General features: G+C 33.1%; 105 protein-coding genes, 1 tRNA gene and 1 other annotated feature (1 of these 107 cut by a window edge). Of the genes, 96 read left to right on the top strand and 10 right to left on the bottom strand.

Translation table 11 applies throughout. The features are described 5' to 3' along the window. The 20 genes from B5E58_RS13445 to B5E58_RS07930 all read left to right on the top strand — a co-directional run. A partial coding sequence (locus B5E58_RS13445) for a hypothetical protein (RefSeq protein ID WP_158097706.1) occupies window positions 1-822 on the top strand: 822 nt, incomplete at its 5' end. Between the two features lie 3 nt (window positions 823-825). Further along, window positions 826-1,620 (top strand): hypothetical protein, encoded by a 795-nt coding sequence (locus B5E58_RS08020; RefSeq protein ID WP_088109165.1) that lies wholly within the window; start codon window positions 826-828, stop codon window positions 1,618-1,620. A gap of 127 nt (window positions 1,621-1,747) precedes the next feature. After that, window positions 1,748-2,293 (top strand): stage V sporulation protein T, encoded by a 546-nt coding sequence (gene spoVT, locus B5E58_RS08015; protein ID WP_088109164.1) that lies wholly within the window; start codon window positions 1,748-1,750, stop codon window positions 2,291-2,293. A gap of 132 nt (window positions 2,294-2,425) precedes the next feature. Then, window positions 2,426-3,043 carry a dTMP kinase gene (gene tmk / locus B5E58_RS08010; RefSeq protein WP_088109163.1) on the top strand — a complete coding sequence of 206 codons (618 nt, stop codon included), beginning with the start codon at window positions 2,426-2,428 and terminating at the stop codon, window positions 3,041-3,043. Window positions 3,044-3,072: 29 nt separating this feature from the next. Continuing rightward, window positions 3,073-3,399 (top strand): cyclic-di-AMP receptor, encoded by a 327-nt coding sequence (locus B5E58_RS08005; protein WP_088109162.1) that lies wholly within the window; start codon window positions 3,073-3,075, stop codon window positions 3,397-3,399. A 17-nt stretch (window positions 3,400-3,416) separates the two neighbouring features. Next, window positions 3,417-4,412 carry a DNA polymerase III subunit gene (locus tag B5E58_RS08000; protein ID WP_088109161.1) on the top strand — a complete coding sequence of 332 codons (996 nt, stop codon included), beginning with the start codon at window positions 3,417-3,419 and terminating at the stop codon, window positions 4,410-4,412. Continuing rightward, entirely contained in the window at window positions 4,413-5,300 is an 888-nt protein-coding gene (locus B5E58_RS07995; protein WP_088109160.1) for a PSP1 domain-containing protein, read from the top strand. Then, on the top strand, window positions 5,290-6,039 hold the full coding sequence (locus tag B5E58_RS07990) for a tRNA1(Val) (adenine(37)-N6)-methyltransferase (protein WP_088109159.1): 750 nt from the start codon (window positions 5,290-5,292) through the stop codon (window positions 6,037-6,039). Before B5E58_RS07995 ends, B5E58_RS07990 begins: the two co-directional genes overlap by 11 nt. A 12-nt stretch (window positions 6,040-6,051) precedes the next feature. Further along, window positions 6,052-6,891 (top strand): 16S rRNA (cytidine(1402)-2'-O)-methyltransferase, encoded by an 840-nt coding sequence (gene rsmI / locus B5E58_RS07985; protein ID WP_088109158.1) that lies wholly within the window; start codon window positions 6,052-6,054, stop codon window positions 6,889-6,891. Window positions 6,892-6,922: 31 nt separating this feature from the next. After that, a complete protein-coding gene (locus B5E58_RS07980; protein WP_158097705.1) occupies window positions 6,923-7,423 on the top strand; it encodes a prolyl-tRNA synthetase associated domain-containing protein in 501 nt (166 codons plus the stop codon). Continuing rightward, window positions 7,413-8,834 carry an aminotransferase class I/II-fold pyridoxal phosphate-dependent enzyme gene (locus B5E58_RS07975; protein ID WP_088109156.1) on the top strand — a complete coding sequence of 474 codons (1,422 nt, stop codon included), beginning with the start codon at window positions 7,413-7,415 and terminating at the stop codon, window positions 8,832-8,834. The genes B5E58_RS07980 and B5E58_RS07975 overlap by 11 nt, the downstream gene beginning before the upstream one ends. Before the next feature lie 4 nt (window positions 8,835-8,838). Further along, window positions 8,839-9,252, top strand: a complete 414-nt coding sequence (locus B5E58_RS07970) for a hypothetical protein (RefSeq protein ID WP_088109155.1) — start codon at window positions 8,839-8,841, stop codon at window positions 9,250-9,252. A gap of 341 nt (window positions 9,253-9,593) precedes the next feature. Continuing rightward, window positions 9,594-10,208 carry a TetR/AcrR family transcriptional regulator gene (locus B5E58_RS07965; RefSeq protein ID WP_088109154.1) on the top strand — a complete coding sequence of 205 codons (615 nt, stop codon included), beginning with the start codon at window positions 9,594-9,596 and terminating at the stop codon, window positions 10,206-10,208. 27 nt (window positions 10,209-10,235) lie between these two features. Then, window positions 10,236-14,534 carry an acyl-CoA dehydratase activase-related protein gene (locus B5E58_RS07960; protein WP_206608565.1) on the top strand — a complete coding sequence of 1,433 codons (4,299 nt, stop codon included), beginning with the start codon at window positions 10,236-10,238 and terminating at the stop codon, window positions 14,532-14,534. 299 nt (window positions 14,535-14,833) lie between these two features. Then, window positions 14,834-16,744, top strand: coding sequence for an ATP-binding protein (locus B5E58_RS07955; protein ID WP_330395626.1), 1,911 nt, complete (start codon window positions 14,834-14,836; stop codon window positions 16,742-16,744). Next, a complete protein-coding gene (locus B5E58_RS07950) occupies window positions 16,741-17,289 on the top strand; it encodes a response regulator (RefSeq protein ID WP_088109152.1) in 549 nt (182 codons plus the stop codon). Before B5E58_RS07955 ends, B5E58_RS07950 begins: the two co-directional genes overlap by 4 nt. 36 nt (window positions 17,290-17,325) lie before the next feature. Beyond that, window positions 17,326-17,883: a hypothetical protein gene (locus B5E58_RS07945; protein ID WP_088109151.1), complete on the top strand. Its 558-nt coding sequence runs from the start codon at window positions 17,326-17,328 to the stop codon at window positions 17,881-17,883. Between the two features lie 195 nt (window positions 17,884-18,078). Further along, window positions 18,079-18,648, top strand: coding sequence for an aminoacyl-tRNA hydrolase (gene pth / locus B5E58_RS07940; RefSeq protein WP_088109150.1), 570 nt, complete (start codon window positions 18,079-18,081; stop codon window positions 18,646-18,648). A 7-nt stretch (window positions 18,649-18,655) separates the two neighbouring features. Continuing rightward, the gene (mfd, locus tag B5E58_RS07935) at window positions 18,656-22,153 is read left to right on the top strand and encodes a transcription-repair coupling factor (protein ID WP_088109149.1); all 3,498 of its coding nucleotides are present in this window, start codon (window positions 18,656-18,658) and stop codon (window positions 22,151-22,153) included. A gap of 80 nt (window positions 22,154-22,233) precedes the next feature. Next, window positions 22,234-23,193 (top strand): peptidyl-prolyl cis-trans isomerase, encoded by a 960-nt coding sequence (locus B5E58_RS07930; RefSeq protein ID WP_088109148.1) that lies wholly within the window; start codon window positions 22,234-22,236, stop codon window positions 23,191-23,193. 43 nt (window positions 23,194-23,236) lie between these two features. On the opposite strand, the gene malQ is transcribed toward B5E58_RS07930, so the two are convergent. Beyond that, on the bottom strand, window positions 23,237-24,853 hold the full coding sequence (gene malQ, locus B5E58_RS07925) for a 4-alpha-glucanotransferase (protein WP_088109147.1): 1,617 nt from the start codon (window positions 24,851-24,853) through the stop codon (window positions 23,237-23,239). A gap of 199 nt (window positions 24,854-25,052) precedes the next feature. On the opposite strand from malQ, the gene B5E58_RS07920 reads away from it, so the two are divergent. The 3 genes from B5E58_RS07920 to B5E58_RS07910 all read left to right on the top strand — a co-directional run bounded on the left by B5E58_RS07920 (window position 25,053) and on the right by B5E58_RS07910 (window position 29,155). Beyond that, window positions 25,053-25,340 carry a hypothetical protein gene (locus B5E58_RS07920; RefSeq protein WP_088109146.1) on the top strand — a complete coding sequence of 96 codons (288 nt, stop codon included), beginning with the start codon at window positions 25,053-25,055 and terminating at the stop codon, window positions 25,338-25,340. A 159-nt stretch (window positions 25,341-25,499) separates the two neighbouring features. Beyond that, complete coding sequence (locus B5E58_RS07915; RefSeq protein ID WP_088109145.1) at window positions 25,500-27,047, top strand: Ppx/GppA phosphatase family protein; 1,548 nt, start codon at window positions 25,500-25,502, stop codon at window positions 27,045-27,047. A gap of 2 nt (window positions 27,048-27,049) precedes the next feature. Further along, window positions 27,050-29,155, top strand: coding sequence for an RNA degradosome polyphosphate kinase (locus B5E58_RS07910; protein ID WP_088109144.1), 2,106 nt, complete (start codon window positions 27,050-27,052; stop codon window positions 29,153-29,155). A 54-nt stretch (window positions 29,156-29,209) separates the two neighbouring features. Here B5E58_RS07910 and B5E58_RS07905 read toward each other — a convergent pair whose 3' ends face one another. Beyond that, window positions 29,210-30,667 carry a nicotinate phosphoribosyltransferase gene (locus B5E58_RS07905; protein ID WP_088109143.1) on the bottom strand — a complete coding sequence of 486 codons (1,458 nt, stop codon included), beginning with the start codon at window positions 30,665-30,667 and terminating at the stop codon, window positions 29,210-29,212. Window positions 30,668-30,848: 181 nt separating this feature from the next. Then, window positions 30,849-31,081 (top strand) — a binding site (T-box leader). Between the two features lie 105 nt (window positions 31,082-31,186). Between B5E58_RS07905 and ileS the strand changes: the two genes are divergently transcribed. From ileS to ftsH, 3 genes are all read left to right on the top strand, one after another. Further along, on the top strand, window positions 31,187-34,309 hold the full coding sequence (gene ileS / locus B5E58_RS07900; protein WP_088109142.1) for an isoleucine--tRNA ligase: 3,123 nt from the start codon (window positions 31,187-31,189) through the stop codon (window positions 34,307-34,309). Window positions 34,310-34,448: 139 nt separating this feature from the next. Continuing rightward, window positions 34,449-35,429: a stage II sporulation protein P gene (locus tag B5E58_RS07895; RefSeq protein ID WP_158097704.1), complete on the top strand. Its 981-nt coding sequence runs from the start codon at window positions 34,449-34,451 to the stop codon at window positions 35,427-35,429. Between the two features lie 118 nt (window positions 35,430-35,547). Next, window positions 35,548-37,440 carry an ATP-dependent zinc metalloprotease FtsH gene (ftsH, locus tag B5E58_RS07890; RefSeq protein WP_088109140.1) on the top strand — a complete coding sequence of 631 codons (1,893 nt, stop codon included), beginning with the start codon at window positions 35,548-35,550 and terminating at the stop codon, window positions 37,438-37,440. Window positions 37,441-37,473: 33 nt separating this feature from the next. Here ftsH and B5E58_RS07885 read toward each other — a convergent pair whose 3' ends face one another. Both B5E58_RS07885 and B5E58_RS07880 read right to left on the bottom strand, forming a co-directional pair. Further along, a complete protein-coding gene (locus B5E58_RS07885) occupies window positions 37,474-37,926 on the bottom strand; it encodes a manganese catalase family protein (protein ID WP_242956628.1) in 453 nt (150 codons plus the stop codon). Next, a complete protein-coding gene (locus tag B5E58_RS07880) occupies window positions 37,889-38,755 on the bottom strand; it encodes a recombinase family protein (RefSeq protein WP_088109139.1) in 867 nt (288 codons plus the stop codon). Before B5E58_RS07880 ends, B5E58_RS07885 begins: the two co-directional genes overlap by 38 nt. Before the next feature lie 139 nt (window positions 38,756-38,894). Here B5E58_RS07880 and B5E58_RS07875 point away from each other — a divergent pair, with 139 nt between their 5' ends. Then, the gene (locus B5E58_RS07875; RefSeq protein WP_088109138.1) at window positions 38,895-40,067 is read left to right on the top strand and encodes an aminotransferase class I/II-fold pyridoxal phosphate-dependent enzyme; all 1,173 of its coding nucleotides are present in this window, start codon (window positions 38,895-38,897) and stop codon (window positions 40,065-40,067) included. A gap of 46 nt (window positions 40,068-40,113) precedes the next feature. Here B5E58_RS07875 and B5E58_RS07870 read toward each other — a convergent pair whose 3' ends face one another. The 3 genes from B5E58_RS07870 to B5E58_RS07860 are packed head-to-tail and all read right to left on the bottom strand — an operon-like array spanning window position 40,114 to window position 40,878. Continuing rightward, window positions 40,114-40,308 carry a manganese catalase family protein gene (locus B5E58_RS07870; protein WP_088109137.1) on the bottom strand — a complete coding sequence of 65 codons (195 nt, stop codon included), beginning with the start codon at window positions 40,306-40,308 and terminating at the stop codon, window positions 40,114-40,116. 20 nt (window positions 40,309-40,328) lie between these two features. After that, window positions 40,329-40,589, bottom strand: coding sequence for a spore coat protein CotJB (locus tag B5E58_RS07865; RefSeq protein WP_088109136.1), 261 nt, complete (start codon window positions 40,587-40,589; stop codon window positions 40,329-40,331). 4 nt (window positions 40,590-40,593) lie between these two features. Then, on the bottom strand, window positions 40,594-40,878 hold the full coding sequence (locus B5E58_RS07860; protein WP_088109135.1) for a spore coat associated protein CotJA: 285 nt from the start codon (window positions 40,876-40,878) through the stop codon (window positions 40,594-40,596). 163 nt (window positions 40,879-41,041) lie between these two features. Between B5E58_RS07860 and B5E58_RS07855 the strand changes: the two genes are divergently transcribed. From B5E58_RS07855 to rpsI, 52 genes are all read left to right on the top strand, one after another. After that, window positions 41,042-41,425 (top strand): RidA family protein, encoded by a 384-nt coding sequence (locus B5E58_RS07855; RefSeq protein WP_088109134.1) that lies wholly within the window; start codon window positions 41,042-41,044, stop codon window positions 41,423-41,425. Window positions 41,426-41,536: 111 nt separating this feature from the next. Then, a tRNA-Arg gene (locus B5E58_RS07850) sits at window positions 41,537-41,610 on the top strand. A 91-nt stretch (window positions 41,611-41,701) separates the two neighbouring features. Beyond that, window positions 41,702-42,886 carry a GGDEF domain-containing protein gene (locus tag B5E58_RS07845; protein ID WP_158097703.1) on the top strand — a complete coding sequence of 395 codons (1,185 nt, stop codon included), beginning with the start codon at window positions 41,702-41,704 and terminating at the stop codon, window positions 42,884-42,886. Window positions 42,887-43,259: 373 nt separating this feature from the next. Continuing rightward, window positions 43,260-43,877, top strand: a complete 618-nt coding sequence (locus B5E58_RS07840) for an MBL fold metallo-hydrolase (RefSeq protein WP_088109132.1) — start codon at window positions 43,260-43,262, stop codon at window positions 43,875-43,877. Window positions 43,878-43,947: 70 nt separating this feature from the next. After that, a complete protein-coding gene (locus B5E58_RS07835) occupies window positions 43,948-44,472 on the top strand; it encodes a YqeG family HAD IIIA-type phosphatase (protein ID WP_088109131.1) in 525 nt (174 codons plus the stop codon). A 102-nt stretch (window positions 44,473-44,574) separates the two neighbouring features. After that, window positions 44,575-45,132, top strand: a complete 558-nt coding sequence (gene efp / locus B5E58_RS07830) for an elongation factor P (protein ID WP_088109130.1) — start codon at window positions 44,575-44,577, stop codon at window positions 45,130-45,132. Window positions 45,133-45,196: 64 nt separating this feature from the next. After that, entirely contained in the window at window positions 45,197-45,529 is a 333-nt protein-coding gene (locus tag B5E58_RS07825; RefSeq protein WP_088109129.1) for a CD1247 N-terminal domain-containing protein, read from the top strand. A 640-nt stretch (window positions 45,530-46,169) separates the two neighbouring features. Continuing rightward, on the top strand, window positions 46,170-50,066 hold the full coding sequence (gene rpoB / locus B5E58_RS07820) for a DNA-directed RNA polymerase subunit beta (RefSeq protein WP_088109128.1): 3,897 nt from the start codon (window positions 46,170-46,172) through the stop codon (window positions 50,064-50,066). A 16-nt stretch (window positions 50,067-50,082) separates the two neighbouring features. After that, window positions 50,083-53,640, top strand: a complete 3,558-nt coding sequence (rpoC, locus tag B5E58_RS07815; RefSeq protein ID WP_088109127.1) for a DNA-directed RNA polymerase subunit beta' — start codon at window positions 50,083-50,085, stop codon at window positions 53,638-53,640. Between the two features lie 319 nt (window positions 53,641-53,959). Next, entirely contained in the window at window positions 53,960-54,382 is a 423-nt protein-coding gene (gene rpsL, locus B5E58_RS07810) for a 30S ribosomal protein S12 (protein ID WP_088109126.1), read from the top strand. Window positions 54,383-54,544: 162 nt separating this feature from the next. Then, window positions 54,545-55,015, top strand: coding sequence for a 30S ribosomal protein S7 (gene rpsG, locus B5E58_RS07805; protein ID WP_206608562.1), 471 nt, complete (start codon window positions 54,545-54,547; stop codon window positions 55,013-55,015). A 153-nt stretch (window positions 55,016-55,168) separates the two neighbouring features. Next, window positions 55,169-57,262 (top strand): elongation factor G, encoded by a 2,094-nt coding sequence (fusA, locus tag B5E58_RS07800; protein WP_275532720.1) that lies wholly within the window; start codon window positions 55,169-55,171, stop codon window positions 57,260-57,262. A 160-nt stretch (window positions 57,263-57,422) separates the two neighbouring features. After that, window positions 57,423-58,616: an elongation factor Tu gene (gene tuf, locus B5E58_RS07795; RefSeq protein ID WP_088109125.1), complete on the top strand. Its 1,194-nt coding sequence runs from the start codon at window positions 57,423-57,425 to the stop codon at window positions 58,614-58,616. A 597-nt stretch (window positions 58,617-59,213) separates the two neighbouring features. Next, on the top strand, window positions 59,214-59,525 hold the full coding sequence (gene rpsJ / locus B5E58_RS07790) for a 30S ribosomal protein S10 (protein WP_088109124.1): 312 nt from the start codon (window positions 59,214-59,216) through the stop codon (window positions 59,523-59,525). 156 nt (window positions 59,526-59,681) lie between these two features. Next, a complete protein-coding gene (rplC, locus tag B5E58_RS07785; protein ID WP_088109123.1) occupies window positions 59,682-60,311 on the top strand; it encodes a 50S ribosomal protein L3 in 630 nt (209 codons plus the stop codon). Between the two features lie 27 nt (window positions 60,312-60,338). Then, window positions 60,339-60,959, top strand: coding sequence for a 50S ribosomal protein L4 (gene rplD, locus B5E58_RS07780; protein WP_088109122.1), 621 nt, complete (start codon window positions 60,339-60,341; stop codon window positions 60,957-60,959). Further along, window positions 60,959-61,258: a 50S ribosomal protein L23 gene (gene rplW, locus B5E58_RS07775; protein ID WP_088109121.1), complete on the top strand. Its 300-nt coding sequence runs from the start codon at window positions 60,959-60,961 to the stop codon at window positions 61,256-61,258. Before rplD ends, rplW begins: the two co-directional genes overlap by 1 nt. A 77-nt stretch (window positions 61,259-61,335) precedes the next feature. Next, window positions 61,336-62,166 carry a 50S ribosomal protein L2 gene (rplB, locus tag B5E58_RS07770; RefSeq protein WP_088109120.1) on the top strand — a complete coding sequence of 277 codons (831 nt, stop codon included), beginning with the start codon at window positions 61,336-61,338 and terminating at the stop codon, window positions 62,164-62,166. Between the two features lie 66 nt (window positions 62,167-62,232). Continuing rightward, entirely contained in the window at window positions 62,233-62,517 is a 285-nt protein-coding gene (gene rpsS, locus B5E58_RS07765; protein WP_088109119.1) for a 30S ribosomal protein S19, read from the top strand. Between the two features lie 28 nt (window positions 62,518-62,545). Further along, window positions 62,546-62,935: a 50S ribosomal protein L22 gene (gene rplV, locus B5E58_RS07760; protein WP_088109118.1), complete on the top strand. Its 390-nt coding sequence runs from the start codon at window positions 62,546-62,548 to the stop codon at window positions 62,933-62,935. Between the two features lie 11 nt (window positions 62,936-62,946). Next, window positions 62,947-63,606 carry a 30S ribosomal protein S3 gene (gene rpsC, locus B5E58_RS07755; protein ID WP_088109117.1) on the top strand — a complete coding sequence of 220 codons (660 nt, stop codon included), beginning with the start codon at window positions 62,947-62,949 and terminating at the stop codon, window positions 63,604-63,606. A gap of 2 nt (window positions 63,607-63,608) precedes the next feature. Beyond that, a complete protein-coding gene (gene rplP / locus B5E58_RS07750) occupies window positions 63,609-64,055 on the top strand; it encodes a 50S ribosomal protein L16 (RefSeq protein WP_088109116.1) in 447 nt (148 codons plus the stop codon). Next, window positions 64,045-64,254, top strand: coding sequence for a 50S ribosomal protein L29 (gene rpmC / locus B5E58_RS07745; protein ID WP_088109115.1), 210 nt, complete (start codon window positions 64,045-64,047; stop codon window positions 64,252-64,254). The genes rplP and rpmC overlap by 11 nt, the downstream gene beginning before the upstream one ends. Window positions 64,255-64,286: 32 nt before the next feature. After that, entirely contained in the window at window positions 64,287-64,544 is a 258-nt protein-coding gene (rpsQ, locus tag B5E58_RS07740; RefSeq protein ID WP_088109114.1) for a 30S ribosomal protein S17, read from the top strand. Between the two features lie 29 nt (window positions 64,545-64,573). After that, window positions 64,574-64,942, top strand: coding sequence for a 50S ribosomal protein L14 (rplN, locus tag B5E58_RS07735; RefSeq protein WP_088109113.1), 369 nt, complete (start codon window positions 64,574-64,576; stop codon window positions 64,940-64,942). A gap of 20 nt (window positions 64,943-64,962) precedes the next feature. Next, window positions 64,963-65,265, top strand: a complete 303-nt coding sequence (gene rplX / locus B5E58_RS07730) for a 50S ribosomal protein L24 (protein WP_088109178.1) — start codon at window positions 64,963-64,965, stop codon at window positions 65,263-65,265. Window positions 65,266-65,288: 23 nt separating this feature from the next. Beyond that, entirely contained in the window at window positions 65,289-65,828 is a 540-nt protein-coding gene (rplE, locus tag B5E58_RS07725; protein WP_088109112.1) for a 50S ribosomal protein L5, read from the top strand. A 14-nt stretch (window positions 65,829-65,842) separates the two neighbouring features. Next, window positions 65,843-66,028, top strand: coding sequence for a type Z 30S ribosomal protein S14 (locus tag B5E58_RS07720; protein WP_088109111.1), 186 nt, complete (start codon window positions 65,843-65,845; stop codon window positions 66,026-66,028). 20 nt (window positions 66,029-66,048) lie between these two features. Beyond that, the gene (gene rpsH / locus B5E58_RS07715; RefSeq protein ID WP_088109110.1) at window positions 66,049-66,450 is read left to right on the top strand and encodes a 30S ribosomal protein S8; all 402 of its coding nucleotides are present in this window, start codon (window positions 66,049-66,051) and stop codon (window positions 66,448-66,450) included. A gap of 40 nt (window positions 66,451-66,490) precedes the next feature. Next, the gene (gene rplF, locus B5E58_RS07710; RefSeq protein WP_088109109.1) at window positions 66,491-67,033 is read left to right on the top strand and encodes a 50S ribosomal protein L6; all 543 of its coding nucleotides are present in this window, start codon (window positions 66,491-66,493) and stop codon (window positions 67,031-67,033) included. 102 nt (window positions 67,034-67,135) lie between these two features. After that, entirely contained in the window at window positions 67,136-67,504 is a 369-nt protein-coding gene (gene rplR, locus B5E58_RS07705; RefSeq protein WP_088109108.1) for a 50S ribosomal protein L18, read from the top strand. A 17-nt stretch (window positions 67,505-67,521) separates the two neighbouring features. Further along, on the top strand, window positions 67,522-68,025 hold the full coding sequence (rpsE, locus tag B5E58_RS07700) for a 30S ribosomal protein S5 (RefSeq protein ID WP_206608561.1): 504 nt from the start codon (window positions 67,522-67,524) through the stop codon (window positions 68,023-68,025). A gap of 13 nt (window positions 68,026-68,038) precedes the next feature. Further along, window positions 68,039-68,218: a 50S ribosomal protein L30 gene (rpmD, locus tag B5E58_RS07695; protein ID WP_088109106.1), complete on the top strand. Its 180-nt coding sequence runs from the start codon at window positions 68,039-68,041 to the stop codon at window positions 68,216-68,218. A 25-nt stretch (window positions 68,219-68,243) separates the two neighbouring features. Then, window positions 68,244-68,684: a 50S ribosomal protein L15 gene (gene rplO / locus B5E58_RS07690; protein ID WP_088109105.1), complete on the top strand. Its 441-nt coding sequence runs from the start codon at window positions 68,244-68,246 to the stop codon at window positions 68,682-68,684. Next, a complete protein-coding gene (gene secY, locus B5E58_RS07685) occupies window positions 68,685-69,947 on the top strand; it encodes a preprotein translocase subunit SecY (RefSeq protein WP_088109104.1) in 1,263 nt (420 codons plus the stop codon). A 67-nt stretch (window positions 69,948-70,014) separates the two neighbouring features. Continuing rightward, window positions 70,015-70,653, top strand: a complete 639-nt coding sequence (locus B5E58_RS07680) for an adenylate kinase (RefSeq protein ID WP_088109103.1) — start codon at window positions 70,015-70,017, stop codon at window positions 70,651-70,653. Window positions 70,654-70,655: 2 nt separating this feature from the next. Continuing rightward, the gene (gene map / locus B5E58_RS07675) at window positions 70,656-71,402 is read left to right on the top strand and encodes a type I methionyl aminopeptidase (RefSeq protein ID WP_088109102.1); all 747 of its coding nucleotides are present in this window, start codon (window positions 70,656-70,658) and stop codon (window positions 71,400-71,402) included. A 29-nt stretch (window positions 71,403-71,431) separates the two neighbouring features. Then, window positions 71,432-71,695 (top strand): KOW domain-containing RNA-binding protein, encoded by a 264-nt coding sequence (locus tag B5E58_RS07670; protein ID WP_088109101.1) that lies wholly within the window; start codon window positions 71,432-71,434, stop codon window positions 71,693-71,695. A 29-nt stretch (window positions 71,696-71,724) separates the two neighbouring features. Beyond that, the gene (gene infA / locus B5E58_RS07665; RefSeq protein WP_004034723.1) at window positions 71,725-71,943 is read left to right on the top strand and encodes a translation initiation factor IF-1; all 219 of its coding nucleotides are present in this window, start codon (window positions 71,725-71,727) and stop codon (window positions 71,941-71,943) included. A gap of 27 nt (window positions 71,944-71,970) precedes the next feature. Next, complete coding sequence (gene rpmJ / locus B5E58_RS07660) at window positions 71,971-72,084, top strand: 50S ribosomal protein L36 (protein ID WP_004034721.1); 114 nt, start codon at window positions 71,971-71,973, stop codon at window positions 72,082-72,084. Between the two features lie 211 nt (window positions 72,085-72,295). Then, window positions 72,296-72,664 carry a 30S ribosomal protein S13 gene (gene rpsM, locus B5E58_RS07655; RefSeq protein WP_088109100.1) on the top strand — a complete coding sequence of 123 codons (369 nt, stop codon included), beginning with the start codon at window positions 72,296-72,298 and terminating at the stop codon, window positions 72,662-72,664. 20 nt (window positions 72,665-72,684) lie between these two features. Beyond that, window positions 72,685-73,086, top strand: coding sequence for a 30S ribosomal protein S11 (gene rpsK, locus B5E58_RS07650; RefSeq protein ID WP_088109099.1), 402 nt, complete (start codon window positions 72,685-72,687; stop codon window positions 73,084-73,086). Window positions 73,087-73,108: 22 nt separating this feature from the next. Further along, a complete protein-coding gene (gene rpsD, locus B5E58_RS07645; RefSeq protein WP_088109098.1) occupies window positions 73,109-73,711 on the top strand; it encodes a 30S ribosomal protein S4 in 603 nt (200 codons plus the stop codon). A 139-nt stretch (window positions 73,712-73,850) separates the two neighbouring features. Further along, window positions 73,851-74,804: a DNA-directed RNA polymerase subunit alpha gene (locus tag B5E58_RS07640; protein WP_088109097.1), complete on the top strand. Its 954-nt coding sequence runs from the start codon at window positions 73,851-73,853 to the stop codon at window positions 74,802-74,804. A 109-nt stretch (window positions 74,805-74,913) separates the two neighbouring features. Continuing rightward, window positions 74,914-75,456, top strand: a complete 543-nt coding sequence (locus B5E58_RS07635) for a bL17 family ribosomal protein (RefSeq protein ID WP_088109096.1) — start codon at window positions 74,914-74,916, stop codon at window positions 75,454-75,456. A gap of 144 nt (window positions 75,457-75,600) precedes the next feature. Further along, window positions 75,601-75,900, top strand: a complete 300-nt coding sequence (locus tag B5E58_RS07630) for a hypothetical protein (RefSeq protein WP_088109095.1) — start codon at window positions 75,601-75,603, stop codon at window positions 75,898-75,900. Window positions 75,901-76,028: 128 nt separating this feature from the next. Then, a complete protein-coding gene (locus tag B5E58_RS07625) occupies window positions 76,029-77,849 on the top strand; it encodes an energy-coupling factor transporter ATPase (protein WP_088109094.1) in 1,821 nt (606 codons plus the stop codon). Then, window positions 77,849-78,652: an energy-coupling factor transporter transmembrane component T family protein gene (locus tag B5E58_RS07620; protein WP_088109093.1), complete on the top strand. Its 804-nt coding sequence runs from the start codon at window positions 77,849-77,851 to the stop codon at window positions 78,650-78,652. The genes B5E58_RS07625 and B5E58_RS07620 overlap by 1 nt, the downstream gene beginning before the upstream one ends. Before the next feature lie 78 nt (window positions 78,653-78,730). Beyond that, window positions 78,731-79,771 (top strand): acyltransferase, encoded by a 1,041-nt coding sequence (locus B5E58_RS07615; protein ID WP_088109092.1) that lies wholly within the window; start codon window positions 78,731-78,733, stop codon window positions 79,769-79,771. Further along, window positions 79,768-80,505 (top strand): tRNA pseudouridine(38-40) synthase TruA, encoded by a 738-nt coding sequence (truA, locus tag B5E58_RS07610; RefSeq protein ID WP_088109091.1) that lies wholly within the window; start codon window positions 79,768-79,770, stop codon window positions 80,503-80,505. The genes B5E58_RS07615 and truA overlap by 4 nt, the downstream gene beginning before the upstream one ends. A gap of 246 nt (window positions 80,506-80,751) precedes the next feature. Then, window positions 80,752-81,189 (top strand): 50S ribosomal protein L13, encoded by a 438-nt coding sequence (rplM, locus tag B5E58_RS07605; protein WP_088109090.1) that lies wholly within the window; start codon window positions 80,752-80,754, stop codon window positions 81,187-81,189. 22 nt (window positions 81,190-81,211) lie between these two features. Beyond that, window positions 81,212-81,604: a 30S ribosomal protein S9 gene (gene rpsI, locus B5E58_RS07600; protein WP_088109089.1), complete on the top strand. Its 393-nt coding sequence runs from the start codon at window positions 81,212-81,214 to the stop codon at window positions 81,602-81,604. Between the two features lie 106 nt (window positions 81,605-81,710). Here the strand turns inward: rpsI and B5E58_RS07595 are convergent, their stop codons facing one another. Then, window positions 81,711-84,227, bottom strand: coding sequence for a hybrid sensor histidine kinase/response regulator (locus B5E58_RS07595; RefSeq protein ID WP_088109088.1), 2,517 nt, complete (start codon window positions 84,225-84,227; stop codon window positions 81,711-81,713). A 311-nt stretch (window positions 84,228-84,538) separates the two neighbouring features. Between B5E58_RS07595 and aspS the strand changes: the two genes are divergently transcribed. The 11 genes from aspS to B5E58_RS07540 all read left to right on the top strand — a co-directional run bounded on the left by aspS (window position 84,539) and on the right by B5E58_RS07540 (window position 93,672). Beyond that, window positions 84,539-86,302 (top strand): aspartate--tRNA ligase, encoded by a 1,764-nt coding sequence (aspS, locus tag B5E58_RS07590; protein WP_088109087.1) that lies wholly within the window; start codon window positions 84,539-84,541, stop codon window positions 86,300-86,302. Between the two features lie 140 nt (window positions 86,303-86,442). Further along, window positions 86,443-86,721, top strand: a complete 279-nt coding sequence (locus tag B5E58_RS07585; protein ID WP_088109086.1) for a DUF2325 domain-containing protein — start codon at window positions 86,443-86,445, stop codon at window positions 86,719-86,721. A gap of 38 nt (window positions 86,722-86,759) precedes the next feature. After that, entirely contained in the window at window positions 86,760-87,329 is a 570-nt protein-coding gene (locus B5E58_RS07580) for a DUF3793 family protein (protein ID WP_088109085.1), read from the top strand. 20 nt (window positions 87,330-87,349) lie between these two features. Continuing rightward, the gene (locus B5E58_RS07575) at window positions 87,350-87,772 is read left to right on the top strand and encodes a flavodoxin (protein WP_088109084.1); all 423 of its coding nucleotides are present in this window, start codon (window positions 87,350-87,352) and stop codon (window positions 87,770-87,772) included. A gap of 212 nt (window positions 87,773-87,984) precedes the next feature. Next, window positions 87,985-88,698 (top strand): glycosyltransferase, encoded by a 714-nt coding sequence (locus tag B5E58_RS07570; protein WP_088109083.1) that lies wholly within the window; start codon window positions 87,985-87,987, stop codon window positions 88,696-88,698. Between the two features lies 1 nt (window position 88,699). After that, window positions 88,700-90,301, top strand: coding sequence for a glucosyltransferase domain-containing protein (locus B5E58_RS07565; protein ID WP_088109082.1), 1,602 nt, complete (start codon window positions 88,700-88,702; stop codon window positions 90,299-90,301). Between the two features lie 6 nt (window positions 90,302-90,307). Continuing rightward, window positions 90,308-90,712 carry a GtrA family protein gene (locus B5E58_RS07560; protein ID WP_088109081.1) on the top strand — a complete coding sequence of 135 codons (405 nt, stop codon included), beginning with the start codon at window positions 90,308-90,310 and terminating at the stop codon, window positions 90,710-90,712. Window positions 90,713-90,734: 22 nt separating this feature from the next. Continuing rightward, window positions 90,735-91,616: a fumarylacetoacetate hydrolase family protein gene (locus tag B5E58_RS07555; protein ID WP_088109080.1), complete on the top strand. Its 882-nt coding sequence runs from the start codon at window positions 90,735-90,737 to the stop codon at window positions 91,614-91,616. A 13-nt stretch (window positions 91,617-91,629) separates the two neighbouring features. Further along, window positions 91,630-92,091 carry a thioredoxin-dependent thiol peroxidase gene (gene bcp / locus B5E58_RS07550; RefSeq protein WP_088109079.1) on the top strand — a complete coding sequence of 154 codons (462 nt, stop codon included), beginning with the start codon at window positions 91,630-91,632 and terminating at the stop codon, window positions 92,089-92,091. 15 nt (window positions 92,092-92,106) lie between these two features. Next, window positions 92,107-92,724, top strand: a complete 618-nt coding sequence (locus B5E58_RS07545) for a hypothetical protein (protein WP_088109078.1) — start codon at window positions 92,107-92,109, stop codon at window positions 92,722-92,724. Between the two features lie 21 nt (window positions 92,725-92,745). Then, window positions 92,746-93,672 carry an NAD(P)-dependent oxidoreductase gene (locus B5E58_RS07540; protein WP_158097702.1) on the top strand — a complete coding sequence of 309 codons (927 nt, stop codon included), beginning with the start codon at window positions 92,746-92,748 and terminating at the stop codon, window positions 93,670-93,672. A 15-nt stretch (window positions 93,673-93,687) separates the two neighbouring features. Here the strand turns inward: B5E58_RS07540 and B5E58_RS07535 are convergent, their stop codons facing one another. Further along, complete coding sequence (locus B5E58_RS07535) at window positions 93,688-94,872, bottom strand: phosphoglycerate dehydrogenase (RefSeq protein WP_088109076.1); 1,185 nt, start codon at window positions 94,870-94,872, stop codon at window positions 93,688-93,690. Between the two features lie 15 nt (window positions 94,873-94,887). Further along, a complete protein-coding gene (gene serC, locus B5E58_RS07530) occupies window positions 94,888-95,970 on the bottom strand; it encodes a 3-phosphoserine/phosphohydroxythreonine transaminase (RefSeq protein WP_088109075.1) in 1,083 nt (360 codons plus the stop codon). A 397-nt stretch (window positions 95,971-96,367) separates the two neighbouring features. Between serC and B5E58_RS07525 the strand changes: the two genes are divergently transcribed. The 6 genes from B5E58_RS07525 to B5E58_RS07500 form a co-directional block, all read left to right on the top strand. Next, a complete protein-coding gene (locus tag B5E58_RS07525) occupies window positions 96,368-97,621 on the top strand; it encodes a chloride channel protein (protein WP_088109074.1) in 1,254 nt (417 codons plus the stop codon). 90 nt (window positions 97,622-97,711) lie between these two features. Further along, window positions 97,712-99,319: an amidohydrolase gene (locus tag B5E58_RS07520; RefSeq protein WP_330395621.1), complete on the top strand. Its 1,608-nt coding sequence runs from the start codon at window positions 97,712-97,714 to the stop codon at window positions 99,317-99,319. A gap of 226 nt (window positions 99,320-99,545) precedes the next feature. Continuing rightward, the gene (locus tag B5E58_RS07515) at window positions 99,546-100,340 is read left to right on the top strand and encodes a basic amino acid ABC transporter substrate-binding protein (protein WP_088109072.1); all 795 of its coding nucleotides are present in this window, start codon (window positions 99,546-99,548) and stop codon (window positions 100,338-100,340) included. A gap of 82 nt (window positions 100,341-100,422) precedes the next feature. After that, the gene (locus tag B5E58_RS07510) at window positions 100,423-101,142 is read left to right on the top strand and encodes an amino acid ABC transporter permease (protein WP_242956627.1); all 720 of its coding nucleotides are present in this window, start codon (window positions 100,423-100,425) and stop codon (window positions 101,140-101,142) included. Beyond that, window positions 101,132-101,872 carry an amino acid ABC transporter ATP-binding protein gene (locus B5E58_RS07505; protein ID WP_088109071.1) on the top strand — a complete coding sequence of 247 codons (741 nt, stop codon included), beginning with the start codon at window positions 101,132-101,134 and terminating at the stop codon, window positions 101,870-101,872. The genes B5E58_RS07510 and B5E58_RS07505 overlap by 11 nt, the downstream gene beginning before the upstream one ends. A gap of 105 nt (window positions 101,873-101,977) precedes the next feature. Next, a protein-coding gene (locus tag B5E58_RS07500; RefSeq protein ID WP_088109070.1) for a serpin family protein crosses the window boundary here: on the top strand, window positions 101,978-102,872 show its 5' portion. 641 nt of this gene lie beyond the right edge of the window; 895 of the gene's 1,536 nt are visible here — the first part of the coding sequence; its start codon is at window positions 101,978-101,980; its stop codon lies off the right edge, out of view.

Genomic DNA, 102,872 nt, shown 5'->3' with positions numbered 1-102,872 from the left:
GAAGAAGAAAGACTGCGTAAAGATATAAAAAATAATATAATTAAAGTATATATTGAAAATATTAAAAATGTTTTTAATGAAAATAGAGTTGAATTTACTAATTTACAAAAGTTTATACATAGAAATAAAGATAGAAGTATAGAAAGTATATTTAATAGTATGCCTTCTATAATAAGAGAAATTTATCCATGTATGATTATGAGTTCTGATTTTGTATCTAAATATATACCTTTAGATTTTGATAAATTTGATGTTGTTATTATTGATGAAGGTTTTAATTTGTCTGTTGATAAATCACTTATACCTATTTTTCATGGTAAAAGATGTTTGATTTTTGGTGATGATACTTTTAAATTTGATACATATTTTGAAAGTATATTTGAAAGGGCTATTATTATGAATGTGCCTAAAAAAACACTTAAATATGACTATGAAAATATAGTTGAAAATACTTTGGATTTATCAAATAAAGAATTTTGTTATAACAATGAAAATGTATTTAAAAATAATTCAATGATTGATAATATTGCAAAATATTTGATAAAAGAAGGTTTTGATGTAAATACAAATATAGGAAAAGGAAAATTTAAAATTGATATAGGAATTGTATCAAATAATAGAGATAAGTATTCACTGGGTATTATTGTTGATGATTTTAAAGAATTTAAAAATAATATTGGTGATAGAGAAATTATTTATCCAGATGTGTTAAAAAATAAAGGTTGGAATATTTATAGACTGTATTCTGTCAATTGGCATACAAATTCTCAACGTGAAATTGATAATATAAAAAATATTGTGGCACAAATAGAAGGGGTATAAATTATGGGTAAAAATATTAGCATTGATGAGTTTTATAGAGCTTTTAAAGAAATTAATTACTATGAACAATTTAAAGAATATTATGAAAGATTTCTGGAAGAAACAAGAGTAAATATTGATATTTATAGAAAATTAGCAAAATTATATATTGAAGAACTTAAAAATATTGATTTTGATGAAAATAATTTGTGGAAAAAAGGTTTTATATTAGGCTGGAGTCTTATTTATCCTTGTTCATTGAGAGAACGTGACGATGAAAAGGTTAGTCGTAAAGATATAAGTGAAAAAATAATAAAAATTATACAAGACAATATGGAATGTTTTGGTTTTGAAACAGACAGCAAATATAAATATATTGCTCTTGAAGTTTCTGTTGATGTTTTTACAGCTTTTGGCTCTATTGATGACAGAGTTGGTTTTCCTGCTGTAATGTGGGACATGCTTTCTAAATTACAAAGTGAAGCTGATTATAGTAATTTTTATGGTGTTAATTCTTTAGATACTGTTATAAAAAGAACTGTTATGAGACTTGAATATTATGGATATGAAAAATTTGATTTAGAAAGTCTTAGAGATAAAGAGAATAGAAAATATGTAAAAGATTTTTTGAATATTGTAATAAATAATTTTAGATATAATCCTAAACCAACTAATAAAAATAGTGTTAAAAAGAATAATTTTAAAACTTATAAACAACAAAATATTTCAATTTTAATATTTGTAGGTTTAATGTGTTTTATAGCAGGAATTGTAGTTGGTGTTTTATTGTGTATAAACTTTGGTTTCTTTGTAATCTGATAATAATTATATAGTTTGCTTTTATGGAAAAATATGATATTTCTACAATTAAAATTTTGTGTATATTTTGTATTACTTTACAAATAATACAATTACAGACATAATTTAAAAGTGGAGGAGTTTTTTTATGAAAGCAACAGGAATTGTCAGAAGAATAGATGACCTTGGAAGGGTTGTTATACCTAAAGAAATAAGAAGAACACTTCGCATAAGAGAGGGAGACCCTCTTGAGATATTTACAGACCGAGAAGGAGAAATAATATTAAAGAAATATTCACCAATAGGTGAACTTGGAACATTTGCAAAGGAATATGCTGAAAGCCTTGCACAGGCAGCAGGACATATAACTTGTATTGTTGATAGAGACCATATTATAGCTGTTTCTGGTGGTTCTAAAAAAGATTTTTATGAAAAACATATAAGTGCTGACCTTGAAAAATGTATAAATCAGAGAAGCACAGTTATTGCAAAGAGAAATGAAAGCAATTTTGTACCTATATTGGAAGACGATTTGGAAGATGTTTATAACAGTCAGCTTATAACTCCTATTATTTCCGAGGGAGATGTTATGGGTGCTGTGCTCTTTTTATCAAATGACAGACCTATGGGAGAAGTTGAAGGTAAATTGGCTCAGACAGCAGCCGGTTTTTTAGGAAAACAAATGGAACAATGATATTTAAAAAAAAGCCTTTTTTGTTAAATCAAAAAAGGCTTTCACTTTTTTAGGTGTTAAAATTCAGTTTTAAAAGATTGTGTTTTATGGTAAAATAGATAAGATAATTTTTATTGCAGAGGTGTATTATTTATGAAAGGCTTGTTTATAACAATAGAAGGTACAGACGGAGCAGGAAAATCTACACAGATAGAACTTTTGACAGAATATCTTTCAAAAAAAGGTAGAGATGTTTTGGTTACAAGAGAACCAGGTGGTACACCAATAGGAGAAAAAATAAGAGAGATAATACTTGATACAGAAAACAGTGAGATGAGCGATATTACAGAAGCTATGCTTTATGCAGCCTCAAGAGCTCAGCACGTAAATGAAAAAATAAAACCGGCACTCTTAGAAGGTAAAATTGTTATATGTGATAGATTTGTAGACTCAAGTATTGCCTATCAGTCTTCTGCAAGGGGAATTTCAAGAGAATTAATAGAAGATATAAATAAATATGCTGTTTGTGGTATAACTCCTGATATTACACTCTATTTTGATATAACACCGGAAGAAGGAATTAAACGCAAAAAAAATATGCATAAGCTTGACAGAATAGAGAAAGAAAAAGAAGATTTCCATAAAAGAGTTTATGATGGATACCAAAATCTTTTGAAATTATATCCTGAGAGAATAAAAAGAGTTGATGCTTCACAAAGTATTTCTGATGTACATAAACAGGTAATAGAATATATTAATAAAATTTTGTAATTATTAATTTTAGAGAGAAGGTATGTTTTATGAAACTTGTAATTTCAATTATACATGATGATGATGTTAAAAATACAATGGACACACTTCGTGAGGAAGGTTTTTTTGTTACAAAACTTTCATCAACAGGTGGATTTTTGAGAGCTGGAAATACAACACTTCTTATAGGTGTTGAGGATAGACTTGTTGAAAAAGTTATGAGTATATTTGAGAGATGTTGTAAGAGTAGAAAAGAGCTTACAACAATAGAAACTCCTTATGGTGGTGTTCAAGGGTATGTTTCAAGACCTATTGAAATTGTTGTAGGTGGAGCGACAGTTTTTGTTGTTGATGTTTCAGAGTTCAGAAAATTCTGATTTTGGAGATAGTATATATGAGAACCTTTAGAAATATAACGGGTAACCAAACAATAATAAAACTTTTAAAAAATGCAATATTTTATAATAAAGTTTCCCATGCCTATATAATAAGTGGCGATGAAGGTTGTGGAAAAACTTTGATTGGAGAAACTTTTGCAAAAACTTTATTATGTGAGGAAGGCAAAACTGATGCTTGCTGTAACTGTATAAGTTGTAAAAGCTTTGAAAATGGAAATAATCCCGATATATTCTATGTTAAACCTAAAAAGGGAAAAACAAAATCAATAGGTGTTAATGATATTCGTGAGCAAGTTATAGAGAATGTATCAATAAAACCTTATAAATACAAATATAAAGTATTTATAATTGAAAATGCTGATGATATGACAAAAGAGGCTCAAAATGCCTTTTTAAAAACTCTTGAAGAACCTCCAGAGTATGGTGTTTTTATACTTTTGGCAAGAAATCCTGAAAAGTTTTTGCCAACGGTACTTTCAAGATGTGTAAATATAAAAATACGTCCTCTTTCAAATGGTGAGGTTATAAATTATATAAGAACATATACAGAGATACCTGATGAGAAAATAGAGCTTTTTGCTGAATATTCAAGGGGAAGTATAGGAAGAGCTCTTATGATGTCCCAGTCATCAGAGTTTATAGAAATGCGTGAAAATATTATAAATACAATAACAAATCTTTATGGTAAAAATGATTTTTATGCTTGTGACTCTGTAAAGTATATTGAGGAGTATAAAAATGAAAAAGGTCTTTTAGATATAATGTATATGTGGTACAGAGATATGTTATCAGCAAAAGTTTTAAAAGATGATAAATATATTATACAGAAAGATAAAAAAGATATAATTTTTAAAGAAGCCAATAAATACAGTGCTGAGTGTATTATAGATAAGGCAGAAGCCTGTCTTGAGGCTAAAAATCAGCTTTTAAAGAATGTAAACTTCCGTCTCTGTATGGAAGTTCTTCTTATGAAACTAAAGGAGAGTTATTAAATGATAGAAGTTGTAGGAATACGATTTAAAAAGGCAGGAAAAATATATTATTTTGACCCTGACGGACAGACTATTGAAGCCGGAAGTTATGCTATTGTAGAGACTGCAAGAGGTGTTGAATATGGTTCTGTAATAAAGGGTAATATGCTTGTACCTGATGAAGATGTTGTTCTTCCTCTTAAAAAAGTTATACGTGTAGCTACTGATGAAGATACAGCCCTTGCTGCTGAAAATAAAATAAAAGAGAATGAGGCTTTTGAAGTTTGTCTTGAAAAAATATCAAAACATCAACTTGATATGAAACTTATAGATGTGGAAATAACTTTTGACCATAATAAACTTATATTCTACTTTACATCTGATGGCAGAGTTGACTTTAGAGAGCTTGTAAAAGAGCTTGCTGCTATATTTAGAACAAGAATAGAATTAAGACAGATTGGTGTTCGTGACGAGGCTAAAATGCTTAATGGTATAGGCATATGTGGTCGTCCTCTCTGTTGTGCCACATTTTTGGGAGATTTCCACCCTGTTTCAATAAAAATGGCTAAAGAACAAAGTCTTTCACTTAATCCAACAAAAATTTCAGGTATATGTGGTCGTCTTATGTGTTGTCTCAAATATGAAGAGGACGTTTACGAGGAACTTAATAAAAAACTTCCTAATGTTGGAGATATAATATCAACACCAGACGGAAATGGTGAAATACTTTCAACAAATGTTCTTATGCAGGTTGTGAAAGCTGCTGTTAGAAAAACAGAAAATGATGCACCTACAATAGGTTTTTATGCTGTTGATGAAATAAAAGTTATAAAACGCAAAAAGAAGGCTAAACAGGACGAGGCTGAAAAGGAACTTGAAAAACTTCTTGGAGATAAATATGATGACTGATAAAGATGTTTTTATAAATGATTATGAGAGGGTTGATGACCTTCATAGAAAAGGTTATAAAATAATTCAAGACCCTAAAAAGTTCTGTTTTGGAATTGATGCTGTACTTTTAAGTGGTTTTGCCACTGTAAAAAAAGGTGAAAATGTTCTTGATATGGGTACAGGAACAGGAATAATACCTATTTTGCTTGAGGCAAAAACAGAAGGTAATCATTTTACAGGATTAGAGATACAAGAAGAAAGTGTTGAAATGGCAAGAAGAAGTGTAAAACTTAATGGTCTTTCAGATAAAATTGATATTGACCAAGGTGACATTAAAGATGTTCTTAGTATGTACAAATTGGCGTCTTTCGATGTTATAACTTCAAATCCTCCCTATATGAATGATGGTGGAGGTCTTAAAAATGATTTTACACCAAAAGCTATTGCCAGACATGAAATACTTTGCAGTCTTGATGATGTTATAAAAGGGGCAGCAAAACTTTTGAAAAATGGCGGAAGGTTTTATATGGTTCACAGACCTCACAGACTTTCTGATATTATGTTTAAACTTAGAGAAAATAAACTTGAACCTAAAAAATTACGTTTTATACACTCTTATATTGATAAAGAGCCTTCTATGATTTTGATTGAAGCTGTAAGAAATTCAAAATCATGGCTTAAAGTTATGGCTCCTCTTATTGTATATAACAGTGATGGAACATATACAGATGAGGTTTATAAAATATACTATGAATAGGAGGGGGAATTATTGTACGGTACACTTTATCTCTGTGCAACTCCCATAGGAAACCTTGAGGATATTACTTTAAGGGTTTTAAGACTTTTAAAAGAATGTGATGTTATTGCTGCTGAAGATACAAGACATACTTTAGGGCTTTTAAATCACTTTGATATACATACACCTCTTACAAGTTATCATGAGCATAACAAAGCGTCAAAAGGTCCTAAACTTGTTGAAATGCTTAAAGAGGGAAAAAATATTGCTCTTGTCACTGATGCAGGTATGCCGGGAATATCTGACCCGGGAGCTGATATGATTGCTTTATGTCGTGATGAGGGTATAAATGTCACTGTTGCACCAGGGGCTGTTGCAGGAATAACAGCTCTTGTACTTTCAGGACTTCCCACAAGACGTTTTTCTTTTGAGGGATTTTTGCCTTATGATAAAAAAGAAAGACGTGAAGTTTTAAAATCAATAGAAAATGAGACAAGAACTCTTATATTTTATGAAGCACCTCATCATCTTAAAGATACTTTGAAAGAACTTTATAATGCTTTAGGTGATAGAAATATAGCTTGTATAAGAGAACTTACTAAAAAATATGAGGAGGTCAAAAAAGAACCTCTCTCAAAACTTATGGAATATTATGATACAAATCCGCCTAAAGGTGAGTTTGTTGTAGTTGTTGAGGGAATTTCAAGAGAAGAACTGAGAAAAAATGAAATTCAGTCCTTTGAGGAAATGACAATAGATGAACATATGCTTATGTATACAGAAAAGGGAATGTCTGAAAAGGAAGCTATGAAACAAGTAGCAAAAGACAGAGGAGTTTCAAAAAGAGATATATATGCATATATTCATAAATAATAGATAAATAATTTATAAAGGAGTAATTACTGTGATTTCATCACAAGAAAGAACATACGAAGTTTTAAAAGAACTTGGAATTGAATATGAACTTTATGAACATGAACCTATATATACAATAGAGGCAGCAGAAGAACTTGACAGAAAAATGGGTCTTCAAATATGTAAAAATCTTTTTATGAGCACAAGACACAGTACAGAGTTCTATCTCATACTTATGCCTGGTGAAAAACGTTTTAACAGTGGAAAAGTTTCAAAACAGCTTGGTGTTCCTAGAATGACTTTTGCAAAAGATGAGTATATGAAAGAATATTTGGGACTTCTTCCCGGCTCTGTTACACCTTTAGGACTTATACAGGATACTAACAAAGTTGTCAACTTTATTGTGGATAAAGATGTTATGGCTATGGACAGAATTGCAATTCACCCTTGTGTAAATACTGCCACAGTTATAATAAAATTAAGTGACCTTTTGGAAAAAATACTTCCTTACACAGGTCATACATATAGAGTGGTAGAAATTGAACAGTAAAAAATATATTTTTGAAAGTATGGATGAATACAGCAAAAACCCTAGATATCCTTTTCATATGCCGGGGCATAAAGGGGGAAGGCTGTGTTCCTTTTCTGATGTGTATAAGTTTGATATAACAGAGATAGATGATTATGATAATCTTCATAATCCAGAAGGAATGATTAAAAACTCTCAAGAGAGAGCCTTAAAACTTTTTGGAAGCGATTATACATTTTTTATGGTAAATGGAAGTAGTGGCGGGAATATGGCTGCTATTTTAAGTGTTTGTGGTGATGGTGATAAAATAATTGTTGCTAGAAACAGCCATAAAAGTGTATTTTCTGGAATAGTTTTGTCTGGTGCTGATGTTAGATATGTTTATCCTGAAGTTTTTAATGATACTGGAATTGTTGGACAAGTTACTGTGGAAAGTATTGAAAAAGCTTTATGTGAAAATCCTGATGCAAAAGCTGTTTTTATAACAAGTCCAACCTATGAGGGTTTTACTGCTGATATTGAAAAAATAGCTGATTTAGTACATAAAAATAATGCTATTCTTATAGTTGATGAGGCTCATGGTGCCCATTTTAATTTTAATGATTATTTTCCTGGAAGTGCAATTAAACTTGGAGCTGATATTGTAATACAAAGTGTTCATAAAACATTGCCTTCTGTAACTCAAACAGCACTTATGCATATTAAGGGTGATAGAGTAAATATTGAAAATATAAAATCTGCTCTTGCTATGGTTCAAAGTTCAAGTCCTTCATATATTTTTATGTCATCTATTGATAGATGTTGTGATTTTATAGAAAAAGAAGGAAAATATTATTTTGATAAATATGTTGATACTTTAAAAGAATATAGAGAAAAATTTAAAACACTTAAAAATATAAAAATTATTGGTGAAGATTTTGTAAATATATGCGGTGTAAAGTCTTACGATAAAGGCAAACTTGTTTTTATTGTAAATGATACTAGCACAGAGTATATAAATAAAATATTGATAGAAAAGTATAATATACAGCTTGAAGCTGTTGGAAGAAATCATATTATAGCTATGACTTCTGTTGCAGACACAAAAGAAGGTTTTGAAAGACTTTTTAATGCTCTTTGTGATATTGATAAACATATAAAATATGAAAAAAGCAGTGTTTTAAACTATTGTAATGTTGATATTTTTCAGACTGTGTCTTTGAGAAAAGCGTATTTTTTAGAGAAAGAGAAAGTTTCACTTTATGAGAGCGTTGGAAAAATATGTGGTGATTTTTTGATACCTTATCCTCCGGGTATACCTGTATTATGTCCGGGAGAAGTTATTACATCAAAGGCTTTAGAATGTATTTGTGAGTTTATTGATAAAGGTATAAATGTTTTGGGTGTTGATGAGTCTTTTGGTGTGAAGGTGTTGTGTCAGAAAGAGAAGTGATTTTATGGATTTTTTTGAATATATTGATTTTTATGACATAGTTTTTGCAGGAAGTCTTGCTTTTGTTCTTACTGTTATAATAGTTATAATAAGAAATGTTATTATGCCTGGATTTTTTCTATTTAAAAATGATGGAGAAATGTTTTATATGAAACATAATGGCATTGATACAGATGAAACTATTGAAAAATGTAAAACTCTTTTTCCCATTGAAAATTTTTATTTCAGAGGTAGTGTTTTTAAACGTGGAATGAATGTAAAAGTTGTAACAAGCGGTGAAAAGGGAAAAAGCAGTGTTATAAAAGGAAGATTTATGGGCAAAAACGATTTTGACACAATATGTATTTTAACGGAAAATAAAATGATTATATGTTTTGTAGACGCTATATCACATATAGAAGAAGAAAATATTATATAAATATTAGAGATGTTCAAAAAGAACATCTCTTTTTTATTGTTATTTTAATAAATTTTATAAAAAATTAACCTAAAATATTTTACGATAATTCAGGATAAATCTTGTCTAAATTTGGATAAAAATCAAAATGATATTGTTTAATATACTAACTGTACATATGCAAAAATCCTTATATTTTTACAGAATTCTTAATTAAACTATGTCTTTTTTATGTGTTTTATATAATATGATGTCGAAAAGGAATATTCTGTACAGTTTTAAAATAAAATGATATAATCCTAGTGATTCAAAAAACCGACCAGTCGGTCTGATAAAACAGGCAGAAGAAAGAGAGAGATTTTATGGGTACAAAGGAAGCTATTTTAAAAAGTTCATTTGACCTTTTTTTGAGGGACGGTATAGGTGAATCATCCGCAAATGAGGCAATTAAAGTTTCTGGTGTTACAAAGGGCTGTTTTTATCATCATTTTGCAAGTAAGGACGAACTTATAAACGAGGTCATAAATAAGTATATATGTCCTTTTTTTGAAAAACCTTTGGAAAGACTTAGGGCACAGATAAATGATGATAAATTGAGTAACCCGAAAGAAAAACTTTGGTTTTGTTACAGTAGAACACCTGATTTTGATGAATTTGGCGAGCTTTATACAGGACTTAAAAATATAAATACAAGAAATTTCTTTTTTCTTGTGTATGAATGTATGAAGCGTTATCCTTACTTGTCAGATTTAAGATGCAGGTGCAGCCGTGAGATGATAAAACTTACAGCTGAAATTATTGACGAGGGAAAACTTTGTGGTGCAGTTAAAAGGGAAATAAATTCAGAAAATACAGCAACAGCATTATATGCCCTCAAAGATGGTATGCAAGCATTGAACTTTATTGACGGCGAAATAAAACTTATTGATAAGTACGAGCTTACATTTGGGCAAATCTGGAATGAAATTCAGACTTAATTTAAGGAGGACAAAACATTGAAGGATATAAATAAAATTGTTAAGGTCGGAATTGATATAGGCTCAACAACTATAAAAGTTGTCGCGGTCGATGACGATAATGAAATGATTTTTGGAAGATATAAAAGACATTTTTCAGAAATAAAGAAAACTTTACAGGATATACTTTCACAGACTAGAGAAGTTTTAGGAAATATAGATATAACAGCAATGATTACAGGTAGTGGCGGTGTTTCAATAGCTGATGAGCTTAAAGTTCCTTTTATACAGGAAGTTGTTGCTACTGCAAAGGCTGTTGAAGTTTCTGCTCCTCAGACAGATGTTGCCATAGAGCTTGGCGGTGAGGACGCTAAAATTATATATTTCCAAAATGGTATTGAACAGCGTATGAACGGTGTTTGTGCCGGTGGTACAGGTTCATTTATTGACCAGATGGCTTCACTTTTAAAAACTGACGCTTCAGGTCTTAATGAGCTTGCTAAAAATCATAAAGTAATATATCCAATAGCATCACGTTGTGGTGTTTTTGCGAAAACAGATATTCAGCCTCTTATAAATGAAGGTGCTGCAAAAGAGGACTTGGCAGCTTCAATATTTCAGGCTGTTGTAAATCAGACAATAAGCGGTCTTGCTTGTGGAAAGCCTATAAGAGGTCATGTTGCTTTCCTTGGTGGACCTTTACATTTCCTTTCAGAGCTTAGACAGCGTTTTATAGATACTCTTAAACTTACAGAAGAAACAACAATTCTTCCTGAAAGCTCTCATCTTTTTGCGGCTTTTGGTACTGCTGTAAGTTGTACAGGAAAAGTTGTTTTAACTCTTGATGAACTTATAGACAGACTTAACAACAGTAAAGAACTTAAAATGGAAGTTAGTCGTCTTGACTCACTTTTTACTGATGTTAAAGACTATGAACAGTTTAAAGAGAGACATGACAAAGATAAAGTTAAGAGAAGAAATTTAAGTGATTATGAGGGAAAAGCATTCCTTGGTATTGATGCGGGAAGTACAACAACAAAAGTTGCTCTTGTAAGTGATACTGGAGAACTTTTATATTCATACTATGGAAGTAATGAGGGAAGCCCTCTTAATGTTGTTATAAAGAGTCTTAATGAGCTTTATTCAATACTCCCTCCAAATGTTAAAATTAAAAATTCCTGTGTAACTGGTTACGGTGAAGGTCTTATAAAAGAGGCTCTCATGGTTGACCTTGGATATATTGAGACTGTTGCCCATTATAGAGCGGCTAGTTTCTTTAAGCCAGATGTTGACTTTATACTTGACATTGGCGGACAGGATATGAAATGTATAAGAATTAAAAATAATGTAATTGACAGTGTTCTTTTAAATGAGGCTTGTTCTTCTGGCTGTGGTTCATTTATTGAGACATTTGCAAACTCTCTTAAATACAGTGTTTCAGACTTTGCAAAAATTGCTCTTTTTGCAAAAAATCCTATTGATTTAGGTTCAAGATGTACTGTATTTATGAACTCAAGAGTTAAACAGGCTCAGAAAGAAGGAGCGGAAGTTGGAGATATTTCAGCGGGACTTGCTTATTCTGTAATAAAGAACGCTTTATTGAAAGTTATAAAAATTTCTGACCCTAAGGCTTTAGGTAAAAGTATAGTTGTTCAGGGTGGTACATTCTATAATGATGCTGTACTTAAAAGTTTTGAGGTTATATCTGGCAGAGAGGCTGTAAGACCTGATATTGCCGGTATAATGGGTGCTTTTGGTTCTGCTCTTATTGCCCTTGATAAATATGAAGAAGGCTATGAGACAAGACTTATAAGCAAAGAGGCTATGAATAACCTTGAAATAAAAACAACTCTTGCAAGATGTGGACGTTGTACAAATAATTGTCTTTTGACAATAAATAATTTCACAGGTGGAAGAAGATTTATTACAGGTAATAGATGTGAGAGAGGTCTCGGACTTAATAAGACAAACAGTGATGTTCCTAACCTCTTTAAATATAAACTTCACAGACTTTTTGAAGTATATAAACCTCTTGATGAGAATTTAGCGAGAAGAGGAACAATAGGTATTCCTAGAGTTCTTAATATGTATGAGGATTATCCTTTCTGGTTTACATTCTTTACAGATTTAGGATTTAGAGTTGAACTTTCTCCTCTCTCAGATAAAAAACTTTATGAGAAAGGTATTGAGTCAATACCTAGTGAGTCAGTTTGCTATCCTGCAAAACTTGTTCATGGTCATATTATGAGCCTTATTGAAAAGGGAATTGATACTATATTCTATCCAGGAGCTCCTTTTGAGAGAAAAGATATACTTGAGGCTGATAATAACTATAACTGTCCTATTGTTGCTTCATATTCTGAGAATATAAAGAACAATGTTGAGGAACTTCGTGAGAGAAATATAACATTTATGAACCCATTTATAAATATGGGAGATAAAAACTCACTTAAAAAGAGACTTTTTGAGGAGTTCGAAAAGTTTGGAATTACAGCTCATGAAATTGAAGAAGCTGTTGAAAAAGGTTGGAATGAATGGACAGCTTTCAGACATGATATGCATAAAAAAGGTGAGGAAGCTGTTAAATATATTGATGAGCACGGTATAACAGGTATTGTTTTAAGTGGTAGACCATACCATACTGACCCAGAAGTAAACCATGGTATTCCTGAACTTATTGCAGGATATAATATAGCTGTTTTAACAGAAGACAGTGTTGCTCATCTTGGAAAAGTTGAAAGACCTTTAGTTGTTCGTGACCAGTGGGCTTATCACTCAAGACTTTATGAGGCAGCAGCCTTTGTTAAAACAAAAGAGAATATTGAACTTGTTCAGCTCAACTCTTTTGGTTGTGGTCTTGATGCTGTAACAACTGATGAAGTTAAAGATATACTTACAGCAGCAGGAAAAATATATACTTCTCTTAAAATTGACGAGGTTAATAACCTTGGTGCTGCAAGAATAAGAGTTCGTTCTCTTATTGCAGCTATTGAAGATAGAAAGAAAAAAGGCGTTGTAATTAAAAAAGCTGACGCTTCATTAAAGAGAATTATATTTACAAAAGAAATGAAGAAAAATTATACTATTCTCTGTCCGCAGATGTCACCTATACATTTTGATATATTCAAAGATGTTTTTGAGTCCTGTGGATATAACATAGAAATTATGCCTGCTATGGATAGAAGTGCTGTTGATACAGGTCTTAAATATGTTAACAATGACGCTTGTTATCCTGCCCTTATTGTTGTAGGTCAGCTTTTAAATGCTGTAAATTCAGGAAAATATGATAAAGACAAAGTTGCTTTACTTATAAGCCAGACTGGTGGCGGTTGTCGTGCTACAAATTATCTTGGATTTATAAGAAAAGCTCTTAAAAATGCTGGAATGGGTGAAATTCCTGTTATAGCTGTAAGTGCTGGAGGAATAGAGAAAAACCCTGGTATGAAGTTTACACCAGCTTTAATAAATAGAGCACTTCAGGGACTTATTTATGGCGACTTGTTCATGCGTGTTCTTTACAGAACAAGACCATATGAAAAAGTTGAAGGTTCTGCAAATGCACTCTATGAAAAATGGAATGCCATTGTAAAGAAAGATGTTAGAAGTGGAAATATAATTAAATTTAATTCAAATATAAGAAATATTGTAAAAGACTTTGACAATCTTGAAATTACAAATGAAGTTAAACCTAGAGTTGGAGTTGTTGGTGAAATTCTTGTTAAATTCCACCCAACAGCAAATAATGACATAGTTGGACTTCTTGAAAAAGAAGGTGCAGAAGCTGTTGTTCCTGACCTTGCAGGTTTTGCCCTTTACAGTGCTTATAATAGTGTTCAGAAGGAAAAATTCCTTGGTGGCACAAAGAAAGGTAAAAAGGTTGCAGAAGCTGTCATAAAAGTTATAGAGATGTATCAGAGTTCTATGATAAAAGCTTTAAGTGAAAGCAAGAGATTTGATGCTCCAGTAAGTATAAGAGAGCTTGGAGAGATGGCAGAACCTATTGTTTCACTTTGTAATCAGACTGGAGAAGGTTGGTTCCTTACAGGTGAGATGATGGAACTTATACATACAGGCGTAAATAATATAGTTTGTACACAGCCTTTCGGTTGTCTTCCTAACCATGTTGTTGGAAAAGGTGTTATAAAAGAACTTAGAAGAAGATATCCTCTCTCAAATGTTGTGGCAATAGACTATGACCCAGGTGCAAGTGAAGTTAATCAGCTTAACCGTATTAAACTTATGCTTGCCAGTGCAGAGAAAAATCTTTATAGAGATGAGGCTTATTCTAAAAAGAAACATTCTTCAAACTATAATGTTAAACCACAAAATAAGAGTGTAAAGGCTTAAATATAAAAAAGGACTTTCTTAATTGAAAGTCCTTTTTTAATAAATTTTTTTGTCAATAATTTTATATTATATATCAATGACTTTGTATAGTTTTAACGAATTTTATAATTGTTATAAATTTTAGTTTTTTGGAGGATTAGCAGTAGTATATAGAATGAAATTATAGTATTTTAAACTATATACTCTGTTTTTCTCCCAATTTCTCTTTTTTACTCTAAATTTAATTGATTGTTTAATATTTACAGCAATATTATAATCTTAAATGATAATAGAGTATGTTAAACTGTCCAAAGGTTTAAATTTTTATTCATCTATTATTTACAGGAGTTCATGGCTATGAAAAAAAGTCAATAAAGTTTAAGATTTCAATGCTTTATATAAGTCTTATTATTGTAATGCTTATTCTGGGGGCGGCCTCCCTTTGGAATATGTATGCTATAAGACAATCTGTAACAAATCTTATTACTACAAATTATAACAGTATTGAGCGTATAACCTCTATGAAGGAAGCCCTTGATGCTCAAAAACTGGAAATAATGCTTTATATTTATGATAATGAAAACAGCAGGGTTCACCGTGAAAACTTTGATGGGTATGATAGAACTTTTATGTCTAATTACAGTGAGGAGTATAAGACATTGGTTATACCAAAAGAGGTTGAAATTATTAAGGAGATATCAGGTTGTTATGAAAGTTTTGGGGATAGCTTTGATGAGCTTATGTCCCTTGAAATTGATGGTGTGAAGGAAACGGAAAAAAAACTTGAATATTTTAATGAAAATATATACCCACTCTATACTAGTACAAATAGTGCTTTAAATGAGCTTTTAGAGTCGAATGAAAAAGCTCTTTTTGCAAGACAAAATGAAGCAACAGATGTTATTCAACTTTCAATAAAAATTTTGCTTAGCCTCTTTGTTATTACAGGAGGAATAAGTTATATAACTTCTAAGTTTTATACAAATAGGCTTTTAAAACCTATCTATGAGGTTACGGAAAATATAAAATCCGTAAGACAGGGAAATATGAACAGAAAGACTGCTGTTGAGGCAGGAGATGAGCTTGGTGTTTTATGTACCGAGTTCAATAATATGACGCAAAGACTTTCGGAGTTTGAGCAAAGCACAATGGGAAGTCTTATGGAGGAAAAAAACAGAACTTTTGCGGTCATGAGGAGTATTACAGAGCCTATGGTGATTATAGATGAAAAATCTAATATTACCCTTATGAACCGTTCTTTTGAAAAGCTTTTTTCTACAACAATAGAGGAGTCCTTTGGAAAACATTTTCTTGAGGTTGTTTCTTCTGGAGGACTTTTTGATGAACTTTCAAAAATTAATTACAGGTCAGAAAAATTCTCTGAACAGATTGTGAAATTTATAAAAAACGGAAAAACAAAATATTATAATGTTATGGTTACACCTTTCCATTATTGTAATGGAAATGATGAAAAATTTTCAGAAATAATAGTTTTTTATGATATAACAGAGATGAAAGAGCTTGAAAAAATGCGTAGTGATTTCATTGCAACTGTGTCCCATGAGTTTAAAACACCTCTTACATCAATAGTTATGGGGGCGGATTTACTTTCTATTGTTGGAGGGGATAAACTTAATTCGGAACAGATTGAAATTATAAACACTATAAAAGAGGATAGTGATAGACTATGTACTCTTGTTAATGACCTTTTGGAACTTTCTAAAATTGAGTCAGCTGAAGGTGTTTATAATTTTTCAAAGTGTAATATGAAAGATATTATAAATTCGTCTCTTAAACAGTTTAAAAATATCGCAAAAAATAATAAAGTTGAGATTTATTCATATATTGATGAAAATATACCTTTTATTATTGCTGATGAGTCAAAAATAAAATGGGTTTTGAATAATCTTTTATCAAATGCTTTGAAATATACAAAGGAAAATGATACTATAACAGTACGCTCTTTTTATGAGAATGGTTTTGTTAAAACATCTGTAAGTGATACAGGTATGGGAATACCTGAGGATTTTATAGATAGAGTTTTTGAAAAATATGTTCAGGTATCCGGCTGTGATATTGAAGTTAGAGGAAGCGGCATAGGTCTTTCGGCTTCTAAAAATATTATAGACGGACACAAAGGTCGTATATGGTGTGAAAGTAGTGTTGATTGGGGGAGTACATTTACTTTTATTCTACCTGTAAATAATTTGGATAAAGGTGATTTAGTATGAGAAAAGCTCTTATTATAGACGATACCAAAAATATTCGTATTATGCTTACAAAATGTCTTGAAATATCAGGATATAATGCAGATACAGCTACAAATGGTATTGAAGGAATGAAACTTCTTGAGGATTTTAATTATGACCTTATATTTCTTGATATAAAACTTCCAGAACTTAGTGGCACAGAAGTTTTAAAGAGAATAAGAGGAAAGGGCATAAATACCCCTGTAATAATTATAACTGCTTACCCTACAATTAAGAATGCTGTTGAATGTACGAGACTGGGTGCTGTTTCATATCTCCAAAAACCTTTTACGGCAGAGAGACTTAAAAATACTTTGCAAAGTCTTAATCTTGATTTCTCTTGTGGTGGTGATGAAAGAGAAAAAGAAAGTGATTTTGATAAGGAACTTGAAAAAGTATATGAGATGTTTTTAAAAAATCCGGCAAACCCAGAAATATATAATATTTTGGCAAAAATCTTTAAAGATAAAAAAGAATATGAAAAGGCTGAAAAATTTATTAAAATAAAAGATATTCTTAGTCTTTAAATATATTTTTAACTTTATCAGGAGATAGTTTTATTTATGAAAACTAAAAATTTTATATTAAATAATATTGAAGATGATGAAGTTATACTATGGCAAGGTAAACCATGTAGAACAAAACTTATTAAATATGTCTCAAAAAAATTTCTTGTTCTTAAATGGATATTTTGTATGTTTAGTATTTCTTTTGGTGTAAAATATTTCGAGTACTATAATGGTGTTGTTAGTGACACTATAAGAAAAGTTGTAACATTGGTTATTATTATTTGTGGAATACTTTTGGCAATAAAACCTTTATATGACAGTAGAAAAGATGCCCAAAATACGTTCTATATTCTTACAAACAAGAGAGTTATTGTTCGAAGAAAAAAAGGTCAGTGTGATGTAACAACATATATGAACCTTAATAGACTTAAAAATATATGTATAGAAAAAAATCGTTCAAAAACTGCTACTGTATATTTTAATGATAGAAAATTACAGTATAATAATTTCAAAAATGAGGATTTTGATAATGCAGTTTTTTATAATGTAAAAGAATATAATGCTTTTGAAAAAGCTGTGTCATCATTTGTTGATGTAAGCTATGTAGCATAAATATTAAAATGTTATAAAAGCGTCCTTAAATATATGTCTTATTAATTTGGAGATATATATTTTAGGGCGTTTTTGTTGTTATTATTTTTGTTTTGTGTATAATATTATATGGAATTCAAAAAGGGCTGCTTTTATTATACCCCATGTGTAATAAAGGAGCCCCATAAGTCGTTATTAAAATTTAGGAGGATTAATATGATAGTTATAGCAGGTCTTGGAAATCCTGGTTCAAAATATGAAGGTACAAAGCACAATGTAGGTTTTAGAGTTATAGATAAATTGGCTGATGATTATAATATTAGTATGACAAAATTGAAACATAAAGCCTTTATTGGTGAGGGAAGTATAAAAAATAAAAAAGTTATGCTTGTAAAACCTCAAACATATATGAACCTTAGTGGAGAGAGTATAAGAGAGATTTTAAATTTTTATAAAATACCTGTGGAAGATTTTATTGTTATATATGACGATATAAGTTTACCTGTTGGTGGTACAAGAATACGTGAAAAAGGTAGTGCCGGAGGACATAATGGTATTAAAAATATTATAAGTCAGTTAGGGACTGATGTGTTTTTGAGAATAAAAGTTGGTGTTGGTGAAAAACCTGCTGGTTGGGATTTGGCAGACTATGTTTTAAGTAAATTTTCAAAAGATGATGAGGCGGCTCTTGTGGGAGGAATTGACAGAGCTGTTTCTGCTGTTGAAATTATACTTTCTGAAGGTGTCAAAGAGGCAATGAATAAAACAAACCAAAAATTGAGGTGATTTAAGTTTGAATACATTTGTAAAACCCCTTTTAGAACTTGAAGGATTTAAAAAACTTAATTACAATGTTCAAAATAATGTTTCTCCTGTTCTTGTGACAGGAGTTGTTGATGTTCAAAAAAATCATATTGTTGGAGCTTTAAGAGAAATTACAGATACACCAGCTTTAATAATAACTCATAATGAGCTTAGAGCAAAAGAAATATGTAACGATATGCAGTTTTTTGATAAAAATTGTATGTACTATCCTTCAAAGGATATTCTTTTTTATAGTGCTGATGTTAGAAGTGATGATATTGTTCGTAAAAGACTTTCTGTAATAGATATGGTTATGAAAAATGAAAGACCTACTGTTGTTCTTTCGGCAGAAGCTCTTTTTGATAGATTGCTTAATAAAAGTGAGTTTGAAAAGTATATCATAACTCTCAAAGAAGGGGACGTTATCAATGTAGGAGAGCTTTGTGAAAGACTTGTTTTGATGGGTTATGAAAGAAATGATATAACAGAGAATAGGGGAAGTTTTTCTGTTAGAGGTGGAATTATAGATATTTTTTCACCAATAGAGGAAACAGCTGTGAGAATTGAGCTTTGGGACGATGAGATAGACAGTATAAGACTTATGGACGCAGATACTCAAAGGTCAATAGAGAAGGTTGATGAGACAAAGTTATTTCCTGTAAGGGAAATGGTTTATGGCAAAAAAGAACTTGAAAATGCCCTTAAAAAAATAAAATCAGAACTTAAAATTTGTACTGAAAAATATGCAAAAAAGGGACATAATGAGGAGGCTGAAAGACTTCTTGAATATATTAATGAGGATATAGAAAAATTTTCAGAAGATAAATCTTATGGTGGTGCTGTAAGCTATATACAATATTTTTATGAAAATACTGTAAGTCTCATTGATTATATGCCCGAAAACACTGTTATATATTTTGATGAACCTCAAAGAATTGCAGAACATAGCAAAAATATTTTTGATGAGTACAGTGAAAGTATTAAAAGTCGTATAGAAAAAGGCTATCTTTTACCTAATCAAAGTACAATGGTTTTTGATTACCATGACATATTAAAATTTGCAGAGAAAAAAACGCAAATTCTTTTTACAACTGTAACAGTAAATATTAAAGATTTTAATATTAAAGATATTATAAATATAGCAGGAAAAACATCATCTTCATTTAGTCAGAGATTAGACCTTTTCTGTGATGAAATTTCATATCTTAAAAATAATGGTTATAGAGTTTTAATACTTGCAGGAGCACAGACAAGATGTGAAAGATTTGTGAGAGAACTTTCTGAAAGAGGTATTGAAAGTTATTATACAACAGATTTTGAAGGTGAAATTCAAAAGGGTTCTGTTGCTGTTATGAGAGGAAGACTTGGAAAAGGTTTTGAGTATCCTGATATAAAATTTGCTGTTTTCTCTGAGAGTGAGCTTTTTGGAGATGTTAAAAAGAAAAAAACTAAAAAGAAAAATAAAAAAGGTTCACCTATTGAAAGCTTTACAGATTTAAAGGTTGGTGATTATGTTGTTCATGAGAGCCATGGTATAGGAGTTTACAGAGGTCTTGAAAAAATTGTTGTTGAGGGAATAAGTAAAGACTATATGAAAATATCCTATTCCGATGGTGGAAATTTATTTGTTCCTGTAAATCAGATGGATTTAATTCAGAAATATATAGGAAATGGTGGAGCTAGACCAAAGCTTAATAAACTTGGAAGTCAAGAATGGTCAAAGGCTAAAAATAAAGTTCGTTCTGCTGTAAAAGTTCTTGCACAGGATTTAGTAATGCTCTATGCAAAAAGACAGGCTACAAAGGGATTTCAATATTCTGAAGATAATATGTGGCAAAGAGAGTTTGAGGAGTCATTCCCTTATGATGAGACTGAGGACCAGCTTTTGGCTATTGAGGACGTTAAAAGAGATATGGAAGGTACTCAAGTTATGGATAGACTTATATGTGGTGATGTTGGATATGGCAAGACAGAAGTTGCTATACGTGCCGCTTTTAAAGCTGTTCAAGACGGAAAACAAGTTGCATACCTTGTTCCTACAACAATACTTGCACAACAACATTATAATACATTTTGTCAGAGAATGGCGGACTATCCTGTGAGAGTTGACCTTCTTTCCAGATTTAGAACACCAAAACAACAGAAAGAAACATTAAATGCCCTTGAAAAGGGTTATGCTGATATTGTAATAGGAACTCATAGAATATTATCAAAAGATGTTAAATTTAAAGATTTGGGACTTATAATTGTTGATGAGGAACAGCGTTTCGGTGTAAATCATAAAGAAAAACTTAAAACACTTAAAGAAAATGTTGATGTTTTAACTTTAACAGCTACACCTATTCCAAGAACACTTCATATGAGCCTTGCAGGTATAAGAGATATGAGTGTCCTTGAAGAACCGCCACAGGAGAGAAGACCTGTTCAGACTTATGTTCTTGAAGATAATCCAGAGTTTGTGAAAGAGGCTATAAATAGAGAATTGGTAAGAGGAGGACAGGTTTATTATTTGAATAACAGAGTCCATAATATAGCAGAAGTTGCCTTAAAAATTCAAAATCTTGTACCTGATGCTGTTGTGGCTTATGCCCATGGTCAAATGACAGAGCGTGAACTTGAAAGAATTATGAGTGAATTTATAGAAGGTGAAATTGATGTTCTTGTATGTACAACAATTATTGAGACGGGACTTGATATATCAAATGTAAATACAATAATAATACAGGATGCCGATTATATGGGGCTTTCACAGCTTTATCAGCTTAGAGGTCGTGTTGGTCGTTCAAATAAAATTGCTTATGCCTATTTGATGTATAAGCGTGATAAAGTTTTAAATGAAGTTGCTGAAAAACGTTTACAGACAATACGTGAATTTACTGAGTTTGGTTCAGGTTTTAAAGTTGCTATGCGTGACTTGGAACTTAGAGGTGCGGGAAACCTTTTGGGAGCTGAACAGCATGGTCATATGGAAAGTGTTGGGTATGATATGTACTGTAAACTTCTTGATGAAGCAGTAAGAAAACTTAAAGGTGAGGAAGTTTCAGAAAGCTTTGAAACATCAATGGACATAGATATAAATGCTTTTATACCAGATTTTTATATACATGACGAAAAACAGCGTCTTGAGATTTATAAAAAAATATCTCTTGTGTCATCAATGGAAAATTACTATGATATTCAAGAGGAAATTGAAGACAGATATGGAGATATTCCAAAAAGTGTTCAAAATCTTTTAGAAGTTGTACTTGTCAAGGCGGAAGCCCATAAAAGAGGGGTTACAAATATTGTTCAGAAGGGAAATAATATTGTTATAACATTTAAACCTGATGCAAAAATAGACCCTGTTAAACTTACAGAACTTATAAATAAAAATAAAAGCAGATATCTTTTTACATCTGGAGCTAATCCTTATCTTACAATAAAAACAAATCCTAAGGAAAAAATAACAGCTCTTACTTATATTAAGAATGTGTTACAGGATTTGTAATATGTTTTATTGGGTAATATTTTGTTGTATAATATATTAACTGATGGAATATAATCTAATTTTTTAAAGTGGGTGTGTGTATGATGAAAAAGTTTATAAAGACAGCCTTGTGTGTTATGTCTGCAATTATGCTTTTTGCTGGTTGTGGTAATAGTACTAAAGGTAATGATGGATATGTACTCAAAATAAATGATGAGGAAGTATCTAAAGGGGAATTTATGGTATATCTTAATGAGGCAAGACTTAATTTTGAGTCTGTTGGAGGCAGTGATATTTGGGAGACTGATTTTGAAGGAATGACTGCTGAAGATGTTGCAAAAAACAGTGCTATAAATGCTCTTGAACTTGTTAAAGTTTCAAATCAGAAGGCTAATGAGTTGGGAGTTTCTTTGACAGAAGATGAAATTTCATCTGCTAAAAGTGAAGCGGAAAAATCTTTTGAGACTCTTGGAGAGTATGCTGAAAATAATGGTATAACTCTTGAAGATGTTGAAAATACAATGATTGACCAAACTCTTTACAGTAAAGTTTATAATAGTGTTACAAGCAGTTTTGAAGTTAGTGAAGCTGATTTTAATGCTTATTATGAATCTGTGAAAGGTGATTTACAAAATTATTATAAAAAATATACTATAAAGAGTATATTTGTAAGTGATAAAGTAAAAGCTGAAGAAGTTATTTCAAAATATAACTCAGGAACTGACTTTGATACTCTCTTTGATGAGTATGAAGAACAGGAAGGTATGATAAATCAATCAGAAACAACATATAAAGGTACTTTAGAAAGTTTATTTGGTGTTGAGTTTGATGTTCAGGCTGGACAAATATCAAGTGCACTTGATGGCGGAGACGGATATTATATTATAAAAGTTGAAAACATTGAGGAGTCAACAGAGGAAGAACTTAAATCTATGGCAGAACAGATGTATACTGAAAATGCTAAACAACAGCTTTTTACAGATGAGTATAAAAAATGGTCTGAAAATGTTAAAATAGAAAAAAATGATGAAATTTTAAATCAGATTAAAGTTAATCAATAATTAAATAGAAATGCGTCGATTTAATCGACGCATTTTTTGTTTATTAATCTTCTTTACTTTCTATAACTGTTTTTCTTGCAAAAAGTTTTGTTAAATATAAAAGACCTTCTGCATATTCATCTTTAAGCATATCTTCTGTATATCTCCATTGCCAGTTACCGCCAGCCACAGAAGGTGTATTCATTCTTGCATAGTCTCCAAGTTTCATTACATCTTGAAGTGGGAATATTGAGAATACTGCTGTTGATGACATAGCAAGTCTTATAAGGTCCCAAGATACATTTTCTCCACTTACATTTAAGTATCTTCTCATTTTGTCTTTTTCGTTATCTCTTGCATTTGTATACCAGCCCAAAGTTGTGTCATTGTCATGAGTTCCTGTGTATACAACACAATTTTTGTCATAGTTATGAGGAAGATAATCATTGTTTGGAGAGTCATCAAAGGCAAAGTGAAGAACTTTCATTCCCGGGAATTTTAATTCATCACGAAGAGCTGAAACTTCATCAGTTATAATTCCTAAATCTTCTGCTATGATAGGAAGCTCCCCTAATTTATTTTTTACAGCTGCAAAAAGGTCAGCTCCTGGACCTTTTGTCCATTTTCCGTTTATTGCTGTTTCCTCACCAAAAGGCACTTCCCAATAGCTTTCAAAACCTCTGAAATGGTCAATTCTTACTATATCAACCATTGAGAGTACAGCTTCAATTCTTGCAATCCACCATTTGTAACCGCTCTTTTTGTGTTCACTCCATTTATAAAGAGGATTTCCCCAAAGCTGTCCTGTTGCTGAGAAATAGTCTGGTGGAACTCCTGCAACAAGCTGTGGGAAACCTTCAGAGTCCATATAATAATTTTTAGGATTTGCCCATGCGTCAGCACTGTCATAAGCAACAAATATAGGAATATCTCCTATAATTTTTATATTTTTACTGTTTGCATATTCTTTGAGAGCAAACCATTCTTCAAAAAACTCAAATTGAAGGAATTTATAGTAAAGTATAGAGTCTGAAAGCTCCTTTGTCCATTTTCTTATGGAAGCAGAGTTTCTCTTTACAAGACCGGAAGGCCATGTGCTCCATACAGCTCCATAATAATAATCCTTCTGAACATTTTCAGAGAGTTTATCTTCTGTTTTTTTACAAAAGGCTTTAAATTCTTTTGACTCCCACTCCATTTTTCTTTTTTCTATAAAGTAATCTTTTAAAGACACAAAAAGTGCATAGTCATCAAGCCAGTGTTTGTTATCTTCACAGAATTTATTAAATTTTTCTGTTAATGTTTTATCCTTTGATTTTTTGAAATTTTCAAAGGCTTTTTTATATAATATTGTTTTATACTTTATAACATTTCCATATTCTGTTTTTGTAGCTGAAATATTTGTAGGTATTTCATTTTTTATACTTTCATCAAGAAGTCCTTTTTTTATAAGTGTGTCAGGGCTTATTAAAAGTATATTTCCTGCAAATGTGGAAAAACTCTGATAAGGAGAGTCTCCAAAACTTGTAGGACCTAATGGAAGTACCTGCCAGAGAGTTTGACCGGCTTTTTCAAGAAAATCAATAAATTTGTATCCGCTTTCACCAAGGTCACCTATACCATAAGGTGAAGGGAAACTTGTAGGGTGTAAAAGTATTCCGCTTGAACGTAAAAAACTCATATTTCCGTCCTCCTTTTTAATTGTAATCAATTAAATTTTAGCAATTTTTAAGTTTTATGTCATTAATAACAAATAACAAAAAATTTTATTAAATTCCATATTTTATATGCAATACCATAGTAACCATAGTATTTTTTGTATATTTCAAAGAAAAATATATATGTATAAAAATTCTCTTTATATAAAGGAGGAAAAATTAATGAAATATAAAATATTAACGGTTTTAGGTCTTTCAATAGCTTTATTTTCAGGTTGCTCCGATGATGGAAATGCTGTTGAAAACAATGAAGAATATACATCTGGTTACTATTATGATTATATAGATAACAGTGATGGATATGCTTCTTATAATGATGGAACAGGTTATGGTGACGGACTTGGAAGTGATACAGGAGACGGAACAGGCTATAACAGTGTTTTAAATGGTTCTGGAAATGGAACTGCCAATGGATATAATACATCTGTCGATGGAATTACTATGAATTAATTTTATAAAATGTTGTCGTAAAATGGGACTGTGTATATTATTTTAATACATAGTCTCTTTTTATGTAAAATATATGTAAACTTGATGACACTTTCTAATTTATAAACTATAATTAATATTATATAAAAGTTTTTTAAATAACCTCAGAGGTGAAAATATATGAATAAAAAAAATTTTACCATAGCGTCCATAATAGACATAGGCTCTAATTCCCTTACAATGTGTACGGGACAGTGTTCTAATGGAAAAATACAAATACTTCAACAGCTTGAGTATCCTTTAAGTCTTGGAAAGGATACATTTAGCACAGGAAAAATAAGTATTGAAAAGGTTAATAAAGCATGTGAAATACTTAACAAATTTGTGAAATCATCATCAGAATATAAAGTCACAAAAATTAAAACTGTTGCAACAACAGCTGTGAGAGAGGCTGTAAACAGAGATTATGTTGTTGAACAAATTAAACTTCGTACAGGTCTTGATATAGAGGTTCTTGATGATTCTCAAGAGAAAACAATAATTTATAAAGAGATTATGCGTCGTCTTAAGGGATATAAAACTTATAAAAATCCTGCTCTTATGATTTATTCAGGTGTTGGAAATCTTGGTATATCTTTTATAGACAATAATACAATACCATTTACAACAAATATTAAAATGGGAAGTCTTCGTATATCTGAAATGTTTACATCAATACATGACTTTGAGGAACAGTATAAAATAGTAATAGAGGACTATTTAAGAGGTTTTAATGAGACTTTCAGAACAGTTCTTCCAAAGGGTGAATTTAAACATTTTGTTGCCAGCGGAAGACAAGTTCCTCTTATAGCACAGCTCTGTAATTCACAGAAATTGACAGAAAATATTGACTACATAAAAGTAGAGGACTTTAACAAACTTTATAGCGAAATTTCTGAAAAATCCTTTGACCAGATTATGGAGGATTACGATGTTTCAGAGGAAAATGCAGAACTTTTAAAATATTCTATGAGTATAAACTCAATGCTTCTTGGATACACAAAAGCAACAAAAATAATATTGCCTTCTGTGTTTATAGGTGATGCCCTTCTTTTTGAGGCTTTAAAACCTAAAGAAGCACAGGCTTTTAATGAGTATTTTACTGAGAATACAGTCATAAGTGCAAAAACTATGGCTAAACGTTATAATTTTGATGAGGACCATGCAGGTTTTGTTGAGAAATATTCATTATCTATATTTGATAAAATGAAACCATACCATGGACTTGGAAAAAAAGACAGACTTCTTTTGAGAGTTGCTGCCATAACTCACGATGTTGGAAAATATATTAATATAAGAAATCATTATGACCATTCTTATGAAATAATAAGAAGTTCTGAGATTGTTGGACTTAGTGTTCATGATATGGAGATTATTGCTAATGCAGCTAAATATCACAGTACATCTGTTCCTAATATGCTTGACTATAACTTTAACCGTTTAAGTTATGAAGATAGAATGAGAGTGTCAAAACTTACAGCAATACTTAGAATTGCTGAGGCTCTTGATAAAGGACATATAAAGAAATTTGAAAACATAGATGTAAAAATAAAAAATAATACTCTGTCAATAGGTATTGCCACACTTAGAAATACACAGATTGAAGAATGGTCTTTCGCTTCAAAGAGTAAATATTTTGAAGAAGTATTTGGTATGAAAGCAGTAATTAAAAAGAAAAGAGTGATGTAAATATGGATTTTAAAAATACAGAATATTATGTAAATAGAGAATTAAGCTGGCTTATGTTCAATGAGAGAGTTCTTGAGGAGGCTTATGATAAAACAAATCTTCTTCTTGAAAGATTTAAGTTTCTTGCCATAACAGCTTCAAACCTTGATGAATTTTTTATGGTAAGAGTTTCAGGACTTCTTGACCAAGTTGATATTGGATATACTAAAAAAGATATTGCAGGATTAAATCCTAAAGAACAGCTTTCAAGAATATCAGAAAAAGCCCATGAAATGTATGCTAAACAAAATAGCTGTCTTATGCGTTCACTTCTTCCACTTCTTGAAAAAGAGGGAGTAGTTTTCTTAGACACTAAAGACCTTTCTTCTGAGCAGAAAAAGTTTTTGAAGGAGTATTTTAATTCTACTTTATTCCCTATTGTAACACCTATGGCAATAGACCAAAGTAGACCTTTTCCACTCCTTCCAAATAAGTCTTTAAACCTTATACTTAAAATTGTCAAAGACGGAGAAACTGTATACGCTGTTATGCAGGTTCCTACTGTTGTTCCTAGAATAACAGAGCTTCCTTCATCAAGTGGAAATAGAGAGCTTATAATGCTTGAAGATATACTCTCAATGTTTGTTGATGAGCTTTTTGAAGGCTGTGAAGTTAAAAATGTAAGTTACTTTAGAATAACAAGAAATTCTGACCTTACAATTGATGAGGAAGACACAGAAGACCTTCTTGAAGAAATTGAAAAATCTATTAAAAAGAGAAAATGGGGAGACCCTGTTCGTCTTGAAATAGAAAAAAATATGGATAAGGAAACAAAAAATTTCCTTCTTGATATGTTAGAGCTTGACTCTGAAGATATATATGAAAGCTCTGGATATATTGATTTTACAGTATGGATGAAGTTTAGTTCAATAGAAGGCTTTGACCATTTGAGAAATGAAGTTTTAAAACCACAGCCTGTTCCTGCTTTTATGGATAAAAATATTTTTGAGGCTATTCGTGAGGGAGATATACTTGTTCATCATCCTTATGAGACTTTTGACTGCGTTGTAAAATATATTCAGGAGGCAGCAAAAGACCCTGATGTTTTAGCTATAAAACAAACTCTTTATCGTGTAAGTGGAAATTCTCCTATTGTGGCGGCTCTTATACAAGCAGCTGAAAATGGAAAACAGGTTACTGTTCTTGTGGAACTTAAAGCAAGATTTGACGAGGAAAATAATATTATTTGGGCTAAAAAACTTGAAAAAGCAGGTTGTCACGTTATATATGGTCTTGTTGGTCTTAAGACACACTGTAAAATATGCCTTGTTGTTCGTCAGGAGGAGGACGGTATAAAGAGATATGTCCATATGGCAACAGGTAACTATAATGATAGTACAGCTAAACTTTATACTGACTTTGGCTTCTTCACAACAAGAGAAAGTTTTGGAACTGATGTATCAGCTCTTTTCAATGTACTTACAGGATATTCAAAACCACCACAGTGGAAAAAAATATCTGTTGCACCAACATCTCTCCGTCAAACATTTATACAGTGGATTGAAAATGAGACAAATATTGCTAAAAAGGGAAGATATGCAGAAATTACTGCTAAAATGAATTCCCTTGTTGATGCGGGAATAATAAGAGCATTATATGCAGCATCGGCAGCAGGTGTTAAAGTAAATCTTATTGTAAGGGGTATATGTTGTTTGAAATCAGGTATACCGGGAGTAAGTGAAAATATACGTGTTATAAGTATTGTTGACCGTTTCCTTGAACATAGCAGAATTTATTATTTCCATGATGATGGTAATGAAAAAATATTCCTTTCAAGTGCTGACTGGATGCCTAGAAACCTTGATAAGCGTGTTGAAACAGCTTTCCCTATTGAAGATGAAAAACTTAAAGAGAGAATAAAAGAGACTTTAAAAATAACTCTTGCGGATACTGTAAAAGCTAGAGTTCAAAGACCAGATGGAACTTATGAACATGTTGACGGTAGAGGAAAGGAAGTTATCCACTCTCAGCTTATTTTCCATAGTCAAGCTGTTGAAAACTATAAAAAAGCAAAGAAAAATACTGACAAAGAAATATTTAAACCTGTGGAAGGTCATTTTGAAGACTGATTGTTTATAAATAAAAAAAGATGTAAAAGTATTAATTTTACATCTTTTTTTATATTATTCTGTTTTACTCATTTCATCAATAAGCTCATGTTTTAAGTTATAAAGTTTTTCTGAAAGGTCAACAGGCACTATATGAGGATTTTTAAGACGTCTGTGTTCGTCCCAAAGAGTATTAAGCTCATTATCACAGTATTTCTTTATATCCATTGTTTTTGGAGACTCATAAACACATTCACCTTTTATGAATATTGGTACAAGAAGCTCACGAACGTAGTATTCACCCGGTTTAAGGTTCATTTTTTTCCATTTTGCGCTGGAGTCAAAAAGTTTTAAAGGTTTTTCTGTGTCTATTGTTTCATCATCAAGTGTTATAAGGTCTGCTTTTATTTTGTCTGTCTTTTTGTCATATAGACGGAATATCTTTTTAATTCCCGGATTTGTAACTTTCTCTGGATTGTTTGAAAGTTTTATTTTTGGAATAAAGTTTCCATTTTCATCTGTTTCAGCAGCGAGTTTATATACACCACCAAAAGCAGGGCAATCATCACTTGTTATAAGTTTTGTTCCAACTCCCCAAAGATGTATCTGTGCATTTTGAAGTTTAAGGCTGGCAATAAGATTTTCATCAAGGTCACTTGATGCACTTATAACTGCATCATTAAATCCGGCTTCATCAAGCATTATTCTAGCTTTCTTTGAAAGATATGCAAGGTCACCACTGTCAAGTCTTATACCATAGTTTTTAAGCTCAATTCCTTTATCTCTCAATTCCTGGAATACTTTTATAGCATTTGGTACACCAGATTCAAGAGTATTATATGTGTCAACAAGAAGTGTACAAGCATTTGGGAAAAGCTCTGCATATTTTCTGAAAGCTGTAAGTTCATCAGGGAAACTCATTACCCAGCTATGAGCGTGAGTTCCTTTTACAGGAACATCAAAAAGTCTTCCTGTTAAAACATTACTTGTACCAACACAACCACCTATTACAGCAGCTCTTGCACCGTATGTTCCTGCATCAGGTCCCTGAGCACGGCGAAGACCAAACTCTAAAACAGGGTCTCCCTCTGCTGCCCAAACAACTCTAGCAGCTTTTGTTGCTATAAGACTTTGATGATTTATAATATTTAAAAGTGCTGTCTCAATAAGCTGTGCTTCCATTATAGGTGCTGTTATTCTCATAAGTGGTTCATGAGGGAAAACAACAGTACCTTCAGGTATTGCATAAATATCCCCTGAAAATCTGAAATTCTCAAGATATTTTATAAACTCATCATTGAATATATTGAGATTTTTTAAATATTCAATATCCTCTTTTGAAAAACGAAGATTTTTGATATAATCTATTGCCTGTTCAAGTCCGGCACATATTGCAAAACCGTTTCCACTTGGATTTTTGCGATAAAAAAGGTCAAAAACAACAGTTTTTTCTGTAATTCCTGTTGAATGGTATCCCTGCATCATTGTAAGCTCATAAAGGTCTGTGAGCAGAGACATTTCATTAAAATTCATAACTACGCTTCCTTTCGTAACAGTATGTTGAAAAATACTACCGATAATGTGATTATTAGGGATATTATACACAAAAATAAATCTAAATTCAATTTAATTTTACAAAAGTTCTTTACAAAATAAAGGGGGTATTGTATAATACCACCGTATTGGTATAATTTTATTTTATATACAGATAAAGTTAAACACAATGACGGGGACAGTAGTCTTTTATTGAAAGCAAAAGCGAGCCGGTTATGGTGAGAGTCCGGTGCGATTAGATTTTTGATGAATATCACCCCTAAGTGGCAGAGTGAAAAATTTTTTATTTAGTAGCTTCTGACGGTTTTCCGCCGTTAAAGGGATTTTTTGAGAGGTCGTTTTTTGTTTACAAACGACAATTCAGGTGGTAACGCGGTAACCTTCGTCCTGTTATTTTTTTCGGACGAAGGTTTTTTTATTTTTGTTTTACTTTTTATCTGTATGGCAATTATATGTATTAAACATATCTTTTTTTAATTTTATTCGGAGGTAAAAATTATGTACAATAAGGTTTCAACAAATCTTGAGTTCGTAGATAGAGAACTTGAGATAATGAAATTTTGGAAAGAAAACAAAATTGCAGACAAATGTATAGAAATTAGAGAAGGTAGTCCTCAGTTTACATTCTATGATGGACCTCCAACAGCTAACGGTAAACCTCATATCGGTCATATTATAACAAGAGCTGTAAAAGACATTATTCCTCGTTATAAAACTATGAAAGGTTATAAAGTTTTCAGAAAAGCTGGTTGGGATACACACGGTCTTCCTGTTGAGCTTGAAGTTGAAAAAATGCTCGGAATAAGCGGAAAGCCTCAGATTGAAGATTATGGTGTTGAACCTTTCATTCAGAAATGTAAAGAGAGCGTTTGGAAATATGAAAATGAATGGCGTGAAATGAGTGACCGTGTTGGTTATTGGGCTGACATGGACCACCCTTATGTAACATACCACAATGATTATATAGAGTCTGAATGGTGGGCATTAAAGAAAATTTGGGATAAAGGTCTTCTTTATAAAGGTCATAAAATTGTTCCTTACTGCCCTCGTTGTGGAACTGCTCTTTCAAGCCACGAAGTTGCACAGGGTTATAAAGATGTAAAAGAAACTTCTGCTATTGCAAAATTTGCTGTAAGAGGAGAAGAAAACACATATATTCTTGCTTGGACAACAACTCCATGGACACTTCCTTCAAACGTTGGTCTCTGTATGAACCCTGTTGAAACATATGTAAAAATTAAAACAGGTGATGAGTATTATATACTTGCAGAGGCTCTTGTAAAAACAGTTCTCGGTGATGAGGCTGAATATGAAGTTGTTGAAACTAAGAAAGGTGACGATTACAAAGGTCTTAGATATATGCCTTTATTTGATTTCGTTGCTGATGATGATAAAGCTTTCAAAGTTGTTACAGATGACTATGTAACACTTACAGACGGTACAGGTGTAGTTCATATTGCTCCTGCATTCGGTGAAGATGACGCCCGTGTTGGTCGTGCAAATGGTCTTCCTTTCCGTCAGTATGTTGACCCACAGGGTAACTTTACAAAAGATGTTACTCCTTGGGTTGGTATGTTTGTAAAAGATGGTGACAAATACGTTCTTGAATACTTAAAAGAAAAAGGAACTCTCTTTGCTGCTTTACCATTTGAACATAGTTATCCTTTCTGCTGGAGATGTGATACACCACTTATCTACTATGCAAGAGATACATGGTTCATTGAAATGACTAAAGTTAGAGATAGACTTGTTACTAATAATAGAACTGTAAACTGGCTTCCTGATAATATTAAGGAAGGTCGTTTTGGTAACTTCCTTGAAAATGTTATTGACTGGGGTCTTTCTCGTGAAAGATACTGGGGAACTCCACTTCCAATTTGGGAATGTGAATGTGGTCATAGACATGTAATAGGAAGTATTGCAGAGCTTAAAGAAATGAGCGATGATTGTCCTGAAAATATAGAACTTCACAAACCTTTCATTGACGCTGTTCATATTAAGTGTCCAGAATGTGGAAAACAGATGACAAGAGTTTCAGAAGTTATTGACTGTTGGTTTGACTCAGGAAGTATGCCTTTTGCTCAGCATCACTATCCATTTGAAAATAAAGAGCTTTTTGAGAAAAACTATCCAGCACAGTTCATAAGTGAAGCTGTTGACCAGACAAGAGGTTGGTTCTACACACTTATGGCTATCTCAACACTTATATTTGACATGGCTCCATTCCAGAACTGTATCGTTATGGGACACGTTCAGGATAAAAACGGTCAGAAAATGAGTAAACATAAAGGAAACGTTGTTGACCCTTGGAGTGTATTAAATAAACAGGGTGCTGACGCTGTAAGATGGTATTTCTATACAAATTCAGCTCCATGGCTTCCAAGCCGTTTCTATGATGAAGCTGTTAGTGAAGGACAGAGAAAATTCATGGGTACATTATGGAATACTTATGCTTTCTATGTACTCTATGCTAATATAGATAACTTCAATCCTAAGGATTATACTCTTGAATATGATAAACTTGCTCCTATGGATAAATGGGTTCTCTCAAAACTTCAGACACTTATTAAAACAGTTGATGAAGGTCTTGAAAATTACAGAATTACAGAGCCTGCTAGAGCTATTCAGGAATTTGTTGATGAGCTTTCAAACTGGTATGTAAGAAGAAGCCGTGAACGTTTCTGGGGCAAAGATATGCCACAGGATAAAGTTAATGCATATATGACACTTTACACTGTTCTTGAAACAGTTATCAAAATTTCTGCTCCATTTACACCATTTATGGCAGAAGAAATTTATAGAAACCTTGTTCTCAATTCATACAGCGATGCACCTGAAAGTGTTCACCTTTGTGACTTCCCAGTTGCTAAAGAAGAATGGATTGATAAAGAGCTTGAAGAAAATATGGATGAAGTTCTCAACATCGTTATTCTTGGACGTGCTGGAAGAAATACTGCTAACATCAAAAATAGACAGCCTATGGGTCAGATGTTTGTAAAAGCTCCAAAAGTTCTTCCAGAAATGTTTACAGCTATCGTTTCAGAAGAACTTAACGTTAAAGAAGTTATATTCTCTGATGATGTTGCTAACTTTACAACATATAAATTTAAACCACAGCTTAGAACTTTAGGACCAAAATACGGAAAACTTGTTCCAAAGATTGGTGCTTATCTTGGAGAAGTTGACGGAACAGCTTTCATGAATGAGCTTAAAGCTAATGGAACAGTTAAATTTAATATTGAAGGAACAGATGTTGAACTTGCTGAAAGTGACCTCTTAATTGAGACAGCTGAAAAAGGTGGATTTGTTACAGAGGAAGACAGAGGAATAACTGTTGTTATTGATACAAATCTTACACCTGAACTTATTGAGGAAGGTTTTGTTCGTGAAATCGTAAGCAAAATCCAGACAATGCGTAAAGAAGCTGACTTTGAGGTTATGGACAGAATTAAAGTTGGTTTTGAAGGTAGTGACCTCTTAAAAGGTGTTGTTGAGAGAAATGCTGAAGAAATCAAGACAGATGTCCTTGCTGATGAAATTGTTGAAGGTACATTTGAGGGATACGCTAAAGAATGGAATATCAATGGCGAAAAAGTAAATATTGTTGTAGTTAAAAAATAATATTTAATTTTGTTATTAAGGTACAGGCATTATGCCTGTACCTTTTTATGTGTAGTTGTTATAAATAAAGAATTAAACTCCTTTTTTAAAAATATAATTGTAAAGCAGTATATTTTAAAAAGAGGTGGTTATAATGGGAATGGACAAAACTTCTCGAAAAAGTTTTATAATAAAGAATACTGCATCATTCATGGCAACAATTATGGCTTTTTCATTTCTTGCCTATTCAGGAAAAGGAGAAAATATTTTTAATAGTATTAATAATACAGATATTATAAATGCTCCTATGGGTGATGGTGGAGTTGTTGGTATAGATGATATAACATTTCAAGAGGATAATATAGCACCTGTTCCAAATGTTGATTATGGAGATTTTCAATCAATTAAAAGTGCTTTTTATACTATTGATAAACGTACAGATTTATTACCTTCCGATATAGATGCAGAAAAATTTATGACAATGGATTTATCCATTGATAATAGTATGGAAGGCCCTAAAATACTTATATTTCATACCCATTCAAATGAAATGTATGCTGATAGTAATGGAAATGTGGAAGATGGTATATGGGGCGTTGGTGAAGTTTTAAAAGAGTATCTTGAAAAAACTATGGGTGTTGAGGTTATGCACGACACAGGAAGATATGACATTGTAAATGGTAAAGGTCAAGTTTTGGGAGCTTATGAGAGAATGGAGCCTTCTATACAAAAAATTCTTGATGAAAATCCTTCTATACAAATGGTCATTGACTTACATAGAGATGGCGTACCTGAAAATGTTCATCTTGTAACTGAAATTGATGGCAAAAAATGTGCTAAAATAATGTTTTTTAATGGTATGTGCCGTCTTTATGAAAATGGAAGTCTAAATAATATAAGTTATCTTCCAAATCCTTATATAGAACAAAATCTTGCTTTGAGTTTTAGATTGCAAAGTCTTTCTCAACAGTATAGTGATTTTACAAGAAAAATATATGTAAATGCTTACAGATATAGTTTACATATGAAACCTCTTTCAATGCTTGTTGAGGTTGGGGCTCAGACTAATACAAAGGAAGAAGCTAAAAATTCTATGTATTACTTGGCGAAACTTATTTCTGAAGCTGTTAATGTGAATTAAAAAAGTTTTATAATAAAACGTAATTTTTCAAACAACTACATATTTTTGTCGTATAATTTAACAGATATACAAATATTCAAATATAAAAATAAAAAATACAAAAGGGGAGATGATTTGTATGCCTACTGGTAAAGAGCCTAAAGGTAATGGAAATGACACAAAAACTTTGATGTCCTTTATAATAATGGCAGTTATATTTACTTCGGTAATAAATATATTTATGTCTGCTGTAACATCAAGACAAACTCAAGAAATATCATATACACAATTCTTACAAATGCTTGATGATAAAAAAGTTGCTACTGTTGAGAGACAGTCTGATAGACTTATTGTAACTGAAAAAGTTGATGATGAAAGTCAGGTGGGATTGTATCAAAAACATAACACATATATTGTAGGTGCTGTTGATGACCCTGAACTTACAGATAGAATTATAGAGTCTGGTGCTGTACAATTTTCTAATGTTGAAAATAATTCTGTTATATATGAGTTTATGGTTTCTTGGGTACTTCCAAGTATACTTATATATATTGTTGTTACTCTGCTTATGCGTTCTGTTGCCAAGAAAATGGGCGGAGGCGGTGGACCTATGAGTTTTGGAAAAAACACAGCAAAAATATATGCCCAAAAAGAAACTGGTGTAACTTTTGCTGATGTTGCAGGTCAGGAGGAGGCAAAAGAGTCTTTAAATGAGATTGTTGACTTCCTTCATCAGCCTGAAAAGTATAATGCAATAGGTGCTAAACTTCCAAAAGGTGCCCTTCTTGTAGGACCTCCGGGAACAGGTAAAACACTCCTTGCAAAAGCTGTTGCAGGTGAGGCAAACGTTCCTTTTTATTCTCTTTCAGGTTCTGACTTTGTTGAAATGTTTGTTGGTGTTGGTGCTTCAAGAGTTAGAGACCTTTTTAAACAGGCTGTGGCTAATGCTCCATGTATTGTTTTTATTGATGAGATTGACGCAATAGGTAAAAGTAGAGATAACCAAATGGGTGGAAATGATGAGAGAGAACAGACTCTCAATCAGCTTTTATCTGAGATGGATGGTTTTGACTCATCAAAAGGTGTTGTTATATTAGGTGCTACAAATAGACCTGAAGTTTTGGACAAGGCCCTTTTAAGACCGGGACGTTTTGATAGACGTGTTATTGTTGAAAAACCTGACCTTAAAGGTCGTGAGGATATTTTAAAGGTTCATGTTAAAGATGTAAAACTTGGTGATGATGTTGACCTTAATGCTATTGCTTTAGGTACAAGTGGTTGTGCTGGCGCTGATATTGCTAATATAGTAAATGAGGCGGCTTTAAGAGCTGTAAGACTTGGCAGAGATAAAGTAAATCAAAGTGATTTTATGGAGGCTATTGAGGTCATTATAGCTGGTAAAGAGAAAAAAGACCGTATTCTTACTGAAAAAGAAAAGAAAATTGTAGCGTACCACGAAGTTGGACACGCTTTAGCAACTGCTTTACAGAAAAATACAATGCCTGTACAGAAAATAACTATTGTTCCAAGGACAATGGGTTCGTTAGGTTATACAATGCAGATGCCTGAAGAAGAAAAATATCTTATGAGTAAAGAAGAAATGATTGAACAGATAACAACTCTTTTAGCTGGTCGTGCTGCTGAGGAAGTTATATTCAATACTGTGACAACAGGTGCTTCAAACGATATTGAAAGAGCAACAGCAATGGCTAGAGCTATGGTTGCTCAATATGGTATGAGTGATAGATTTGATATGATGGGACTTGAAAGCATACAAAATAAATATCTTGATGGAAGAAATGTAAGAAACTGTGCCGAAGTTACATCAGCAGAAGTTGACAGTGAAGTTCTTAAAATTATAACAGATTGTCACAAAAATGCTATTGATATTTTAAAGAAAAATGAGGGTGTTCTCCATAAAATAGCCGCTTTCCTTATTGAGAAAGAAACTATAACAGGTAAAGAGTTTATGGAAATACTTGAAAGTGAAAATTCTAATGATGAAAAAGAAAAAGTTAATATTGAATTTTAATATTAAAGGGTGTCTTATGACACCCTATTTCTATTATCTCCATTTTATATTTTTAGTGTTTCCCATTTTGAAAAATCTGTTTTCATTCATATAATCTCTTACAATTCCTAAGGCTTCTCCGAAACGCTGGAAATGAACAACTTCTCTTTCTCTTAAAAATCTTAAAGGTGCTAAAACATCTGGGTCATCTGTTAAATCCATTAAATATTCATAGGTTGAGCGAGCTTTTTGTTCTGCTGCCATATTCTCGTAAAGGTCTGTTATAGGGTCTCCCTTTGACTGCATATATGATGCTGTCCAAGGAACTCCGGCCGCTGATGATGGATATACTCCTAAACCGTGGGCTACATAATAAGGGTCAAGTCCTGCTTCTTTTATTTCTTTATCACTAAGACCTTGTGTAAGCTGTTTTACTATTGTTCCCATCATTTCAAGGTGTGCTAATTCCTCAGTACCTATTGGGTGATGATTTTTTTCTTTTATCAAGTATTTTTTGTACTTTTAAAAATGTTTCTCTGTCTATTATAGGCTCATGGTGATTTCTTATTATTATAAATTCTCTTTCTCCCTTATTATATTTTCTTTTATGGTTTAGGTAGTCTGTTGTGTATGTTTTTTGTTGTACAAGGTCTCCTGTGTATTTTTCATTTCTCAATATTTTATGTATCATTGAATTATGCCATATATTATTGCCACTAAAAGATGGAATTTCCATTTCCATAAGTTTTTTTGATATTTTATAACTTCCCATGCCTTGTTTTGCCATTGAAAATATTAAACGTACAATTTTTGCTCCTTCTTCATTTATATGCATTTCTCCGTTTTTAACATCATAGCCTAAAAGACTTCTTCCAAAGACAACACCTTTTTCCATACTTATTTTTTGTCCAAAGCGTACTCTCTCAGAGGTTTTTCGGCTTTCCTCCTGTGCTATTGATGAAAGTATTGCAAGACGAAGTTCTGAGTCATTTTCAAGGGTGTATATGCCATCATTTATAAAATATATTCCTATTCCTTTTGATTTTAGTATTCTTGTGTATTTTATGCTGTCTAAAGTGTTTCTTGCAAAACGGCTTATTTCTTTTGTAAGTATTATGTCATATTCTCCTTTTAGCCCTTCATTTATCATTTTCATAAATTCTTTTCTTCCTGATACTGTTGTTCCTGTTTTCCCTTCATCACAGTATATTTTATAAAGTTCTATGTTATCTGATTTTGATATGTAATCTGTAAAAAAATTTTTTTGTGATTGTAGTGAGTTTATTTGGTCGGTTTTTTCTGTTGATACACGACAATATACTGCTGCTTTTTTCATATAAAATAATCCTTTATTTTTATTTACTATTAATATTTATGTTTTTTGTTTAATTTTATACGGTTTTTCTCTATCCTTTTTTAAAAATTTGTATTATAATTTTCCACATATCAAAATGAAAAATAAGGGGGAATTATTTATGAATTTTGTTTTTTCTGATAGAGAAGAAAGCTTTAAGCCTAATATATTTTCTGTTCTCAATGAGAAAAAAAATCAGATGATTAAAGAGGGTAAAACTGTTTATAATCTTTCGGTTGGTACTCCTGACTTTAAACCAGATGCTCATGTTATGCAGGCTGTTTCAGAGGCTGCATTAAATCCTGATAGCTATAAATATGCTTTGGCTGATATGCCTGAACTTTTGGAGGCTGTTCAGAATTGGTATAAGAGAAGATATGATGTAACTCTTGAAACTGATGAAATTATGTCTGTTTATGGTTCTCAAGAGGGTATTACTCATGTTTGTCTTGCTCTCTGTAATGAGGGGGATACTGTTCTTGTTCCAGACCCATGTTATCCTATATTTAGTACAGCTCCATTTTTAGCTGGTGCAAAACTTGAATACTATCAGCTTGTGGAAGAAAATAATTATCTTCCTGACCTTGATAATTTTGATGAAGAACTTGCTAAAAAAGCTAAAGTTATGATTGTATCTTTCCCAGCAAATCCAGTCTGTAAGACAGCTCCTGATGAGTTTTATGTAAAACTTATTGCTTTTGCTAAGAAATATAATATCATTATTATCCATGATAATGCTTACTCTGAAATTATATTTGACGGAAGACAGGGAACTTCATTCTTAAAATTTGAAGGTGCAAAAGATGTTGGAATAGAATTTAATTCTCTTTCAAAAAGTTATAATCTTACAGGTGCAAGAATTTCTTTTGCTCTGGGAAATAAAGAGATAATAAGCAAATTTAAAAATATAAGAACACAAATTGACTATGGTATTTTCATTCCTGTACAGAAAGCAGCTATTGCAGCTTTAAATGGTCCACAGGATATACTTGAAAGAAACCGTTTAGAATATCAAAAAAGACGTGATGCCCTCTGTGGTGGTCTTAGAAAAATAGGTTGGAATGTACCAGACTCAGAAGGCACTATGTTTGCATGGGGACCATTACCAAAGGGATATACAAACTCAGAAGAATTTTGTATGGAACTTTTAGAGAAAACAGGTGTTATATGTACTCCGGGTTCAAGCTTTGGCTCTCTTGGAGAGGGTCATGTAAGATTTGCTCTTGTTTTACCTGTTGAGAAAATAGAAGAACTTATTGATGCTATTGATAAGAGTGGAATAATTAAAAAATAAAATTTTAGGCGGATATTTATATATCCGCTTTTTTATTAAATTTTTATCACGAACTACCTACATCGTTTAATGTTGCTTTTGCCTCTGGTGTAACCATAGTAAATTTTTGGCTTAAATATCTTAAAGCTGCTCCCAGTTCTCCGTCAGAACCCCCATACTGTTCAATCATTATTTTTGCAAGCCTTCCGTCGGGCTTTTTAATTTTTACAGGAAATTCAAGTTTTTTTTCATAAATCCACATTTTTCAATATCTCCTTTCGATTATAAATTAAAATTTGCAGAAGGCTGCCATGGCCAAGGATTGTCTATCCATTCCCATCCTTTTTGAGCATAAGACCTGAAAGAACAGAGAGGACCATAAAGATTTTCAAATTTTTCACGTAAAGTCTGACCGGCTGTTACAACTTTGTTGTATTCTTCAATCATTACACTATCTGTTGGGTGGGTGTTGAGATAAAGTCCTATATCAACAGCCATAAAGTCAAGTTCCATAAGGCTTTTTAATAATTCGTCCCTTGTCATAAAATCACTCCTTTACACTAAATCTTCTTAAAGCTGAACCTTTTTCATAGGGCATTTCGAGAGCTGAAAAAACTGTGCCTGTCAAAAGGCTTTGTCCTTCACTGGCGGTACTGGTGTCTTCCTGATATGGCACATAAGCCTGAGCATATCCTATCTTTTCTATAACACATCTGTTGCAATTTGTGAAGGTTATATCTGTGTCAGGATTTGTGTTTGTATCATTACAATTCCTTGTATTTACGTTGTTTTTTGAGTATTTACCAATATAATTTCTAAAACATTCTTCCATATTTTAAAATCTCCTTTTGTCTCTTTAACAGTAGTTTATGTTATATTTTTAAATTTGTGATTGTCCGCCGGTAAAATACATTTTTTACTTGACAATGACCTTTTCAACAACTAATATTAAATTAGGTAATGCAAAAATTATAATTTTATGGGAGGTTTTTCAAATGAGTTTAAAAATGATTACTGCTGAAAATGCACCTGAGGCTCTCGGACCATATTCACACGCTGTTGTTGCTGGAGATTTTGCTTTTATTTCAGGTCAAATCCCTATTGACCCTGCTACAAATACTATTGTTGAGGGTATAGAAGCTCAGACAAGACAGTCTCTTGAAAACTGTGTTGCAATACTTAAATCATGTGGTGCTACTGTAAAAGATGTTGTTAAAGCTGGAATATTTATTTCTGATATGAATAATTTCGGTGCAATAAATGCTGTTTACGGTGAATATTTCAATGAACACAAACCAGCAAGAGCTTGTGTTGAGGTTGCAAGACTTCCTAAAGATGTTATGGTTGAAATTGAAATGATAGCATATATCGGTAAATAATTTTTATAAAAAAAGGCGGTTTATACCGCCTTTAAATTTTTTAAAAAAAGTGTTGACAAAAGCATTATTTTTAGTTAAAATATAATTCGTTCTGATAAGTAATGTGAATATGTGAGTGTAGCTCAGCTGGATAGAGCGTCTGACTACGGATCAGAAGGCCGCGTGTTCGAATCATGTCACTCACATCAATTAAAACAGTTTTGCTATTGCAAAGCTGTTTTTTTTATGTTCTCATATAGTATAATAAATTTAAATTTTATTTTGGTGGGGAATTTTATGAATTTATTTGATACTATTAAAAGTTTTTTTAACATGGCATACCTAAATGAAGAAATGGAAAAGGAATTTCTTATTGAAGAGTCTAAAAAAATAATTAAATATATGAAATTTATTTTGTTCATTATACCTGTATTTCAAATTTATAATATAATACATACACTTATATACACTGATTTTACACTTAGAAGTGTTGCTAGTAAAGTTTATACAGTGTTTTATATAATAATGCTTATTGTGTCTTTGGTTGTTATATTAATTGGTGTAAATATGGATAAATCCAATTATAGAGGTATTATAAATCTTCAGTTTGTTTTTTCTTTTTTTTATATATTTTGGATTGCATCTGTTACACTTTATGACCAACGTGTAGGGAATAATATATCTCAGTATGTTACAGGTATGATGTTTATAGGTTTACTTGTATATATGACACCTATACAGGCTGTTTTTATTTTTTCTATACCTGCAATTTTGTTTGTTGTTGCACTTAATATATTTGATAAAACCACAGGCAGCCAGCATTATGGTGCTATGGTATCTACAATTTGTATAGCTTTTTCAGCTATATTTATAAGTGTATATAAATTTTCTAGAGAGCGACAAAGTTTTTGTGAAAAGAAAATAATAATATCTCAAAAAAATGAGATAGAAGAAAAAAATAAAATGTTAAAAAATCTTTTGGAACATGACTCTCTTACAGGTCTTTATAACAGACGATTTTTTGATGAAAATATAGATAATATATTTAAAAGTGTAGCTGTAGGTTATGGTTATATATCTATATTTGTTATTGATATTGATAATTTTAAGCTTTTTAATGACTATTTTGGTCATCAAAAAGGTGATGATATACTTAGAATTGTATCACAAACAATAATTTCAAATATAAAATATGGTTATGCTGTTAGATATGGTGGCGAGGAAATTTGTGTTGTAGTACCTAATATGAAAAAAGGGGATGCAAAAAATTTAAGTTGTGTACTTCTTAATTCTATAAGAAATTTGAATATTCCTACTGCTATTGAAAATGTAAATCTTTCTATAAGTTTAGGTGTACATACTGAAAAGGTATATAAATATACACTTTGGAATGATATTTTTGAAAAGGCTGATAAGGCACTTTATTATGTTAAAAATAATGGTAAAAATAATTTTATGTTTTTTGATGATTTGAATTTTTGAACAAATAAAAAAGAGAGTATTTTTTTATTTTAAAAATAAAATACTCTCTTTTTTTATATTATCATTAGTCTATAAGATAAAGACATTCCTCTAATACCTCCACAGGAATTGTATTAACTGTATTTGTTGTGTTAGCTGTGTTTACTGTTATAGTATTTTTCATATTATCATCTCCTTTCATCTTATATATAATAAATATCATAAACCTGTTATAAAAATATTTAGGTAATGTTATCTATATGTAAATATACGCTACTTTAGAACAAAAGTATTAAAAATATTTTTGGAATATAAAAATATTGATAGATAAATGACTTTATGATTATAATATTCATATTAAAGTATAATTGTGATAATAAGGAGAGATAGATTAATGATAGAAATGAAATGTTTTGTTATGGGTAATGGTGGAACAAACTGTTATGTTCTTACAGACAGTGAAAAAAACTGTGTTATTATTGATTGTGAGGGTGATGCTGGAATATTTGAAGATTATTTTGAAAAAAATAATATAAAGCCTTCATACATAATACTTACTCATGGTCATGGAGACCATATAAGTGCTGTTGATGAGATTAAAGAAAAATATGGCTGTAAGGTTTGTGCGGGAGAGCATGAAACAAGAGTTTTACAAGACCCAGCTATAAATCTTTCTTGTTATATGGGGGGAGATGTAAGTATTATACCTGATGTTTTGTTGAAAGATGGTGAGACTTTCACTGTTGGAGAAATGAGTTTTAAAGTTATGCATACACCAGGACATACAGAGGGAAGTATTTGTCTTTTAATAGGTGATTGTATAATATCAGGAGACACACTTTTTCAGGGAAGCTGTGGAAGAACAGATTTTGAGACAGGGGATTATAAAGAAATTATAAAATCACTTAAAAAGCTTTCTGAGTTTAAGGGAGATTATAAAGTTTTTCCAGGACATGGCCCTTCAACTACTCTTGATTATGAGAGAAAAAATAATCCTTTTATGAGAGGATAAGGCTTTTTCTTTACAATATCATAGAGGTTTGATATAATTTTTTAAAGAATTTTTGATTGAGGTGTTTTTTGTGATTTTTGACAGATTTTTCCCAGATATGTATGTAAGGTCTGTTTATGAGCTTCCTATTGATGAACTTAAAAAAAGAAGTATAAAAGTTCTTGTTTTTGATATTGATAATACTCTTGCTCCTTTTGATGTTGCAAAGCCTGATGATGATATTGTGGAGCTTTTAAAATTTTTAAAAAAGCAAGGCTTTAAACTTTCAATACTTTCCAACAATAATAAAGAGAGAATAGAGATATTTAATGAAAATTTGGGAACACTGGCTGTATATAAAGCAGGTAAACCTGGTATCAAAAAACTTCGTGCTGTTATGAAAAGATTTGATGCTTTACCTGAAGAAACAGCTATGATTGGAGATCAAGCTTTTACAGATGTTTGGTGCGGAAACAGAGCCGGTGCTTTGTCTATACTTACATCACCAATATGTAAAAGAGACCAGCTTATAACAAAGGTTAAAAGAGGAATGGAAAGATTTGTTATGGGATTTTATTTCAGACGTGAGGGCATAAAACCTTTTAAAATTAACTGAAAAACCCCTTATTTTGCCTAAAATCAAAACTTTATATTGAAAAATATAAAAAATTATTTTAAAATAGTAGATGATTTGTTTTATTAACGAGGAGGAAAACTAATGATTTCAGCAGGTGAATTTAGAAATGGTGTAACAATGGAATACGAAGGCGAAATTTACGTTATTCTTGAGTTCCAGCACGTTAAACCAGGTAAAGGAGCAGCTTTCGTTCGTACAAAAATTAAAAATCTTAAAACAGGAGCAGTTGTAGAAAAAACTTTCAGACCAACTGAAAAAATGCCTAGAGCACATATTGATAGACTTGATATGCAGTATCTTTACACAGATGGCGACCTTTTCCACTTTATGAATACAGAGACATTTGACCAGATTGCTGTTAATGCATCTGATGTTGGAGATGCTCTTAAATTCGTTAAAGAAAATGAAATGGTTAAAATACTTTCTTACGAAGGACAGGTTTTCGGTATTGAGCCTCCATTATTTGTAGAGCTTGAAATTACTGAAACAGAACCAGGATTTGCAGGAAATACAGCACAGGGTGCTACAAAACCAGCTGTTGTTGAGACAGGTGCTAGTGTTCAGGTACCTCTTTTCATCAATCAGGGTGAAGTTATCAAGATTGATACTCGTACAGGCGAATACTTAGGTAGAGCTTAATTATTTTAAATTTTTGGTGCAGAAAAAATTATTCTGCACCTTATTTTTTTAGGAGGTAAAATTTATGGATTATTTTAAGGACAAAGTTGATTATTTAAGAAATTTCTGTAAAGAAAGCGGTTTTTCAGAGGATACAAAAGAGGGTAAAGTTTTTGCTGCCTTTGCTGATGTTCTTGATGATATGGGAGAGCTTCTTGATGGAATACTTGAACAGTTTGGTGAAGACGGTAATGGGGAAGCTACATATGAGTATGCTTTTATATGCCCTGAATGTGGTGAGGAGATAGAAGTTTCTGAGGAAGTTTTTGAGGAAGAAGAAGAAATTCCATGTCCTAAATGTGGAAATATGATACCTGTTTGTGCCACAGATTTCACTGATGAGGACTTTGAAGACTGATTTGTAAATATATGTAAATAAAAAGTGACGAAATTGCAATTTTTTGAAAATTTTTTTGTTGTATTTTTAGCAAAAATTTTGGTGTAAAAATATTATAACTATTGTGTATTTTTTGAAAATATGTTTATAAAATGCTTTTTAGGGCAATGCTTTAAAAAGCATTTATTGTTTTTGAAAAAAATTTCCAAAAATTATATTGAAATAATTAAATAAGGGGGAAGGCTTGTATTTAAAGGCTTTTTTAAAAAAGGGCAAAACAAAAAGACCTTGACAAAAAGGTCTTGATATGCTAAAATTATGAAACATAACGCTATGATACAAACATTACATTGCTTTGGATTTATTATAGCACAATGCAAATTATATTTCAACATATATTTTTGGTTAAAATTTATGTGTTGTAAAATACATTAAAAAATTGTAACTAATATAAATTGCCTTTTGGTGATTATTTTGTAATTTTACACAGTATCTTTTCTTTTTTGTAAGAAAAGTAAAATTTCATTAGAATTTCTTAAATTTTGCGGCTTTTGTTTCAGGCTGTTGATTAAAGACAGTTTGTTCAAAGGTCTAGCTTTGTTTAGGCAGCTCTAATTTTTTTACGTTAAGATAGTTTTTAAATTTTTTGAGGGGTGACTTTATGGAAAAAAACAGAATTCACTCTGTCCAGTACGGTGACGGAGCAAGGAAAAGCTACTCAAGAATAAATGAAGTTCTTGAAATGCCAAACCTTATTGAAGTTCAGAAAGAAAGTTACAAGTGGTTTTTAGAGGAAGGTCTTTCAGAAGTATTTGACGACATAAACCCTATAACTGATTTCAGCGGTAACATCATTCTTCGTTTTACCGACTTTTCTTTGGATTCAGAGCCTAAGTATTCTATTGAAGAATGTAAGGAAAGAGATGCAACTTATGCAGCTTCCCTTAAAGTTAAGGCAAGACTTATAAACAAAGAGCTCGATGAAATTAAAGAGCAGGAAATATTTATGGGAGAATTCCCTCTCATGACAGAGACAGGTACTTTTGTCATAAATGGTGCAGAGCGTGTTATTGTAAGCCAGCTTGTACGTTCACCCGGTATATACTACGCTTCAGACTTTGACAAAGTAGGAAAGAAACTTCTTTCTTCAACTGTTATTCCTAACCGTGGAGCTTGGCTTGAATATGAGACAGATTCAAATGATGTTTTCTATGTACGTGTTGACCGTACAAGAAAAGTTCCTGTTACTGTTCTTATAAGAGCTTTAGGTATCGGTTCAGACTCTGAAATCGTTGAACTTTTTGGCGAAGAGCCTAAAATTCTTGCGACTATTGAAAAGGACGTAAGTAAATCTTATGAGGAAGGTCTTATTGAGATTTATAAAAAACTCCGTCCAGGTGAGCCACCAACAGTAGAAAGTTCAGAAACTCTTTTAAGAGGTATGTTCTTTGACCCTAAACGTTATGACCTTGCTAAGGTTGGACGTTATAAATTTAATAAAAAACTTGCCCTTAAAAACCGTATTGCAGGTGCTGAACTTGCAGAGGATGTTATCGACCCACTTACAGGTGAGATAGTTTGTGAGGCAGGTACAAAACTTACTATGGAAAACTGTGAGGATATTCAGAATACTGGTATTCCTTTCGTTTATATTACAGTTGAAGGTGAAGAGAGAAATATCAAAATACTTACAAATCAGGTTGTTGATATTGATTGCTTCATAAGTGAATATGGTCTTACAGCTAAAGACCTTAATATAAAAGAAAAAGTATATTATCCTGTACTTGCTAAAATTCTTGAGGAATATGAAAATCCACAGGAAATTAAAGAAGCTATTAAGGAAAATATGCATGAACTTGTTCCAAAACATATTACTCTTGAAGATATTATGGCTTCAATAAACTATGTTATGCAGCTTGACTACGGTTTCGGTAATGTGGACGATATCGACCACTTAGGAAACAGACGTATTCGTTCAGTAGGTGAGCTTTTACAGAACCAGTTCAGAATTGGTCTTACAAGAATGGAGAGAGTTGTTCGTGAAAGAATGACTACTCAGGATATAGATGCTGCTATTCCTCAGAACCTTATTAATGTTAAGCCTGTAACAGCTGCTATTAAAGAGTTCTTTGGAAGTTCACAGCTTTCACAGTTTATGGACCAGAATAACCCACTTTCAGAGCTTACTCATAAGAGAAGACTTTCAGCCCTCGGTCCTGGTGGTCTTTCAAGAGAGAGAGCTGGTTTCGAAGTTCGTGACGTTCACCATTCTCACTACGGTAGAATGTGTCCTATCGAAACTCCTGAAGGTCCTAACATCGGTCTTATTAACTCCCTTGCAACATTCGCAAGAATAAATGAGTATGGTTTCATTGAAGCTCCTTATAGAGTAGTTGACCACTCTGGAGAAAGACCACGTGTTACAGATGAATTTATATATGTAACAGCTGACGAAGAAGAAAACTTCATGGTTGCACAGGCTAATGAACCTCTTGATGAAAACGGATATTTCGTTCACAAGAAAGTAGCTGGTCGTTTCCGTGACGATACAATAGAAGTTGACGAGAAACAAATCAACCTTATGGACGTTTCTCCAAAACAGATGGTTTCAGTTGCTACTGCTCTTATTCCTTTCCTTGAAAATGACGACGCTAACCGTGCCCTCATGGGTTCTAACATGCAGCGTCAGGCGGTGCCACTTTTAGTGACAGACTCACCTATTGTCGGAACAGGTATGGAATATAAAACAGCTAAAGACTCTGGTATCTGTGTTATTGCTAAAAATGACGGTGTTGTTGAAAGAATTTCTTCCGACGAAATCGTTATTAAAACAGAAACAGGTAAGAGAGATAAATATAAACTTATTAAATATCAGAGAAGTAACCAGTCAACTTGTCTTAACCAGAGACCTATTATCAACTTTGGTGATAATGTAAAAGCTGGTCAGATTATTGCTGATGGTGCTTCTACATCAAACGGAGAACTTGCTCTCGGTAAAAACCCTCTTATAGGTTTCATGACTTGGGAAGGTTATAACTACGAGGACGCCGTTCTTCTTAGTGAAAGACTTGTTCAGGAAGATGTTTACACATCTGTTCATATAAATGAATTTGAAGCTGAAGCAAGAGATACAAAACTCGGACCTGAAGAAATCACAAGAGATATACCTAACGTAGGTGAGGACGCACTTCGTGACCTTGACGAAAGAGGTATTATCCGTATTGGTGCTGAGGTTCGTGCAAACGATATTCTTGTTGGTAAAGTTACACCTAAGGGTGAAACTGAACTTACAGCAGAAGAAAGACTTCTCCGTGCTATCTTTGGAGAGAAAGCGAGAGAAGTTAGAGATACTTCACTCCGTGTTCCTCATGGTGAGAGCGGTATCATTGTAGATGTAAAAATATTTACAAGAGAAAATGGCGACGATATTGGACCTGGTGTAAACCAGCTTGTTCGTGTATATATTGCTCAGAAACGTAAGATTTCTGTTGGTGATAAAATGGCCGGACGTCACGGTAACAAAGGTGTTGTCTCCAGAGTTCTTCCTAAAGAGGATATGCCATTCCTTGAAAACGGTAGACCTTTGGATATAGTTCTTAACCCACTTGGTATTCCTTCTCGTATGAATATCGGTCAGGTCCTTGAAACTCACTTAAGCCTTGCTGCAAAAGCTCTTGGCTGGAAGATTGCTACACCTGTATTTGACGGTGCTGACGAGATTGACATTATGGATACTCTCGAAATGGCAAACGATTATGTAAATCTTGATTGGGACGAGTTCTCCGAAAAATGGAAAGAACTCCTTGACGGTGATATTTATGAAGAACTCTGGGAAAACAGAGACCATAGAGAAGAATGGAAAGGTGTTCAGTTAAGCCGTGATGGTAAAGTTAAACTTCGTGACGGACGTACTGGAGAATTCTTTGATAATAGAGTTACAATAGGTTTCATGCACTACCTTAAACTCCACCACCTTGTTGACGATAAAATCCATGCTCGTTCAACAGGTCCTTACTCTCTTGTTACACAGCAGCCTCTTGGTGGTAAAGCACAGTTTGGTGGACAGCGTTTCGGAGAGATGGAGGTTTGGGCACTTGAAGCTTATGGTGCTGCTTACACACTTCAGGAAATACTTACTGTTAAATCTGACGACATCGTTGGTCGTGTTAAGACTTATGAAGCTATTGTTAAGGGTGAAAATATCCCTGAACCTGGCGTTCCTGAGTCATTCAAAGTTCTTCTTAAAGAACTTCAGTCACTTGCTCTTGATATAAGAGTTCTTCGTGACGACAATACAGAAGTTGAAATTAAAGAGTCTATTGATGACGTTGATGATCTTAATGTAAAAATCGATGGTTTCGAAAGAGACGATGACGACGATGATTACTACAAAGGTAAATATCAGAGTGCTGAGGAAGATGAAGATGAAAAAATTTCAAACTTTATCTTTGGAGATGATATGTCTGATGATGCATTCTTAAAAGACGATTATTCTGATGATGTTTTATCAGATGATTTAAGTCTTGATGATGATTTTTCGGATTTTGACGAGGAATAAGAAAGGAGATTGAACCATGGCAACACAGAATACAGAACAGGGTATAGTTTTCGATTCTATTAAAATCGGTCTGGCTTCTCCTGAAAAAATCCGTGAATGGTCCAGAGGAGAGGTTAAAAAACCTGAAACTATAAATTACAGAACACTCAAACCTGAAAAGGACGGTCTTTTCTGTGAAAGAATTTTCGGACCAAACAAGGATTGGGAGTGTCACTGTGGTAAATATAAAAGAATAAGATACAAAGGCGTTGTCTGTGACAGATGTGGCGTTGAAGTTACAAAGTCAAAGGTACGTCGTGAGAGAATGGGACACATCGAGCTTGCAGCTCCTGTGTCACATATCTGGTATTTTAAAGGTATTCCTTCAAGAATGGGTCTCATACTTTCTATGAGCCCAAGAGCTCTTGAAAAAGTTCTCTACTTTGCTTCATATGTTGTACTTGACAGTGGAGATACTGACCTTACTTATAAACAGCTTCTTACTGAAAAAGAATTCAGAGATGCTTATGACAGATGGGGTAATACTTTCAAAGTTGGTATGGGTGCTGAAGCTATTAAACAGCTCCTTATGGATATTGACCTTGAAAAAGAGTCTGTTGAGCTTAAAAAACAGCTTGTTGATACAACAGGTCAGAAGAGAATTAGAATTATAAAGAGACTTGAGGTTATTGAGTCATTTAGAACTTCAAATAACAAACCTGAATGGATGATACTTGATGCAATCCCTGTTATTCCACCAGACATTCGTCCTATGGTACAGCTTGACGGTGGACGTTTTGCAACAAGTGACCTTAATGACCTTTATAGACGTGTTATAAATAGAAATAACCGTCTTAAAAGACTTCTTGAGCTTGGTGCTCCTGATATTATCGTTAGAAATGAAAAGAGAATGCTTCAGGAAGCTGTTGACGCCCTTATTGATAATGGTCGTCGTGGTAGACCTGTTACAGGTCCTGGAAACAGACCTCTTAAATCTCTTTCAGATATGCTTAAAGGTAAACAGGGACGTTTCCGTCAGAACCTTCTCGGAAAACGTGTTGACTACTCCGGACGTTCTGTTATCGTTGTAGGTCCTGACCTTAAGATTTATCAGTGTGGTCTTCCTAAAGAAATGGCTATTGAATTATTTAAGCCTTTCGTTATGAAGAAACTTGTTGAAGACGGTCTTGCACATAATATTAAATCAGCAAAAAGAATGGTTGAAAGATTACAGACTGAAGTTTGGGATGTCTTAGAAGATGTTATCAAAGAACACCCAGTTATGCTTAACCGTGCACCTACACTTCACAGACTTGGTATTCAGGCATTTGAACCTAAACTTGTTGAAGGTAGAGCTATTAAACTTCACCCACTCGTTTGTACAGCTTACAATGCTGACTTCGACGGTGACCAGATGGCTGTTCACGTTCCTCTTTCTGTTGAGGCACAGGCAGAATGCCGTTTCCTTCTTCTTTCACCAAACAACCTTTTAAAACCTTCTGATGGTGCTCCTGTTACTGTTCCTTCACAGGACATGATTTTAGGTATGTACTATCTTACACTCACTAAAGACGGTGAGCCTGGTGAAGGTAAAGTGTTTAAAGATGAAAACGAGGCTCTTCTTGCTTATGATAACCATGAAGTTTCACTTCATGCTCGTATCAAAGTTAGAAAAACTATGGAATTTAACGGTGTTAAAGAAACAAGAATTGTTCCTACAACTGTTGGTTTCATAATATTTAATGAAGCTATTCCTCAGAACCTTGGTTATGTTGATAGAACAAACGAAGAAGATAAATTTAGATATGAAATTGATTTCCTTGTAGATAAAAAGGGAATTGGTAAAATTATAAATAGATGTATAAATAAATGTGGTTCAACTGAAACTGCTGTTGTTCTCGATAAGATTAAAGCTCTCGGTTATAAATTCTCAACTAGAGCTGCTCTTACAGTTTCTGTTTCTGATATGGAAATTCCTAAAGAAAAAGGCGAATACCTTAAAGAAGCTGAAGACAAAGTTGAAGTTATCACAAAGAAATTTAGACGTGGTCTTATGACTGATGAAGAACGTCATAACAAAGTAATTGAAGCTTGGAACATTGCCAACGATAAGATTACAGATGCTCTTCTTAAAGGACTTGGTAAATACAATAACATATTCATGATGGCTAACTCTGGTGCCCGTGGTTCTAACAGCCAGATTAAACAGCTTGCCGGTATGCGTGGTCTTATGGCTAACCCATCTGGTGGTATTATCGAGCTCCCTATTAAGTCTAACTTCCGTGAAGGTCTTACAGTTCTTGAGTATTTCATTTCTGCTCACGGTGCTAGAAAAGGTCTTACTGACACAGCTCTTAGAACTGCCGACTCTGGTTATCTTACACGTCGTCTTGTTGACGTTTCTCAGGATATTATTATCCGTGAATGGGATTGTTGTGCAGACAGCGAAAAAGAAGCTCCAGGTCTTGTTGTTAGAGCTATTGTTGACGGTAACGAAGTTATCGAAGGATTACAGGATAGAATTAGAGGAAGATGGTCTGTTAATGATATTCTTCATCCTGAAACAGGTGAAGTTATCGTTCATGCAGACAGTATGATTACTCCTGACCTTGCTGAAAAAGTTGAAAAAGCAGGAGTTAAAGAAGTTCTTATTAGAACTGTCCTCACTTGTCGTTCTGAAATCGGTATTTGTTCAAAATGTTACGGTGCAAACATGGCCAGTGGTCGTTCAGTTCGTATCGGTGAGTCTGTTGGTATCATAGCTGCTCAGTCTATCGGTGAGCCTGGTACACAGCTTACAATGCGTACTTTCCATACTGGTGGTATTGCCGGAGATGACATCACACAGGGTCTTCCTCGTGTTGAGGAGCTTTTTGAAGCAAGAAAACCTAAGGGACTTGCTATTATCGCTGAGTTTGGTGGTACTGTAACACTTAATGATACAAAGAAAAAACGTGAGGTTGTTATAACAAATCCTGAAACAGGTGAAGTTAAAGATTATCTTATACCTTACGGTTCAAGAATAAAAGTTTATGACGGTGACCGTATTGAAGCCGGTGACGAAATAACAGAAGGTAGCGTTAACCCACATGACATTCTTAAGATTAAAGGACTTCGTGGTGTTCAGGATTACATGATACAGGAAGTTCAGAGAGTTTATCGTCTTCAGGGTGTTGAGATTAACGATAAACATATCGAGGTTATTGTTCGTCAGATGCTTAAGAGAGTTAAAATCGAAGAAAATGGCGACACAGATTTCCTTCCAGGAAGCCTTGTTGACTGGCTTACATTCGAAAATACAAACGAAGCTCTTGAAAAAGAAGGAAAAGAGCCTGCTAAGGGAAGTCGTGTACTTCTTGGTATCACAAAAGCATCTCTTGCTACTGACTCATTCCTTTCAGCTGCTTCATTCCAGGAGACAACAAGAGTTCTTACTGAAGCTGCTATCAAAGGCAAAGTTGACCCTCTTATCGGTCTTAAAGAAAACGTTATTATCGGTAAGCTTATACCAGCTGGTACAGGTATGAATAGATATCGTGATATTGATATTGTTCCTTCTGGTGATGCTTCTGATGATGAAGATGATGAAATGTAATTTATGATTTTTAGGCACAGACATTTGTCTGTGCCTTTATCATTTTTACCATAAAATTTGATTTCTTTTAATTTATCATTTTGCATTTTTTTGAAAACAAAGTTTTATTATGTCAATTTTGTGGAAAAAAACTTGGAAAATCCTTAATTTTCTACATTTTTTTAAGGTTAAGTTTTGGAAAAATGCCTTGACTTTTAATTATTTAGATGATATGATTTTTGAGTGTCTGTGAGCAGGCTTATTTAGTGTGTTCAAAGATATATATTTTGCAGATAATGCAATGGCAGAAACGTATTAATTTGTAAGGAGGTGCAATTAAATGCCAACATTTAATCAGTTAGTAAGAAAAGGTAGACAGACAGTAGAGAAAAAATCAACTGCTCCTGCTCTTCAGAAAGGATTCAACTCTTTAAAGAAGAAATCAACAGATATTTCTTCTCCACAGAGACGTGGTGTTTGTACTGCAGTTAAAACTTCTACACCTAAGAAACCTAACTCAGCTTTAAGAAAAATCGCCAGAGTTCGTCTTTCAAACGGTATCGAAGTTACAGCTTACATCCCAGGTGAAGGACACAACCTTCAGGAACACTCTGTTGTTCTTATAAGAGGTGGTAGAGTTAAAGACCTTCCTGGTGTTCGTTATCACATCATCAGAGGTACACTCGACACAGCTGGTGTTGCTAAGAGAATGCAGGCTCGTTCTAAATACGGTGCTAAGCGTCCTAAAGCAGCTAAAAAATAATTTTAATTTAATTTAATTTTTGAAAAATAGGTTATGCCTTATACAAATCAATACAATCTGCTGATTGCCGGTATAGATTAAGATATAGTATTAAGGCATGTACGCACAATTTAGTATGTGCGAGTACCGAGAATATATTTATTCATTAAGGAGGGAAGAATCGTGCCAAGAAAAGGACATGTTGCAAAAAGAGAAGTTTTACCAGACCCATTATACAATAGCAAGCTTGTAACAAAGCTTATCAACAGCATAATGCTTGACGGTAAAAAAGGTGTTGCCGAAAAAATAGTTTACGGCGCATTCGAAAAAGTATCAGAAAAAACAGGTAAAGAGGCTTTAGAGGCTTTTGAAGAAGCTTTAAACAACATCATGCCTGTACTTGAGGTAAAAGCTCGCCGTGTTGGTGGTGCTACTTACCAGGTACCAATGGAAATTAGACCAGAAAGAAGACGTACACTTGGTCTTCGTTGGTTAACAGTATACAGCAGAAAACGTGGCGAAAAGACTATGATTGACCGTTTAGCAGGTGAAATCTTAGATGCTTTAAACAACGCCGGCGGTGCTGTTAAGAAGAAAGACGAAACACATAAAATGGCAGAAGCTAACAAAGCTTTCTCACATTACAAATGGTGATTTTGAAAATCTTAAAATCTTTATAGGGGCGAAACTTTTAAAGTTTTCGCCCATATGTTGGTTATTTGGATTTTCAAAAAAATTTATGTGTGAAAATTGAACCCGCAAGGGATAATACAATCGTTTGAAATATGGAAAAAAGGAGGAGTACAAGTGGCTGCAAAAAGAGAATATCCTCTTGAGAGAACTAGAAATATTGGTATTATGGCCCACATTGACGCAGGTAAGACTACATTAACAGAACGTATTCTTTTCTACACAGGCCGTAACTACAAAATCGGTGATACTCACGAAGGTACAGCTACAATGGACTGGATGGAGCAGGAACAGGAAAGAGGTATAACAATTACTTCTGCCGCTACAACTTGCCATTGGCTTGACAATAGAATTAATATTATCGATACACCGGGACACGTTGACTTCACAGTAGAAGTTGAGCGTTCACTCCGTGTACTTGACGGTGCTGTTTGTGTATTCTGTGCAAAGGGCGGCGTTGAGCCTCAGTCAGAAACTGTTTGGAGACAGGCTGATAACTATAACGTACCTAGAATGGCATTTGTAAACAAAATGGACATTATGGGTGCTAACTTCTACAATGTACTTCAGATGATGGTTGACAGACTTGGATGTAATCCAATCGCTGTTACACTTCCAATCGGTGCTGAAAGTGACTTCGTAGGAATTATCGACCTTATGAAAATGAAAGCTTACATCTATGAAAATGAAACAGGAACAGAAATCGATGAAGAAGACATTCCTGCTGATTACATGGATAAAGCTGAAGAATACAGAGCAAAAATGGTTGAAGCTATCTGTGAAACAGATGAAGAACTTATGGAAAAATTCTTCAACGAAGAAGAAATCACAGAAGCTGAACTTAAAGCTGCTCTTCGTAAAGCTTGTATCGCTTGTGAAGCTATTCCTGTATTCTGTGGTTCTGCTTACAGAAACAAAGGTGTACAGAAACTTCTTGATGGCGTTATCGAATACATGCCAGCTCCAACAGATATCCCTGCTATAAAGGGTATCGACCCTAATACTAATGAAGAAATCGAAAGACATGCATCAGATGAAGAACCATTCTCAGCTCTTGCATTCAAGATTATGAACGACCCATTCGTTGGTAAACTTGCTTTCTTCAGAGTTTATTCAGGAACTTGTGATGCAGGTTCTTATGTATACAACTCAACAAAGGGTAAAAAAGAACGTATTGGACGTATCCTTCAGATGCATGCTAACCACCGTGAAGAAATCGACAAGGTTTATGCTGGTGACATCGCTGCTGCTGTAGGTCTTAAGTTCACTACAACTGGTGATACAATCTGTTTTGAAGATGACGAAGTTATCCTTGAATCAATGGTATTCCCAGAACCAGTTATTGAGGTTGCTATCGAGCCTAAAACAAAAGCTGGTAGAGATAAAATGGGTATTGCTCTTGCAAAACTTGCAGAAGAAGACCCAACATTCAAAACATATACAAACCAGGATACTGGTGATACTATCATCGCTGGTATGGGTGAGCTCCACCTTGAAATCATCGTTGACCGTCTCTTAAGAGAGTTCAAAGTTGAAGCTAACGTTGGTGCTCCTCAGGTTTCATATAAAGAAACATTCCGTAAAGCTGTTGACGTAGAAGGTAAATTCGTACGTCAGTCTGGTGGTCGTGGACAGTATGGTCACTGTAAAGTTAGATTCTATCCTATCGGTACAGATGCTGAACATAACTACGAGTTCGTAAACAGCACAGTTGGTGGTTCTATTCCTAAAGAATATATCCCAGCTATCGACAAAGGTATACAGCAGGCTATGCAGAGTGGTATCCTTGGTGGATATCCTGTACTTGGTGTTAAAGCTGAAGTTTATGACGGAAGCTACCACGAAGTTGACTCATCTGAAACAGCTTACCAGATTGCCGGTTCTATGGCATTCAAAGAAGCTATGAAGAAAGGTGACGCTGTTCTTCTTGAGCCTATCATGAAGGTTACAGTTTCTGTTCCTGAAGAATACATGGGTGACGTTATTGGTGACATTAACTCACGTCGTGGACGTATCGAAGGTATGGAAGCAAGAAGTGGTGTACAGGTTGTTCATTCATTCGTTCCACTTGCTGAAATGTTTGGATACTCAACAGACCTTCGTTCTAAGACACAGGGACGTGGTACTTACGTAATGGAAGTTGACCACTATGAACCTTGTCCAAAGAACATTCAGGAGAAAGTTCTTGCAGGAAAAGCTGCTAAAGACTGATAACTGATAATAGAATATTGTTTTTGGCAATAACTATTGCCAAAAACAATTATTTTTAATATAATTATATTTGATTTATAAGCTTTATAAGCTAATTTATTGAATCTTCATTAATTTTGGAGAGCTTATGCTCTCATTACCTAAAGGAGGAAGTTTAAAAATGGCAAAGGCTAAATTTGAAAGAACTAAACCACATATGAACATTGGTACAATCGGACACGTTGACCATGGTAAAACAACATTAACAGCTGCTATCACAAAAACACTTCACGAAAGATACAACATCGGTGAAGCAGTTGCTTTCGAAAACATCGATAAAGCTCCAGAAGAAAGAGAAAGAGGTATCACAATCTCTACAGCTCACGTTGAATATGAAACACCTAACAGACACTACGCTCACGTAGACTGCCCAGGTCATGCTGACTACGTTAAAAACATGATCACAGGTGCTGCTCAGATGGACGGTGCTATCCTTGTTGTTGCTGCAACAGACGGTCCTATGGCTCAGACAAGAGAACATATCCTTCTTTCAAGACAGGTTGGTGTTCCTTACATCGTAGTATTCATGAACAAATGTGACATGGTAGACGACGAAGAACTTCTTGACCTTGTTGAAATGGAAATCAGAGAACTCCTTAACGAGTATGAATTCCCAGGAGATGACACACCAATCATCCGTGGTTCTGCTTTCCAGGCTCTTCAGGATCCATCAAGCGAATGGGGAGACAAAATCCTTGAACTCTTCAACGAAATCGAAGCTTACATCCCTGAACCAAAAAGAGATGTTGACAAACCATTCCTTATGCCAGTTGAGGACGTATTCTCAATTACAGGACGTGGTACAGTTGCTACAGGTAGAGTTGAAAGCGGTGTAGTTAAAGTATCTGATGAAGTTGAAATCGTTGGTCTTGCTGACGAACCAAGAAAAGTTGTTGTAACAGGCGTTGAAATGTTCAGAAAACTCCTTGACCAGGCTGAAGCTGGTGACAACATCGGTGTTCTTCTTCGTGGTGTTCAGAGAAACGAAATCGAAAGAGGACAGGTTCTTGCTAAACCAGGTTCAATCACACCTCATACAAAATTCAAAGCTCAGGTTTACGTATTAAGTAAAGAAGAGGGTGGACGTCATACACCATTCTTCAACAACTACAGACCACAGTTCTACTTCAGAACAACAGACGTTACAGGTGTTATCTCTCTTCCAGAAGGAACAGAAATGTGTATGCCTGGTGACAACGTTGAAATGACAATCGAACTTATCACAAAAGTAGCTATGGCTCCTGGTCTTAGATTCGCTATCCGTGAAGGTGGTAGAACAGTTGGAGCTGGCTCAGTTGTTGAAATCATCGAGTAATTTTAACTGAGAAAGTTTAAACTTAATTTTATATAAATTTGTGTCCGGAAGATATTCACCCTGAAGGTTCGCCTTCAGGGTGTTTTTGTGTTTTTAAATATTTTTTGAGTTTTATGCATTTTTTGCATAAAAAACGGATTTATGGTTAAAGTATAAATTAATATTGCACAAAAATATTGAATGATTTTTAAGTATAAGACCTTTTAAAAAGACATTTGTTTTAGAGGTATTATACAATATGCATATAAAAATTTAATTAAAGAGTTTAAATTTTTATTGAAAATCCAAGAAAAAACACGAATTTTTTTATAAAAAACTCTTGTCAAAATAAAGTTTATAGTATATAATAATCCATGTTGTGACATAAGAGCGATGAAGCAGAAGGTTGCTAAGTTACCCAATGACTTAGGTTTTTCTGCAGAGCGATGTCCAGTTCAAGAAACCGGGCGACAAGGTCACTGTACAGAATATAAGGGTAGGAAATCGTCATTAGGGCGATGAGTGTGTCTATAAGTGTGTAGATACACCCGGATAAGTGTGCAGTCACCACTTGTCGTACTGAAACAATTAAGTGCGAAAAGGAGGGGACTTTTTTTTATGGCAAATCAGAAAATCAGAATCAGTCTCAAAGCGTATGATCATAAGTTAATCGATCAGTCAGCAGTTCAGATAATCGAAACTGCAAAGAAAACAGGTGCTCAGATAAGTGGACCTATTCCACTCCCTACTAAAAAAGAAGTAGTTACAATATTAAGAGCTGTGCACAAATATAAAGATTCTAGAGAGCAGTTCGAAATGAGAACACATAAGAGACTTATTGATATTCTTACACCAAACGCTAAAACAGTTGATGCTTTAAGCAGACTTGATTTACCAGCTGGTGTTGATATCACATTAAAACTTATGTAATAAAAAAAAGTACAACAAATTAGGAAATTATCCAAAAGAATGGTTTTATATAAGGGAAACACACCAACGCAACTTATATTAAACTAGAATGATTACCCGTAAGAAAGAATTTTCGAGAAGGGCAATCCGCTGTAGAAAATCAGGAGGTGCAAGAGAATGAAAAAAGCTATTATGGCAAAAAAAGTTGGAATGACACAGGTTTTCACAGATAACGGTGTATTCGTTCCAGTAACAGTTCTTGAAGCAGGTCCATGCGTTGTTGTTCAGAAGAAAACAGTAGAAAACGACGGATACGCTGCTATTCAGGTTGGTTACACAGAAATAAGAGAAAAACTTGTTAACAAACCAGAAAAAGGTCATTTTGACAAAGCTGGTGTTACTGCAAAAAGATACTTAAAAGAGTTCAGACTTGAAGATGCTGAAAACTATGAAGTAGGTGCAGAAATTAAAGCAGACGTATTTGCTGCAGGAGATAAAGTTGACGTTAGCGGTATCACAAAAGGTAAAGGCTTCCAGTCAACAATTAAGAGATACAATGCTCAGAGAGGACCTATGGGCCACGGTTCTAAATCACATAGAGTTGTAGGTTCTATGTCTTCAGGTACTACACCAGGTCGTGTTAAAAAAGGTAAAAAAATGCCTGGACATATGGGTCACGTTAACGTAACAATTCAGAACCTTGAAATTGTACGTGCTGATGCAGAAAAGAACATTATCCTTGTTAAAGGTGCTGTTCCAGGACCAAAAGGTTCAATCTTAGTAATTAAAGACAGCGTAAAGGCTTAATTTCTTTACGAAAGGAGGATAACACACATGGCAAATGTTGCATTATATAACATGAACGGCGAGCAGGTTGGTACAATCGACCTTAACGACGACATTTTCGGATTAGAAGCAAGTGAACATGCTATGCACATGGCAGTAGTACAGTACCTTGCTAACCAGAGACAGGGCACACAGAGTGCTAAAACTCGTTCAGAAGTCAGAGGCGGCGGAAGAAAGCCTTGGAGACAGAAAGGAACAGGTCATGCTAGACAGGGTTCTATCCGTGCTCCACAGTGGACTGGCGGTGGCGTAGTATTCGCTCCAAAGCCAAGAGACTACTCTTTCAAACTTAACAAAAAAGTTAAAAGACTTGCTCTTAAATCAGCTCTTTCAACAAAAGTTGCTGAAAACAGCATCATCGTTTTAGATGAATTAAAATTAGACGAAGTTAAAACAAAAGCTATGGTTAATGTTTTAGGAAACATCAAAGCTGAAAAAGCTCTTATCGTAATGGATGGTGTTAACAAAAACGTTATGCTTTCAGCTAGAAACATAGAGGGCGTTAAAACAGCTTCTGTAAGTACAATCAATGTATATGATTTATTAAAATACAACACACTTGTAGTTACAAAAGATGCTGTAGCTAAAATTGAGGAGGTGTACGCATAATGGCAGACCTTAAATATTATGACGTAATACTCAAACCTGTTATCACTGAAAACAGTATGTCAATTATGGACGAAAAGAAATATACTTTCCTCGTTCACCCAGAAGCTAACAAAGCTATGATTAAAGATGCAGTTGAAAAAATGTTCGACGGAGCAAAAGTTGCATCTGTAAACACAATGAACTACTCAGGAAAACCAAAAAGAAGAGGAATGGTTTGGGGTAAGACAGCTAAATTCAAAAAAGCTATTGTAAAACTTACAGCAGACAGCAAGGAAATCGAAATTTTCCAGGGTATGTAATTAATTTTTAATCGTTGAGTAAAACACACGGCTGTGTGTAGAATATATTTGAAACCGAATCGAAAGGAGTGGAACACATGGGCATTAAAAGATATAAGCCTTATACACCTTCCAGAAGACACATGACAGTGTCAACATTTGATGAAATCACAAAATCCACACCTGAAAAATCATTAGTAATTCATTTAAAGAAAAATTCAGGTAGAAACAATCAGGGTAAAATAACTGTTCGTCACAAAGGCGGCGGAGCTAAAATCAAATACAGAATTATCGACTTTAAACGTAATAAAGACGGTATTCCAGCAAAAGTAACAGCTATTGAATACGATCCAAACAGAACAGCAAACATTGCTCTTATCGTATATGCTGATGGTACAAAATCATACATTCTCGCACCTTATGGATTAAAGGTTGGCGACACTGTAATGAGTGGTGCTGAAGCAGAAGTTAGAACAGGTAATGCTCTTCCAATGAGATATATTCCTGTTGGTGCAAACATCCACAACATCGAAATGAAAGTTGGAAAAGGTGGACAGCTTGTTCGTTCAGCTGGTAACGTTGCACAGCTTATGGCTAAAGAAGGAAAATACGCTACAGTAAAATTACCTTCAGGCGAAATGAGATTACTTCCTATTGATTGTAAAGCAACAATCGGTCAGGTTGGTAACATCGATAATGAACTTGTTCATATCGGTAAAGCAGGTAGAAAACGTCACATGGGTATCAGACCAACAGTAAGAGGTTCTGTAATGAACCCTAATGACCATCCACACGGTGGTGGTGAAGGTAGAGCACCTATCGGACGTCCATCTCCAATGACACCTTGGGGCAAACCTGCAATGGGTTATAAGACAAGAAATAAACACAAAGCTTCAAACAAACTTATCATCAGAAGAAGAGATAAGTAATATTAGAAAAGCTTGTTTTCGTATAGCGGCTTAATGCCGCATCATAGGTAAAAGGAGGACTAGAAAATGGGTAGATCACTCAAAAAGGGAGCTTTCGCAGATGACCATCTTTTAAAGAAAATCGATGCGTTAAACGCTGACAACAAAAAAGAAGTTGTTAAAACATGGTCACGCCGCTCAACAATTTTCCCAGAATTCATCGGACACACTATCGCTGTTCATGACGGTAGAAAACACGTGCCTGTATATATAACAGAAGATATGGTTGGACACAAACTTGGTGAGTTCGCTTTAACAAGAACTTACAGAGGTCACGGAAAAGACGCAGAAAAGAAATCAAGAGTTCGTTAATTAGATTTATTGGAAGGAGGTTTCGTTCATGGCAAAGGGACATAGAAGCCAAATTAAAAAGGAAAGAAATATAGCAACTAAGGACAAACGCCCACAGGCAACAGCCAAATATGTTGGAATTCCTGCTTCAAAGGCTAAAATCGTTTTAGACCAGATTAAGGGCAAAGACGTAGTTACAGCAGCAGCTATGTTAAACTACTCTCCAAGAGTTGCAGCAGATATAATCGGAAAAGTATTAAAATCAGCAGTAGCAAATGCAGAAAATAATTTAGGTATGGATGTCAGCAAATTATATGTTGAAGAAGTAATAGCAGGACAGGGTCCTACAATGAAAAGAATTCGCCCAAGAGCACAGGGTAGAGCATATAGAATCTTAAAGAGAAGCAGTCATATATCCATAATCCTCAATGAGAGATAAGGAGGTACGAAATGGGACAGAAAGTAAATCCACATGGCTTAAGAGTTGGCATTATCAAAGATTGGGATACTAAATGGTATGCTGAAAAAGAATTTGCTAACTACTTAGTTGAAGATGTTAAAATAAGAGAATATATTAAAAAGAAACTTTACACAGCTGGTGTTTCAAAAATCGCTATCGAAAGAACAGCAGACAGAGTTAAAGTTACTGTAAATACAGCAAAACCAGGTATCGTTATCGGAAGAAACGGTGCTGCAATCGAAGAACTTAAATCAGAAGTTCAGAAATTAACAAAACAGAACGTTGCAATCAACGTTGAAGAAATCAAAAGACCAGAGCTTGACGCTCAGTTAGTGGCTGAAAATATTGCATTACAGCTTGAAAACCGTGTTACTTTCCGTCGTGCTATGAAGCAGGCTATGGGAAGAACAATGAAATTTGGTGCTAAAGGTATCAAAACAGCTGTTTCAGGACGTTTAGGCGGAGCTGATATGGCTAGAACAGAAACTTACCATGACGGAACTATTCCACTTCAGACATTACGTGCAGATATCGAATACGGATTTGCAGAAGCTGACACAACATACGGAAAGCTTGGCGTAAAAGTTTGGATTTACAAAGGTGAGGTTCTTCCTGTTAAAGCAGCTAAAAAGGAAGGAGGAGCTGAGTAATTATGTTAATGCCAAAAAGAGTTAAAAGACGTAAACAGATGAGAGGCAGAATGAAAGGAAAAGCCCTCAGAGGAAATAAGGTAACATACGGCGATTTCGGTATCCAGGCTCTTGAGCCAAGCTGGGTAACATCAAACCAGATTGAGGCAGCCCGTATCGCTATGACTAGATATATCAAACGTGGTGGTAAAGTTTGGATCAAAATTTTCCCAGACAAACCAATCACAGCAAAACCTGCTGAAACTCGTATGGGTTCCGGTAAAGGAACACCAGAATACTGGGTAGCAGTAGTAAAACCTGGCAGAGTAATGTTTGAAATCGGCGGAGTTGCTGAGGAGACAGCTAGAGAGGCGTTAAGACTTGCTATTCACAAGTTGCCAATCAAATGTAAAATAGTTTCCAAGGCAGAACAGCAGGCGGAAATGGAAGGTGAAAGCAGTGAAAACTAAAGGTTACGTTAAGGACTTAAGAGCAAAATCAATTGATGAATTAAATAAAGACCTTGTTTCTGCAAAGAAAGAATTATTCAACTTAAGATTCCAGAACGCAACAAATCAGTTGGATAATACTGCAAGAATCAAGGAAGTTCGTAAAAATATAGCAAGAATTCAGACTGTTATTACACAGAATCAGAGAACAGCTGAATAATTTCTAACAGTCAGTGAAAGGAGGCACACCTCGTGGAAGAAAGAAATCTTCGTAAGACTAGAATTGGTAGAGTAGTTAGCGACAAGATGGATAAAACAATCGTTGTTGCTGTTGAAGATAAAGTTAAACATCCATTATATGGAAAAATCGTAAACAGAACTTACAAACTTAAAGCTCATGATGAAAACAATGAGTGTCACGTTGGAGACAGAGTAAAAGTTATGGAAACAAGACCATTATCAAAAGATAAAAGATGGAGACTTGTTTCAATCGTAGAAAAAGCTAAATAATAAGCTGTTACGAAAGGAGGCAATCAAGTATGGTTCAGCAGGAAACCAGATTAAAAGTAGCAGACAATTCAGGAGCAAAAGAACTCCTTTGCATAAGAGTACTTGGTGGTTCTACAAGAAGATATGCAGGAGTTGGCGATATAATAGTAGCTGCAGTTAAAGACGCAACACCTGGCGGAGTTGTTAAAAAAGGTGATGTTGTTAAAGCAGTAGTAGTAAGAACAGTACAGAGAGTAAGAAGAGCTGACGGAAGCTACATCAGATTTGATGAAAACGCAGCGGTTATAATCAAAGACGACAAAAACCCAAGAGGTACTCGTATATTCGGACCAGTAGCCAGAGAGCTTAGAGAGAAACATTTCATGAAGATATTATCTCTTGCTCCTGAAGTATTATAATGGAGGTGTTTCGGGTGTCAATGAGATTAAAAAAAGGCGACAAAGTTGTTGTTATCGCTGGTAAAGATAAAGGTAAAGAGGGAAAAATCCTCAATGTAGATAGAAAACACAACAAAGTTATCGTTGAAGGTATCAACATGGTAACAAAACACACAAAACCAAACGCTATGAATCAGCAGGGCGGAATTGTTACTAAAGAAGCATACATTCATGCTTCAAACGTTATGTATCTTCATAACGGAAAAGCAACAAGACTTGGTGCTATGATTAAAGACGGAAAGAAAGTAAGAATTGCTAAAAAGACAGGCGAAGTTATCGACTAATAACCTGTGAAAGGAGGTAAATGATGAACAGATTAAGAGAATTCTATGAATCAGAAGTTGTTGACGCAATGACTAAAAAGTTTTCATATACAAATAAAATGGCTGTACCAAAACTCGAAAAAATCATAATCAACATGGGTGTTGGTGAAGCTAAAGAAAATGCTAAGGTTCTTGACGGAGCTGTTAAAGACCTTACAATAATCTCAGGTCAGAAACCTGTAATCACAAGAGCTAAAAAATCAGTAGCTGCTTTCAAACTTCGTGAAGGTATGCCAATCGGATGTAAAGTTACTCTTCGTGGAGACAGAATGTATGAGTTTGCTGACAGACTTATAAATCTTGCACTTCCACGTGTACGTGACTTTAGAGGTGTTAAAGCTAACTCTTTCGACGGTAGAGGAAACTACACAATGGGTATTAAAGAACAGCTCATCTTCCCTGAAATCGAATATGATAAGGTAGACAAAATCAGAGGTATGGACGTTGTATTCGTTACAACAGCAAACACTGATGAAGAAGCAAGAGAATTATTAAGATTATTCGGAATGCCATTCGCAAAATAAGGGAGGGAATAGATATGGCTAAAAAGTCAATGGTTGTTAAGCAGCAGAGAGCACCAAAGTTCTCAACAAGAGCTTACACACGTTGTAGAGTATGTGGTAGACCACACGCTGTACTCAGAAAGTATGGAATATGCCGTATTTGCTTCCGTGAATTAGCTTACAAAGGACAGATTCCGGGAGTAAAGAAAGCTAGCTGGTAAACGAAAGGAGGACAACACAAATGTCAATGAGTGATCCAATCGCAGATATGCTCACAAGAATCAGAAATGGCAATACTGCAAAACATGACACAGTAGATGTGCCTTCATCAAAGATGAAAAAGGCAATTGCTGATATATTAACTAACGAAGGTTACGTTAAAGGATATGAAGTTATTGAAGACGGAGTTAAAGCTACACTTCGTATTTCATTAAAATATGGTAAAGATAAAAACGAAAAAGTAATTACAGGTATCAAGAGAATTTCTAAACCTGGTCTTAGAGTTTTCGCTGGTAAAGATGAGCTTCCAAAAGTTCTTGGTGGACTTGGAACAGCTATCATCTCTACAAATAAAGGTGTTATGACTGACAAAGAAGCTAGAGAGCTTGGTGTTGGTGGCGAAGTAATCGCTTTCATTTGGTAATTAATAAATAAGTATATAGAATATTCAGGAGGTGCAGAACATGTCAAGAATAGGTAAATTACCTGTTGAAATTCCAGCTGGTGTTGAAGTAACAGTTGGCGAAGGCAACCTTGTTACTGTAAAAGGACCTAAAGGAACTTTAACTCGTAAAATGGCTGATGACATGAACATCGCAGTAGAAGCTGGTCAGATTGTTGTTACAAGACCAAGCGATTTAAAAAGACATAAATCATTACACGGCTTAACAAGAACACTTCTTAACAACATGGTTATCGGTGTTACTAAAGGCTATGAAAAAGTTCTTGAAATCAACGGTGTTGGTTACAGAGCTGCTAAATCAGGAAAAAAATTAACTTTAACACTTGGTTACTCTCACCCAGTTGAGATGATGGATCCAGAAGGAATTGAAACAGTTCTTGAAGGACAGAACAAAATCACTGTTAAAGGTATAGATAAAGAAAAAGTTGGTCAGTTTGCTGCTGAAATCAGAACAAAAAGACCACCAGAACCTTACAAAGGTAAAGGTATCAAATATGCTGATGAAACAATCAGACGTAAAGTTGGTAAGACTGGTAAGAAATAATTTAAGTCTTAATATGCAGTATTTATATGCTGCATAAGGCTTTTATATATTTATATCAGAAAGTGACTAATTTAGAAGAAAGAGCAAAGGAGTGAAATCCATATGATAAATAAGCCATCACGTGCGGCTGCCCGTATGAAACGTCATTACAGAATCCGTAATAAAATCAACGGTACTGCACAGAAACCAAGATTGGCAGTTTTTAGATCAAATAAACATATGTATGCTCAGATTATTGATGATGTTTGCGGTAACACATTAGTTGCAGCATCAACAATGGAATCTGAAATAGCTAGCACAGTTGAGTTTACATCAACAGTAGCTGCTGCTGAAGCTGTTGGAACAGCTATCGCTAAAAAAGCAATCGAAAAAGGTATTACTGAAGTAGTATTTGACCGTGGCGGTTTCGTATACCATGGAAAAATCAAAGCACTTGCTGAAGCAGCAAGAGAAGCCGGATTAAAATTCTAAGGCGGGGAGGAAGAAAAGTGAAAAGAATCGATCCAAGTACTTTAGATCTTAAAGATAAAGTAGTTACTATCAACCGTGTAACTAAGGTTGTTAAGGGTGGACGTACTTTCAGATTTGCTGCATTAGTTGTAGTAGGTGACGAAAACGGACACGTTGGATGCGGACTCGGAAAAGCATCAGAAATTCCTGACGCTATCCGTAAAGGTAAAGAGGACGCTATGAAAAACCTTATTTATGTTGAAAGAAACGATGTAGACAGTATCTACCACGACATCACAGGTCAGTTCGGTAGTGCAAGCGTATTATTAATGACAGCTGTTGAAGGTACAGGTATCATAGCAGGTGGCCCTGCTCGTGCCGTTCTTGAACTTGCTGGTATCAGAAATATCAGAACAAAATCCTTAGGCTCAAACAACAAGAGAAACGTTGTAAGTGCTACAATTGAGGGATTAAGCAGAACAAAAACTCCTGAAGAAGTAGCTAGATTACGTGGTATCAGCGTAGAGAAGCTCTTAGGATAAGGAGGGTGTAAAAATGGCAGATTTAAAAATCACATTAGCTAAATCAACAATTGGTGCTAAGCCAAATCACAAAAAAATCGTTCAGGCTTTAGGTCTCAAAAAGACACAGAGCTCTGTTATTCAGAAAGATAATGCTGCTATCAGAGGAATGATAGCTAAAGTAAGCCACCTTGTAAAGGTAGAAGAAATTTAATTATTGATATTAAGGAGGTGCCAAAATGAACTTAAGCGAATTAAGACCTGCTGAAGGCTCAAATGCTAAAGCTTGGAGAAGAGGTAGAGGCCACGCTTCAGGTAACGGTAAAACAGCCGGTAGAGGACATAAAGGACAGGGAGCTCGTTCAGGAAGCGGCGGAAAGAACGGATTTGAAGGCGGTCAGATGCCACTTTACAGAAGACTTCCAAAGAGAGGCTTCAAATGCAGAAACTCTAAAGAAATTATCGGTATCAACTTACATTACTTAAATGTATTTGAAGATGGTGCTGTTGTAGATATAGACGCTTTAAAGGCTGCTGGACTTGTAAGCAACCCTAAAGACGGAGTTAAAATCCTTGGTGTAGGAGAAATTGAAAGAAAGTTAACAGTTAGAGTAAACCAGTTTAGCAAATCCGCTGCAGAAAAAATCGAAGCTGCAGGCGGAAAAGCAGAGGTGATCTAATTGTTCAGCATATTCAAGAATGCATGGAAAGTTAAAGACATCCGTAAAAAGATGCTTTATACTTTATTGATACTTGCCATAGTGCGACTTGGTTCCCACATTGCAATTCCGGGAATTGACGTTGCTGCTGTAAAAGCGGCAAGAGATGCTGCCTCAACTGGTACTTTATATAACATAATTGCCGGTGGTGCTAATTCAAGATGGTCAGTAATGGCAATGGGTATTGGACCTTACATTACATCATCAATCATTATGCAGCTTCTCCGTGTGGCTATACCGAAATTGGAACAGCTTGCAAAAGAAGGGGAGGATGGACGTAAAAAAATCCAAGCCTACACAAGAAACATAACTGTTATTCTTGCAGCTATCCAAGGTATCGGTTTAACATTAAGTTATAAAAATATGTTCCTTACACAAAGTGCTTGGATATATATTATAGCTGTGTTATCATTAATATGTGGAACTACATTTATTATGTGGCTCGCAGAACAGATTACAGCAAAGGGTATCGGAAACGGTTCTTCAATGATTATCTTTGTAAATATCGTTTCAAACCTTCCAATGGGTATTTCTAGTCTTTACTATTATGCTAAAGGTGGAGAGGTTACAGGTATCCTTAAAATAGTAGGATTATTAGTAATATTACTTGCAGTAATTGTTTTCATAGTAATTGCAAACAATGGTGAAAGAAGAATTCCTGTTCAGTACTCATCAAAAATGGTGGGAAGAAGAAGTGTTGGTGGAAGAAATACTTTCATGCCTATAAAGGTTAACACTTCAGGTGTTATTTCAATCATCTTTGCAATTTCTTTACTTCAGTTCCCAGAAACAATAGCTCAATTTGTTCATCCTTCCGGTACTTTCCAGAAGGTTATTGAAGTGCTTAGAATGACTCATCCTGTGGGATTTGTATTATACATTGTACTTATACTTTTCTTCACATATTTCTATACTTCAATAGTTATAAATCCAAATGAGATTGCTGCGAACATGAAGAAAAACGGCGGATTTATTCCTGGTATTAGACCAGGCCAGCCGACAAGCAACTATATAACAAAAACAGTTAGCCGTATCACTTTTGTAGGTGCAATATGCTATGCACTTATAGCTATGGTGCCTATACTTTTACAGTGGATATTTAAAATGAACGTAGGTTTCGGAGGTACAACACTTATAATCGTTGTTGGTGTATGTCTTGACCTCGTTAAGGCTCTGGAATCACAGTTGCTTATGAGACACTACAAAGGTTTTTTAAATAATTAATAAAAATCCTTTGGGGAATGCAGAGCATTCCCTGGGGGATTAGTTGTAAGTCAAGGAGGGCTGTTATATGAAGTTGGTACTTATTGGTGCTCCTGCCGCTGGTAAAGGAACACAGGCAAAAAGATTAATTGAGCATTACAACATAGCACATATATCAACAGGGGATATGCTCAGAGAGGAAATAAGTAAAGGAACTGAACTCGGTGAAAAGGTAAAAAGCGTTATGGCTTCTGGAGGACTTGTTTCTGATGACCTTATTATCGAGATTGTAAAAGCTCGTATTGCTGAGGATGATTGTAAAAACGGATTTATTTTTGATGGTTTCCCACGTACTGTTGTTCAGGCTGAGAAACTTGATGAAATCATCGGTCACATTGACAGAGCAGTATTTATAAATGCTCCTGATGAGGTTATGCTTCAGAGACTTACAGCAAGAGAAACTTGTCCAAAATGTGGAGCTACTTACAATAAACTTTCACTTCCTTCAAAGGTTGCTGGAGTGTGTGACGCATGTGGCGAGAAACTTACACAGAGAAAAGACGATACAGTGGAAGCTGGAAAAGCTAGACTTAAAACTTTCCACGAACAGTCTGAACCTTTAGTAGATTATTATAAAAAGCAAAATCTTCTTTTTGAAGTAAATGGACTCATGGATATTGATGAGGTTACAAAATCCATCATATCAGGGTTAGGAGAGAAGGCTTAAAAATGGCTATAACAATAAAGACACAGGAACAGATTGAAAAAATGCGTAAAGCCGGAAAAATACTTGCTGAGCTTGATAAAATACTTGCCAGCGAGGTTAAGCCTGGTGTATCAACAAAACATCTTGATAAAATTGCTGAAGATTATATAAGAAGCTGTGGAGCTGTGCCTTCCTTTAAAGGATATGCTGGTTTCCCAGGTTCAATATGTACCTCTGTAAATGAAGAGGTAATACACGGAATTCCCGGTATAAAAACTTTGAAAGATGGCGACATTATAAGTATTGATATGGGCTCCTACATTGACGGTTTCCACGGAGACTGTGCAAGGACATATCCTGTGGGAAATATCTCACCGGAGGCACAAAAACTTATAGATGTTACAAAACAGAGTTTCTTTGAAGGCATAAAATTTGCAAAAGCCGGTTGTCACTTAAATGAAATCGGTGCTGCTATTCAAAAATATGTTGAAGATAACGGATTTTCTGTTGTACGTGACTATGTTGGTCATGGAATAGGAAAAAATCTTCATGAAGACCCTGCCGTATATAACTATAAGACAACAGGCAGAGGGCCAAAACTTGCAAAAGGTATGGTTCTTGCTATTGAGCCTATGGTTAATATGGGAACATATAAAATAAATGTTCTTGATGACGGTTGGACTGTTGTTACAAAAGATGGTTTATGGGCTGCACATTATGAAAACACTGTTCTTATAACTGACGGTGAGCCTGAACTGCTTACTTTATAAACTTTGATGAAAAGTTGTGGTGATATCCCATGGAATTTACAGCAGGACAGATTGTGTTCTCAAAAAGCGGTCATGATAAAGGAGGAGCATTTATAGTTATTGACATTGAAGAAGAATTCCTTTATATTGTTGATGGTAAGAGAAGAACACTTGAAAAACCAAAAAGAAAAAAAATAAAGCACGTTCAGAAAACTAACTATGTTGATGATGGTATTAAGGATAAAATTGAAAATGGAAGTTATATTCTTGATGCTGACATAGTAAAGGCTTTGAAGAAATATATAAATAATTGATGTAACATATTTTAAGGAGGTTCTAGGCCTTGTCAAAAGACGATGTTATAGAAGTAGAAGGAACCGTATTAGAAAAATTACCTAATGCCATGTTTCAGGTTGAACTTGAAAACGGGCATCAGATATTAGCACATATCTCAGGAAAACTTCGTATGAATTTTATAAGAATTCTTCCTGGAGATAAGGTACTCGTTGAAATGTCTCCATATGACCTTACAAAAGGTAGAATTATATGGAGAGCTAAATAAGTAGGCATTAAGAAAGGAGCGATCACAATGAAGGTTAGACCATCTGTAAAACCAATGTGTGAAAAATGCAGAATTATCAAAAGAAAAGGTCGTGTAATGGTCATTTGTGAAAATCCAAAACATAAACAGAAACAAGGCTGATAAATCTGCGGTTTATTATATATGGTTATGAAGGAGGTCAGGAGCCTCCGCAAATCATCGATAAATCCGTCAACTGCCGGGAGGAGTATACAGTTAAAAGCGGACTCCGCACACAGGCTGACGGTCTGTGCAATCTGTTTGTATACCCAATGGGCAATGTTTTTTGATAAATAGATATTAAGTTTGAATAATTCAGGAGGTGTAAATATACATGGCACGTATTGCTGGTGTAGACTTACCAAGAGAGAAACGTATAGAGATAGGTCTTACTTATGTATATGGTATCGGTCATTCAAGCGCTGTTAGAATTCTTAAAGAAGCTGGCGTTAACCCTGATACAAGAGTAAGAGATTTAACAGACGACGAAGTTGCTAAAATTCGTGAAGTTATCGACCGTTCACAGACAGTTGAAGGTGATTTAAGAAGAGAAATAGCTCTTAACATCAAACGCCTTATGGAAATCGGCTGCTACCGTGGAATTCGTCATAGAAAAGGTCTTCCTGTAAGAGGACAGAAGACAAAGACAAATGCTAGAACAAGAAAAGGTCCTAGAAAAACAGTAGCTAACAAGAAGAAATAAGAAATAGGGAGGTTTGAATAATGGCAAAGAAAGCTGTTAAAAAAGCGTCTAGCCGTAGACGCCGTGACAAAAGACGTGTAGAACGTGGCCAGGCTCATATCCAGTCCACATTTAACAATACAATAGTAACTATTACTGACGCAGCAGGAAACGCTCTTTCATGGGCAAGTGCCGGACAGTTAGGTTTTAGAGGCTCAAGAAAGTCTACTCCATACGCAGCTCAGATGGCAGCTGATACAGCAGCTAAAGCAGCTTCAGATTATGGCTTAAAGACAGTTGAAGTTTTCGTTAAAGGTCCTGGTTCAGGACGTGAAGCAGCTATCCGTGCTTTACAGGCAGCTGGTCTTGAAGTAACACTTATCAAAGACGTAACACCTGTACCACACAACGGCTGTAGACCACCAAAACGCAGAAGAGTCTAATCTAATAGGAGGTGCTTAATAAATGGCAAGAGATAGAGTTCCAGTTCTTAAGAGATGTAGATCACTTGACCTTGACCCAATCTACTTAGGAATTGACAAAAAATCAAAAAAACAGTCACTTAGAGCCGGAAAGAAAATGAGCGAGTACGGACTTCAGTTAAGAGAAAAACAGAAAGCTAAATTCATCTACGGTGTACTTGAAAAACAGTTCAGAGGATACTATGCTAAAGCTGAAAAAATAGCTAAAAAAGAAGGTATCCCTGGTGAAAACTTACTTATGTTATTAGAGATGCGTCTTGATAACGTAATGTTCAGACTTGGATATGGTAGAACAAGAAAAGAATCTAGACAGATTGTTCGCCACAAACACGTATTAGTAAATGGTAAACCAGTTGACATCCCATCATACGCTGTAAAAGTTGGAGATGTTATCGAAGTTAAAGAAAAATACAAAGATATGCAGAGATACAAAGACATTCTTGAAGTAACAGGTTCAAGAATTGTTCCAGAATGGTTACAGGCTGACCATGAAGGTTTAAAAGGAACTGTAATGTCTAAACCACAGAGAGAACAGATTGATGTTCCAGTTGAAGAAACACTTATCGTTGAGTTGTACTCAAAATAATTTTTTTAAATTTGAGACTTGCCGAAAGGCCAAAATCGTGTATAATATATTTTGTAATAAACCTAGGGAACGTATTTTTTTGCCGTTCCCTACGGTTGTCATAGTCTCACTTTAATATCCAAAGGGAGGTTTAAAATAAGTGATTGAGTTTGAGAAACCTCGTATTGAAATTGACGAGATAAACGGCTCTTATGGTCGTTTTATCGTATCTCCTCTTGAAAGAGGATACGCAACTACACTTGGTAACTCTTTAAGAAGAATTCTTCTTTCATCTTTACCTGGTGCGGCTGTAAGTAATGTAAAAATTGATGGTGTAGTTCATGAATTCTCAGTAATTCCAGGAGTTAAGGAAGATGTTACAGAAATCATTCTTAATCTTAAAGGACTTGCCATTAAAAACACAAGTGAAGGAAATGAGCCTAAAATCGTTTACATTGATATGGAAGGCGAAGGCGAAGTTAAGGCTTCTGACATCAAAGCAGATGGTGACATTGAGATTTTAAATCCAGACCACCATATCGCTACTTTAAGCGGTGGCCCTAACAGTAAACTTTATATGGAGATTACTGTTCAGAAAGGCAGAGGTTATATTGGTGCCGACAAGAACAAAAAAGATGACCAGCCAATAGGAATGCTTCCTGTTGACTCTATATTCACTCCTATAACAAGAGTTAACTTCCTTGTTGAAAATACACGTGTAGGACAGATTACTGACTACGATAAATTGACACTTGAGGTATGGACAAATGGAACTATTGCTCCTGATGACGCTGTAAGCCTTGGAGCAAGAATTCTTAACGAACACTTAAACCTTTTCATTGACTTATCAGACAGTGCAAAGAACACTGAAATTATGGTAGAGAAAGAAGAAGGTAAGAAAGAAAAAGTTCTTGAAATGAGCATTGAAGAGCTTGACCTTTCAGTTCGTTCATATAACTGTTTAAAACGTGCAGGCATCAACACTGTTGAGGACCTTGCTAATAAGACAGAAGACGAAATGATGAAGGTTAGAAATCTTGGTCGTAAGTCTCTTGAAGAAGTTTTAAACAAAATGGCTGACCTTGGCCTTGCTTTAAGACCAAGCGATGAATAATTAATTTTTTATTGTTGCATATAGTTGTACAGGGTGCAGAGTAATGTAAGACCGAAGAGTTATTACCCTACAATAGCCCTGTAGAGGATTACAAGGAGGATTTGTAATAATGACAGGTTCAGGATACAGAAAACTTGGTAAAACATCAGCACAGAGAAAAGCTCTCTTAAGAAACCAGGTAACTAATCTTTTATATCATGGAAAAATCAAAACAACAGAGGCTAGAGCTAAAGAAGTAAGAAGACTTGCTGAAAAGCTCATCACTCTTGCAGTTAAAGAAAAAGACAACTTTACAGAAGTTGAAGTAACAGCTAAAGTTGCTAAAAAAGATGCTAACGGTAAGAGAGTTAAAGAAACTGTAAACGGCAAAAAAGTTACTGTTTTTGATGAAGTTAAGAAAACAATCAAAAAAGACAACCCAAGTCGTTTAAACGCTAGACGTAAAATGTTAAGCGTTCTTTACCCTGTAACAGAAGTTCCAGCTGATGGAAAGAAAGTTAGAAAGCTCACAAAGAAAGTAGATATGTGTGCTAAACTTTTCGATGAAATCGCTCCAAAATACGTTGACCGTAAAGGTGGTTACACAAGAATCATCAAAATCGGACCTCGTAAAGGTGACGGTGCTCCAGAAGTAATTATCGAATTAGTATAATTTTTTAAATTATAATTCGTATATAAATTTAATTTTGTGTTGTGAAGATATTAGCGGTGGATTTTCCACCGCTTTTTTGTTGTTACTGATATGTTTTAATGATATAATATACACAGTCTATTATCTTCAAAGGAGATTGTTTTTATGAGTACAGCTTTAATTTTTGGTATTATAATTATTATTGAAGGTATTGTGTGTATGAAAAATGAAAAGTATTTTGTTTCTAAAAGTGCTATGGAAAAAATACCACCTCAATATAGAAAGGAATATTCCTTTAAAACAGGTGCAATGATTGTTGCTGTTGGTGTTTTTATAATAGTTATGGGATATCTTAATACTAACGGAATACTTTTAGGTACACAGGGACTTGTATGTTATATTGCTGTTGCAGCTTGTATATTTGGCTATGGCAAGTATATGCATAAAAAATATAGTGGTAAATAATTTTGAAATTAATTAGTAGGCGAATTGTCATTAAAACGTTGACATTTCGCCTTTTTTAAATTATTATTTCAATAGCTGTGAGCTTTTTTATATGCCACAGACTTAAAAAAATCAGGCGGTGAAATTTAATGGATATGGTTAAAGCAAAGGGTTTAACCTATGAATATAAAAGAATGGTTGACACTGATGAGGGTACAAAAGAGGAAAAATTTCTCGCCCTTAAAAATGTTAATATTGCCATAGAAAAAGGCGAATTTGTAGCTGTATTGGGACATAATGGTTCTGGTAAGTCTACGTTTGCAAAACATATAAATGCTCTTGTAAAGCCAACAGAGGGAACTTTGTGGATAAAGGGCTTTGATACTAAAAATGATGAGTTTGTTTGGGATATACGTCAGAGTGCAGGTATGGTTTTTCAGAACCCTGATAATCAGCTTGTTGCTACTGTTGTTGAGGAGGATATAGCTTTCGGACCTGAAAATCTTGGTCTTGACTCTAAAGAGATACATAACAGAGTTGATAGTGCTCTTGATACTGTTCGTATGCAGGAGTACAGAAAAAATTCTCCTTCAAAACTTTCAGGTGGTCAGAAACAGAGAATTGCTATTGCAGGAGTTTTGGCAATGAAGCCTGATTGTATCGTTCTTGATGAGCCTACTGCTATGCTTGACCCTCTTGGAAGAAAAGATGTTATTGAAACTGTTATGAGACTTAACAGAGAGGAAGGAATAACTATTGTACTTATAACTCACTATATGGACGAGGCTGTTCGTGCTGATAGAGTCTTTGTTATTGATGACGGTGATGTTGTAATGGAGGGTGTTCCTAAAGAAATATTCTGTCAGGTTGATAAACTTAAGGGATATGGTCTTGATGTTCCTCAGGTTACTGAGGTTTCAAATATGCTCTCTAAAAAGGGGATTGATATTGCTAAAGATGTTTTAAACGTTGATGATATGGTATCTGAAATATGCCGTATTAAAGGTATTGAAGCTAATTTGTCTGAAATTAAGAGAGATGTTCCTCTTGATACAGACGCCCTTAAAAAAGAGGCTGAAGAACGTTTTGACGGCAGTGAAAATTTTGACGGTATACAGATTAAAAATCTTACTCATATATATAACCCAGGAACAACCTTTGAGAAAAAAGCTCTTGATGATGTAAATATATCAATAAAAAGAGGAGAGTTTATAGGAATTATAGGTCATACAGGTTCAGGAAAATCAACACTTATACAGCATCTTAATGCTATTATGACTCCAACTAATGGCGGTATATTCCTTGATGGCACTGATATTTTTGCTGATAAAACAAAACTTAAATCAGTTCGTCAGAGAGTTGGTCTTGTTTTCCAGTATCCTGAACATCAGCTTTTTGAGATGACTATATATAAAGATGTGGCTTTTGGTCCTACAAATATGAAACTTCCAGAAGATGAAATTAAACGCCGTGTTAAATCTGCCCTTGAGACTGTTGGACTTTCTGAGAAATATTATGAGAAGTCTCCTTTTGAGCTTTCAGGAGGACAGAAAAGACGTGTGGCAATAGCTGGTGTATTGGCTATGGAGCCGGAAGTTCTTGTTTTAGATGAGCCTACTGCTGGTCTTGACCCTAAAGGTAGAGATGAAATACTTGACGCTGTCAAAAAAATGCAGGAGAAACTTGGTATAACTGTTATTTTAGTTTCTCATTCTATGGAGGACGTAGCTAAATTAGTTAGCCGTATTGTTGTTATGCATAGAGGTAGATGTGTAATGACTGGAACTCCTAGAGAGGTTTTCGCTCGTGTTGATGAGATTGAAAAAATGGGTCTGGCTGCTCCTCAGATAAGTTATGTTTTTGAAAAACTTAATAATATTGGTATCAGTGTTCCTAAAGACGTGTATACAACTGATGAGGCTGCTGATGTCCTTTATAAACTTCTTTCTGAAAAAGGAGGAGAAAACTAATGATAAGAGATATTACAATAGGTCAGTTTTATCCTGTTGACTCTATAATTCATATACTTGATGCGAGAATAAAAATTATTGCAACTTTTATATATATTATTTCACTTTTTATAATGGATAGCTTTATTGCCTATGGATTTGTTATATTGGCGTTGGCTTTAGTTATAAAATCTTCAAAAGTACCTTTATCATTTATGCTTAGAGGTATAAAGAGTATTTTTATAATTATACTGTTTACAGCTTTCTTGAATGTTTTTACAACTACTGAGGGAAATGTTATATTTAAAGCTGGTTTTATAACAATAACATCAAAGGGCGTTTATATGGCTGTATTAATGTGTTTAAGGCTTGTACTTCTCATTGTAGGTTCTTCACTTATGACACTTACAACAACTCCTATACAGCTTACAGACGGCATTGAGTATATACTTAGACCACTTAAAAAAATTGGTGTGCCTTCCCATGAAATAGCTATGATGATGACAATAGCTTTAAGATTTATTCCAATTCTCCTTGATGAGACAGATAAAATTATGAAGGCTCAACAGGCTAGAGGTGCAGACTTTGACACTGGAAATATAATTCAAAAGGCAAAAAGTCTCGTTCCTATACTTGTTCCTCTTTTTATATCAGCTTTTAGACGTGCTGATGAACTTGCTATGGCTATGGAGGCAAGATGCTATAATGGTGCTGAAAATAGAACAAGAATGAATGTTATGCATTTTCAGAGTAGGGATTATAAAGCCTTAGTTGTTGTTATTATATATACTGTTTTAAGTTTTGTGCTTAGATATATTTTTTAATATTAAATTTAAAAAGACCTTGTGAAATATCAAGGTCTTTTGTATGTTGTTATTTAGTGTGTTTTGGGAGTGGTATTTTTGAGAAAAAAAGAACTTTCATTTGTAAATGTACTTTTATGTATACTTGTAATGCTTATACATATATGTTCATCATCTGTAAATGAACTTGATAAGGGAAGTATTTTTTATATGGGCATATTCATGCCTTGGAGACTTTCAGCCTTTGTTGTTCAAGGCTTTATACTTCTTAGCAGTGTTAAATTTTTTATGGGATTTAAAAATAAAAAACTTGATTATTTTAAATTTATTTTTTCAAGAATAAAAAAGATACTTATACCTTATATTATAAGTGTTACTGTCTATTACATATATTTTATATACAATAATTACTATGAAACTTTTAATATTTATGAGCTTGTAAAAGCCATACTTTTGGGAAATATGGTAAGTCACTTCTATTTTGTTATTATAATATTCCAGTTCTATTTGCTTATGCCTTTATGGATTAAAATGACAGAGAAAATAGATGTGTTTATAGCTGTGCCTTTCTCAATACTTATTATGATATTCTGTCATAAATGGTTGCCTTCTTTGATTTCTATTGCTATGCCTTCGGTTGACTTTATATATAATGATAGAGTGTTTACTTCATATATTGCTTATTGGGTTTGTGGTTGCTATATAGGTGCTAATTATGACAAATTCTTTGAAAGAATAATGAAAAATAAAGCTGTTATTACGCTTATATTTGTTGTTATGCTTTTAGGTGACGGAATATTTAGCTATTTTAATTCAACAGGTGCTTTAAAAGTAAATTTTGTTGAGGATATTCATACAATGTATATTTTTTCTGCTATACTTTTTGTACTTATGTTTGGAAAACTTTTTGGTGAAAAAATTATGGACAGTTTTACACTTTTGAGAGGTGTGGACAGTTTAAGTTTTTATATATATCTTTATCACTGTATAATTGTATATGAGTCAACTCACTATATGTGGAGACATTTTATAACTGATTTGTCATTTAGTTTTATATCTAAATTTGTAGGTACTTATGGCATTGTTTTTGCTATTTCTTATGTTTATATAAAATTTAAAGAGAGGAGAAAAGTTTTATGAAAATTCTTTTGACTGTTGCCTATGACGGTACAAATTATTTTGGTTGGCAAAGGCAGAAGGGAGACCCTGTTGTAACTGTTGAACAGAAAATATATGAGGCTTGTTATTCTCTCTTTAGAAAAGAATTTGAGATAATAGGGGCAAGCCGAACAGATAGAGGAGTTCATGCTCTGGGACAGAGAGTTTTATTAGATGTTGACACAAATATTCCTGTTGAGAGAATACCACGAGCCTTAAACTCATTTCTTCCACAGGATATTGTTGTAAATTGTGCTGAAATTGTTTCAGATGATTTTCACCCTAGATATAACTGTGTAAAAAAAACTTACATATACAGAATTTTTAACGGTGAATATAGAAATCCCCTTGAGAGATATTATACAGAGTTTGTATATAAAGAACTTGATGTTGAAAAAATGAAAAAGGCTTGTGAATATTTTAAGGGAACTCACGATTTTAAAGGTTTCTGTTCAGCTCAGACAGAAGTTAAATCCACAGTTAGAACTATATTTGATATTTCTGTTGAAAAAATTAATGATGTTGTTGAAATATATGTCACTGGAGACGGATTTTTATATAATATGGTTCGTATAATTGCAGGAACTTTGATATATGTTGGACTTTCAAAAATAAATCCTGATGAAATGGGAGATATAATAGAAAGCTGTGACAGAACAAGAGCTGGAAAGACTGCCGGACCGGAAGGGCTTACTCTTATGAAAATATATTATTGAAAAACCTTGTTTTTAAGGTAAAATCAATATTTTTGTGTTGACAAAACAAATTTGCTGTAATATAATATATACCGTTATGTAAAGACTTTAGAGCCTTTTGGCTTTAAAATATATATGTTTCAATATGGGACTCAATAAGGCATATATTTTGAAAAATAAATATATGGTGGAGATTACTTTTCCTTTTCCCAAAGAAAAAGTAAAGTCAAAGAGTCAATTTAATGTTATTTAAGGGAGGTAAAAACAATGAGAACAACTTTTATCGCAAAAGCTGCAGAAGTTGAAAGAAAATGGTACGTTGTAGACGCTACTGATAAGACATTAGGACGTCTTGCATCAGAAGTTGCTAAAGTTTTAAGAGGTAAAAATAAAGCAATTTACACACCAAACGTTGACACAGGTGACTATGTAATCGTTGTTAACGCTGACAAGATTGCTGTAACAGGTAAGAAATTAGACCAGAAAGTTTACACACATCACACAGGTTACATCGGAGGATTAAAAACTATTACTCTTAAAAAACAGCTTGAAAAGAAACCTGAAGAGGTTATCAAACACGCTGTAAAGGGTATGCTTCCAAAGAATGCTCTCGGAAGAAAGATGTTTAGCAAGCTTCATGTATATGCAGGTCCAGACCACAAACATGCAGCTCAGAAACCTGAAGTATTAGATTTAAAATTTTAATTAAACGAGAGGAGGAAGCAAAATGGCAGCAGCTAGATACTATGGTACAGGTAGAAGAAAATCATCCGTAGCTAGAGTTTATTTAGTACCAGGCAGCGGAAAAATTACAATAAATAAAAGAGATATCGACGAATATTTCGGTCTTGAAACATTAAAACTTATCGTTCGTCAGCCACTTGAGCTTACAGAAACAACAGCTAAATTCGACGTTTTAGTTAACGTTTACGGTGGTGGTTTCACAGGTCAGGCAGGTGCTATCAGACACGGTATTTCAAGAGCTTTACTTGAAGCTGATGCAGATTACAGACCAGCTTTAAAGAAAGAAGGTTTCCTTACTAGAGACCCAAGAATGAAAGAAAGAAAGAAATACGGTCTCAAAGCAGCGAGACGTGCTCCACAGTTCTCAAAGAGATAATTTCTTTATTTATGCAATTTATTACCCATACAGTTTACTGTATGGGTATTTTTTATATTAAAAAAGCATCTAATATATTTTAGATGCTTTTTTGAGTTGTTTTTAATTATCTGTTTAAATATCTGTTTAATGTTTTTTCTAAAGTGTCAAAGTCGATTGGTTTTGATATATGAGCGTTCATACCAGCCTTTGTTGTGGCTGCAATATCTTCGGTAAAGGCATTGGCTGTTACAGCTATTATAGGTATGTTTTTGGCATCTTCTCTGTTTAATGCCCTTATTGCTGTTGTAGCTTCACAACCATTCATTTCTGGCATTTGCATATCCATTAATATGGCATCAAAAGTGCCTTCCTCTGAGTTTTTAAATATTTCAAAGGCTTCTTTTCCATTCCATGCCTTTGTAACATTTATACCTTTCATTTCAAGGACTTCTGAGGCTATTTCCATATTAAGTTCATTGTCCTCTGCTATAAGTATATTTTTTCCGGATAAATCAAAATTTGTGTTTTCATTTTTATCCTGTTTTATAATTTTATTTTCTGTATGTGTTTTTATATCTAAAGGAAGTACAACTGTAAATTTACTTCCTTTTCCTAGGTCGCTTTCAACATATATACTTCCTCCCATTTGAAGTACAATGTTATATACAATAGGCATTCCTAAACCTGTACCATTAATATTTTTTGCACCAAAACGAGTTTCTCTCTCAAATGGAATAAATATTTTTTTGAGAAAGTCTTTTGACATTCCAACACCTGTATCTTCTACAACTATTTTGTATTTTGAGAAATCTTCACTGTCAAGCTGTGTAACTGAAATTGATATTGTATCATTTTCATGAGTGAACTTGAAGGCATTGGAAAGAAGATTATTTAATATTTGTTGTATTCTGAAAAAGTCTCCCGATACACTGTTATTTTTTATATTATAGTGAGTTTTAAAAATTTTATTTTCTCTTGCAGCTTGTATTTTAAATATATCAACACATTCATCAACACTTTCTTTTATAAAGAAAGGTTTGCTTTCTATTTTCATTTTACCTTGTTCAAATTTTGAAACTTCAAGTATATTGTTTATAAGCTCAAGAAGATGTTTACTTGATGTATTTATTTTTCTTAAATAGTCCCCTGTTTTTTCAGGGTCTGAAAGATGATTTTCTGCAAGCTCTGACATTCCTATTATGGCATTTAAAGGCGTTCTCATGTCATGGGACATATTTGAGAAAAAGAGATTTTTTTGGTCTGTATTATGCTGTATAGCTTCAAGAGACTCCTCAAGAAGTTTTATATGTTGAAGTTGTTTTTGTTTTTCTTCGTCAACTTCTCTAAAACATAATATTGCTTCATCTAAATCTAAAGACTCATCAAAAAGAAGTCTTACATTAACCCATTTATATTCTCCATTGAAAAGTCTTAAAAAGTCTCCTCCATAGTCTCGAACTTTTCTTTTAACAAGATTTTGTATACTTTCTATTGAAAAGCTTTTAACAAATTCTTGATATGCATTTTTTTCAATTACTTCTCCAAGACTTTTTAAAAAATCTTCATAATTTCCCGTTACATTAAGTTTTGAACGCATATAATCAGAGCTTTTAAGCATTGTATACTGTTCTGTTTGAAAATTTATTCTGTAAATAGCATAATATGAATTTCCTAATACTCTAACAGTCTCGTTTGTAAGCTCAACTTGTTTATTAAGTTTTGACTCTCTAATATACATAAGGAATGTTATTATTATGAAAATTATAAATATACTTGCATACAAAAATATAATATCACTAAGGTCATTTAATAGATATTCATAGGGAATTGTTATTATTGTTGTCCAACCATTCTCAGCTATGTTATAATAAACTCCCCTTTTTTGGCCTTGTTGGTCATATATAAATGATTTTGGGTCGTCAAATTCACCTTTTTCAAGAGAAACATTTAAGTTATCAACATATTCTTGAACGTTTTCAATTTCTATTCCTGATATTGTTTCATAATATATTAGAGTGCCTGATGTGTCACAGAGAAAAAATGAGCTGTTTTCAGGTAAAGATTCCATTGTTGCCCAAGATTTAAAGTATTGTGGATAAAGGTCAATAGCTAATACACAATCAGAATTAGGTATTTTTTGAGATAGTGTTATTACATAATCACCTGTTACTGCGTCCATATAAGCATCAGTATATGATAGTTTTCCATTAGCTTCTAAAGCTCCTTTATACCATTCTGTTTTAGTTGGGTCGAAAGTATCGTCACCTTCCCAGTAATTGGCGGCTACTATTTTACCGTTTATAGAGGCATACATATCAACAGCTTTTGAATTTAGATTATCTTTAATATATGCTGAATAATTTTCCATCCATTTTTGTATTTCTGATATGTTTGTTTCTGACTCCATTTGGCTTTCCAAAAGCTGTGATGCATTTTTTAATAGTAATTCATAGGCATAAATATTTGCGTTTTCAGCAACAGCGAAACTTTTTGCAACTTCCTGTCCCATAATTTGTGCATTATCAAGCATTTTGTTTTGTAATATAAATATGCTTGTTGATGATAATATTGCAAATATTAAAAAAAGTAATATTGTAAATTTACTCTTTTTTTTCATATTATTTTTTATTCTTTCATTCATAAAAAAGTTTACCACTCCCTAAATATGGATATGAATTATTATGTCTTTGATAATAGTATCATTTTTTTTAGTTATTTACAATTCAAAAACTTATGTTTTTATTATTTTAAAGTTACCAATGTAGAAAATTTAATTTAAAAATGGTATACTATCTTAGTTAGATATATTTTGACACAAAAACAAAAAAGGCTGATTAATATTGGTTTCTTATTGAACAAAATTTAGCTTTATATTATAATTATTAGGCTAAATTATAATAGAAATCTATATTTGACAGTCAAAATCAAATAAATAAAGTGAGAGGTGTATTCATGTTTCAGTCAAGAACACATACGTGTAATGAGTTACGTATAAACAATGTCGGAGAAACAGTTACTATTGTAGGCTGGTATGAAAATTTAAGAAAAGTTAGTAAAACTCTCGGTTTCCTTGTTTTAAGAGATTTTTACGGAACAACTCAGGTTGTTATCGAGACAGAAGAAATGATGTCTAAACTTTCAGGAATTAACTGTGAGTCAACACTTTCAATAACTGGTGTTGTTAGAGAACGTTCCAGCAAAAACAATAATATTGCAACTGGTGAAATTGAAGTTGTGCCTAGTGACATAACTCTTTTAGGAAGATGTAAATATAATGAGCTTCCTTTTGAGATAAATCACTCAAAAGATGCTGATGAAAACGCTCGTCTTAAATATCGTTATCTTGATTTAAGAAATCCTGCTGTAAAGGATAAAATAATATTAAGATGTAATGTTGTTTCAGAACTTAGAAAGAGCATGGCAGAACAGGGCTTTTTAGAAATAACAACTCCTATACTTACTTGTTCTTCTCCTGAAGGAGCTAGAGATTATCTTGTACCTGCAAGAAATCACCCAGGAAAATTTTATGCTCTCCCACAGGCTCCACAGCAGTTTAAACAGCTTCTTATGACATCTGGTTTTGATAGATATTTCCAGATTGCTCCTTGTTTCAGAGATGAGGACGCTCGTGCTGACCGTTCTCCAGGAGAATTCTATCAGCTTGATATGGAAATGGCTTTTGCTACTCAGGAAGATGTATTCAAAGTTCTTGAAGAAGTTCTTCCTCCAATATTTGCTAAATACGGCAAATATAAAAATGGTTCAACTGTTCCTTTCAGACGTGTTTCATTTAATGACGCTATGGAAATTTACGGTTCAGACAAGCCAGACCTTAGAATTGACCTTGTTTTACAGGACGCAACAGAATGTATGCAGGATTGCGGATTTGGTCCATTTGAAGGTAATGTAATTAAAGCTGTTGTTGTAAGCGACTGTAAAGAGACAAGAAAAGTTATAGACAAAATGTGTGCTGATGTTGAAGTTCAGACAGGAAATAAAGCATTCTGGTTTAAAGTTGATGAAAACGGAAACTTTGCTGGTGGTATAGCTAAATTCCTTAATGATAGAAAAGAAGCTGTTACAGAGGCTCTTGGACTTAAACCTGGTGACTTTGTAGGCCTTGCTGCTGGTAAAAAAGGTGTTGCACAGAAAACAGCTGGTGTATTTAGAAAAATACTTGGAAATACTGTTCCAGGACATATGGATAAAGAAAGATATGAATTCTGTTGGGTTGTTGACTTCCCTATGTATGAAATAGGTGAGGAGTCAGGTGAACTTGAATTTTGCCACAATCCATTCTCTATGCCACAGGGCGGTATGAAGGACCTTATGGAGAAAGACCCTCTTGATATATATGCATATCAGTATGACCTTGTATGTAATGGTGTTGAGCTTTCTTCTGGTGCTGTTCGTAACCATGACCCTGAAATAATGGTTAAAGCTTTTGAGATTGTTGGTCTTGGTGAAGATGACGTTAAAGCTAAATTCCCTGCTATGTACAATGCATTCTGTTATGGTGCTCCACCACATGCTGGAATTGCTCCTGGTGTTGACCGTATGGTAATGCTTATTGCTGGAGAGGAAAGTATTAGAGAGATTATACCTTTCCCAATGAATAAGTCTGCTCAGGACGTTATGATGGGTGCTCCTGCTGAAGTTTCTGAAAAACAGCTCAGCGATGTACACATTAAAATTGATATTAAAAAAGAAGACTAATTAATTTTTAAAATACTGTTGATAAATGTTATCAACAGTATTTTTTTTAAATATTTATTATTGACAGTTTAAAAATCATATGGTAACATCTTTTTGTAAGTTAGTTAATGCTAACAAATAAATATTTGAAGGAGGAACCTATGAGCATTGTAATAGTTGGTGGTCATGACCGAATGGTTAGGCAGTATATGGATATATGTAAATGTTTTAAATGTAAAGCTAAAGTTTTCACACAGATGCCTGCTGATTTTAAAAATAAAATAGGGAGGGCCGACCTTATGGTACTTTTTACTAATACGGTTTCTCACAAAATGGTTTCAGGAGCTGTTCAAGAGGCCAAAAAGAATAATATTCCTATGGTTCATTGTCATAGTAGCAGTTCTTGTGCTTTAAAAAGAATACTTGAAAATAATTTATGATTAAAAGTTAGATTTAACTAACAAATGGAGGTTTTATTATGAATTCCTTTGAAAATATGCTTATACTTTATTGTGCACCAACATTGTTGGGTATAAAACAATCAAATCTTTTTTCATGTCCAATAGAGGACAGTGAAAGTATTATAAATGAAATGAATATGTATAATAGTCTTTTAAATTCTAAAGATATATATTTCAAAATACTTTATAAATGTCAAAATAGAATATTTATACTTGTTTATCGCAAAACAAAAATGTTTTCATATATAACCGATAGAAAAGTGGCTTATTTCTTGAAAAAAGAAGGATACACTATACCTGAAAATATTGAGGGTGTAGATAGTGCATTAAATTATTTGGGAAAAAGAATTAATGGGTGTGAAGAATTTCCACATGAAGTAGGTTTCTTTCTCGGTTATCCAAAGGAAGATGTTTTTGAATATATAAAAAACAGTGGCAAAAACTATAAGTTTTATGGATACTGGAAAGTTTACGGTGATGAAAAGAAAGCTGAAAAAACATTTTGGCAGTACCGTAAATGTAAAGAAGTAATGGAAAATAAGAGAAATGCGGGAACTTCTGTTTTAAGTATTCTTGGCGTTTCCTAAATTTAAGGAGGAATATAAAAATGAAAATTGCAGTTATTTATTGGAGTGGTACAGGTAATACAGCAGCTATGGCAGAGGCTATTGCTGATGGTGCAAAAGAAAATGGTGGAGAGGTTTCTTTATTCTCTGTTAATGAATTTTCTGGAAGTATAAAGGATTATGATAAAGTTGCTTTTGGTTGCTCTGCTATGGGAGATGAAGTTCTTGAAGAAGCTGAGTTTGAGCCTTTCTTTATGAGTATTGAAAATGATATTTCAGGAAAGAAAATTGCTCTCTTTGGTTCTTATGGTTGGGGCGATGGCCAGTGGATGAGAGACTGGGAAGAAAGAGTTAATGATAAAAATGCAAATCTCTATGATACAGGTCTTATGATTAATGGTATGCCTGACGATGATGGAAAAGAAATTTGTAAAGAGTTTGGAAAGAATTTTGCAGCATATTAATTAAATAAATAAAAATACGCTTTTTTGCCGATAAAATAGTTTTATAATTTTGCAAACAATATCCCTCATTTTGTTTGTGTGCCGTGACTAAATGTCACGGCTTTTTTTATGGAAACCTTTAATTAATAAATTTCAATAATTTTGTAGAATAAAGTTTAAAATATGCTATACTATAATTTAGTTTAATTTCTATTTTGTTTGAGAGGTAAATTATGATAACGCTTATAATACCAGCTTACAATGAAAATTTAATAATAGAATATACAGTCAAAAAAGCAGATGAATTTCTTTCAAAAACTTTTAAATCCTATGAAATAATAGTTGTTGATGATGGAAGTACAGATGATATGAAAAATACAGTTTCCAATATGGATATTGATAACCTTAAAATAGTTTCATACAATCCTAACATGGGAAAAGGTTATGCTGTTAGACAGGGTATTTTTGCATCACAGGGAGATTATATATTTTTTACAGATGCAGACCTTGCCTATGGAATTGACGTTATTAAAAAAGGATATAGAAAAATGAAAAGAGAAAATTCTGATGTGGTTATTGGTTCAAGAAAATTATCAAAGGAAGGATATAAAAATTATCCTTTTATTAGACTTGTGGCATCAAAAATATTTTCTTTTATAACTGGAACTATATCTGGTCTTTCCTATGACACTCAGTGTGGTTTTAAAGGCTTTAGGAGAGAAGCTGCTTTTTCTATATTTGAAAATTGTGTTATAGATAGATTTGCTTTTGATTTTGAAGCTATGCTTGTTGCAAAAAGAATGGGATTTAAAATTTCTGAAATAGGTGTCTCTGTTATAAATCATAGAGACTCAAAGGTTAATATATTAAAAGACAGTATTAAAATGTTTAGAGATATTATAAAGGTAAGAATTGTTACTGAAAGTAGAATAAAGGGGCATTTGTAATATGAATTATGTTTCAAAACATAGGGGAGACATTATATTTATGTGTATTGTTTTTCTCCTTGTTTTTATGAGATTTATATATTATGGTTTTAACTATTATCCTCAACTTGACGATTATATACAGTATTACAGTTACAGACAATTTTTGGGAACAATACCTGAAATAATTCAAAAACTAGGGCTTTTATCTGCGAGACCTTTGGCGGGACTTATGGATATTACTATTTGGAATTATTTTTTTAATACCAATATGATTTGGGGAGTTTTTATAATATCTGTAATGTATACAGCTTCAGCTTTTTTATTAAAAAGTGCTTTCTCTAAAATATTTACTGTTGGAAATATATTTATAATAGTATATACTTTATTACCTTTGGGATTTGAGGGTACATACTGGGTAAGTGCATCTTCAAGAATTGTTGTTGGAATGTTTTTGGCTTCTCTTGGTGTGTATTTTTTTTCATGTTATTGTGAAAAAGGAAAATATATAAATTTAATTCTTTTTATTGTTTTTCAGCTTTTATCCTTTGGATTTTATGAACAGGTTATTGTTTTTTCAATAACAGCAACATTTTTAATTATGTTTGTTAAATTTATTTCTAAGGGTAAAAGAACTCTTTTTGCTTTTATGACATTTATTAATGTTATAATATTTGCTCTTTTCACATCATATTTCAAAAGTAGTTCTCTTTATTCTTCAAGGATGGAAATTATGCTTCCTCAAAAAGAAGGATATTTTGATGTTTTTATTCCTGAAGTTTTGAGCCAGTTTAAAGAGGTTTTTATATATGGTAATGTTTATACCATAGTAAAGGGATTTTTAAGAGGCGTAGATATAATATTTGATGATAAATCTTTTGTATATTTGATTTTTATAAGTTTACTTTGTTTAAGTCTTAATATTTTTGAAAAAAAAGTTAAATTAAAAGGAAGTGTAATAGCTTTTATATTTGGTATACTTCTTTTTATTGCACCTATTACACCTTTTTTAATATTGGGCAATCCATGGTTTTCATTTAGAGGTGCTGTTGTTTCCTTTGTTGGACTTGGAATATTTGTTGATACAATATTTAATTTATGTATAAGAAATACAAATATTAAAGGTGTTATTAATTGTGTAATTGCCTTTGTTTTTTCTATTTCTGGAGTTTCTGAAATACATGATTATAGACAGAATTATATTGAAGATAAAAAGGCTGCAACTGCTTATATTAATACTACTGAAAATTTTGATAGTGATTTGAGAATTGGGGTTTTTAATCTCAATGAAGTTAATATTGATAATTCAAATTATACTTTCCATGAGCATATTGCAGGTGTTACAGGTGGAGAATGGTCTTTTTTAGGCTGTTGCAGATATTATGCTAAAAAGTTTGATATTCCACAGCCTGTTCCTTTGTCTTTAGATACTTATATTTATAGACCTTATAACAGTGATATAAATGCTATTGAAAGTTTTGATAAACTTTTATTTTATGATGATGGAAAAATGGTTGAAGTTAATGCTGAAAAAATAGGGGATAAAGAGTATGTTATATCAGGAGAAAATATAAATGGTATAGTGTATGATGAAAATGGCTATGGCATTTTTAGATGGGAGTAATTTTAAATGGATTTTATAAAAAAACTTATAATTCTTTTTGATATAAAGAAGTTTATTAAGTTTGGAATGGTAGGAGTTTTAAATACTATTATAGACGTTATAAGTTTCTTTATTTTAAATGTAGTGCTTGGTATAGGAGGATATATTGCTCAGGTTCTTTCTTTTATAATTGCTACTATAAATAGTTTTATATGTAATAAATATTGGACTTTTGAAAAGAAAAATCCGGTTAAGCGTGAGGAGATAGGTAAATATATTGTAGTTAAATGTTGCTATCTTGGAGTTTCTCTTTTTATGCTTGGACTTTTTGAAAATATATTTAATTTGACACCAATAATGGCTAAAATTCCAGCTACTTGTATGATGATAGGTTTTAATTATATAGCTGATAAATTTTGGGTTTTCAGATAAATTTTTTTAGGGGGAATTAATTATGAAACTTTTGACATTTGAGTATGAAGGTGTAAGAAAAGCAGGTGTGTTGTCTGATGATGAACAAACAGTTATAAAAATATCTGTTGATGGCAAAGAATTTGATGATATAGGCTCTTTTATTGACTTTGCTGATGAAAATGTTATTGATAGTGTTAAAAAGCTTTCACAAGCTTCAAAAGAGGGTTTAAATATTAATTCTGTAAAACTTTGTGCTCCTATTCCTTTTCCAAAACAGGATATTATATGTCTTGGTATAAATTATATGGCTCATGCTGAGGAGTCTGCTAGATATAAAAAAGAAGCCTTTGGAGGAGATAGACCTTTTGCGGTGTATTTTTCAAAAAGAGTTGATGAGGCAGTTGGAGACGGTGGTTTTATAGATGGCCATTTTGATATTGTAGATAGTCTTGATTATGAAGCTGAACTTGCTGTTGTTACAGGAAAAGATGCCAAAAATGTTTCTGAGGAAGATGCTTTTGATTATGTTTTAGGCTATACTATAATTAATGATGTAAGTGCTAGAAATCTTCAGACACAGCATAAACAGTGGTATTTTGGTAAAAGTCTTGATGGTTTTACACCTATGGGACCATGGATTGTTACTGCTGATGAATTTAATAATCCACCAGTTTTAAAAATATCATCAAAGGTTAATGGAGAACTTAGACAGAATAGTTCAACAGACCTTTTAATATTTGGAATTGCCCATGTAATAAGTGAATTATCAAAAGGAATGACTCTTAAAGCTGGAACTATAATATCTATGGGAACTCCTGCCGGTGTTGGAATGGGCTTCGTTCCACCTAAATTTTTGAAATCCGGTGATGTGGTTCAGTGTGAAATAGAAAAAATAGGTTCAATAACTAATACTATATTATAAAGGAGGCATTTTTATGTTAAAAGAAGGAGATAGAATACCTGAATTTTCTCTTTTGGGAGATGATGGAAATATATATACAAATGAAAGCATAAAAGGTAAAAAGACTGTAATTTATTTCTATCCAAGAAGTAATACACCTGGTTGTACAAAAGAGGCACAGTCTTTTCAGAGGGTTTATGATATGCTTATAAGTAATGGTATAAATGTTATAGGCATAAGCCCAGACAAACAGTCTAACCAGATTAAATTTAAAGAAAAATATGAACTTCCTTTTATACTTCTTTCTGATGAAGATAAAAGTGTTGCTGATAAATTCGGTGCTTACGGTGAAAAGAAACTTTATGGTAAAGTTTCTATGGGAATTATAAGAAGTACATTTATTGTTGATGAGGAAGGAACAGTTATAAAGGCTTATCCTAAAGTTAAAGCTGCAGAACATGGTGAGGAGATAGCTAAGTTTTTTGAGCTTATTTAAAGGAAGTGAAAGCTTATGTTTAACAAGAAGACAGTAAAAATTGTAAATATTATTTGTGTTATTGTTTTTGCTATTTATTGTTTTATAGGTATTTCTTTAAGGGGAATTTACATAGATGAAGAGTTTTTTAAAAAGGATATTGTCTCTGAAAATGTTGTGAAGTATAGCAGAGAGTTTAAAGGTGAAAATATTTATTATACTGTTAAAAATAATCAAGATGGAACTTATAATATACAGTATGTAAATTATAATAAAGTGACAGAATATTATTTTAACAGTGTCAATGATATTGAAGTCTATAAAAATGGTGAGAAAATATTAACTACTAATAAAGATGAAAAATTAGATAATAACAATAGTCTTGAAGCTTTTGATATTATAACAATAGCCCATGAAGAACAATCATATACTGTATTAGCTTTGCCTTTATTGGTGGCTGTTGTAATGTTCAACATTATAAATTATATTAATATTACAGAGCCTTTATACTTTTTTGAGAGAAGAAAATATTTATGGGTAAAAGGTGGAGAACCTTCTGAACTTTATATTTTTATGAGAGATTTGGGGTATGTTTTAATACCTGTAATTTCTATAATTTTAATGATAATGAATATTTTTTATATTATGGTTTAATATGTAATGGAGGTACTGTCTATGAAACTTCTTGTTACAGGAGTTTTTCAAATATCTGATTTTGAAATTGATATTTTAAAAAATATGGGTATTGAGATATTTTTTCATAAATATGAAAAAGATATTGTTGAAAAACCTCATATTTATGATGGGATTGTATGTAATGGATTATTTTTATGGAACGATATTAAAAAATTTAGTAATTTAAAATTTATACAGCTTACAAGTGCAGGAATGGATAGAATAGACATTGAATATATTAAATCACATAATATTAAAATATATAATGCTGATTATACATACAGTGTTCCTATGGCTGAGATGATTATTTTAGGAATACTTCAAATTTATAAAAAATCTTTTAATTTTTTTAAGTCTGCTGAAAAACATTTATGGGAGAAACAAAGAAATCTTATGGAGCTTTATGGTAAAAAAGCTCTTATAATAGGGACAGGAAATGTAGGTCGTGAAACCTCAAAGAGACTTACTGCTTTTGGTGTTGATGTTATAGGTGTAAATACTACCGGACACCCTGCTAAAGGTTTTGAAAAATGTGTTTCTATAAATGATTTTAAAAATTTTATTCCACAATCTGATATTATTATTACTTTAATACCATTAAAATCAGACACCAAAGGTATTATTGATAAGAAGTGTTTTGATATTATGAATAATAATACTGTGTTTGTAAATATGGCAAGAGGTGGAATTATAGATGAATATGAACTTAAATGTGTATTAAAAGAAAGAAAAATATTAGGTGCTGTTCTCGATGTTTTTTATGATGAGCCTTTAAGTATTGATAGTGAATTTTGGGATTTTGATAATGTTATAATTACCCCTCATAATTCTTTTGTTGGAGAAGGAAATCATAGAAGACTTTTTGATATATTTTTAAAAAATATAAAAGATTTTTTGAATAAAAAAAATCCTGATTACAATTTGTAATCAGGACTTTTTTTATTATTCAGCTTCTTTAATTACAACTCTTGCGGAAACTACACCGTCAATTTTTTTAAGTTCTTCAATAACACTTTCAGCTTTTCCATCAATGTTATCTGTATCAATAAGAGTGTATGCCCACATACCTTTACTCTTATTAATCATATTGTCGATATTAAGATTTTCTTTTGCAAATACAGCTGTTATTGAACCAATCATATTTGGAACATTTCTGTTTGCAATTGAAATTCTTGTTTTTCCTGTGTATGGTACATCACAGTTAGGGAAGTTTACAGAGTTTTTGATAATTCCGTATTTGAGGAAGTTTATAAGCTCTTTACTTGCCATTTCTGCACAGTTTTCTTCACTTTCTGGAGTTGATGCTCCAAGATGAGGAGTTGTTATTACATTTTTCATTCCAATAAGTTCTCTCATAGGGAAGTCTGTTGCATAGCATGATAATGTACCGTCATTTAATGCTTCAATTAACGCTTCTGTCTCAACAAGTTCCCCTCTTGCATAGTTTAAAAGTCTTGCACCTTTTTTTACTTTTGAGAAAAGTTCTTTGTTAAATGTATTTCTTGTGCTGTCATTAAGAGGGACATGTATTGTTATATAGTCACTCTTAGAAACTAAATCTTCCATTGAAGATGCTTTATGTACATGGCTTGAAAGATGCCAAGCTGCATCTATTGAAAGATATGGGTCATAGCCTATTACGTCCATTCCCAGCTTCTGAGCAACATTTGCAACAAGTACACCGATTGCTCCAAGACCTATTACACCAAGTGTTTTTCCCTGTATTTCAGGACCTACAAACTGTTTTTTTCCTGCTTCTGTTGCTTTTGATATATCTCCTTCAGCATCTTTGAGAGTTTTTACCCATTCAATACCCTGTGAAACTTTACGAGATGATAAAAGAAGACCTGTTATTACAAGCTCTTTTACAGCATTTGCGTTTCCACCTGGTGTATTAAATACAACAATACCTCTTTTTGAACATTCATCAATAGGTATATTGTTTGTTCCTGCTCCTGCTCTGGCAATACCTTTTACACTTTCAGGTATTTCCATTTGATGCATATCGAAACTTCTTAAAAGTATTCCATCGGGATTTTCCATTCTGTCAGAAATCTCAAATTCATCTTTTGGGAATTTATTGAGACCTTTTTCAGATATATTATTAAGTGTTCTTATATTATACATTTTAAAAAACCTCTCTTATTTGTTTTCAGCTTCAAATTTTTTCATAAACTCAACAAGAGCAACAACACCTTCACAAGGCATTGCATTGTATATGCTAGCTCTCATACCACCAACAGTTCTATGACCTTTGAGATTTACAAGACCATGTTCTTTTGCTTCTGAAATGAATTTTGCGTTAAGTTCTTCTGTTGGAAGTACAAAAGGAACATTCATAAGTGAACGGTCTTCTTTTACAACTGTTCCTTTGAAAAGTTCTGAAGAATCAAGGAAATCATAAAGTATTTTTGCTTTTTCTTCGTTCTTTTTCTGAAGAGCCGCAACTCCTCCCTGTTCTTTTACCCATTCAAATACAAGTCCTGCAAAGTATATGCTGTATGTAGGTGGTGTATTGTACATTGAACCATTTTTTGCATGAATATCATATTTTAACATTGTAGGTGTGAAATCCATTGCATTTCCTAAAAGGTCTTCTCTTATTATAACTATTGTAACACCAGCAGGACCAAGATTTTTCTGTGCTCCTGCATATAAAAGACCAAATTTTGTTATGTCAATTTTTTCTGAGAGTATGCTTGAAGACATATCTCCAACAAGAGGAACATTTCCTGTATCAGGAAGTTCGGTATATCTTGTTCCATATATTGTATTGTTAAGTGTTATATAAAAATAATCAGCCTCTGGGTCGAATTTACTTTTATCAAGTTTTGGTATATATGAAAATGTTTTGTCCTCACTGCTTGCTACAACATTTACTTTTCCATAGCGTGATGCTTCTTCAATAGCCTTTTTTGCCCACTGTCCTGTGTTAACATAATCAGCTTTATTATTTTTATTCATAAGATTTAAAGGTATCATTGCAAACTGTGTTGAACCGCCACCCTGAAGGAAAAGAACCTTGTAATTATCAGGTATTTCCATAAGCTCTCTCAAATCAGCTTCAGCTTTGTTTATTATTTTTTCATAGTCTTTTGAACGGTGGCTCATCTCCATAACAGACATACCAGTATCACCGTAAGATACAAATTCTTTCTGTGCCTTTTCAAGTACTTCAAGAGGAAGCATTGAAGGACCAGCAGAAAAATTATAAACTCTTTTCATTTCCAACTAACCTCCGATTTTTTGTTATTTTTTTAACTATATCTATATAGTTATTCTGTTTACAGAATTATTTATAACACTGTTAAGATATATTTGTAAATTATATACTTATGTACTATTCAAGTCAACTGATTTAACTGTTTTTTTATTTGAAAAACAAGGTTTTTTAAATATTTGGAAAGTATGATGGTATTTAATTGAATAATGTAAGTGTTTTTGGTAAAAAAACAAATGTATGTATCAGAAATCATACAATTTGTGTTGTATATTTATTACATAGTCTTTAATTATGCTATTTGTTAAAAATAAGATATTTTTTTCACTTTTGTTTTTATTATTAAAACATGATATACTAAAAAATAAGGGGTTTAGGCATTATTTAAAAAGGGGTTTTTTTATGCGATTAGGAAAATATGTTGAAAAATCACTTGAAAATTTTGATACTTTTCTAAAGTGGACAGGAATATCAATATTTGTTGGAATAATAGTGGGATTTATAGGTGTTCTTTTTCATTTTGCTATTGAACATGCAACGGAATTTAGAATTGAAAATCCATGGCTTATATGGCTTTTGCCTTTTGGTGGTGCTTTTATTGCTTGGCTTTATAAAGTATCTGGAATGGAAAAAGACAGAGGAACAAATTTTGTTTTGTCTGCTGTTAGAGATAATGATATACTTCGTCTTAAAACTGCTCCACTTATATTTATAAGTACAACTGTTACTCATCTTTTGGGAGGTTCTTCTGGTAGAGAGGGAGCGGCTTTACAGCTTGGAGGAAGCCTTGCTTCAAAAATGGGAAGAATTTTAAAACTTGATGAAAAAGATGAGCGTGTAATGACTATGTGTGGTATGAGTGCAGCTTTTTCAGCTCTTTTTGGAACTCCTGTTACATCTGTTATATTCTCTATGGAAGTTATAACAGTAGGTGTTATGCATTATTCTGCCATTGTGCCTTGTATGGTTGCCGCTGTAATGGGAACAAAAATAGCTATGCTTTGTGGTATTCCTCCAACATCTTTTGATATTTCTGTTATGCCTGATTTTGGCATTATGGCTGTTACTAATGTTATTATACTTTCAATACTTTGTGGTATACTTAGTATTTTTTTCTGTGTTGTAATGCATGAGACAGGAGGATTATATAAAAAATATATACCAGACAGTATTATGAGAGGTTTTATAGGAGGAGTTATAGTTATTGGATTAACTATGGTTGTTGGTTGTTATGATTATAATGGTGCAGGAATGAATATTATTGAAAGAGCTTTGATTGGTGAAGCTAAGCCGGAGGCTTTTTTACTTAAAATAATATTTACAGCTATTACCCTTGGTGCAGGATTTAGAGGTGGAGAGATTGTTCCAGCCTTTTTTGTAGGTTCAACATTTGGCTGTGTTGTTGGTGCTATTTTGGGACTTCACCCATCTTTTGCTGCGGCAATAGGTCTTGCTGCTGTATTTTGTGGTGTTACAAACTGTCCTATGTCATCAATAATACTTAGTGTAGAGCTTTTTGGAGGAAGTGGAATTGTATTTTTTGCCCTTGCCTGTGGTGTAAGTTATATGTTATCTGGATATTATGGTCTTTATAGTGAACAGAAAATAATGTATTCCAAAACAAAACCTGAATTTATTGACAAAAAAGTAAATTAAATTTTTTAAAGGTACATTTATATGTACCTTTTTTGTTTATATGCGTATATAGTTACACATAATAAATAAAGATAAAAAGGAGTGAGCGTTTTGGGACATATATATTATAACGGAGATATAATAACTTTAAGTGAAAATGAATACCCTGAAGGAGTTTATGAAAAAAATGGTATTATAGAGTATGTTGGTGAAATATCTGAAATTAAAAAAATTTGTGATGATAAAGATGAATGGGTTGACCTTTGTGGAAAAACTCTTTGTCCAGCTTTTATTGACCCTCACAGTCATATTACTTCTTTAGCAAATACTCTTAGACTTTGTAATCTATCAAAAGCTAATTGTTTTGATGATATAAAAAATATACTTGAAGATTTTAAATTAAAAAGAAATATTAAAAAAGGTGAATGGATTATAGGCTTTGGCTATGATAATAATTTTTTGATTGAGAAAAAACACCCTGATAAAACTGTTCTTGATTTTTTTAATGAAAATCCTGTTTTAATTACTCATACATCAGGTCATATGGGAGTTGCAAATTCAATGGCTCTCAATATATTTTCAATAGATGAAAACAGTGAAAATCCGGAAGGTGGAGTTATAGGCAGATTTGAAAATTCAAAGGAGCCTAATGGATATTTGGAGGAGACTGCCTTTATAAATGTTTCAAAAAATATACCTGAACCAAATTTTGATGAAAAAGTAAAGCTATTTAAAGAGGCTGAAAAAATATATATTCAAAATGGTATACTTACAGCTCAAGAAGGTTTTGCAACTTACAGTGAGGCTGATTTGCTTTATAAACTTTCAAATGATAATTTGATTGATATTGATGTTGTTATGTATGCAGATATGAAAAATAATTCTGATATAACAGAAAAATATAATGACATACTTAAAAAATATAAAAATAATTTGAAATTGGGCGGATATAAAATATTTCTTGATGGTTCTCCACAGGGAAAGACTGCTTTTATGAAAGAGCCTTATAAAGATAGTGGAGATTATAGGGGATATCCTGTTTACAATGATTATAAAGTTGTTGAGTTTTTTGATAAAGCTGTGGAGGAAAATATTCAAATATTGGGACATAGTAATGGTGATGGAGCTTGTCAACAATTTTTGGATTGTTATGAAAAATCCGTTGAAAATAAAGGCGAAAAAGATATACGACCTGTTTTAATACATGGTCAGCTTTTAGGTATAGACCAGCTTGAAAAAGTTAAAAAACTTCATGTTATACCTTCCTATTTTGTTTCTCATGTGTATTATTGGGGAGATATTCATAAAATGAATTTTGGCATTGATAGAGCAAGAAATATAAGTCCAATAAAATCAACAACAGATAAAAATATACTTTTTACAATGCATACAGATACACCTGTTATAATGCCTAATTTTATAGAGGAAATATGGTGTGCTGTAAATAGAATTACAAAGAATGGTGAAGTTTTAGGTGAAAGTCAAAGAATAGATGTTTATAATGCTTTAAAAGGTGTTACAATAAATGCTGCTTATCAATACTTTGAGGAGGATAAAAAGGGAAGTATTGAAAAAGGTAAATATGCCGATTTCATTGTTATTGATAAAAACATTTTGAAAGTTGATAAAAGAGATATAAAAAATATTAATGTCATTAAAACAATAAAGAGAGGTTCTGTACTTTTTGACAGAAATATTCAATTTGATGAACAACATTAAAATATGTTATTTATTTTATATGATTTTATATTTTATTTTCATTTAAAATTGTAAGATATTAAATAAAATCTGTATAAAATACACTTATACAATAAAAATATTCACACTTGTACACAGTTTTAAGGTTTTTACTTGAAATGGTATGCATATTACTGTATAATAACTTTTAATAAATGAAATAAAAAATTATGAGTGTATTTCTTAATTTTACGGGAGGAAAAATTTTATGAAAAAATATTTAAAATCAATTGCTGCTATGGCTGTTATATCAGTTATGGCTTTAGGAATTGCTGGATGTGGAAGTTCAGACAGTAAAACAGATGAAAGTTCTAATGCTAATACAGAAGGAACAACAACAGAGGAAAAAGATACTCTTGTAGTTGCTACAAATGCTGAGTTCCCTCCATATGAATATTATGAAGGTCAGGAGATTGTTGGTATTGACGTTGAAATTATGAAAGCTGTTGGAGAAAAACTTGGTATGGAAGTTACTATTGAAGATATGGCTTTCGATTCAATTATTCCAGCTATTCAGTCTGGCAAAGCTGATATTGGTGCTGCTGGTATGACTGTAACAGAAGACAGACTTGCAAATGTTGATTTCACAGACACATATTGCCATGCTTCACAGGCTATAATTGTTAATGCTTCAAATGAAGAAATTAAAACAGCTGATGACCTTACAGGAAAAACAATAGGTGTTCAGCTTGGAACAACTGGTGATATGTATGCTGGAGATGTTACAGAGAACGTTGAAAGATACAACAAAGGTTTTGAAGCTGCAATGGCTGTTGCTCAGGGTAAAATTGATGCTGTTGTAATTGATGACCAGGTTGCAAAATCTCTTGCAGAGGGAAATGACCAGCTTAAAGTTCTTGACGAGCCTTTCACAGAAGAAGATTATGCTATCGCTGTTAAAAAAGGTAATACAGAGTTAGTTGAAAAAATCAATGGTGCTCTTACAGAACTTAAAGAAGACGGAACAATACAGTCAATCATTGATAAATACATTGCAGAGTAATATTTTTTAGATAAATATAATCACCCACCTTTAAGGTGGGTGTATTTTTGCTTTATAAATAATTTGAAAAAGGGGGATATAAATGTTAAACTCAATGCTTCTTGCAGGCGGTTTTTTTGATAATGTTTCAACAAAATTTTATAATGACTTTATTGCAAAAGACAGATGGATGTTCCTTGCAGATGGTCTTGTAAATACTCTTAAGATAACTGTTTTTGCACTTCTTATAGGTATTCTTATAGGTTTTATTGTGGCTGTTGTTCGTTCAACTCATCAGATGACAGGCAAATTTAAAATACTTAATTTTATATTTGGTATTTATCTTACTATAATTAGAGGAACTCCTGTTGTTGTTCAGCTCCTTATTATAAACTTTATTGTTTTTGCAAGTTATAATAATAAAATTCTTGCCGGTATACTTTGTTTTGGTATAAACTCTGGTGCTTATGTTGCAGAGATTTTCCGTTCTGGTATAATGTCAATAGATAAAGGACAGATGGAAGCTGGAAGAAGTCTTGGTTTTAACTATTTCCAAACTATGCTTCTTATAATAATGCCTCAGGCAGTTAAAAATGTTCTTCCTGCCCTTGGAAATGAAATGATTGTACTTGTAAAAGAAACTGCTGTTTCAGGTTATATTGCTATTCAGGACCTTACAAAAGGTGGAGACATTATAAGAAGTCAAACTTATGACGCATTTTTCCCTCTTTTTGGTGTAGCTGCAATATATCTTGTAATAACACTTCTTATGTCAACAGCAATAGGAAAACTTGAAAGGAGATTGAGAAACAGTGACCACTGATAATGTTTTAATAGATGTAAAAAATCTTGAAAAGGCTTTTGGAGATTTTAAAGCTCTTAATGATATAACAACAACTATTAAAAAAGGTGAAGTTGTGGTTATTATTGGACCTTCTGGTTCTGGTAAATCAACATTTTTGAGATGTCTTAATCTTCTTGAAGTTCCAACAGGTGGACAGATACTTTTTGATGGTGTTGATATTACAGATAAAAAAACAGACATAAATATGCATAGACAGAGAATGGGTATGGTTTTCCAGCATTTTAATCTTTTCCCACATCTCACTATACTTAGAAATATGACTATTGCTCCTATGAAACTTCAGAAAAAAAGTAAAGAGGATGCAGAAAAACTTGCTATGGAGCTTCTTGATAAAGTAGGTCTTAAAGATAGAGCTGATTCTTATCCTTCAATGCTTTCTGGTGGACAGAAACAGAGAATTGCTATTGTAAGAGCTTTATGTATGCAGCCTGAAGTTATGCTTTTTGATGAGCCTACTAGTGCTCTTGACCCTGAAATGGTTGGAGAGGTTCTTGAAGTTATGAAAGACCTTGCTAAAAATGATATGACAATGGCTGTTGTTACTCATGAAATGGGATTTGCTAGAGAAGTTGCAACACGTGTTATATTTATGGCTGATGGAAAGATTGTTGAGGAAGGAACTCCAGATGAGATTTTTGAAAATCCTAAGAGTGATAGACTTAAAGCTTTCCTTGCTAAAGTTCTTTAATTTGATAATAAATAAATTTTTGGAGAAACAATTTTTTAATTGTTTCTCTTTTTTTGAAATAAAATCTATTTTTTTTACGTCTAAAAAAATATAAGGGGGGATTTTATGAAAAAATTATTATTATGTATTATTATGACCACTTCTATTTTATTATCTTCAGTTTCAGTTTTTGGAGCTGATGCTAGATATGCTATTAATTTTACACCTTTTACCCATGAGGTGACAAACTCAGTAGTTAATATTAATGGCAGTCTGTATATTAATCCTTATGACTTAAATAGTATTATTAATTGTGTTGTTACTGATAATGAGAATTTTATATCATTTGATTATAAGTATAAAAATGAAATAGTAAAATATTATAAGTCAGAGGGAAAAGTTGAGATTTATAATAAAGATACAAACAAAACAGATGTTAAAACAGATTTGAAAAAAATTGAATATTATAATAATAAATATTACGTTCCTTTGAGAGATTTTTTTGAGGCTCTTGATTATTCTGTTGGGTTTAAAAATGAAAATGGTGTAAATTATATACCTATAACAGTGGGAAAAACTGTTTCAAGTTATAAAGATAAATATTCAACATTCTTTGCTAAAACTATAAATAGTATTTCAAATAGTGAAAATCAAGTTGTTTCACCTTATGGAATTATGACTGTTATGGGACTTATGGCGGAAGGCTCTAATGGTGAAACTAGAAACGAAATTTTGAAAGCTGTTGGTTCGGATAATATTGTTGATTTTAGAGAGTATATGAAAAATTATAATGATTTTCAACTTAAAATGAGTAATTCAAAATATGGAACTATAAATGTTTTTAACTCCGTTGTTTTAAACAGTGCTTTTAATAGAAATATAAAAAATGAGTATAAAGAAAATATTGAAAATTATTATAATGGAAATGTATTGACTATTGATAGCCCTGAAAGTTTTGATAAAATTTTAAGTGAGAAAACTAATGGAACTATTTTGAAATCTGGTTTTGATAAAGATTTTG

Origin of the sequence: Tyzzerella sp. An114, from assembly GCF_002161055.1 — a bacterium.
GTDB classification, from domain to species: Bacteria; Bacillota; Clostridia; order Lachnospirales; family Anaerotignaceae; genus Fimicola; species Fimicola cottocaccae.
Note: the sequence above shows the minus strand (reverse complement) of the source record. Positions and strands in the feature narration are given on the sequence as shown.

What these genes read in the sequence shown, in the direction of transcription:
- tuf (WP_088109125.1), top strand. Translation starts at nt 57,423, where the DNA reads ATGGCAAAGGCTAAATTTGAAAGAACTAAACCACATATGAACATTGGT.
- B5E58_RS07875 (WP_088109138.1), top strand. Translation starts at nt 38,895, where the DNA reads ATGAATTTTGTTTTTTCTGATAGAGAAGAAAGCTTTAAGCCTAATATA.
- spoVT (WP_088109164.1), top strand. Translation starts at nt 1,748, where the DNA reads ATGAAAGCAACAGGAATTGTCAGAAGAATAGATGACCTTGGAAGGGTT.
- aspS (WP_088109087.1), top strand. Translation starts at nt 84,539, where the DNA reads ATGTTTCAGTCAAGAACACATACGTGTAATGAGTTACGTATAAACAAT.
- B5E58_RS07965 (WP_088109154.1), top strand. Translation starts at nt 9,594, where the DNA reads ATGGGTACAAAGGAAGCTATTTTAAAAAGTTCATTTGACCTTTTTTTG.
- B5E58_RS07630 (WP_088109095.1), top strand. Translation starts at nt 75,601, where the DNA reads ATGAGTACAGCTTTAATTTTTGGTATTATAATTATTATTGAAGGTATT.
- rplC (WP_088109123.1), top strand. Translation starts at nt 59,682, where the DNA reads ATGAAAAAAGCTATTATGGCAAAAAAAGTTGGAATGACACAGGTTTTC.
- B5E58_RS07945 (WP_088109151.1), top strand. Translation starts at nt 17,326, where the DNA reads ATGAAAACTAAAAATTTTATATTAAATAATATTGAAGATGATGAAGTT.
- rpmD (WP_088109106.1), top strand. Translation starts at nt 68,039, where the DNA reads ATGGCAGATTTAAAAATCACATTAGCTAAATCAACAATTGGTGCTAAG.
- rplW (WP_088109121.1), top strand. Translation starts at nt 60,959, where the DNA reads ATGGCAGACCTTAAATATTATGACGTAATACTCAAACCTGTTATCACT.
- B5E58_RS07560 (WP_088109081.1), top strand. Translation starts at nt 90,308, where the DNA reads ATGGATTTTATAAAAAAACTTATAATTCTTTTTGATATAAAGAAGTTT.
- rplN (WP_088109113.1), top strand. Translation starts at nt 64,574, where the DNA reads ATGGTTCAGCAGGAAACCAGATTAAAAGTAGCAGACAATTCAGGAGCA.
- B5E58_RS07920 (WP_088109146.1), top strand. Translation starts at nt 25,053, where the DNA reads ATGAAATATAAAATATTAACGGTTTTAGGTCTTTCAATAGCTTTATTT.
- bcp (WP_088109079.1), top strand. Translation starts at nt 91,630, where the DNA reads ATGTTAAAAGAAGGAGATAGAATACCTGAATTTTCTCTTTTGGGAGAT.
- rpoB (WP_088109128.1), top strand. Translation starts at nt 46,170, where the DNA reads ATGGAAAAAAACAGAATTCACTCTGTCCAGTACGGTGACGGAGCAAGG.
- B5E58_RS07950 (WP_088109152.1), top strand. Translation starts at nt 16,741, where the DNA reads ATGAGAAAAGCTCTTATTATAGACGATACCAAAAATATTCGTATTATG.
- rplV (WP_088109118.1), top strand. Translation starts at nt 62,546, where the DNA reads ATGGCAAAGGGACATAGAAGCCAAATTAAAAAGGAAAGAAATATAGCA.
- B5E58_RS07995 (WP_088109160.1), top strand. Translation starts at nt 4,413, where the DNA reads ATGATAGAAGTTGTAGGAATACGATTTAAAAAGGCAGGAAAAATATAT.
- B5E58_RS07535 (WP_088109076.1), bottom strand. Translation starts at nt 94,872, where the DNA reads ATGTATAATATAAGAACACTTAATAATATATCTGAAAAAGGTCTCAAT.
- B5E58_RS07670 (WP_088109101.1), top strand. Translation starts at nt 71,432, where the DNA reads ATGGAATTTACAGCAGGACAGATTGTGTTCTCAAAAAGCGGTCATGAT.
- rpsH (WP_088109110.1), top strand. Translation starts at nt 66,049, where the DNA reads ATGTCAATGAGTGATCCAATCGCAGATATGCTCACAAGAATCAGAAAT.
- B5E58_RS07910 (WP_088109144.1), top strand. Translation starts at nt 27,050, where the DNA reads ATGGATTTTAAAAATACAGAATATTATGTAAATAGAGAATTAAGCTGG.
- B5E58_RS07510 (WP_242956627.1), top strand. Translation starts at nt 100,423, where the DNA reads ATGTTAAACTCAATGCTTCTTGCAGGCGGTTTTTTTGATAATGTTTCA.
- B5E58_RS07860 (WP_088109135.1), bottom strand. Translation starts at nt 40,878, where the DNA reads ATGGAAGAATGTTTTAGAAATTATATTGGTAAATACTCAAAAAACAAC.
- B5E58_RS07990 (WP_088109159.1), top strand. Translation starts at nt 5,290, where the DNA reads ATGATGACTGATAAAGATGTTTTTATAAATGATTATGAGAGGGTTGAT.
- rplF (WP_088109109.1), top strand. Translation starts at nt 66,491, where the DNA reads ATGTCAAGAATAGGTAAATTACCTGTTGAAATTCCAGCTGGTGTTGAA.
- rpsJ (WP_088109124.1), top strand. Translation starts at nt 59,214, where the DNA reads ATGGCAAATCAGAAAATCAGAATCAGTCTCAAAGCGTATGATCATAAG.
- B5E58_RS08000 (WP_088109161.1), top strand. Translation starts at nt 3,417, where the DNA reads ATGAGAACCTTTAGAAATATAACGGGTAACCAAACAATAATAAAACTT.
- rplD (WP_088109122.1), top strand. Translation starts at nt 60,339, where the DNA reads ATGGCAAATGTTGCATTATATAACATGAACGGCGAGCAGGTTGGTACA.
- rplE (WP_088109112.1), top strand. Translation starts at nt 65,289, where the DNA reads ATGAACAGATTAAGAGAATTCTATGAATCAGAAGTTGTTGACGCAATG.
- B5E58_RS07625 (WP_088109094.1), top strand. Translation starts at nt 76,029, where the DNA reads ATGGATATGGTTAAAGCAAAGGGTTTAACCTATGAATATAAAAGAATG.
- B5E58_RS07895 (WP_158097704.1), top strand. Translation starts at nt 34,449, where the DNA reads ATGGACAAAACTTCTCGAAAAAGTTTTATAATAAAGAATACTGCATCA.
- rpsC (WP_088109117.1), top strand. Translation starts at nt 62,947, where the DNA reads ATGGGACAGAAAGTAAATCCACATGGCTTAAGAGTTGGCATTATCAAA.
- rplP (WP_088109116.1), top strand. Translation starts at nt 63,609, where the DNA reads ATGTTAATGCCAAAAAGAGTTAAAAGACGTAAACAGATGAGAGGCAGA.
- B5E58_RS07905 (WP_088109143.1), bottom strand. Translation starts at nt 30,667, where the DNA reads ATGAATTTTAATGAAATGTCTCTGCTCACAGACCTTTATGAGCTTACA.
- B5E58_RS07555 (WP_088109080.1), top strand. Translation starts at nt 90,735, where the DNA reads ATGAAACTTTTGACATTTGAGTATGAAGGTGTAAGAAAAGCAGGTGTG.
- rpsD (WP_088109098.1), top strand. Translation starts at nt 73,109, where the DNA reads ATGGCAAGAGATAGAGTTCCAGTTCTTAAGAGATGTAGATCACTTGAC.
- B5E58_RS07720 (WP_088109111.1), top strand. Translation starts at nt 65,843, where the DNA reads ATGGCTAAAAAGTCAATGGTTGTTAAGCAGCAGAGAGCACCAAAGTTC.
- B5E58_RS07620 (WP_088109093.1), top strand. Translation starts at nt 77,849, where the DNA reads ATGATAAGAGATATTACAATAGGTCAGTTTTATCCTGTTGACTCTATA.
- ileS (WP_088109142.1), top strand. Translation starts at nt 31,187, where the DNA reads ATGTACAATAAGGTTTCAACAAATCTTGAGTTCGTAGATAGAGAACTT.
- B5E58_RS07880 (WP_088109139.1), bottom strand. Translation starts at nt 38,755, where the DNA reads ATGAAAAAAGCAGCAGTATATTGTCGTGTATCAACAGAAAAAACCGAC.
- B5E58_RS08020 (WP_088109165.1), top strand. Translation starts at nt 826, where the DNA reads ATGGGTAAAAATATTAGCATTGATGAGTTTTATAGAGCTTTTAAAGAA.
- ftsH (WP_088109140.1), top strand. Translation starts at nt 35,548, where the DNA reads ATGCCTACTGGTAAAGAGCCTAAAGGTAATGGAAATGACACAAAAACT.
- B5E58_RS07540 (WP_158097702.1), top strand. Translation starts at nt 92,746, where the DNA reads ATGAAACTTCTTGTTACAGGAGTTTTTCAAATATCTGATTTTGAAATT.
- B5E58_RS07680 (WP_088109103.1), top strand. Translation starts at nt 70,015, where the DNA reads ATGAAGTTGGTACTTATTGGTGCTCCTGCCGCTGGTAAAGGAACACAG.
- pth (WP_088109150.1), top strand. Translation starts at nt 18,079, where the DNA reads ATGATAGTTATAGCAGGTCTTGGAAATCCTGGTTCAAAATATGAAGGT.
- B5E58_RS07865 (WP_088109136.1), bottom strand. Translation starts at nt 40,589, where the DNA reads ATGACAAGGGACGAATTATTAAAAAGCCTTATGGAACTTGACTTTATG.
- B5E58_RS07855 (WP_088109134.1), top strand. Translation starts at nt 41,042, where the DNA reads ATGAGTTTAAAAATGATTACTGCTGAAAATGCACCTGAGGCTCTCGGA.
- B5E58_RS07635 (WP_088109096.1), top strand. Translation starts at nt 74,914, where the DNA reads ATGACAGGTTCAGGATACAGAAAACTTGGTAAAACATCAGCACAGAGA.
- B5E58_RS08005 (WP_088109162.1), top strand. Translation starts at nt 3,073, where the DNA reads ATGAAACTTGTAATTTCAATTATACATGATGATGATGTTAAAAATACA.
- rplM (WP_088109090.1), top strand. Translation starts at nt 80,752, where the DNA reads ATGAGAACAACTTTTATCGCAAAAGCTGCAGAAGTTGAAAGAAAATGG.
- rpsI (WP_088109089.1), top strand. Translation starts at nt 81,212, where the DNA reads ATGGCAGCAGCTAGATACTATGGTACAGGTAGAAGAAAATCATCCGTA.
- serC (WP_088109075.1), bottom strand. Translation starts at nt 95,970, where the DNA reads ATGAAAAGAGTTTATAATTTTTCTGCTGGTCCTTCAATGCTTCCTCTT.
- B5E58_RS07570 (WP_088109083.1), top strand. Translation starts at nt 87,985, where the DNA reads ATGATAACGCTTATAATACCAGCTTACAATGAAAATTTAATAATAGAA.
- malQ (WP_088109147.1), bottom strand. Translation starts at nt 24,853, where the DNA reads ATGAGTTTTTTACGTTCAAGCGGAATACTTTTACACCCTACAAGTTTC.
- B5E58_RS07595 (WP_088109088.1), bottom strand. Translation starts at nt 84,227, where the DNA reads ATGAATGAAAGAATAAAAAATAATATGAAAAAAAAGAGTAAATTTACA.
- B5E58_RS07585 (WP_088109086.1), top strand. Translation starts at nt 86,443, where the DNA reads ATGAGCATTGTAATAGTTGGTGGTCATGACCGAATGGTTAGGCAGTAT.
- rpsK (WP_088109099.1), top strand. Translation starts at nt 72,685, where the DNA reads ATGGCAAAGAAAGCTGTTAAAAAAGCGTCTAGCCGTAGACGCCGTGAC.
- efp (WP_088109130.1), top strand. Translation starts at nt 44,575, where the DNA reads ATGATTTCAGCAGGTGAATTTAGAAATGGTGTAACAATGGAATACGAA.
- B5E58_RS07575 (WP_088109084.1), top strand. Translation starts at nt 87,350, where the DNA reads ATGAAAATTGCAGTTATTTATTGGAGTGGTACAGGTAATACAGCAGCT.
- rpmJ (WP_004034721.1), top strand. Translation starts at nt 71,971, where the DNA reads ATGAAGGTTAGACCATCTGTAAAACCAATGTGTGAAAAATGCAGAATT.
- B5E58_RS07525 (WP_088109074.1), top strand. Translation starts at nt 96,368, where the DNA reads ATGCGATTAGGAAAATATGTTGAAAAATCACTTGAAAATTTTGATACT.
- B5E58_RS07840 (WP_088109132.1), top strand. Translation starts at nt 43,260, where the DNA reads ATGATAGAAATGAAATGTTTTGTTATGGGTAATGGTGGAACAAACTGT.
- rplX (WP_088109178.1), top strand. Translation starts at nt 64,963, where the DNA reads ATGAGATTAAAAAAAGGCGACAAAGTTGTTGTTATCGCTGGTAAAGAT.
- rplR (WP_088109108.1), top strand. Translation starts at nt 67,136, where the DNA reads ATGATAAATAAGCCATCACGTGCGGCTGCCCGTATGAAACGTCATTAC.
- B5E58_RS07870 (WP_088109137.1), bottom strand. Translation starts at nt 40,308, where the DNA reads ATGTGGATTTATGAAAAAAAACTTGAATTTCCTGTAAAAATTAAAAAG.
- rplB (WP_088109120.1), top strand. Translation starts at nt 61,336, where the DNA reads ATGGGCATTAAAAGATATAAGCCTTATACACCTTCCAGAAGACACATG.
- tmk (WP_088109163.1), top strand. Translation starts at nt 2,426, where the DNA reads ATGAAAGGCTTGTTTATAACAATAGAAGGTACAGACGGAGCAGGAAAA.
- B5E58_RS07580 (WP_088109085.1), top strand. Translation starts at nt 86,760, where the DNA reads ATGAATTCCTTTGAAAATATGCTTATACTTTATTGTGCACCAACATTG.
- truA (WP_088109091.1), top strand. Translation starts at nt 79,768, where the DNA reads ATGAAAATTCTTTTGACTGTTGCCTATGACGGTACAAATTATTTTGGT.
- B5E58_RS07915 (WP_088109145.1), top strand. Translation starts at nt 25,500, where the DNA reads ATGAATAAAAAAAATTTTACCATAGCGTCCATAATAGACATAGGCTCT.
- B5E58_RS07825 (WP_088109129.1), top strand. Translation starts at nt 45,197, where the DNA reads ATGGATTATTTTAAGGACAAAGTTGATTATTTAAGAAATTTCTGTAAA.
- B5E58_RS07515 (WP_088109072.1), top strand. Translation starts at nt 99,546, where the DNA reads ATGAAAAAATATTTAAAATCAATTGCTGCTATGGCTGTTATATCAGTT.
- B5E58_RS07930 (WP_088109148.1), top strand. Translation starts at nt 22,234, where the DNA reads ATGATGAAAAAGTTTATAAAGACAGCCTTGTGTGTTATGTCTGCAATT.
- B5E58_RS07970 (WP_088109155.1), top strand. Translation starts at nt 8,839, where the DNA reads ATGGATTTTTTTGAATATATTGATTTTTATGACATAGTTTTTGCAGGA.
- B5E58_RS07545 (WP_088109078.1), top strand. Translation starts at nt 92,107, where the DNA reads ATGTTTAACAAGAAGACAGTAAAAATTGTAAATATTATTTGTGTTATT.
- B5E58_RS07565 (WP_088109082.1), top strand. Translation starts at nt 88,700, where the DNA reads ATGAATTATGTTTCAAAACATAGGGGAGACATTATATTTATGTGTATT.
- rpsS (WP_088109119.1), top strand. Translation starts at nt 62,233, where the DNA reads ATGGGTAGATCACTCAAAAAGGGAGCTTTCGCAGATGACCATCTTTTA.
- B5E58_RS07845 (WP_158097703.1), top strand. Translation starts at nt 41,702, where the DNA reads ATGAATTTATTTGATACTATTAAAAGTTTTTTTAACATGGCATACCTA.
- rpsM (WP_088109100.1), top strand. Translation starts at nt 72,296, where the DNA reads ATGGCACGTATTGCTGGTGTAGACTTACCAAGAGAGAAACGTATAGAG.
- rpsL (WP_088109126.1), top strand. Translation starts at nt 53,960, where the DNA reads ATGCCAACATTTAATCAGTTAGTAAGAAAAGGTAGACAGACAGTAGAG.
- map (WP_088109102.1), top strand. Translation starts at nt 70,656, where the DNA reads ATGGCTATAACAATAAAGACACAGGAACAGATTGAAAAAATGCGTAAA.
- rplO (WP_088109105.1), top strand. Translation starts at nt 68,244, where the DNA reads ATGAACTTAAGCGAATTAAGACCTGCTGAAGGCTCAAATGCTAAAGCT.
- rpoC (WP_088109127.1), top strand. Translation starts at nt 50,083, where the DNA reads ATGGCAACACAGAATACAGAACAGGGTATAGTTTTCGATTCTATTAAA.